The organism is Clostridium nigeriense, from assembly GCF_050585245.1.
Lineage (GTDB): Bacteria > Bacillota > Clostridia > Clostridiales > Clostridiaceae > Clostridium > Clostridium nigeriense_A.
In genome coordinates, this window is sequence record NZ_JBNOOF010000004.1 from 115,343 (window position 1) to 230,685 (window position 115,343).

Below are 115,343 nucleotides of genomic sequence, written 5' to 3' on the forward strand. Positions count from 1 at the left end.
AATTACCTCCATATTGATCTCCTGACCAAAGCCCTGCATAACGCTGAGTACCAGCCCATCCATCTAAGGATACAACAAATGGTCTAGCACTATCTAATGAATTATTTTCAATTCCTTCAGCAGCTTGTCTAACAGCATTAAGTGCAAATGAATACCCAGCGCCTACCCATGCAACATCTGTTTTAACTGCATTTGTTCCAGCCACTCCAACTTCTTTATCTATATCACGTTGTAAATAGACTTCTCCAACACCAGTTGGTTTTAAATCACTTTGTGTCCATAACCCAACCTGAATACCTTTACTTTTTGTATAATTAACAAACTCTTTTAATAAAGCTATATTTCCATCAATTGTATCTGCACGACCATATCCAGCACCATATCCATCATTAGGTAAAAACCATCCAAGAGGCATATCATTATCAATATGTTCATCAACAACTTTTTTTGCATCTACCATTAAGGTTTCTTGACGATCAAATCCAGGTTTTTGAGTTTGTGATTCTTCGCCAGTTTCATCATTAACCCAATCACGAGCATATGCATTTGCATGTCCTACATAAAATGCATATTCTGGTAACAATATAGCTTCACCTGTTAAATCAGTAAATTTATTGATAATTTCTGTTGGACTTTCATCTATAAAGTAATAAGCATCAAAACGTTTTTCTTCATGTTTTGCAATTACTTTTCCTTCCTCAGTTGATTCGAAGTCATATTGTCCTGGTTTAAATGTATGACGCATTACACCATATCCATTGGTTGAAAAATAAAATGGTGTTGGACTTGAAACTCCTCCATCAACCCAATTATTTTCATTCTTAATATTTATAATTTTCCCTTTATGAGAAAATCTTCCGTTTTGTTGTCCGCCTCCATAAAAATATTCATCTTCTGAAGCTTCTAAGGTTTGAATAGTTTCATTATCTTTATATTTTAATGGCTCTGCTTCTTTCCAAACAGTTTCATTACTATTTTTATTAATTAACTCCATCTTACCAGTTTCTTTTTCAACTCTTAATTCAATAGCATCTGTAGAAACCTTTATAATATCACCATCTTCTACCACTGGTATTACATTAGTGTACTCGCTCTCTTGTTTATCAATAATTTTTGTTATGTGATCCTTTGAATTTGGAGTTGGCTCTTCTTGAAATTTACCTTCAGGATCCATATATATTCTAAATACATCATCTTCTAGAGTTGATACTCTTATTTTTTCTCCAGTTGTCATTTCAAAAGTAACTTTATTACCTGATTGAGTATAAATTTTAACTCCGCCAATAACCTTATATTCGTTTGCTTTTTGTTGCTGATCTATATTTTCTGTATTATAATCATCTTCTATAGAATACCCATAAACAGAAATTGGTTGCATTGTTATACCTGATGCAAAAACAGTAGTTATAGCAAGTGCTGTCAACCTTGCGACTATCATTTTTTTCTTCATAATTCCCCCTACTTTTCATTTTATAATCTCTATTTTAATTATGTTTATATATCCATAACGGTTTAATACACCGAATTTAATCTATTGTAAATTTGAGATTTTCTAATGTGAATATTTACTAATATCAATTAGTAATTTATATATGATATGTGAATCGTATACAGATAAATCTTAGATATGTCTTTAATTATAATAATATTAATTTTTTCTTATAAATTAGTTATTAATTAAAATTTATATCTTAATCTATTTTTAAGAAACATATTAATATAAAATGTAATATTGCTTGTAAATTAGGATATCTATGGGCAAGTTATTTCTACAACGGTAGTTCAATTTATATAATAACTATTTTTATGATAATTTATTTCATCTGAAAGTGAGCTGTTAATATTTATCTAAGTAAGGCTAAGTTATATATCAATGGCAATCATCAATTAATAATAAGAATTTCTTTAATATAAATCACCTCCATAAATATTATTACTATATGGTAACTACCACTCTAATATATTATAAATTTCCATTATATGTATTGTCAATCATTTCCTATTTTTATTTTTTCTATTTATACTAATTATCGATAATTATCCACTATTTTATTTGTACAGTAAGCAAAAAATATTAATATATTTATGATAATTACATCATTACTTGTTTGTAGTCAAAAATAGGCTATTGTATTTCTTATATACAATAGCCTATTTATATTATATTAGTATTTCTTTAAAATTATCTGGAACAACATTTCCAGCTAGTGTATAAGCTAGTAACACTGCACCATTCCATGGATCCAATTGTGGTTCTTGTAAGTAACAATTTAATCCTGATTCATTTATCATTTCTTTTAATGGTTCTAAAACATATTTACCTGCTTTAAAAACCCCTCCAGTATATGATACTATAAATTCTTCTGTAAAATTTAATTCACTGGATATAGCTTTTATATGTTCAAATATTGCTCTTGCTGCTTCTCTAAATATTTCTTTACATGCTGGACATCCTGCCTCTGCTGCTAAAAAACATATAGTTGAAAATTTTGCTAAATCTGTTCTATTAAAGTTCAATCTATTAAATACTATGTCTACTATTTCGTATTTATAAGTAATTCCATATTCTTTTTCTAATATATCTACTAGAACTGTTTTTTCTTTTCTTCCATCCTTTTGTTTAGTATACTCATTAATAGTTTTTAAAGAAATCCAATAGGCACTTCCATCATCACCTATTCCAGGACCAAAGCCACCGCATCTAGCTAATTTTCCTTCTGCATTTCTTCCATAAGCTATACTTCCAGTACCTGCAACTATGTTAACACCTGGTCTACAAGCTGTTCCAGCAGCCCATCCATTAACCGCATCATTATCTATTGAATACGGTACTTGCATTACCTCTTTTATAGCTTTATCTATTTTTTCCATATCATCTAAACTCTCACCATAACCTGGCACTCCTGCAAAAGCATAGGCTATATCTTTGATTTCAATGTTAGCTTCCTCACATATTTCCGCAATATTTTCAGTTAATTGACTCTTAATTCCTTCAACTCCAACTTGATGAATATGAATAGTTGACCCTTCTCTTTCTGCTACTTTTTTTAAATTTTTATCAACTAGCAAGTATTTTGTCTTAGTTCCGCCTCCATCAATACCTAAATAATACATGTTTCTTCCCCCCTAGACTTTTATATTTATAATCTGGGCATATTTTATGTGTTATAACATTTATTACTTCAATTAAACTATGATTATTTCTAATATACTTATTTTAAAAGCCACTAATTTTATTATATATATATAACAAATCTTTTCCAATATCATTATATTGCTAATTTTCAGTCTCTATTTTATTCTCTCTTTCAAATATATTTTTTAAGAAACATTATTAAAAATAATGCTTAAACTAATAAATAGTTTTTAAAACATTTTATTAAAAAATAAAAATAACACCTAACAGAGCGAAAATTAGGTGTTATTTTTTTATTTTATGTGGGTTTTAACATAATACTTAATAATAATTATGTTTTATGTAGGGTTTGTGGTTTAATGGGTTTATTAGCAAGTATTACAATTTAATTGTATTTATATATATATTTGTAGTCAATATTTTCTATACATTTTTTAACTTTTTTTTCTTGATTTTCAATGTATTTTTTTTGTATAATTTACATTTGAAAGGGGGATTTTATGTATTCTAAAATTAATCAAATTAGATGCGAACTTGAAAAGCTTTATGAATCAAAAGGACTTTCAAATGAGGTTTTAGAGTTAAGTAGACAACTTGATAAGGAGATTAATGAGATACAAAAGAAAATGTTAAAAAAACAAATTGAATAAGAAATATTTTCTATATGCAAGTTAACTGTAATACATAAAGATATTCTAGATGCCAATTAAAAATAATATTAGAAATCACCTAGATTACTCTAGGTGCTTCTAAGGCAAAACTAAATTAACTTCATTAGAATCATATTTGCTTAAGCAATAACTTTAATACTAACTTTCAATTTATTTATAATATATTTCCTGTTTATCTATTTGTTCGTTATATTTATTTTTTAATATATCTAAAGATTCTGTAACTTTTCCACCTGTGCTTAAATCAAATAAGTTTCTAACATTTTGTTTAGTATCCTTACTTTCAATTAAATAATTATAACCTCCTATATGAATAATCTTATCTGTCTTTTCTAAATTATGATTTGATATTTTTTCACTTTGTGAAATCATACTATTAATTGCATGATTTCCATCGAAAGAAAAACTAGATACAACATTATCACCTGTAGATATATCGATCTGTATAAAACCTGTATCTCTATCATTTGTTCTGATCTCATATATATATCCATTAATATTATCATCTAAATCATATAAATGAATAACATTGTATATTTCAGATGAGTCGTTCCAATTTGATTCCTCTAAGGAATCTGATAGTAAAGTAATTTGTTCTTTAACAAAATCAAGTCTCTCATCATTCATAGTTACCGTTTTTTTGTTAAAAGGATTTAATATAAAAATAAAGCATGCTAGTAAAATAAAAATTAAATATTTAATACTTTTTTTCATTCTCTCTCCCCCTATAATAATATTAATTATATTTTACTTTATTTTTACTTTTATGTAAATTATTTATTAAAACCTATAAATATTGTTTGATAAAATAAAAAAGGTAGTAAATAATAAAATGTATATATATATTAGACATGATGAAGTTTAAACAAGAAACTCCTAGAAAGGTATTACTAATTAATATAACTTATCTATTAAAAGAAGTTAAGAAAAGTAAATTTAGACAATCTATATTTAGGAATGGAAACTACTGTGACAATATCCTGCAGGAATCATTTTTTGTGCATTTAAAGGATAAATCTAATATAAAAAACTATTAAATATTTGAAGAGTTAGTTAAAGAAATTAATTATTATATGTATTATTACAATATAAGCTATAGATAAAAACACAAACTCTGTAAATATGCAGTAAACTGTAAATCAAGTGGTAAATTGAACCAAAAGTAAATGTAATAAGATTGATTTTGAAAACAACACTATAACTATAGATGTTCAATGGAAAAGCATAGATGAAGATATAGTAGGATTGGGAGAATTAAAATTAGCTAACTTTTATAGAACTACCCCTCTTCCTCCATATGTGAAAAAACTATTAATTGAATAAAAAAACTATAACTCTATTGATATAAGTAATAGAGTTATAGTTTATAAATGTATTTCTGGATTAACTTCTATGTTAAGAAATTATACAAAGAAACTCGGATATAATTTGTCCATACATGAATTTAGGCATACTTATGCAACAACTTTAATTTCTCGTGTGTTTGATTTCAAAACTGTCGCTAAACTTATGGTGCATGATATTGAACAAACAATGAAAACTTATTCTCATGTTACTGATGACATGCTTAACAATGCTACTAATGTGTTAGCTAAAATTTTTAAAATTTATTTTTGACGAATAAGTTTTTTATCTTCTCAATCCTTGATATTCCTTAGATTTTAAACTTCTATTTTGTTTTCTCTTGCATAATAGAAAAGATATTGCTGTGCCATTCCTGATAAAGCACCAAACTTATCTCTTGCAAAGACTCTCATCTTATTTAATGATACATCTGGAGCTACATAGAAATGTATCATCGCTCTTTTAACCCAAACATCTACAGGGAAGGAAGAATGTTTAGCCATTGAAAATAGCATTATACAATCTGCAACCTTTGCTCCAACTCCCATGAATTTTTGAAGAGCAATATGACATTCATCATCATTTAAACTACTTATATATTCTAAATCAAAGTCCAATATTTCTGGTCTTTCTTCATATTTATCTGGATTAATCATAACATCTTCTTTTACTTCAATTGCTTCATTTACCTTTTTAATAGTATCTACTATGTATTTACTCCTAAAGGATGCTCCTGTCGACTGAATCTCTTCTAAGCTGGCATCTTTAATTGCTTTTGGAGTTGGGAATGTATAATATTCTTCCCCTTTATACTCTATTTTTTCTCCCCAATTTTCACATATCTTTTTAACAGTCTTCTTTATTGAAGGAATACTATTTCTAGCAGAAATAATAAAGCTTATTAGCATTTCAAAAGGATCCTGATTTAAAATTCTTATACCATATCCAAACTCTACACTTTTTCTTAAAATTTCATCCTTAGCTAATTCATTTTTAATATCATCATAACTTCTTTCTAAGTCAAAATATTTTAACCAAATATTATTAAAATCTTCTTCATTAGAGTTATAAATTATTACTTCATCATTATTTTGAATAATCTCTATTACTCTTCCAAAAGCTACTACTATATAGTTCTCATCAGTTATTTTATCCCATCTAAAACATTGGCCACACTCTAATATTTGTTTAATGTTAAAGTTTTTTACACCTTCAATAATAACTTTGTCTTCTTGAAACTTAATATTTTTAAAATCCATTTTTTCACCTCGTATTATGTAATATATTATTTATCCCCTAATTTTTAACAAACTATTCCTTAATTACCTGAGATTAATTATATCACAATAGTATAAAATATCCATATTTATTGATCCTTTGAAAGTTCCAATTTCCTTAAGAATAAAAGCAAAGAGAGGCTTTTGCCCTTTACTGCAACAGCCTCTCTTTGTAATATATATCTTAATTTTAGTAAGTGTAAAAACCTCTTCCAGTTTTTCTTCCAAGGTATCCAGCTCTAACATATTTTCTTAAAAGATTACTTGCTCTGTACTTGCTATCTCCAGTTTCATTATATAAAACATCCATAATAGCTAAGCAAACATCTAATCCTATAAGATCTCCTAATGCTAAAGGTCCCATTGGATGATTTGCACCATATCTCATTGAAGTATCTATATCTTCAACTGATGCTATTCCTTCTTGAAGAATGAATGAAGCTTCATTAATCATTGGGATAAGTATTCTATTAACTACAAATCCAGGAGCTTCTGCAACTTCTACTGGTTCCTTACCAATAGCAACTGAAACTTCTTTTACTGCATCAAAAGTTTCTTGAGATGTTGCCATTCCTCTAATTATTTCAACTAGCTTCATTACTGGAGCTGGGTTGAAGAAGTGCATTCCTATTACCTTATCTGGTCTCTTTGTTGCTGATGCAACTTCTGTTATTGATAAAGATGATGTATTAGATGCTAAAATAGTAGATTCTTTACAAATTCCATCTAATTCAGCAAATATACTCTTCTTAATTTCCATATTCTCTACAGCTGCTTCTATTACTAAATCACAATCTTCAGCAAGTGCTAAATCTGTAGTTCCACTAATTCTAGAAAGGATAGCTTCCTTATCTTCTTCAGTAATCTTTCCTTTAGAAACTAATTTAGATAAACCTTTGTTGATTCCATTAATTCCTCTTTCAACAAATTCATCCTTTATATCTCTTACTATTACTTCATAACCTTTTTGTGCAAAAGCTTGAACTATTCCAGCGCCCATAGTACCAGCGCCAATTACAAAAATCTTTTCCATTTTCAAAACCCTCCTATTTTTCAATGCATAATTGGTAATTGATAATTGTTAATTATCTTAATTTCATAACTCAGCTTGTCTGAGTTATTTCCCAAATTATCCATTATGCATTATCCATTATCAATTGTTATTAGTTTTCTTTTAGTTCCTTTACTTGAGCTGTCATTTCTGGTACAACTTTTAGTAAATCACCAACTATTGCATAATCTGCAGTTTTCATTATTGGAGCTGCTGAATCCTTATTAATAGCTATTATCATATCTGATTCTTGCATACCAGCTACGTGTTGAATAGCTCCTGATATACCACATGCTATATAAATAGTAGGTCTTACTGTCTTACCAGTTTGTCCAACTTGATAATCTCTTTCTATCCATCCATTTTCGACAGCTGCTCTTGATCCTGCTACTGTTCCACCTAAAGCTTCTGCTAGTTCCTCTAAAATTGCAAAATTTTCTTTTGAGCCAACTCCTCTACCACCTGATACTATGAAGTTTGCTTCACTTATGTCTACTATTTCCTTTGTTTCTTTTACTATTTCAACTATTTTGGTTCTTATATCTGAATCTTCTAATTTAACTTCTACCTCTTCAACTGTGAAGTTTCTTTCTTCATCTGGAAGTTTAGAGAATACTCCTGGTCTTACTGTTGCCATCTGTGGTCTATGATCCGGGCAAGCAATTGTTGCCATTAAGTTTCCACCAAATGCTGGTCTTGTAGCAAGTAAGTCTGCTTTTTCTACATCAACATCTAAAACTGTACAGTCAGCAGTTAATCCTGTAGTTAATCTTGCTGCTACTCTTGGACCTAAGTCTCTTCCAATAAATGTTGCACCTATTAATATTATACCAGGTTTTTTATCATTTGCTAAATTGCATATTACCTTAGTATATCCATCAGTGGTGTAGTGTTGTAATAAACTGCTTTCAGCTACTAAAACCTCATCTGCTCCATGTCTTCCTAATGTATCAGCTAAAGCTTTTACATTATTACCTAATAATAATGCTGTTAATTTTACGCCTAATTTATCTGCAATCTTTCTACCTTCACCAAGTAATTCAAGAGAAACCTTTTGAAGTTCTCCTTCTCTTTGCTCAGCAAATACCCAAACACCTTTGTAATCTGCCATACTCATCTTTAATTACCTCCCATATATCTTAGATGTAGTGCTTTTCCTTTAATTTTCCTAATACATATTTTACAGCTTCCTTAGGAGCTTCATTTATTAATTCACCAGCTCCCTTAGTTTCTTTAGTCATTGTTTTCTTAACCTTTGTTGGAGAACCCTTAAGTCCTAAATCTTCTTTATTTACTTCAATATCGTCCGCTGACCATATTTGAATTTCTTTGTTTGCTGTTTCAAATATATATCTAACATTCATGTATCTTGGTTCATTTAATTCTTTTATAGCTGTCAAAAGAACTGGAGCCTTAACCTTAATTAATTCATATCCATCTTCTAATGCTCTATTTATTAATAAACCATTCTCTTCTACCTTTACATCTTGTACATATGTTACTTGAGGTATATTTAAATGTTCTGCAATCTCTGGTCCAACTTGAGCTGTATCTCCATCGATAGCCTGTCTTCCAGCAAATACTATATCATATTCTAATTTTTTTAAAGCACCTGCTAAAGTTTTAGAAGTTGCTAATGTATCAGCTCCAGCAAAAGCTCTATCTGTTATAAGTATTGCTTCATCAGCACCCATACATAAAGCTTCTCTTAAAGCATTTTGTGCTTGTGGAGGTCCCATGCTTATAACTGTAACCTTTCCTCCTACATTATCTTTTATAGTTAATGCAGCTTCTAATGCATTTTTATCTTCTGGATTTATTATTGATGGTACACCATCTCTTATAAGTGTTCCTGTTTTTGGATCAATCTTAACAGCTGCTGTATCTGGAACTTGTTTTAAACAAACTACTATATTCATTTATAAATCCTCCCCTTATCTTAAAGCGCTTCCTGAAATAACCATCTTTTGAACTTCAGAAGTTCCTTCATATATTTCAGTGATCTTAGCATCTCTCATCATTCTTTCAACTGGATATTCTTTAGTATATCCATATCCACCAAAGATTTGAACAGCTTTAGTAGTAACATCCATTGCTACTTCTGCTGCGTAAAGCTTAGCTCTTGCTGCATCTACTGAATATGGAAGCTTATTATCTTTTAACCAAGCAGCTTTATAAACTAAATGTCTAGCAGCTTCAATTTTTGTATCCATTTCAGCAATCATCCATTGTAATCCTTGGAATGCAGATAATGGTCTTCCGAATTGTTTTCTTTCCTTCATGTAGTTAACAGCTTCTTCAAAAGCTCCTTCTGCTATTCCTAAAGCTTGAGATGCTATACCAATTCTTCCTCCATCTAGAGTCTTCATGGCAATTCCAAAGCCTTTTCCTTCTTGTCCAACTAAGTTTTCTTTAGGAACTATACAGTTACTCATTACTAATTCTGTAGTTGAAGATCCTCTAATACCAAGCTTGTCTTCCTTTTTTCCAACTGAGAAGCCTTCAAAATTCTTTTCAACTATAAATGCAGAAATACCTTTTGTTCCTTTACTCTTATCTGTCATTGCAAATATAACAAATATATCAGCAACTCCACCGTTAGTGATAAATATCTTTGATCCGTTTAATATATAATTATCTCCATCAAGAATAGCAACAGTTTGTTGTCCTGCAGCATCTGTACCAGCACCTGGCTCAGTTAAGCCGAAAGCACCTAACTTTCTACCAGTTGCTAATTCTGGTAAATACTTTTCTTTTTGCTGCTTAGTTCCAAATTGTTCTATTAAAGAAGCACAAAGTGAAGTATGAGCGGAAACTATAACCCCTGTAGTTGCACATACTTTTGATAATTCTTCTACTGCTATTATATATGAAAGAGTATCTCCACCAGCTCCACCATATTCCTTTGAAAATGGAATTCCTAGCATTCCAAGCTTAGCCATCTTTTCAACGTTTTCCATAGGAAATCTTTCTGTTTCATCAATTTCAGCGGCTATTGGTTTAACTTCATTTACAGCGAATTCTCTAACCATTTTTTTTACTAATTCTTGTTCTCTAGTTAATTGAAAATTCATTAATTATACCTCCTCGATATTGCACCCTTATCTTGAAATTTAATTAAATTTCAAATTTTAAATTTTATAATTATTTTATATATTTTATTTTTTCAGACTATTTATTAGAAAAATTTTTATTTCTTTTTTCTATAAAAGCTGTCATACCCTCTTTTTGATCTTCAGTTGCAAAGCATTTTCCAAAATCAGTTGCTTCAATTTCAATAGCCTTATCTATATCTACTTGCATTCCCCTATTTATAGCATCTTTACATAGTTTAACTGCTATTGGAGCATTAGCTATTATTGCATTAGCCATTGTCTTAGCTTCATCCATTAAATTCTCTAAAGGTACTACTTTATTTACTAATCCAATTCTTAAAGCTTCATCAGCCTTTATAATTGCGCAAGTATAAATAAGCTCTTTTGCCTTACCCTCTCCAACTAATCTAGGTAATCTTTGAGTTCCGCCAAAACCAGGTGTTATTCCAAGTCCTGCTTCTGGTTGAGCAAACTTAGCCTTCTCTGAAGCTATTCTAATGTCACAAGACATAGCTAACTCACAGCCACCCCCAAGTGCAAATCCTGACACTGCTGCAATAACAGGCTTCTCTAATTTTTCTAATCTTCTGAAAACTCCGTTTCCCAAAAGACCAAAATTTCTTCCTTCATCTTCTGATAAATCTTTCATTTCAGAAATATCAGCACCTGCAACAAATGCTTTTTCTCCAGCTCCTGTTAAAATTACGGCATAGATGTTGTTATCTTTTTCTAAATCATCTAATACTGTATCTAAGTCTTTTAATGTGTCTGAATTTAATGCATTTAATGCTTTAGGTCTATTGATAGTAACAATAGCTAAGTGTCCTTCTTTTTCAAGGATTATATTTTTTAATTCCATGATAAAGTCCTCCCTTTTAACCCTAATTATACTGATTATCTACATCTTTAATATGCATTTAACCACAAGGCAATTGTTAATCTTATAACAATTGCACTAAAAAATAATTGAAGCACATGCTTCAATTATTATTATAAACTCTTAAATTTTCATTTGCAATAACTATTTCTAAATAAAACCAGTTCTTCAATCTGCTTACTTACTTTCATCTTTATCATGTAATAAGTAAATTAATGTTAATAAACTCTCTGATAAATGTACATTTTCTACAGTAACACCTTCTGGAACAGATAAATCAACTGGTGCAAAATTCCATATACCTGTAACTCCATTTTCTACTAAAGTATCACAAACTTTTTGTGCATTTATTCTTGGTACACATATTATTCCTATATCTACTACATTTTCTACAAGATATTTATTTAATACATCAATATCTTTAATTTCAATATCTCTAATTCTCATTCCAATTAATTTTGGATTTGCATCAAATATAGCTTCAAGATTTAAACCTGATTGTGAAAATCTACTATAATTTGCAATTGCTTGACCTATATTACCCGCTCCAATAATTATCCCCTTATATTCTCTATTCAGTCCTAAAATTAAACTTATTTGATTATAAAGGTCTTTAACATTATATCCATATCCTTGCTGTCCAAAATCTCCAAAACAATTTAAATCTTGTCTTATTTGTGATGCTGTAAAACCTATTTTTTCTCCTAGTTCTTTTGAAGATATTCTATCAACATCATTTTTTAATAGTTCTTGTAAATATCTATGATACTTTGGCAATCTCTTGATTACGGCCATTGAAATATTCTTTTTCTTCTCCATAAAATTTTTCTCCTAATTTTTTTCTATTTTATATTAATAAAATTTATTCTTATACATATTATTATTTTACCATTCTTTTTGCAATTTTAAAACAATTTAAGTTATGTATTTAACAAAGTACTTATATTATTTCTTAAAATATTTAATTCTTTCAATATTATATCATTCCACTATTTCAATAATTTTATTTAAATTAAAATATTATCTATAATTTAATAAAAAATTAGACTTATGTATAACGTAGCAGATCCGTTATACATAAGTCTTAATTACACAAAGCTATTGCTTTGTCAACAAGATAATGATCTTGTATGCTTCCCTTATGCCTGAATGTTCTCAACTCAAATAATTATATTTAAAATGATGAAATTTGTCAATAAAAATAATATTAGAAATTATTTTAGGCATCTTGTAGAATTAATAACAGCAATTATAGTTACTCCAACATCTGCAAATACTGCTTGCCACATAGTTGCTATACCAAAAGCACCTAGAAGTAGTACTAAAACTTTTATTCCTAACGAAAATATTATATTTTGCCATAATATCTTATTAGTTTTTCTTGCTACTTTTATTGCAGTAACTAATGCCTCTGGATTATCCTTCATTAAAACTACATCGGCTGCTTCAATTGCTGCATCTGATCCTATACCACCCATAGCAACTCCAATGTCTGCTCTTGCTAATACTGGTGCATCATTTATTCCATCTCCAACAAATATAACTTTTCCCTCTGATTTATTATTTTTAATTATTTCTTCTACTTTTTCAACCTTATCTCCTGGTAATAATTCGGAATATACTTTATCTACCCCAACTAAGCTTGCTACCTTTTCTGCAACATTCTTATTATCACCTGTTAACATAACAGTTTGTGTAACGCCAACACTCTTTAATCCTTCTATAGCATTTTTTGAACCTTCTTTAATTTCATCTGAAATTACTATATTACCCTTATATTCATTATTTATTGCCACATGAACTATAGTTCCAATAGAAGTTATCTTATTATAGTTTATATTAAACTCTTCCATTAACTTATAGTTTCCAACTAACACTTTTGAACCTTCTAATGAAGCTTTAATTCCATGCCCTGAAATTTCTTCATAATCACTTAATTCTTTTGAATCTACTTCATTACCATATTCCTTAATTATAGATTGAGCAATTGGGTGATTTGATAGACTTTCTGTAATCGCTGCTACTCTAACTAATTCTTCTTTATCTATATTTACATTATTAACTTCTGTTACTCTAAATACACCCTTAGTTAAAGTTCCTGTTTTATCAAAAACTACTGTATTTATATCTTTTAATGCTTCTAAATAATTTCCACCCTTAACTAATATACCCTTTTTAGATGCACCACCTATTCCTGCAAATAATCCAAGAGGAATAGATACTACTAAGGCACATGGACAAGACACTACTAAGAAAATTAACGCTCTAGATAACCATTCATAAAAACTTCCATCTCTTAATACTAAAGGAGGGATTACTGCTAAAGCAATTGCTGAAAATACAACTATAGGAGTATAATATCTTGCAAATTTAGTTATAAACTTTTCTGTTGGAGCCTTCTTATTAGAAGCATTTTCTACTAATTCTAATATTCTAGATACCGTTGACTCCTTAAAGTTTTTAGTTACCTTAATTTTCAAAACACCATTAGTATTTATAAATCCAGCTAAAATATCTTCTCCTTTTGATACTTCCCTAGGGACTGATTCTCCAGTAAGAGCTGAAGTGTCTACAAAACTACTTCCATCTATAATAACACCATCTAAAGGAACTCTTTCGCCAGGTTTTACAAGTATTACTTCTTCTATATTAACAGTTTCAGGATTAACTTTTTCTTCTTTTCCATTTTTTATTACATTTGCATACTCTGCTCTAATATTCATAAGAGAGGTTATTGATTTTCTTGATCTATTAACAGCGTAAGATTGGAATAATTCTCCTATTTCATAAAATAACATTACTGCTACACCCTCTGGATATTCACCAATAAAGAAAGCACCTAAAGTTGCTACAGTCATTAAGAAGTTTTCATCAAAAACTTCTCCTCTTAGTATATTTTTAACTGCTGTTAAGATTACATTGCCACCTATTAATAGATAACTTACTACAAATAATGCTACTTTAATTACTGAATCATCTTTTAATAATATTGCTATTGCAAAAATTATAGCTCCAATTATTAACCTTAAATTTTCTTTTAAAGTAATTGGCTCACTATGTGAGTGATCATGAGAATGTTCATGACTATGCCCTTCATGAGAAGTATGTCCATGATTTTCATGTGCCTCATGATGGTGATTTCTATGTCCACCCTCTTCTCCTACTGAGCATACTCCACTAGTACATCTATTTAAATTTTCTACATTAATATTTCTTTCATCTTTATTATAAATTTTAACTTCAGGTTCCAATTTATTTATAATATCTTTTGCTTCAAGTATTATATCATTTTCTTCTTTACTACCATCTGTTTCAATTAATAATGTAGAAGTAGTAAAATTTAAATTAGCTTCTTTAACTCCCTCTAAATTATTTACTCTAGTTTCAATTTTATTTGCACAATTAGCACAAGTTAATCCTGATAATATTAATCTAATTTCTTTTTTATCCATCTCTATCACCACTCTCCTATTCCAATATATGCTTGAATCCTTCATCAAAAATGTGCTTTATATGATCATCTGCTAATGAATAATATATAACTTTTCCATCTCTTCTAAATTTAACTAATCTATTTCCTTTTAATACCCTAAGTTGATGAGAAATTGCTGATTGAGTCATGTCTAATAAAGCTGCTAAATCACATACACATAACTCCTCTTGAAATAAAGCATGTAATATCTTTATTCTAGTCGAATCACTAAAAGCTTTAAAAAGATCTGCTAAATCATATAAATTTTCTTCTTTAGGTAAATTTCCTTTTACTCTTTCAACAACATCTTTATGAATTATGGTACAATTACAACTTTCCAATTTATTTTCTCCCATAGCTTTTCCTCCATCTTATTTTATCATATGAATAATTGTTCATATGTTTCTTTAATATTATTATATGCTTGCCTTCCTACTTCTGTCAATGATATTAAAAAATATTAATACTATTATTAGTTGTTTTTTTAATTAAAATTATGCAGAGAAAACATTGCTAGAAAAAAAATAAAAAAGGCATTACATAATTACTAATTTAACTATGTAATGCCTTTTTCTATACAAATATAGAAATATACTCTTTTAACTTTTGATTCATAATCACTTCATCTAAAATTAAGTTTATTACACTATTACATATATGACTTGCATATATTAAATCCTTCTCATAAGAAACATTACCTTCGTATTCTTTTTGAAGATTTTCTATATATTTTCTTATATCTTCTGATTTTAAATTCGTATTAATATCTTGTCTTATTGTGCAAAGCTTAGCATATTTATTTAAGTCATTCTCATATAATACATGATCTTTTACAGCACCAGGGCTTTTAAATTCCCATCTTTGAAAATGTGGTACACAGAAGTAATCACATAAAAAGTGGCATATAACTCCTAATTCCTGATTAAACTTTCCTATTGAATATCTTATATAAATATCATCTAATGTTAATGAAGATAAAAGCTCTATCTTCTTTACTATCATATCAAAGCTCTCATCTATATAATGCTTTTTAAATTTATATTTAGATACTGAGTCTGGCTTTATGTTTCCCCATACAAAATGTCCACTGCTTATTAAAAACCTTTTATTATCTTCTACATTTTCTATAAAAACATTAGCTAAAGCCTTGTGAGTATTCATCATCATAGCTTCCTCACCTCTCCTTTGTTTAATTTTGCTTAGCAAAATTAAAAATTGATAATGCATAATTGATAATAGATAATTAATGATGTTTTACTCCGTAAAACTTAAATTCATTTTGTTGGAAGCACCTTTTATTAAAAATCCTTTAGGATTTTTATCCTTAATTATGCATTACCAATTATCAATTATAAAAATGCTCGCATTTTTATTCTATCACTTAAATATTCTAATTTTTCCATTATCGTTTAAGTTCTTCAGTATTATAACTATAATTGGTAATGCGAAAAGTCCCAAAAATCCAAATAATTTTACACCTACAAACATACATATCAACATAATTAAAGGATGTAATCCTATTTGTCCTCCTACTATCTTTGGTTCAAGAATGTTTCTAATTATAGTTATAACTACGTAAAGTATTGTCAATCCTATTCCAAGAGCTATGTTTCCCATAAATAATTCTATGAATATCCAAGGTATTACTATTCCTCCTGTTCCAAGGACAGGTAATATATCTACACATGCAATTATTAACGCTATAGAAATTGCATTTTCAACCTTTAATATAGATAGTCCTATAGACAACTCTATAAAAGTAATTGTTATTAAAATAGAATATGCTTTAATAAATTTAAATAAGGTTCCAACTATATAATCCTTAACATCAAAGAAAATACTTCTCATCCTAGGTGAAAATTGGTTAGTAATAAAACTTGTAATATTTACATAATCCATTGCAAAAAAGAAGGATGATATAATTGAAAATATAACAACTATAAAAAAGTTAGGTACTAATGAAACTGCTGATGATACAAACGAAACTACACCTGATGATACACTAGATATAATCGAAGATAAAGATTCTGTAAAAGAAGACATCATTTCATTAATAGCTTGAATCAATGTTGGATCTAACTTAACTAACAAGTCTTCTACATTATTAGTTAGTTGATATATTAAAGGTTCTATGTTAACTCTATATATACTTGGAAGTCTAATAAAAACTTCTTTTAGAGCAATAAATATTTTAATTATAATTAATGTAAATAATGCTCCAACAGTTGCATAAAAAATTAATACAGTAAATCCTGCAACTACCTTTCTATTTATTTTAAGCTTTTTAGTAATAAAATTAATTAATGGCTTTAATATAAATGCTATTCCAAAACCAACTACAAAAGGTAGAAACCATCCTAGTGCATATCTAATGGTTATATATATTATTGCTCCAATTATTAATAAATATATAGTATTTATTATAAACTCTCTTTTCTTTTCAACACCCATAGCCTTCTCTCCTTGATTTTTTATTTGATTATACACCAAAAAGCATTTAATTTAAATTTATAAACAAAATCTTTATTTAAAATTCAGAATTTAATATAATGAAAAATAAAATTTGAGCTGCCTCACAAACAGCTCAAATTTAAACTAATCCCAATTCATAGACATAAAACTATAAATTCTTTCATTATTACATTTAGGGCAATTGCTATTTAAAACCTCTTCTAAATTAACTGGTATATAATTTCCTTCGCAAACATGACATTTATTTTTTAAATTAAATGTCTTATATTCATCATAATGTATTTCAATATAATTAATTGTTGATAAATCTCCACATTTATCACATTTTCCATAGGAATCATGATAATTTATTTCTTTAGTAGTACCCTTACTTAAAATATAATCTATATATTCATTATCATTTTTATTGAGTCTCTTTCTAAAACCTTCAAAATCTTTAGTTCTATTACCTAGTCCTTCAAATAATGTAGCACTATAACCACATTTTTTGCATTGAATGCTAATTCCTTTACCCAAAGACACATCCTCCTCAATTTCTTATACTACTATAAATATATTTTATCATAATTTATATAGAATATGTTTACATAAAAAAGTACTTCTATATAATTGGTCTAAATAGTAAAAAAATAAGGCTGCAACTTAAGTAAATAACTTAAATTACAACCTAATGTTACCCCATATCAATATAAGTTAAAATTTATATAACTAAATCCTTATAATTTTTAATAAAATCATTAAACTTCGAAAGAATACTTTTTACTCCATCTTCAACATCACTTTCAATATTTAAAACAAATACAGGTTCATGTAAAGACAATCTGAATAAAAACCATCCGCTTTCTTTATTACAGTTTATTTTTATGCCTTCATAATTTTTAGGTTCTATACTCCATCCATCAATTTTAGAAACATATCCTTTTAAATCTTCTATAACACATTCACCATATTTTCTAAAATCATCACAGTTAATTTTTATCCTTTTCTCATAACTTTCAAGAGCATGCCTTAAACCCTTTATTAAATCATCTATATCTTTATTTTCTTTTTTTAACCTTGACATTTCTATAAGGATTTTTACAACAATATATGCACCATCATCTAAGAAAAAATTTTCTCTTAAGGCTGCATGTCCTGATGTTTCTATTGCTAAGGGACAATTAATTCCTTCTTCATTTAATCTCTTAGCTTCATTTATAACATTTTTATAACCTCTTTTAAATCTATGATGAACACAATTCATATTTGTTATAAACTCTGTTAAGCCTGTAGAAGTTATAGAATCGGTAACTATTGTTATACCCTTATCCTTGCCTTTATTTTCTCTTACAAGTATAGACGATATTAATGCTATAAGGGCATTTTTATTTATCTCCTCGCCAGTTCTAGAAACCACTGCTGCTCTATCTACATCAGTATCAAAAATTATTCCTAAATCTGCTTTTGAATTTAATACTGCTTTTTTTATAGACTCCATAGCTTCTTCATTTTCTGGGTTAGGTATATGGTTAGGAAAAGTTCCATCTGGCTCAAGAAATTGACTTCCTTCTACATTAGCACCAAGGGGCTTTAAAACTTTATCTACAAAGAATCCCCCAGCTCCATTTCCTGCATCAACTATTATTTTACATCCTTCTAAAGGTTTTTTATTATTTACCTCTTTTATCACTTTGTTAACTAATAAAGAAGAGTAATCTTCTATTAATTGAACTTCTTCAACTTTCCCTTTTATATCATAGAATATAGGATATTCTACTATATTAGCTAAAGCTAGTATTTCATCAATGTCTCCTTCTTCACATCCACCTTGTGAAGTAAAAAATTTTATTCCATTATAATAATAAGGAAGATGACTCGCTGTAATCATTATAGCCCCATCACAACTATATTTTTCTAAAATTGTTGTCATAAACATTGATGGAGTCGTACTAATTCCACAATCATATACAAAGATTCCATCCATAGTTAAAACTTCTTTTAATGTTTCTTTTAGCTTTGGACCTGATAGTCTAGAATCCATACCTATGGCTACTTTTAGATTAGTTTTATTATTAGTCTTATTTTTTAACCATTTTGAAAAGCCATATCCAATTAATGATATAATTTCACAAGTTAGAGATATCTTATGCTCTTCTGTTTCTATAGCTATTCCTCTTATATCTGTACCACTTTTCAGATTTTTCAATGAAACTTTTATATCATTCTCTAAATTACTTGAATTTGTAATCATGGCTACCTCCTTTGGAAATTTCTAATAAATAGACTTAACTTCTTCCACTATTTTATTAACTGTTAGTCCGTAATATTCCAATAAAGCTTCTGGAGTTCCTGATTGACCAAACATATCACTAATACCTATTCTTTTAAGTTTAGTTGGACATTGTTCAGATAATACTTCAGCAACTGCTGAACCTAATCCTCCTATTATGCTATGCTCTTCTGCTGTAACTACCTTTCCTATCTTATTTGCTAAACTTACTATAAGATCAACATCTAATGGTTTTATAGTTGATATATTTACTACAGTTGCCTCTATATTTTCTTTACTTAAGATTTCTGCTGCTTCTAATGATTTTGATACCATTATTCCTGTTGCTACTATAAGTACATCTTTTCCTTCTCTTAGTACTTCACCCTTACCTATTTTAAATTCATAATTTTCATTATGAATTACTGGTGTAGCTGCTCTTCCAAATCTTATGTACATTGGGCCGTAATATTCTACAGCTGCATGCACTGCTTTTTTTGCCTCTACCGCATCTGCTGGATTTATTACTACCATATTAGGTATACCTCTCATTAAAGATATATCTTCTATAGCTTGATGACTTCCTCCATCTTCTCCTACTGTTACCCCTGCATGAGTTACTGCTATTTTTACATTTAAATTAGGATAAGCTACTGAATTTCTTATTTGCTCAAATGCTCTTCCTGCTCCAAACATAGCAAAAGTTGTTGCAAATGGAATCTTCCCACAAGTAGCTAATCCTGCTGCTGTTCCTATCATATCAGCTTCTGATATTCCCATATCAAAGAATCTTTCCGGTGCTACTTTCTTAAATTCTATACTTTTGGTTGCTTTTGCAAGGTCTGCATCTAAAACTACTACATTTTCATTTGATGCTAATTCTTTTAAGGCTTCTCCGTAAGCTTCTCTTGTTGCTATATTCATTATTATTTTTCTCCTTTCAAATCATTTAAAGCTCTTATTTTTTGTTCTTCATTTGGTGCTGTTCCATGCCAAGCAGCTTGATTTTCCATAAAGGAAACCCCTTTTCCTTTAGTAGTTTTAGCTATTATTGCTGTTGGTTTACCCTTAACATCCTTAGCCTTATCTAAAGCATCCTTTATTTCTTCTAAATTATGTCCATCTATAACTAATACATTCCATCCAAAAGCTTCAAATTTCTTATCTACTGGATTTACATTCATAACTTCTTCATTAGATCCATCTATTTGCAATCCATTTAAGTCTACGAAAGCTACTAAATTATCTAACTTATAATGAGATGTACTCATTGCAGCTTCCCAAATTTGTCCTTCTTGTAGCTCTCCATCTCCTATTATTGTGTATACTCTATAATTTTTTTTATCTAATTTTCCTGATAAAGCTATTCCATTAGCTACTGAAAGTCCTTGTCCTAAAGATCCAGTTGACATATCTACGCCCAAAGTTTTTTTCATATCAGGATGTCCTTGAAGTTTTGAACCAAATTTTCTTAAAGATTTAAGCTCCTCTTTTAAAAAATATCCTCTTTCCGCTAAAGTTGAATATAATGCTGGCGCTGCATGACCTTTTGATAAAATAAGTCTATCTCTATCTTCCCACTTAGGTTCATCTGACTTTATATTCATTTCTTCAAAATATAGTACTGTTAATATATCTACTATTGATAATGATCCACCAGGATGTCCTGACTTTGCTTCTGCTAGCATTTCTACTATATCTATTCTTATAGATTGAGCTATATTTTCTAGTTTTTCAATATTCAACATTTTTTCCTCCCTTTATTTAATAAGAGCCATTTTTAAATGGCTCTTACTTTTATTTTTTTCTTGTATTTATAATAATCTCACGAATTTTCATAGCATTTTGGGCTATATCATCTACACTACCATTAGTTAATAATCCACCAAATCCACATACATCAACACCATTTTCTATCCATGTATGTAAGTTATCAAGATTAATTCCACCACTTGCTAAAATTGGCATATCAGGTATTGGTGTCTTAAATACTTTCGCTAATTTAGGACCATAAAAATCTGATATTGGAAATGCCTTAATAAATGCAGCTCCTAAACTTAATGCATCTACTGCTTCAGTTAATGATGTACATCCTGGAGCATAAGGAATTTGATATCTGTTACAAACTTTTGCTACATCTTCATTATAAGTTGGTGCAATAATAAACTGAGCACCATGTAAAATTGCATGACGAGCTGTTTCACTATCTAAAACTGTTCCAGCTCCTACACAAAGTTCTTTTCCATACTTATTGCTAAGACCTTGAATCATTTCCCCAGCGCTGTTCAATGTATAACTCATTTCCATAACTGGTATGCCGCCCTTTATACACCCATCAGCTATCTCACATGCACGTTCAAATGTTTCCGCTCTCACAATTGCAAGTGCTCCACAGTCTACAATTTTCTTTGTTATATCTACCTTTTTCATATCCTTCACCTCAATATTTATTAAATGGCTTTTTTACTATACACTATAGATTAATTTATATATCTTCCTATAGGTCCTTATTAAATTCTTTCTTGTAATTTTCAACCACTTTTTTAATTTCCTCAAGAACCTCACCTGTTGGTTGAGTCACAGGAAATCTTGCAGGCCCAACATCAATTCCATTTAAAACAACAGCTTTCTTAATAACTGATGGAATTGTTCCAAGTTTTAATATACGACGAAGCTCTTCAATACTATCTTGTGCTTTTTGAGCTGCTTCTAAATCTCCCTTGATAAAATTATCATAAATAGCAATATCAATACCTGCTAAGAAGTTTGCTGTTGCAGCAACAGCACCATGTCCACCAGCTTTCAAAATATCTAGAATAAGTGAATCTGATCCTGAAAATACACTAAAATCTTCTCCTTTAGTTACTTCAAGATAAGCTTTCATATTATCTAACTTACCACTGCTATCTTTAATTCCAACAATATTCTTTACCTTAGCCAATTCACGTACTGATTCAGGTTCAATATTAATACCTGTCTTGCCTGGCATATTATACATCATAATTGGTAAATTAACTGCTTCAGCAATAGCTTTATAGTGTGCAATTAATTCCTTTTGTGTTGGTGGTACAAAGTATGGTGTAATAATTGATAAGGCACTTGCTCCAATTTCCTCCATCCTTTTAGATAAATTAATTACTTCACGAGTTGAGTTCCCACCTGTTCCAACAAAAACTGGTACTCTATTATTGGTATGTTTAACAACAATTTTAGCAAATTCAACTTTCTCATCATCTGTTAGTACATGACATTCGCCATTTGTTCCTAAAATAAATAATCCTGAAACACCCTTATTAATTAAATAATCAATTAATTCACATGTTGCTTTTGGATTAATATTTTGATTTTCATCAAGTGGTGTTATCATTGCGCATATAAGTCCTTTATATTTCACAAAATTACCTTCCTTCTCTAATAGACTTTCCTAGACTTCCACCTGGATGCCACTTATAATACTGAGATAAATCAAGATCTTTAGCATATTGTAATGAAATACTTAAAGCCTGTAATACTATAGTCTCAGCAATAATTGAAGCTCTAGGAGCTTTGTTTAGACAACCGCCTTCATTTTTAACTCCTGCAAATAAGAATACGTCAGAAGCATGACTTAACCACGAATCAGCATTACCACTAACTCCAATTATCTTTGCTCCATTTCCCTTCAATGTTTCAACTGTTGCTTTTAGCTCTTGAGTTTCCCCACTATTTGATATTGCAATAACTACATCTCCCTCAACTACTTGACCGCTTGATCCATGAACTGCTTCAGTTCCATGTAATGTATATGCTGGTGTTCCAGTAGATGAAAGTAATGAAGAAACATATCCAGATACATGTCCTGGTTTACCAATACCTGTCACATGTACACGACCATTTTTCTTTTCTGATTCTAAAATTAATTCACAAGCTTTATTTATAGCTTCTTCATCTATTGATTTAATAAATGTTGTTACTTCATTAGATATGCTATCTAAAAATATACTTAATTTGCTATCCATAATATTCCATCCTCCTTAAAATTATAAGAGTCATACTTATGACTCTTATAATGTTTATATCTCTTAAATAGGTTTTATAAATTGTAAAATTTGATGTAATATTGTTCCAACTACGTTATAGTCAATATTAGGGAAAGTAGCTCCATCTATACCAAGACTTCCATAAAGTGGATATAGTATAGTTGGTAAGAATGCAAGTAATAATCCTACAACAAATGATCCAAGAATAGCTCCTCTCCATCCCCCTGAAGAGTTACCGAATACAGCTGCAGTACCACCTGAGAAGAAACATATATGAGCAGCTGGGATAATTACTACAGGGAATATACTTGGGAATGATGCCATTACACCTATTGCTAATAAACCTGCAGCATATGCTGAGATAAATCCTATAATAACTGCATTTGGAGCATATGGAAATACTGTTGGAACATCTAATGCTGGACGTGAACCTGGAATATATTTTTCTGAAATAATTACAAAGGCTGCAGTTATTTCAGCTAAGAACATACGAACACCTGTCATTAATACTGACATACCAGCTACAAATGTAAATGCTTGTACAAGAGGGAATACTAACCAATGTGTTGAACCAGCAATTTCTTGAGTAAACTCTCTTCCTGCCTTTAATGTTGCAACATAAAATAAGATTAACATTACTATTGATAAACCCATTAAAAAATCTTTAAATATTGATAACCACTTAGGGAACTTAATAGATTCTGTTGTTTCATCTTTATGCTTTGAAAATAAACGTCCAATATAACCAGATAAACCATATCCAATCATGTTAAAATGACCAATAGCTTGTTCATCTCCACCAGTTAATTCACGCATAAATGGTTGACAGAATTGAGGTAATGCAGCAGACATGAATCCTAATATAGTTCCACCTACTAATATAGTAACTGTGTTATCAAATCCATGTGCTTTCATAATTAAAGTTAATACACAAGCAAAAAATAAGCTATGACCTGTTGTAAAGAAGATATTCTTAAATTTTGTAATACGTGCAAAAACTAAGTTTAATATAAATCCAAGAATTAATGTACAAGAAACTGCAAATCCATATGTATCTTGTGCAAGTGCAGTTGCTGCTTCTGGTGAAGCTATTACTCCTGTAATTCCAAAACCTTCTTGGAATAATTTATTAAAATTCTGTAAAGCACCTGTCATGGCAGATGCACCAATACCAAATACTAAGAAACCTATAAGTGTTTTTGAAGCTCCTGTAAATACTTCAACAGCTGACTTCTTTTGAAGTATTAGTCCTATACATGCAACTACTCCAAGTAAAACAGCTGGAGTACTTAATAAACTAATAATAAAATCCATAATTGTTTCCCCTTATTCTAATTAACTTTATTTTTCTTTTGAAGCAAGGAATTTTTCTAATGCTGTTTTAATTTCATTACGATCAACAATATTATTAATTCCAATTATATCGAATTTTAAATTCTTACCTTTTAACTCTTCAGCAACATCTACTAATGTTTCTACAGCATCTCCATTAAATCCATTTAAAGAATCTAAAGAACCATGCTCTACTTGTATTGGAAAGTTATTTTCATTGATAACTTGTTGAGTTTTTATTTTTAACATTAAACTTGAGCCAACTCCTGCTCTACATGCGATTAATAGTTTGTACATAATTAATTCCTCCAATTATACTTCATATTTTTTTATAAAATTAATAATTTCTTTAGGATCTTTAGCATTATCTAAAACTCTAAAGAATTCTTCATTTTCTAATAATTCAACCAATTCAGACATAGCTCTTAAATGACTGCTATTATCTATTGCACTTAGACAAAATACATACTTTACAGGATCATTTTCGTCATTTCCAAATTCAACTGGATTTTCTAAAGTAGCTATTCCTATGGAAATATCCTTTGCTCCTGCTTCTGGTCTAGCATGTGGAAGTGCAACATGCTTTGTAATTACAATATATGGCCCAGATTCTTTTGCTGTATTAACCATAGCATCAACATACTCTTTAGTTACTTTATTATCTTCAACCAAAGCTGATGCCGATTGTCTTATGGCATCTTCCCAATCTTTTGCTTTTACCTTTAATTTTATTAACCTTTCATTAGTTATTTCACTTAGCATAGGCCCATCTCCTTCATTAGATTTAAAATTCTCTATTTGTGTAAAATACGCTAACAATTCGCTTGAAAGCATACTTTCTGACGTTATTTTGGCATATTTCTTTATTATTCCAATAACCTCGTCTATTTTAGGTTGTCTTAAAAAAATATCACCTAATTGAATATATACTTCTCTTGTAATATTATATTTTTCTTTTGCTGTCATAACAGGACTAACTTTAATCACTGGTACATCTATTTCTAAACCCTCTGAGTTATAATTTGTAGTAAATATAATATCTATATCTTTATTAAGCTTTTTCACTTCTGATAATTCCATAGGAGGTAGAAAATGTAAATCAGAGAATAAATTTGTAAGTTCCTTATATAATATAGCTGAACTTCCAACACCATTTGAACAAGCTATTACTGCAACTCTTTTTTTAAAATCATAAAAATTTTTTTTATTAGAGAAAATAGTTGCAAAATGCATTGTCAAATATGATATCTCTTCATCTTGAATTTCTTCTCCAAATAAATCACCAAAATCTTTCATTGCATTACTTACAATTTTGTAAACTAATCTATATTCCTCTTTTACCTTTTCACAAATCGGATTATAAACAGGTAATTTAAATAAAAGTCTATAATAAGCTGGTCTAAAATGAGCATATATTTGTTTAAATATTTTTTCTTGGCTTACATAGTAAACCCCACTTAAATATCCAAACTTTTTCATAATTTTATTTACAATCTCTGAAATAGCAGCTCTATCTTCTGTATCCTCTTCATAATTTCCTACTGATATACCTAAAATCCAAGCGCTAATATACATTACATTATAAGACTTTATATTTTCTTTATTATCATATACTTCTAATAGCTCCTTAGAAAACATGTATTCCTTCATTGAACTCATAGCTTTAACATTAGGAATATCTTCACATTCTGAATTATTCAAATCATCAGAATGCATTCTAGCTTTTATAAAAATAAATATGTATATAAATTCTGTTAATCTATCTTCTACAAAAGTAATTTGGTATTTTTCAACAAGCTTTAATATAACTTTTTTAGCTTCTTCAAACTGCTCTAATTTATATTCTTCAATAAAAATATCAAGTACTCTCGAACTATTCTCATTAGCTAAGGTTTCTATAATCTTTTTGATAAGAACTCTTCTAATTTCTATCTCAGATCCATTTAAGTAATATCCATTTATACGATTATTTTTAACTTCAATACCTTTTTCACTAAGATATGGAATTAAATCCTTAAAATCAAGATTTACAGTTGATCTACTTACCTTTAGAGAATCTATAAAATGATTAATTGAAATATCTCCTAAGTTAATAAAAAGCATTAAATACATATACAAAAGTCTTTCTGATTTACTAAAGTAATACGTATTCTTAGAATAATTATTTTCAAGAATCTCTTTAATTGCATTCTTTGTTTCTTTTCTAACAACAGTATCCTTATCAGTTTTTAGATATATAAGCGGTACATTTTTACTTTTAAGCATGTCATTAATTTTATCTATTCTATAATTAATTTGCCTTTTTGATGAGTTAGATTCTTCTTGTAACCTATCTGCAGTAATTAATGTATTATTTAGTAAAATTTGAAGAATTGATACAATTTCTTTATCCACTTTTATTAATCCCTACTTTCTTATTAAGATTAATTTTTTCTTATATCTTTTAATCACCTCCTCAATACTTATTTTATTTCATAAGTTTATCGTTTTCAATTTCATTTAAGTTCAACTTTTGTTCCATATTAAAACAAAAATTGAATATATATTTAATCAAATTTAAAAATTGATTTTTAAACTTTATAATTTCCATGAATTTATCCTCATATATATCACAATTTCAACCTAAATTATACACTTTTTAACAAATATTTTCAATTATCGATTTTTTAATTATTTAAACCATTATTATCTAATTACCTTCAATAATTAAATTAAGGCTGTAACTTAAGCATATACCTAAATTACAACCTTAATTTTTACAAACTATCATTTTCATTGATAATTTTATTTACATAAAATCTCCATACCTTCGATCATTAATTATATCATTTAATAAGTGCTTAATTTCTTGCTCCTTATTTTTATCCATGATTAAAATCACGTCACCAGCATCTACAACTATTAAATCCTTTAATCCAAAGCCAATAATAAAATTTTTTTCTCCAAAAATTGCGCAATTTTCACTTTCTTGAAGATATACATTATCACTTACTTTATTATTTTTATCCTCTTCTAAATATCTACTTAAAGCTGAAAAGCTTCCTATATCATCCCAAATAAAATCACTTTTAATAACATAGGCTTTTCTTGTTTTTTGCATAACACCAAAGTCTATAGATATTCCATCTATTAACGAGTATTGCTCATTAATAACCTTTTCCTCATCTTCTTCCCCTATATGCTTATAGATTTCCATTAAGGATTTATAAAGTTTAGGAAGATATTTTTCTATTTCCCTTAGTATTACATCTGCTCGCTTGACCCCTTTGAGATGCTCGTACACCTAGAATTTAATCTCTTCCAAGAGGCTAATAGACTCAATCTTTATGAAAAGTATTTTGATAAAGCTTCTGCTCTTGGAGTAACATTAGAAGATTTTTATCAATGAGTAAATATATTTCTTGATAGTCACCCCAAATTAAGTTTTGATGAAGGTTATTTAAGATCAGCTGACTTCTTGGAGTTTTGTAATTTAATAAAAGTACCTCCCAAGAAACTATATGACAAATATTATAGATTTATATTTAGTAAAAATTACTCAGAGATGATACTTAACTACAGACAATCATTAAACCTTAGTCAGAAGGACTTTGCTAAATTAGTTAAGCTTAGTCCTGTTACAATAGGATATTTTGAAAATAAGAAAAAATACCCTAATAGAAAACAACACTATCAATTAAGTAAACTTCTTAATATTTAGGGCTAACTTGTATTCTAATTCCAAATAATGCTATACTATTTTTAGTTTAATAACTAAATTTAACCATAAATTTTAATTTTAAGTAGGGGGGATTACTATAATGAAAAAAAGTATAATTACAATATTTATTTTGGTAGCAACATTATTAATTGGTATTGTTATTGGAAGATTTACTTCTCCAGTAAAAGAAAAGTTAGTTGAAAAAGAAGTCGAAGTTCAATCTCCAACTGCTGGATTAACTAAAAAATATCTTTCTAAATTTATAGACATTCAAGAAGAAGTTAATAAATTACCTCGTGATGATGAACAATATCAAACTACTATCGGAATGAGAGAGTTAGCATCTCAAGAATATGAAATGTGGGATACTTTACTTAATGAAATATATTCAGAATTAAAAAATACATTATCCACTGAAGATATGGATAAGCTAACAGCTCTACAAATTCAATGGATTTCAGATAGAGATGCAACAGCTGAAGCTGCTGGTCAAAAAGCTGAAGGGGGAACACTCCAACCTTTACTTATAACCTCATCTAAAAGCCAGACTACCAAAGAAAGGTGCTTAGAGCTTATTAAAGATTATATGAGCTAATCCTTCGTTTTTTATCTTTCACTATTATTTTCGACATAAAAATAGGAAATATATAAGATAATCTCTTATGTATTTCCTTTTCTTATTAAGGTTTTTAATTAGGCAAATGAGCGGTTATGGTATACCACAACCACTCAATTGCCTAAATAATTATTTTATATCTTCATCTATAGAAACTTCTCTTATAGCATAAGGTTCATTAAATCTTTCAAAATCTTTAATAAGATAATTATAATATTTAATTCTAACCTTTTCACATATAGTGTCTATACTATCCCCTTTTATACTAAAACATACTCCAATTCCAGTTAAAATAAATAACGCAATATCTATAACTAAAGTTGCTTTCTTTGATTGAGATACAAAATAATTACTTATTAAATTTTGTCCTAAAACTAAACCTACAATTGATATTATATGCATAAACACCTTTAAAATTTTTTTCAATCTCAATGATTTATTTTCAAAAAATTTATTAGCATGTTTCTCTTTATTTCCTATTTCTATATCTTTCCTTTTTATTTCTTTATTCTTATTTTCTATTTCATAATTCGCTTTTTTATTTTCTTCTTTAATAAAATTAATATTATCTTCTAATTTTTCTTTTTCTTCAATAGCTATAACTTCTCTTGCTCTTTTTATTACTTCTAAGGCTGTTCCTTCACATATAGTTTCTTCATCACCCCTTGTTATTTCCATACATATATCCTTTATTACAGGTGCATACTTAAAATAACAACTCTCATCCTCGTCTATATCCCCTCTTTCTTTGAGGTTATCAATTTCTCTAATATATTTATTCCATAATGATTCTGTTGGTTGAGTCGCAGCGTAACATTCTGCAATAATTCTTTTCCTAGATAAATCATTAGAAACTAATGGTTTTTTTAACCATAAAAAATTAGTAAATGCATAATCAGATATAATCGGCATAATTCCAATTAAAGATTCATCTATATTTAAATATCTATTAACCTCTTTAATAAGCCTGAAATTAGTAGTAATAAATATAGCTTTACTATCTTCTATTCTACTTGTCTCTCTACCATTTCTTAATCGCATTATTGCAGATATAGATTTTATATCTCTATCAACAGCCTGTTCGCTATTATAAGATATCTTACTAGAAAGTGACTCTTTTAGTTTTTCTTCATCAATATAACATTTATTATTATAATCTGGAGTATCTTCTATTTTTATCTTTATCTTTAATAAATTTGCTTCCAAATTATTAATCATTAATTGTATATCAGATTTAGTTTTATTATTTCTAATAAAATACTCTATACTTGGACCATATACCTTACTCATATCTTCTCTGTTAATTCTATAAGCACAAGCTGTTAATATACCTATTACTTCGTCTATAGTATGTCTAAAACATCTTGCGTTTATATTATTTTCATTTATTAAATTTAATAATTCCTCGCATGGGGTCTTTTTGATTTCATCTGCATACCCAAGTGCAAAAATAATAAACGATGTATCAAAATATACTGTCATATTATTAATTTTCTTTTTTATTTCACTAGGCTCTTTAACAAAGACTATTGTAGATATTATCAATCCTTTAAGAACTTCTTCTAAATAAGAAAATAAGTGCGAATCAATTTTAATTAAGTTCTCTATATATTTTGCTACATACATTCTCTCTTTATTTGTAATATTCATATTATTATTATCAAATATTATTTTCTTAAAAGACATTATTTGATTACTTTCAATAAATTTCAAAAGATACTCTTCCGCTTCTTGAATTTCCCATAATTCATCAAAATTCTTATCAACGTATTCTATTAAATCTAAAACAAGTTCATTTTGTTTTTTTAACATTTCAACTTTTTTATCTTTAAAATTTAAATTTTTCAAATTAATATTATTTCTTATAAATTTTTTGTTATCTTTTATTAAATATTTTAGTTTACACGCTTTATTTAATAAAGCTTTAATCGCATGTTGTGGAATATTTAAATGAAATAATTCTTTCATTTTATTTTGAATATCTGTTATTCCTATTACATCATCTTCTCCATCTTTAATGCACTCTGCAATCATAGGTATAAAAGTCTCTAAATAATCCTTATTCTCATCATAATTTACTTTTAAAATCGCTAAACTTAATATCGCGTTACTAGTCAAAATACCCCTCCAATTTATAAATCCATTCTTATACCATAATCTCTAAGCCATTCTTTTCTGATTTCATAATCACTCATAACAGAAGCTAGTAAATCCCAAAACTCCTGTGAATGATTCATATGATACATATGACACATCTCATGTACCACTATATAATCTAACGCTGTAGCCTTTGCCATGGCACATCTCCAATTAAATAGAAATTCATTCTTTGACGTGCAACTAGCCCATCTTTTCTTTTGTTCTTTAATTTTAATATCGCTTGGTTTCTTGTCAAAAAACTTCTGATAATACTTAATTCTTTTCTTTACCTGTTCTTCAGTTTTTTCTCTATACCAAGCTTCCATAGCTGCTTTAATAAGCTCCTCATTTTTCTCTTTAACATAGACATGGAACTTTCCTCTGAAAAGCTTAACTTTTGAGTTATTCTGTAAAGTTTTATCTATATGTATTTGAAGAGAATAATTTCTTCCTAAGTACATAAAAGATTCTCCATTTACAAATTCTCTATTAACTTTTTTAGTTTCTATGTTCCTAAATTCAAAAAGTTTTTGAACTATCCAACTCCCCCTTGATTTCACAATATTTTTTATTTCTTCTTCTGAAGTTCCACTAGGAGCCACCACTAAAATATCATTAGGTGGCTCTACTGAAAGACTTATTGTTTTTCTATTTCTAAATTCAACACTGAACTCTATATCTTTTGTTCCGTATTTTATCTTAAGTTTCATTTTTAACTCCATTTTTAATGAATTTATTTATTTTTTTATGATAAGAATCTATATCACTTCTTATATCTTTTAATTGTTTGCTATAAAGATTTTTCTTATCATCTATGCTATCAATATGCTTTTTTAATCTTTTAGCTTCCATATTATTTTTTAAAATTCTTTTATATCTACTGCTAACACTTGAATTCATATAATTACATCCACAACTCTTACACCAACTACATTTATACCCTCCACACCTGATACAAAACTCATCTGATGAACTTATATTTTCTTCACAGCTAAAACAATAATTTTTATAATTTTTATCTACCACTATCTCCGTAAACTCTTTAAAAGATTTTTCTCTGGTGATACTTAAATTTTCAATTTCTTTTTTCAAAATACTAATTTTATAAATATTAGCAGATATATTAGCTTTTATATTTATAATTTCTTTTGATATCATATTTAAAACCCTTTCAACCTAAGCTAACTTTAATATTTGTATCTAATTTAAAACATCAAAATGTATCTTTGCTAAATTTAATAATGGTTCCATTATTCTTTCTCTAACATCTCTAGATAACTTCTTAGCATATTTCTTAATTAACATAAGCTTTATAGCTCTTTGGATATCATTAGTTTTAGTAGCATTAGTAACCCAATCAATCATATAATTATCTCTAACTACATTTTTTACATCTTTAGCTATTTCTTTAGATAATTCTATGGTTTCATCACTTACGTAAGTTTCTCCATCTTCATTAACAATAAAATCTGTTTCTCCACTGCTATCTTCATCTAGATACTTTTTAACTATTTTAAAGAAAGCAAATTCTTTCTCATCAAGTCCTAAATTGCTTGCTTCATCTGTAGCACCTTGTTCTACATCATTATTAATAAATTCTTCAAGTCTTTTCTTTCTTTCAATCCAATTCATTTTAGTTTCTTCTAGTATCTTCTGAAGTCTTTCCAATAATGATTCATAATAAGCTGGATTTTCTTTCATTTTAATGTTTATAGTATGCTTTATAGCATGTTCCATAGCTGATGCTTTTGCTTCATCTGACTTTAATGTATTAATCTTAGTCTTAAAGTCATTTTCAAATAAAGTTATTGGAGCAATCCATGCTCTAACGCCTAAGGACTGTAGGTGATTTTCTATTATATTCCTAACTTTTTCTCCACAATCTGAAATATCTATAGCATCACTTGGATTAAATTTAGCTTTAGCTGCTGCTCTAATATATGAAAGCCATTTTAAATCATTTAATATATCTGTATCTACATGTCTAGGTAATAAACTTTCTACTTCTCCAGAGAATTTTTTATACATAAGTTCAAATTCTGCTCTTTTATCTTCTGGTTCAATTTTATTAACTAATGCATCTAAGTCATTTTTATTTATTCCTCTAAACATACCCATTATAGATTCTCTATAAGCTAACATCTCATTATATAAATCATCTAAAGAATCCATTGGCTTACCTAATTCTTCTTTATCAAATATAGCTAATGCTTCTTCAAGATAATTAGATATTCCATAGTAATCAACTACATATCCGCATTGCTTTATTATATTTTCTTTTACTACTAAACTAGTTTCAAGTGTTCTCTCTACTTCTCTCGTAAATGTTCTATTAACCCTTGCTATTGCTTGTAATAGAGTATGTTCCTTTAATGGTCTATCAAGATACATAACTTGCTCAATCGGAGCATCAAATCCTGTCAATAACATATCTTTAACTATTAAAAAACTTAGTTTATCTTTATTTAAAGGTTGTTTAAATCTTTTTATTAAGTCATCTTGCTCTGATTTTGTTGTAAAGTGTTTCTTTAAATGTACTGGGTCATTATTATTCCCTGAAAATATTACCTTTGCTTCAAAACCTTCGCCTAATATATCCTTCATATGCTTATTTAAAGCATCATAATATTTAACACAAGCTTCTCTTGATACACATACTATTTGTGCTTTAAATCCATTAGGAAGTATCTGTTCTTTATAATGATGTAATAAATCTATTACTATATCATTTATTCTATTTTCCGATTCTACAACTGCTCTTTTCGTTGCATATTTTTGCTTTATTGCATCTTTTTCTTCATCGCTTTTATCATCAAAAGCTTCATCAAATAACTCTTCTAAAGATTCACCAACTACTTGTAAATCTGGTCTTCTTCCTTCATATATAATCTTAACTGTAGCACCATCATCAACTGCTGATTTAATAGAATATTTATCTATATATTCTCCAAAAGTTCTCTTTGTTGATTTATCTTCTTTATCTATTGGAGTTCCCGTAAAACCAATAAATACAGCATTAGGTAATGCTATTCTCATATTTGATGCTGTATCTTTATACTGACTTCTATGAGCTTCGTCTGCCAAAACAATAATATTTTGCTTAGTACTTAAAACTGGATATTCTACAGCATATTTTTGAATACTTTTCTTACCTTCAAAAATTACTTGCTTTTCTTCAATTTCATTTTGGAACTTCTGAATAGTTGTCATTATTATTTGTGGCTGTGGATTTGATAATAAACTTTTCATATACTCGATTTTATCTGCTCTAACTGGTGTTGTAATCTTTGATAAGGTTCTATTAAATGTACCAAATATTTGCTTATCAAGGTCTATTCTATCTGTAACTACTACTATAGTAGAATCCTTTAACCCATCAGTTCTCTTAATCTTCCTAGCTAAAAAGACCATAGTTAATGACTTTCCAGAACCTTGTGTATGCCAAACAACTCCACCTCTTGAAAGCTTATCTTTACCATTTTCAATTCTATCTATAGCTTTATTAACTGCTCTAAACTGCTGATATCTACAAACCTTTTTAATAATAGTTCCATTATCAGCTTCAAAAACAATAAAGTTTCTCATTAAATCAATTAAGTTTTTCTTTTCTAAAAATCCCTGAATAAAAATATTTTGTCCACAATCCTTATAATTTTCTATATCCTCTTTCTTAAATGGATATGGGTCCTTCCATTGTAAGTAATGATTATATTTTGAACTTATAGTTCCAACATAAGCATTGTATCTATTTAAAATTCCAGTAAAGAAGTTGCTATAAAATAACCTTGGAGCCCCTTCTCCTAAAGATTCATCTCTAACATTCATATATCTTCTTAATTGCTCAAAGGCTTGTTTCTTTCCAATGCTTTCATTATTTCCTTTTTCTAAAAAAGGAGACTTAGCTTCTAAAACAACTACAGGAATACCATTTATAAAAATAACTATGTCAGGAAAAATAGACTTTCCACTTAAAGTTTGAACTTCAAATTGACGAACCACTAAAAAATCATTATTATAAGGCTTTTCCCAATCTATAAAATGAACAGTTTGATTCTTCTTTTGACCATTACCATACAAATCTTGCTTGACTGTAAATTTAAAATCTACAAGAGCATCATAAATTTTTTCATTTATCTCTAATAAGCCTGTTCCTAAACTATCAGCCCTACTAATATATTTTATGGATTTATCTAAATTATCTTCATCCATCCAAGGATTAAGTTTTTTTAATGCTACTCTTAATCTATCTACTAATACAACATCAGCTAAAGAATCTCTTGCTCCAATTTCAGGAGTTAATTCTTTTCCATGAATAAAATTGTATCCTAATTTATTCTCTAAATATTCAATTGCTGGTAGTTCTACTAAAGTTTCTTCATTTCCTAAGTAAGACATTCTTATCCCCCTAAATTTTTATAATACTTATTCTTAATTATACACTATTTTACAATTGTTAACATTATTTTGTAAAAGAAAAGGCTATAGACTTCTCTATAGCTTAAATATAAAAATTACACAAAACATCTTTTTTTAATTCATTATTTCTCTCAAACTTCCATGAACTAGGATGTGGTCCATTTAATAATCTAATTTTATTCTTAAAAGCTTCCTCTATAGCATTATTAACAAATTTACGTAAAGTATAACCCCGACTCAAATTATTAACCTTTTCTATTTCACAAACTATTTTATTATTCAGCAAAATTTTATTGTTACTTATAATTAGATTACTTATATTTAATGATTTTATAAATTTATTACCTATCAAAGTAGTTTCATCAGCATTCATAATAGCTAACATATCTTTAGAATGATTGCCCTTAGTACATAAATTTATAATAATATCCGGCTTATATCCTTTTATTCTCTTAATAAACTCTTCCCTCATACTGTTGTTTAGCCATAAACTTATCCAAATTCTATCTCTAAATATCTTAGTATTAACTCCTAAACTAGTTTGATACTGTATTGCATTCATAAGGATAATATCATACTCTTTATCTGTTTCCATAACATCCGCTAATTTTTTATTTATTATTTCTTCGATTCCTCTATTTATATTTACTCCTGTACTTCCTAACGCTGGATACCCCGTTAAATTGTCAATATCATATTCTTTTTTATGAGGACTTTCTAATATAATAATTATTCTTCTATTTTTCTTTTTCCTAATTTTTAATTTCCCCTTATTTTTTTCTCTATCATTCCTTAAAATATAATTATTAATTAATTTCCATCCTTTATCATAATCTAATACTGCAACCAGATTATCGTCACACTTATTTTCATTATTCTTTAACGTTTTTATTTCACAACAAATATATTTTTCATATTGATTTTTATAGAAATCTAACATATTAATATCCTCCAATATTTATATAATCATAATATCTTCAAACTATTAATGATATTATCTTAAAACTATATCCTTATATTATTTTTTCTCTTGATATTCTTTTCTAATCTACTTTAATTTATCTAATAATATATCACAATTTTCTATAATCAATATTTATCTTAATCTTATACTCATTTCCTATATCTAATAACTTTTCTATATTATTTTTATTTAAAGTCGGTGATGCAGTAACTTCAATATGTGGAATAATCTCATCTTTTAAATCAATAAATATTTCATCAATATCTATTGATTTTAATAATACCTCCAGACTTTCTTTATTGAAATTTATACATTGCCTTGGAATACATCTTAATAAATATCTCCACTCTTTTTCTTCTTTCCACTCAGTAGTTTTATGTAATCCCAACTTATTTATTTTCAGAAAATCTCCACTAACAACTTTAGGAAAACAATTTTCTATATCGTCTGTATATACTACTTTATTTAATACTTTGTTGAATTCAATCAAATCATTGGGAACTAAAACACTAAAATACTTAGGAGGTAAAATAGTTTTGGACTCACATTCTAATATCCCATCTCCTCTATATTTATGTAGTTTAAATAGATTACTTGGCATCGTTATTCTTACTCCTGTTTCTTTTTTAGTATAATTATCCCACATATACTTTCTTCCTTTTTTAGAAGAATCTTTTGTCCATGAACTACAAAATATTATATTATCAAATCCCATATAATCCCTTGCTTTACCTTCTAATTTATCATTCATATTTTTTAGTGCATTAAATTTTATACTTTTACTTTCTAATATTTTTTCTAAAGAATCAATATTCGTGTAATGCTCCAATTTAGTAAGGTTATTCTCCATTTATTCTCTCCCTTTATTCTATATTCTTTAATTATACTGTACTTAATATAGCTTATCTCATAATAATCCTCTTTACATTTTTATACATATTTATTTTATTATCGATTAACTATTATCTACTTCAAGCTCTTCCTAAACTATTACTTCTACTAATATAACTTCTTGCTCTATCTTAATTACTTTCATCCATCTAAGAGCTAAGCTTTTTTAATACAACTCTCAATCTATCTACTAATACAACATCAGCTAAAGAATCCCTAGCTCCACTTTCATGAGTCAATTCTTTCCCATGAATAAAATTGTAATCTAATTTATTCTCTAAATATTCAATTGCTGGTAGTTCTACTAATGTTTCTTCATTTCCTAAGTACAACATTCAACTCCTCTTAACCTCTATAATCCACTTTAATTATACACTATTTTACAATTATTAACCTTATCTTGTAAACAAAAAAGCCATAGATTACTCTATGCCTTTTCAAAATAATATTATTCTAATTATTAGACATCACTTTTAAAGTTTCTATCCTTTTTTTAAAATAACTTCTTTCACCAATTAGATAACTATTATTCTTTATTTCATATTTATAAAAAATCATATCAAAAGTACGTCCATCTAATGAATGATTATGTTCTCTATTTAATTTTTCTTCTACAATTTTATTAAATAGATTTATATCATTACTCATTAAACTTGATAATATCTCCACTTCTCTTATACTTACAAAAAAAGTATTTTTATCTTCATTGATTGTCTCAATACGGCTCTTACATATTTCCTCTTTAAGCATTTCTGTTGAGTATAAAGAATCATAGTGTAAAATTAGTTTTATTATTTTTTTATCTTTTCTTTCACTTAATATTTCTTTCTCTGTAGAATTTAATTGTTCAAATGCTTCATTATACTTATTTACATATTTATTAAAGTTCTCTATATCTGGTATTGGTTTTTTCAATTTTAAACTAGCTATCATCGACTTTTGTTCTATTATTAGGATATATTCTCCAACTTCTATCACCCAATCTGCTATTTTTTTACCTTTCATCTCAATAGGTTTATAATATTTGATATCTTTTAAATAAAATTTAAATAAATTTTCAACATATTTTTCAAAATATATTCCAAACTCATTAGTAAAAATCTGACTACCTTGTTTATAATAATAGTTTCTTATTATCCAATATAGTCCATCAGATAGTAACCTAAACATCAAGTAAATATTGGGTATTATATACCTTCCTTTATCAGTTTTAACTATAGGCTTAGCTAAAAAAATATTTTCTTCTAGTATAGAACTTCTTATTTCTTTATAATCTGCTGTATATAATTCAATTACTTCTAAAACTTTTGAATGTTCTTTATTCAAAAAAGAAACTCCATATCCTGTTTTTACAAAATCACTTATATCAACTTTTTTTAAAGATAAAACTAATAACGATAATAATATGTCTATATAATCATCTACGCTAATTCCCAAAGATTCTCTCATTACATCTTCTATATCTATAACTGTATCTAACTCTTTAGGAATATACTTTAGTAATTTTATATTTCTATTAAATTGTTCAATAACTTCATATTTTTGCTGATACCAAAATTGTTGTTGACTTAATCCATATAATAAATAAAATATAGAGTCTGTATTAGTTGCTTCCGACTTTTTATCTTCAATCTCTCTATGTTCATTAATAATTTTATAAAAACTTTGTAAATCCAAGTTATCATTTCTATAATCATTTGAATATTTCACTGAATTATAAGCAATATCTTTTAATTCCCATGAACAAATGTAACTTGTGCTATGTTGTTGATACTGTCCATATTTTAAACTATAATTAATCTCTTTCATTGGAGACCCATTATTAAACATCTCCAAATTTAACTTTCCAATGTATATAAGTAAATCTTGAACAGAATACTTTTTTATTTTTTTATACATATTACCCCTCATCAAACTAATTTTTATTTAATTACCCTTATCTTTCCTGTTAATAACTGTTGCATTAATCCTTTTTTAAGTTCTTCTAACTTTTCTTTCTTATTTTCATATATTTCTATTTTTTCATCAACTTTTGATAGTATGGAAGCTATCTTCTTCTGTTCTTCAATTTCTGGTACACCTATTTTAAATTTCTCTAATGCTCCTTTAGTTACATGTACTAAGCCTGCACTACCATGTGCACTTTCTTCTATAATCTGGGTTACCTGTTTTAATGCATAATATCCATAAATCCTATTCACATCTTCTTTTAAATCAACTTTAAAAATATGTTGATTTAAAACAGCTTTGCCATTATTCCATATATATGGACCAAATGAGGTTCCCTTACTTCCTGACCATGAAAACAGCAATTGTCCATCATTAATTATAAATTTTTCATCTAATTGTCCATTATAATAATTATACTCACTTACTCCATTTAAATTTTGAATTCTCACTATAGGTAACCCTTGTGTATCCCATTCTGATGGTTTAAAAGCCTTCCCATTTATATATTGCGCTATATCCCCCAATTGTTTAACTTCCCATTCTTCAGGAATCTCTCCAATCTCCGTCTTCTTAAACTTTGTATGTCCAATTCCCTTAGTTAAAAGTTGTTGCATTAATCCTTTTTTAAGCTCTTTATTTTTTTCAATAAGCCCATCAACATTATCTATTTGCTCATCTACAGTTGACAGAATTGAAGCTATTTTTTTCTGTTCTTCAATTGTTGGAATAGCAATTAATGTTGAACCAACTATATTAGTATTCAAATTGGCTTGAGTTCCTGTTTGCCCCATTCCTTTAAATTCTTCTTCTTTTTTTTGTAATAAATAATATAAATAATCTGTAATAATCTTATTATTATTTAAATCATCAAATAAAATAAATCCATCATGAATACAAGCATCTATATTTAAAATTATAGGTTTTCCAACCGTTGCACATATACTCATAATTAAATCATTTGGCTTTACTAATCTACTTTTAGCTACCCCTTCATCTGATAAATATTGCTCTGTGCTATTTAAATACTTCTTAGTCTTTGTTACATCTGATATTCTAATCCAACCCACATTTTTCTTTTCACTAAACCATTTAGGATTATTTATTGGTCTTGGTGATGCACCTCTTTTTATTTGTGCTAATTCACTTAACTTACTAATATACCATTTTTCTGGTATCTCCCCAAGTTCCGTCATCTTATATCCTTCTCTAATCTTTTTCACTAAATCACCACCTTACAGCACATCAAAGCCAAGTTCTTTTAAATATCCATTAAGCTTTTCCTTAGTTTCTGCTTCCTTCTTTTCAAGTTCTGCTATTTCTCCTAAAACCTTTTGAATATCTACTTGCTCTTCTTCTTCAGTAGTATCTACATATCTACTTATGTTTAAATTACAGTCATTTTCTTTTATTGTTTCAATATCTACAACAGATGCATACTTTTCCACATCTTCAAATGCATCAAAGGCTCTTACTATTTTTTCTATATCTTCATCTCTAAGTTTATTCTTATTTCCGTCCTTAACAAAATCGTTACTTCCATCTATAAATAGGATTTTTCCTCTTCTTTCTTCTGACTTAGCTTTATTTAAAACAAGTATAGCAGCTGGAATTCCTGTTCCGTAGAATATATTTTGTGGTATTCCTATTACTGCTTCAATTAAATCATCATTAATAAATCCTGCTCTTATTTTTCCTTCTGCTGAACCTCTAAATAATACTCCATGTGGTACTACTGATGCCATCTTTCCTTTCATGTTTAAGCTTGATAACATATGCTCAACAAAAGCTAAATCTCCATAAGATTTTGGTGGAATTCCATAATTAAATCTGTGGAAAGCATCACTTTGAGCTTCTTCAACTCCCCAATTTTTTAATGAAAATGGTGGATTAGCAAGTACTTTATCAAAAACCTTTAATGCTCCACCTTCAGTATGTTTTGGTTCTCTTATAGTATCACCTTTTTGTATATCTGCACCTTTTGCACCATGGAATAACATGTTCATTTTGCATATTGCCCATGTAGAAAGGTTTATTTCTTGACCAAAAAGACTTAAGTTCTTTGGATTTCCACCATGTTTTTTAACATACTCTATACTTTGAATTAACATACCACCTGAACCACAAGTAGGGTCATAGATTCTATCGCCTTCTTCTGGCTTTAATATATTAACTAATACCTTAACTACTTCTGTTGGAGTATAGAATTCTCCACCCTTTTTACCACCTTGGTCTGCAAATTGTTTAATTAAATATTGATAAGCATCTCCAAGCATATCGTCTGATGCTAAGTTTGAATTTGCTAAATTTATTGTGCTAAAAAGTATTAAAAGCTGAGATAACTTTTTATCTGGCACCTTTTCCTTATCATTGTAGTTAGTTGTACTTAATACTCCTATAAGCTCTGAATTCTTAGGCTCATCTTCAATAGCTTTAAAAGCTTTATCTAATTCTGGTCCTATATTTAATGTTAAATCCTTAAGTTTTGACCACCTTGCTTGCTCCGGAACAAAGAAACTTTCATAAATAGATGGGTCTTCTAAAAGTTCTAAAATTTCATCTTCCTCTAATCCATTTTCAATGAATTCTTGTTTTCTAATTTCTCTTTCTTCATCAAATTCGTCATTTATTCTTTTTAAAAATAACATTCCAAATATATAATCTTTGTACTCTGCACCTGTTAATTCTCCTCTTAATATATCAGCACATTGCCAAAGCTTTGATTCTAATTCTTGTAATGTAAGTTTAGCCATAAATATATCTCCATTTCTATTGTTTCTTAATTTAACTGTATTTAAATATTAAATTATCCATTAATATTTAAATATATATTCTGCGTATATATCCTTATACATTTTACCATAATAAAACATAAATTTAGCAAAGTAAAAACTTATATACTTTCCATTTTCAAGAATTTATTTTATTAGTTAAAATTATTTTAATGACAATATTTTTAATCTATATTGATTAATAAATAAAATTAAGATTGTTATCTGAATACGAACACTCAGATTACAACCTTAACTTTCACTATATCTTATCTCATTCCCCATATTATTTAATTATTAATTTCTCTAAATATTCTCGATAAATTATCATAATTTTCTTTAGCCTCTATTTTAGGATTAAATGTTAATACATTCATCGCTGGTCTTATCTCTTCATTTCTAATATCAAAATCACTATTATAAAAATTATATATTAGGTCCTTACTTGTATCCATATTGTTTCTGCTATTTATTATCCAAATTTGACCTATCTCATCATAAGAATTAGCTGTACTTATAGAGAATGCGTATTTATATGCTATTTTATTAAAACTATATCGAATCACTGTATTAACAGTTGAAAATTTAGCATCCAATACAATATATTTATTTAAATTATTTTTACTTATTTTAATAACATAATCAGGTGTATAATAATCTGAATAATCTCCTTCATAATTTATAGTATTATTTCTAAATAGCCCCAAGCTAGGACTAAAGCTCTTTTTCTTCGCTGATATTAGCGGTTGATAAAATATACATACGTCCATATCATTTTTTCTAAATAAAAATGTATTTTCAAACTTACTATTTGTATATAAGCTTTTTTTATTAGATATATATGAAGTTTTTGATACATCAACTAAATCAAAATTATTTTTCAATAAATATTCATTCATATTTAACAAAATATAATATTCATAAATTTCACTAACACTATTAAAACTTAAAATCATTTTCTCTATTTCTAAATCATAATTCCCATACTCAAACCATTCTTTTATTGCTAAGTAAATCTTTTGATAGTGCTTAAATCTTATAAAGTTTGAAGTCGGCTTAGGAACTTTATTTATGACTATCTCATCACAATTTAGAACATTTTTGTATAATAAATATAATTCTAAAAACTTCTTTTTAAAAGCTATTAGCTTATCTAAGTATAAATTTATATTATTAAATACAAATTCATGTATATGGTATCCCGAGGAAATATAGTTAATATCCCATCTATCTATTCTATTATTTATATCGCTTGATGATAATGACTTAATCTCTTGTTGCAATAATAGATATATTGATTTTAGAAAACCTAAAACTACCTTATTCTCATATACATTATGTGATATTTCATTTTTACTAATTAATGTTTTTGTAGGAATTGAACTCTTTTTATTGTACTTAATTCCTGTTAATGTTTCTGTCTGCTTTAGATATTGTGGATTATTAAGTATAAATTGTATTGTATCACTATTTATAGTTCTAAGCTTTTCAAAGTCATCTATCACATACTTTTCTTTGCTTTCATAATAAGAATAATTTTTAAATAACTTTAAGTTTTCTCTATAAATTAATTCTATCTTCTCTAATAATGAAATTTTTGTATATATATTTCTATTATTACTTTTCTCTATAGAACTATAATCTAATACATTAGAGTCTTCCCTATATAAAAATTTATTTGCATTATTGTATATATACTCTATCATTGGATTAATTAACTCTGACATATAATCATTTTTAATATATATATCTAGCCAATCAGTATGAGCCCTAAAAATTTGGTCTTTATGCACATATTCTATAGATATATATACGTATCCATAAAAGTTATTAAATATCCTTTTAAATGCTTCTTTTTTATTCCCATCAGATATAAACCATATTTTCGATTCTAACTCTAAAATATCTTCTTCTTTATTATTTATATAAACTCTAACATCTGAAATCTCTTCATCACATTTTATCTCAAAAGAATACTCTAAATTACTATACACTATGTCTAGTTTTTTATTATAAGCTTTAATATAATTTGGCTGAGTTTCTCTTAACTCCAACTCCAAATTATCAACATTACTATTTTTAGGATTTATGACTAATTTAAATATCATTTCCTCACCCATTATATAAAGAACTGATAATACTCCATATTCTTATCACCTTTATCTAGTATTCTCTTTATTATTTTTTTACTTTTCATCATGTTATTCTTATCGAAAATATTCTCTAGCTTATTTAAAAATCTTTTATACTCTTCTCCATATCCATCTATTTTAGGTAGTAACTTTTGTGCTATACTATAATCTAATGCAACAAATTCTTTTGCTGTGATTTCAGTATTCTCAAACAAATCATATCCAACACTTATATACCTATTAATCATACCTTTAATCCTAGGACTTACAGATATACCATTTTCATTAAATTCAATATATATTTGTTCTAAAACTTCTCTAATTTCATCCATTTTTTCCTTAGACTTAGAACTATCATATCCAAAAGTCTGAGTTATACTATTAAATGAAATTATTTTATTCTTTGTATCTTCAACTATTTCCAAATCTACATCAACCACATCAAATTCAGAATTATCTAATGTAATAATCCAAGCCCTATCTATAAGCCTAGGAGACAAAGTTTCTGTTGTATGGTCATAATTTATAGTTGCAAGAAACCTTAATGTTTCTGGGATATTATATGAATATCCATCTCCAAGAATTATACTTCTATTATCTTTACTCAAATCACATACATTCATAAAATCCGCCCAGTAATGCTCTATAGGACTTAAATTTGCTTCATCAAGTAGAATATAAAAAGGAATATCTTTTATATTACGCTTAAACTCAATATCTAATATGTTAAATGCTGAGAATAATAAGTTATTATTTTTATCAAACTCTTTTGTTAAAGGATTATAATATCCTACAAAATCCCTTTTAGATGTCCACCCCTTTTCTACAGATACTTCAATATATCTATCACTGTATCCATTATTAATCAAACCTAAAGCTTGAGAAAATATATTACATATTGATGTTTTACCAACTCCAGGCTCTCCTGCAAAAACAGTTAAAAAACCTTGAGCTATGCATATCATAATATTTATTATTTCATTCCTTGTATAACTTCTATTTGTATTGACTTTTTTAATAAGATAATTAATTAACTCCTCTTTATCATAAATTTCTAAATAATTATCTACATTCTTCTTTGACATTATACTGTTTTCAAACTCATCTCTACTAACTTTCTTACTCCATTCTGCAGATGCCTTCATCATTTCGTTAGCAATAACCCCCTCAAATGATGCATCAAATGCAAGTGAATCATAATCGTTTACAGCTTCAGTTAATTTCCTTTTAAACTTATCTTCTAGCTCTTTTATCTCCATCTTCCATCTTTCACCACTTTTGATGAATGTCTGATACTTACTCTCTTCTATATCTGCTTCTTTTTTTAAATTTTCAACTTTTAACATCAAATTAGCGTACTCATCTACTATGTTATATTTTTTTTCCAATTGATAAATATCAGCCTGTAATTTCTCCTTTCGCTCTTCTCCCTCTCTTATTTCTTCTTGATTTTGTACCCTAAAGCTGTTTATACTATTTTCTTTTATTAAGTCCTCATTATTCTTTATATCTTCTTGTATTTGCTTTGACTCGATTTTTTTTGCTTCAATTTCTTTATCTAAATTTTTTAGCTCAAGTTTTTTATTTTCTATTTTATTTTCTACAATATTATAATTTTGTAACTTTCTCAAATTATCATTGTTAGCCAAAATTCCTCTAACTAAAATATTATCTCCATTATCTATATCTAATAACTTTCCAATTATATCTATTAACTCTTCTAGAATAAACTCTTCTGTTATTTCAGTCTCAGAAACTAACATTCTTATCCTTTGTATTCTATCGCTGCTCAGCTTATTATCAATTATAGAAAATATACTTTCCCTTATTTTTATAATTTCATTTTGTGAATAGATTGTATTAAGTAAATTTATCTTTTCCTTCAATAGTCTAACTAATTCTTTATCATTAATTATATCAATTTCTTCTTTTATTAAATTATCATTTTTAAAATAGATTATACTTTTAGGTGCATCCGTATAATTAATTAGTTGAAGCTCTATTAAATCTATAGCACCTTCATTTTTGTTAATATCATATTTTTCCACTATATAATCTTCTCTATTTAATACTAATTCATATCCTACACTAGTATTCTTAGTTTTAAACGGTCCATATATAAATTCAGAGTTCCTTATATAAGTATTATTTTTACTTTCATAATTAACTATTATAGGTTGTTTATTTTTCAACTTGTACTCAATACTTTGACTATCTTCTAAAAGTTCTATAAGTTCAAAAATATTCTCTCTCTCTATTACATAAAAATTATTTTCATTTAATATATATTTATCATCTATCTGATATTTACTTCCTGAAGTTGTACTTTTTAAACTCTCTTTTGAAAAAGCAAATATTTTTAATTCTCTTTCATCTATTTTATAATTCCTTAATCTCGAACTATATGGCACATATACATTTATATTACCATAACTAGGATAAATATCTTTTCTTTGATTCTTTTCTAAAACACATATTTTACTACCTTCAATATGTGCTAATGGATAAATATTAAAATAATCATCTTTTTCCTTAAGTATAACAATACTTTTAACTTGAGTTTCTATAGTATCTTTTAGAGTCAACCTATCTTCTAAATTTACATCATTAATAGTACTTAATGACTTCTCATCATTTAAAGGATAAGTCTTATGTAGCTCTTCTACTTTATTCGCTATAAGATTAAAATTCATATTCAATTTTTTCTCCCCCAAATACTCATGGATAACATATATCATTGATTCAACTATATTATCTTTATTCACTTTTCCCAATACATCAGTAATGCTTTTAAATTCTAATTTATCAATACTATATTCTTTATATAAAAAATCTACAAATTTGCGATTACTTACTTCGTCAGCCGTTATATTTTTTAATTTAGTTGAATTTTTTTTTACCAAATCAATAGATTTCTTTATCTTTGAATTATAATCTAATTTGAAAGCCATCTCTAACACTTCATCTGGCAAATCCAAATAAAACTCTTCAATATTTTTATATTGCACTACTCCCAACCCCTTAAAATTATACTTTTAAAGACATTATACCATATTTTTCTTATAATGCATTTAAGTGTAATAAATGTATTAAAATAAATAATAATAATAATAAAAAAAAAAAATAGATTACTAATACGTTGATTTTTTTCTTTATCGCACTTAACAAATCATATATTAGACATTTTCTAGTTTTTATGTACTTTTTTCAAACATTAAACATATAAATATTAGTACAAAGCAATATTATAAGGACGGTTATATGCCTAAAAACCCTAATATTAAAAATATAATATCTTATTTAAGAGAAGAAAAGAGAAATACAATCCTCAGTTCAGATATAAATAATGTATCTACTCTAACTGACAGTATTAAAGACGAAGCTGTAGAAAAACTAGAAATAACAGATTATATATGGAAGTCTAATAAAAAGCACATAACTTTGTATATACGAGCTTTATTAACTATTAAACATCTAAAAGATATAAATACAGATACTTACGATAAGTTATTTAACTGTAAAAGTAAAGATGAAGTTCTTACTCTTCTTTCTGGTAAGTTACCTGACGGTTACAGTAATAGTCACCATGTATGTAAGCACATAATAAGTGAAATTAAATATCTAATAAAAAATCCAAACCTTTTGCTTGAAGAAACACCTAAATCTGATACTTCTGAAACCGATGAGGTTATAGATAATACTATTACTCCAAAAGAATCAACCGAACAAAGTAATATTTCTGATAAAAATAAAACTAAGAAAAAAATAGCTATTACAGCTAAAGCTTTAAACAAAGTTATAGAATCTGATAATGAACTTTTAAATAAACTTTTAATTATTACTGATGATGAAATTAAAAAATCTATCTTAGAAAAGTTTAAAGATACTTATAACATATCCTTAGAAGTAATTGGAGAATGGATAAATACTTATAAAAATAAGCGCCCTATTGTTCTAGAGGAAAATAAAACTATAAAAGAATTAGCTATATTAAAAGAAAGCTCTGCAGAAAAAATAAAAAATCTCCACTGTAAAAATACTGAGCTACTTTCCGAAATATCACATCTCAAAGATAAAAATTCTACTCTTATATCTGAATTAGAAGATGCTAATAAACAATTAGAAAATTATAAATATAAAACACCTAACTTAAGCCCTAAGCATGTTTTTTCTGTTGAGCTTAAAGAACTAAATAGGCTATTAAATAGTAATTTATCAGAAAGTCATATTACTATAAAAGATGAAATTTTAAATAGAGTTTCTAAATATATAGATGAATACTCATTAATAAAAATCGAGGATATTATTAATAAAAATAGGGATTTAAAGTCTGAAATTGTACAAATTATATTACTAGCATTCCTTCACGAAAAATCTCTTCTATGATGTTATATAAAAAGCTTAACTTGTCCATACTCATAATAAGAATCTTTTTATGGAGGAGCTATGAATAAATTAGTTATTGATGCAGGTAAATTAATTAAATATAAACGTAAAGTAAAGGGGTACTCTACTCAAGAATTAGCCAAACTATTAGATGTATCCCCTGGTCTTATAAATAACATAGAAAATGCTAAAACTGATACTTTTAACATAGAATTACTTTACAAAATAAGCTCTGCTCTAGATATTCCAGTTACAGATATCCTTTCTTACAATCTAGATACTATTTTAACTTCTATTTTTGATAACCACGAAATGCCTTCATCTTTAAAATTGAATCTTAAACCTTTATTAAAAGCATTAATTCAACTTTCTAATAATGAAAATTTATCTTCTACTAAAATTGATATATTTTTAGAAAAACTTGTAGATGATATTAATTTCTATAGTAAAATCTCTTCTTCATAAGTAAGTGGTTTCATTATTAATCACTTACTTTCTTATAATAAACCTTAAAAATATATTTTTTTGAATTTTTTATATAATTTATTGAATAAATTCTACACATATGTGAAGAATACTACATGAGGTGACACATATGACAAAAAAATTACTACTTAGTAATACAAGTATTAATACCTTTTATAATCACAAAGATTCGTATAAGAAAAAATATATAGAAAAGGTTGGATATCAATCTAAGAAGTCTAAAAACCTTAGCTTCGGTAATTCTATTCATAGCTCTTTAAATGAATTTAATCTTCTTAGCGAAAAAGAACAAACACTTAAAGCTCTTGAAAGACTATTAAACAAAAACTGGATTACTGAAGGTTATAATTCTACTGAAGAAATGCTCAATAACTTTATTAGAGCCAAAAATATACTATCTATTTATTTTAAAGACCGTAAAGATTTTGGAAAAACTTTATTATCTGAAGAAATGGTCTACTACAACGTTAATAATGTATTAACTATTTGTGGAAAGATTGATAAAGTCTTTATAAATAACGATGGAAAAATAGAATTGCTAGATTATAAAACAGGTACTACTAATAATCTTATGATTGATATTAATACAGATATCCAGCTCCCCCTTTATATTGTCCTTATAAAACATAGGCTAAATATAGTTCCTGACATAATAAGCTACTATTATCTGACAAACAATAATAAGATTTCCCTTGAAATAACAGAAGATGTCATTAATATATGCTTAGACCGTTTAAAATCAATTATTGCTGATATGTACATTATGCATAAAAATTAATTTTATACTGTTGTATATTAAATAAAAAACGTACGAAAAATGAGGTGAATTTAATGAAAAAAATTCAAAACAATACATATAAAGTTCAAATCTCTTACATAGATAAATCTGAAACTTGGAATAAGCTAAGCGACTTTATAATATCTTTTATTATGGAAAATAAAGATATATTAGAGGTTAATGATTGCAATGAATAATTTAAAAGCACTTGATAATATTATTGATATCCCTAAAAACTACGCAGCTATATATGCTAGAATTTCTGGTACAAGAGATAATAACTCCATAAGTTCGCAGATTCAGCTTGCTACAAATGCTTTAAAAGAAAAGAATCTTCTTATCTATAATGTTTATACTGATTTTGATTCTGCTAAAAAATTATCTCCAACTAAAAGGAAGGGTTTATCCAAATTATTAGCTGATGCTAAGGCTGGTTGCTTTAAAACTGTTATAATCTATAGACTCGATAGATTAGTTAGACGATATAAGGATTGGTTGGAAATTAAAAATACCTTTTCTAAGTTAGGAATAAACCTAATTTATTCTGATGAATCGCAATCACTTCCTAGGAACTCTTCCCAAGGAGAGTTTTTTGAGAATTTAATGGTAATGGTAGCAGAAATGGAACCTGATACTATAAATCAAAGGGCTAGTAACGGTCGTAAATTTAGAAGAACGCAGGGTGCATATAGTTGTGGTACAAACGCACCATTTGGATATATAAGAGAAGAAAGAGATGAGTCTGACTCTAGTAAAGCTTCTAAGTCCATTTTTAATGAAGAGCCTATTAAGCTTGCATTTGTTAAATATATGTACTTAGAATTTAATACCTTAATAATTCAAGAAAAAAAATCTATAAATACTAATAAAGCTAGTATTACTTTTATTTATAATGCTTTAGAAAAAGCTGTCAATTATATAGAAAAGCATATTAATGAAGGAGAAATTCCAGTACACTCATTGGATAAAAATACTCCTATTTACGAGTTATGTTCTACTATAAACAAATATCTTAAAAGAAAATCCCATGATTTTGTTCTAGAAGGCATAAAATTGGTTAAGTTTCACTATCTAATTAATAGCAAAACAAATAAGAAAAGAAATACAAATAACATAACTATCTGCCTTAAAAACAGTACTTATGCTGGCTATATGCTAGAGGATTCAAAACATCCTTTTAAAGGTCTTAAGTACACTACTGATAGTAATGAAACTATACTTTATGATGAACGTTTAGATGAGGGAGCTTTTATTAAAACCAATAACTTAAATGGCGTTATTCCTTACACTATTTTTAAAACCGTATATTCATATTTAACCTATGAAAGCCTAGGCAGAATTGATAGGACTCCAGACTTTTTACTTAAGGGAGCTTTACGATGCTCTTGTAACAAAAAACTTTTGCTTGTAGATGATGCTTACTTACATTGTGGTAATTCTAAGTGCACAGGTTTTTTAAAGAAAGATTTATTAGGATTTATAGTTAATGAAATAGTTAGAGACTGCTTATCTAATAGTAATACTACTATTAAGAAATTCCTAAAGAGCCTTGATAAGAAAACTCAATTAGATACATCTAATATTAATTCTCTAAAAAAGAAAAAGTTTGAAGCTGTTGCTAATTATATAAACTCTAAAGATGAATCTTTTATAAACTACATATATGATAAAAAGGTTTCTATAGATTCTTATACGGGTCTATGTACACAATATAGGCAAAAAATCTCTCATATAGATACTTTATTTGAAAAAATCAACTCTTCCAAAGAGTATTATGATTTATATCAAATTAAGGACATTAACACCCTATATACTGTCATTAATAAGATTACTGACTATATTTTAGCTAATGAAGATATATTTATATCCATTTTTTCTGAAATAATAAAAGAAGTAAAGGTGAAGTTAAATAATGATTCCAGTAATGCAAAAGGAAATATCAAAATCAAATATGAGTTTACAGCCGAAAAAGCTAGCAATATACATTAGAGTTTCAACCGCAAAACAAGATTCTAATAACTCTAAGGAAAATCAATTAGAAAGTATATTTTCATTAATAAAGGCTAATAACTGGGATACTATTCCTTACGAAATATATGATGATACCTTTTCAGCTTCTTTAGGTCCTAAACTTAGCATATTAAACTCTTCTGATGAAAGTTTTGATAACTTAAATCCCAGTATTTTCCTAAGAGAAGGTATAAGAAAATTATTTTACGATGCATCTTTTAAAAAGTTTGATAAATTAATAGTTTACTCTCACGATAGATTATCTCGTGATGCATATGAAAGCCTATTAATTAAACATACTTTAAATAAGCTTAATATAGAAATCATTTATTCTAGAGCTGGTGAACAGATTAATTCTGAAAATGACTCTATGAATACTTTCCTGGAGAATCTTCTTAGTAACTTATCAGCTCTTGAGTCTAATATAATTGGTGCAAGAACCTTTATGGGTAACTGTGGTAATATACTTAAAAATTTATGGGCTGGTGGTCCTCCTCCATATGGGTATGAACTTTCTCCAGTTCCTTCAAATAGAAGGAAAAGTAAACTTGTTATAAATCCAACAGAAGCTAGAGTTGTTAAGAAAATCTTTGAATTATATACCCTTGGATATAGCCCTAAAAACATAGTTAATTACATTAAAACAGAATATAAATACAATAATGATAGACTCTGGACTATAAATTCTATAAAAAGCATCATCTCCAATCCTATTTATACTGGTGTTATGACTTGGAATAAAAAAGGTGGTCGAAGAAACCCTAGAAAAAAAGATAGTAGTGAATATACCTATTCTAAGTTTGACTTAAATCTTCAACTCATTAATGACGATACGTGGAATAAAACTAAAGCCCTAAAAGAACTTCAATATAAAGACCCTAAATTTTTATCCACACAATTTTTACTAAAAGGTCTTATTACTTGTGGAAAATGTGGCAATATATTGAAAACTAAAAATCATGGTAATTCTACTGGTTATGTATATTATTGCCGCCATACAAATAATGATTCTAATACAAATATAAGAAATTTACCTTTAGAAACTATTACTATAAAAACTTCTATTATACATGAAATAGTTTTTAATGAATTTAGCTCTCTTATTGCTTCTTTAATAGATAAGGATACTAATATTGATAACTTATACACTAACTACTTTAATAAATCACAACTAGGAAAAGAGTCATTAAAATCTGAAAAGAGTCAATTGCTAGATGATGTTTATGATATTGAATCCATGATAAAAAAAGCTTCTGATGAATTAAATGAACTAAATAATAATCCTTTAGCTAGCTCTGATGATGAAAATGCCTACGATAAATACCTTTGTTTATTGCTGTCTATTGAAGAATTTATAACTCATTTAAATTTAATGAAATCTCAACTTAATGAAAAAATAAAAGTAATTGATGAAAAACTCCTATATAAAATTATCCCTAAAGAAAACTTCAGAAAATATATAATTAATAAGTTATCTCCATTTGAAAAAATATTATCTGAACAAAATACTGATATAAAAAACAGATGCTTAAGATTACTACTTATTAATATTATTGACTATATTAAAGTTTATAGCAATTCCTCTATTGAAATAGCCTTTAAATAAACTTATTATGATTTTTCCCTTATTATTTGAATATATATTAAGGTATAACAATTATACTTGGGGGAAAAATGCCTAATCAATATACTAAGGTTCCACTTTTCATCGAAGAAGATGATGCTTTTATAGATACCTCTTTATTATCTAAAGAGCTTAGTTTTGCAGTTATTGAAGCTATTAAAGATATTCTTCCTAAAGATGTTGAAAGTACTACCAAATTAATAACTAAAATAAAAGATGAAGTATAAAGGAGGTGTTTAGAATTAAAACTGCTGCTATTTATGCTCGTCGCTCAAAGATTGTTGAAACTGGTGATTCCATAGAAACACAGATTCACCTTTGTACTAATTATCTTAAAAACATTGGAATAACTAATACAATAGTTTACGCCGATGAAGGATTCTCTGGGAAAGATACTGATAGACCTAAATTTATGGAGTTATTGAATGATGCTAAAACTAAAAAGTTTCAGGTTTTAATCTGTTATAAATTAGATAGGCTTAGTCGTAATATTGGTGACTTCTCAAATTTAATTAATGACTTAGAAAAATATAATATTTCCTTTATATCTGTTGTAGAACAATTTGATACAGGCTCTGCTATGGGAAAAGCAATGATGTATATATGCTCTGTTTTTAGTCAACTTGAAAGAGAAACAATTTCAAAAAGAGTTTGTGATAATATGTATTCTCTTGCTGAAAATGGCTACTGGCTTGGAGGCGAAGTGCCCTTTGGATATACAAATAAAAGAAATGGTGTTACTGATTCTTCTGGTAAAAACAGAACCTTTGCTGAACTTGTTCCAGTAAAAGATGAAATAGAAATAGCTAAACTTATTTTTGATAAATATCTTGAATTTGGTAGTATTTCTAAAGTAGAAAAATACACACTACAAAATAATATAAAAACTAGAAGAAATAAATATTGGAGTAAAACTACTCTTTCATATCTTATTAGTAATCCTGTTTACGTAAAAGCTGATGAAAGCATAGTTGAATATTATAAATCCCTTGGGATAACTACCTATGGAAATGTTAATGGTTCCAATGGAATGTTAATCTATAAAAAAAGAAAAGGTAAAACTAGTAAGCTTAGAGATTCTTCCGAATGGATATATGCCGTATCAAATCATAAAGGAATAATAGAAGCAGAAACCTGGTTAAAAGCACAAAAGTTAGCTAAATTAAATAGAGTAAGAGCACCTAATATGGGATGTAGTAATAGAGCTTTACTTAGTGGTATGATACGTTGTGCTAAATGTGGAACATTTATGAGAGTTGCTTATGGGCAACCTACTAAAAAATCTCCTATAAGAAAGCACTACTATGCATGTACTTTAAAACATAATTCTGGTGGTACTAGATGTGATAATAAAAACACTGACGGTCCAGAACTAGATAGACTAATTATTAATAAATTAAAGGAAATGTCTATTGATAAAAGTTCCCTAGTAAAAAAACTTAAGGAATATAAAAGTTCATTAGAAAGCTCCTCTGAAAATATTCTTTATACTTCTTTGCAAAAAAGTATCGCTCAAAATAAAGAACAAATTGATAATATTATAAATAATATATCCCTTACCAAAGATGCTATGGTAGTTAAAGTTCTATTAGATAAACTAGCTAATTTAAAAGAAGAAGAATCTAAACTAAATAAAAACTTAGCTGACCTTAATTCCGAAATGGAACAACAAGATGCTCTCATAGCTAATTGTGATGATATTATTTCTAAATTAAAAAACTTTTCTAAGCTAATAGACTCCTTAAACGTTGAAGGACAAAAGAAACTTGTATCTTCCGTAATAGATAAAGTATTTGTTAATGGAGATACTGGAGCAGTTAAAATAAAATTTAAATATTTATAGAACAATTAATATAAAGGGGCTTATTACATTGATTTATATTTGACTTTATTATTTACGATTATAATTAAAGGAGGTGATATAATGATACTTTTCTGTCAATTATGTGGTGCTAAATTAGAAACAGAAGAAGAAATAGACAATGGTTGGTGTGATGACTGTGGTAGTTCAGATATGGCTTATTGTCCAATATGTGAAGAACCAATGAATGAATTTGGTTTTTGTGATAGATGTGATGATGATTAAATGAATCATCATATTTCAAGTCAACTTTTGTTCAAGTCAAATAACAATATTAATTTAAAGCATAGTCATAAAATAAAGACTTGTAGATAGCCTACAAGCCTTATAAACAAAGGAGTATAAGAATGAACACAAATGATAATAAAATTGGAACCTTTGCATCGCAAAGTAGTAAAGCGAGCATCTGCTCTAAAGATAAACATTCCAGAATTCCATAAATAACTGCCCTTTAACAAGAAGTCTTTAGCTACTTCTAAGTTAGGCTTTTCTGTAAATCTTGCTACTTTAAATGTTGGTATTTCTACTATAGCTCTTTGTCCCATTTCAATATATCCATAGCCTGTCTCAGCCCTTGAAGGTGTAATCCCTAAAGTTACAATACCTCTTTTCTTATTAGCTATTTCAACAGCTTGTGATAATGTCTCAATATACAACTTTTCATTTTCTATATGGTGGTCCGAAGGTAAAACAACCATAATAGCATCATTGTCTTTTTTTAATAGTTTTACAGCTGATAGTCCTATGCATGTTGCAGTTTCCTTATTCATTGGCTCAGTTAAAATATTGTTTGAATTAATATTATCTAATTCTACCTTTACCTTATCCTCATAATCCTTATTAGTAACAATATAAATATTTTCTTTATTTATTAATGGTGATACTCTATCTACAGTATTTTGTAAAAAGCTTTTATCATTAATAACCTTTAAAAACTGTTTAGGTCTTGCTGATCTAGATAAAGGATAAAGCCTGGTACCTTTTCCTCCTGCTAATATTAGCCCGTATATCAATAATTTTCAACTCCACGTAAATACTTTGATATATCTTATGCTATGTAATTTTTTTTGTGAAAAATAATAAGGCTGTATTTGATGAGGATACAGCCTTACTTGGTAAAAATAATTATTATAGTAAAATTATATTATTTTATATATTGTTGTATGTCTATACTGGGCATTTGCCTTTAGCAGTGAAATTTCAAACTTACTATCATTTTTAGCATTAGGAACAATAAGTTGTAAAAATTTTAAATATATCTCTATAAAATTCACAAAATTTATATATTGACATTTTTTTAAATTAATAATAAAATTATATTATAAATTAAATATTTCCATTAAGAGGGAGTAGTAAAAAATATAGCATCAACATTCGCGGCCGCTAGGTCTGGTGTTATATACCATTTTGGTTACGAGACTTTTAATACAGTTTTTATTATTTTTTAAATGAAAATTGTATTAAGAGTCTCTTTTTTCGTAGACTCTCGTTATCATTTAAATCTATTATTATGTTTGGAGGAATAAAAATGAAAAAATACTTTTCTATGCCTTATGAAGAAGTATTAAAAGAATTTAATGTTTCGTATAACGGCTTGTCGGACAAGCAACTGAAAGAAAATGTAGAAAAATATGGATTAAACCAATTAAAAGAAAAGAAAAAACAAACTGTTCTTGAAGTATTTTTAGGTCAATTTAAAGATTTATTAGTTCTTATTTTAATTGTAGCCGCTATAATTTCTGCTGCTACTGGTAACTTAGAAAGTACTTTAGTTATCTTTGCTGTTATTATTCTTAATGCAGTTCTTGGAACTGTTCAACATTTCAAGGCAGAACAATCATTAGATAGCTTAAAAGCACTATCTGCTCCCTCTGCTAAAGTTTATAGAAATGGAGTAAAAGTTGAAATTCCATCTAAAGAAATTGTACCAGGTGATATTTTAATTTTAGAAGCTGGTGATATGATTTCTGCAGATGGTAGAATTATCGAAAACTATTCTCTTCAAGTTAATGAAAGTTCACTTACTGGAGAATCTGAAAGTGTTAATAAATTTGTTGATACTATTGAAAATGAAGAAATTGCTCTTGGTGACCAAAAGAATATGGTTTTCTCTGGTTCTTTAGTTACTTATGGTAGAGCTTTAGTTGTAGTTACTGCTACTGGTATGGATACTGAAATAGGTAAGATTGCTCATTTAATGGAAGAAACTCAAGAAAAACAAACACCTCTTCAAGCTAGCTTAGATGATTTTAGTAAAAAGCTTGCTTTTGGTATATTAATTGTTTGTATTGTAGTTTTTGGAATAAGTCTTTATAGAGAAACTCCTCTTCTAGACTCTCTTATGTTTGCTGTTGCTTTGGCTGTTGCAGCTATTCCTGAAGCTTTAGGTTCAATTGTTACTATTGTACTAGCTCTTGGAACACAAAAAATGGCTAAAGAAAACGCTATTGTTAAAAAGCTTAGAGCTGTTGAAGGTTTAGGTTCTGTATCTGTTATTTGTTCTGATAAAACAGGTACATTAACTCAAAATAAAATGACTGTAAAAAAAGTATTTTTAAATAATGAATTAATTGATGGTGAAGATCTTGATTTAAATGACGATGTAGCTAAATATCTAGTTAAAGGCTCTATTTTATGTAACGATTCTACTTCAAAAGATGGAGTTGAGATAGGGGATCCTACTGAAGTTGCCTTAGTTAACTTAGGTCATAAGTTATCAATAAATGAATTAGATCTTAGAAGTAAGTATGAAAGACTTCAAGAAATACCTTTTGATTCTGATAGAAAGCTTATGAGTACCCTACATACCTTTGATAATAAAAATGTAATGTTTACTAAGGGTGCTTTAGATGTTATTTTAGATAGAACAATAAAAATTAAAACTTCTACTGGTGTTAAGGATTTATCTTATGAAGATAAACAAAATATATTAAATGCTAATAAACAATTATCTCAAAGTGGATTAAGAGTTTTAGCTTTTGCATATAAAGAGTTTTCAAATATAGCTCCATTAAATCTTGAAGATGAAAATGGCTTTACATTTATAGGTCTTATATCAATGATTGACCCTCCAAGAGAAGAGTCTAAAGAAGCTGTTAGAGATTGTATATCTGCTGGTATAAAGCCTGTTATGATTACTGGTGATCATAAGATTACTGCTTCTGCTATTGCTAAACAAATTGGTATATTCCAAGATGGTGATAGAGCTGTAGAAGGTATAGAGCTTGATAAGATGTCTGATGAAGAATTAAAAGCAAATGTAGAGCATATTTCAGTTTATGCTAGAGTTTCTCCTGAGCATAAAATAAGAATAGTTAGAGCCTTCCAAGAAAGAAATGAAATTGTTGCTATGACTGGTGATGGTGTTAATGATGCCCCTGCACTTAAACAAGCTGATATTGGTATAGCAATGGGTATTACAGGAACTGAAGTATCTAAAGATGCTGCTTCTGTTATATTAACTGATGATAACTTTGCAACTATAGTTAAATCTGTAGCTAATGGAAGAAATATTTATAGAAATATTAAAAACTCTATAAAATTCTTATTATCAGGTAATACTTCTGGTATATTATCAGTATTGTATACTTCATTAATGGCTTTACCAATGCCATTCCATGCAGTACATTTACTATTTATAAATCTTTTAACTGATAGTTTACCTGCTATTGCAATTGGTATGGAAGAATCTAAAAAAGATTTATTAAAAGAAAAACCAAGATCAAGAAATGCTTCTATTTTATCTAAAGACTTTATATATGAAATAGTTCTTGAAGGTATAGTTATTTCAATATTCACTTTAGCAGCTTTCTATATAGGATTAAAAACAGACAATGAAGTTGCTTCTACAATGGCCTTTGCAACACTTTGCTTAGCTAGATTATTCCATGGATTTAACTGTAGAGATGATAAATCTATATTCTCTATAGGATTATTCACTAACAAATATAGCTGGATGGCTTTTGGAGTAGGTTTAGTTTTATTAAACTCAGTTTTATTCGTACCTTTCTTAGGTCAATTATTTGAAGTTGCTACATTAACAGGTTCACAAATAGGATTTATTTACTTATTTGCATTTGCACCTACTGTAATAATTCAAGTAGTTAAAGTTATTAGAGATATTGTTAATAGAAATAAGTCTTCTAAAGACGATGTTAAAGAAGAAAATGAAGATATTAGCCAAGTAGCATAAAAAAAGGCACTCTGTGCCTTTTTTTAATTAAAAATGAATAATGGATAATGAATAATTAATGTAAAAATTACATTTTTATTTCATAGTTAATTTCGAATTCTGGCATTCCTGTAACATATGGTGCTATTTCATAATAAGGAAAGTGTATTATAAGCTTCCTATCCTTTATATAAAAACTTTGATCATCACTAATTCCATTAAAACCTTCTTTTCCTGTAAAATAGTATTCTGGATTTTTACTTATTTGTCTTCTTATTTCTTCATCAATAAAAGTCTTATAATCATATCCTTCTTCAAATAAATCTTTTAACAAGACTTTATTTCCATCTTTTATATTAATATTATATGCATTCCTAGTAGTTATCCCATGAGCACCACCACTGAACTGATAGTAGTCTATAAAAAAACTTAATATATCTTTATCATTAGTCAATATATATCTTGCTTGCATTTCATATGGAATATTTGGCTTAAACTTTTCACTTGTATCTTTAGCATCTTTTATCCACAGGTTAGTCCAATCTAGAATCTCCCTGTTGATATCTTTTTCCTTCTCTTTATTACTTAGTCCAATAATTTGTGGAATTTCTACATCAATATTTATAAAACTTGTCTTTTCTCTCACAATCTTATCCACAAGTATTGGATTTTCGCCAGAATTACTGTTAATATTTATCAACATAGCATGTGGATAAATGTGGACAATATTTGTAAATAAAATTGTTGTTATTAATAACTTATAAATTCTCTTCATATAGTATTTCTCCTATGTACAATTAATATTTTTAAAATTAATATTTTTATTAATTTTCCTATTATTATATTATCTACAATATTGTTTATAATTATTAACATAGCTTTCAACAGCCTTTTCACAACTTATCCACATGTACATGTGGATTATGTGCGTAACATACAGATTTTTACTGGAAATTATTATAATTAAATTTTATTATTCTATCTAAAGCTAGTTTATAAGCCACTTTAAAGCCTGTGGATAACTTTTTGTCTTTTACATAAAATAAAGCCTTAGATTGTTGAAATATACAATCTAAGACTTATAATATATTCATAATTATATTAATTAGTTTAAACTTTAATACTTATACCAAAACAAATATCATTATATTAGTTCAATATTTTAATCAAACTCTTTAGTTTTACCAGAATCACTTATTAAAGAATTTAATTTTCTAAGTTCATCTGCTGTTAAATATCTCCACTTTCCTATTTTTAAATTTCCTAACTTCACATTCATTATTCTTATTCTATTTAACTTAACTACATTATACCCTAAAGCTTCACACATTCTTCTTATTTGCCTATTCATACCTTGAGTTAATATAATTCTAAAAGTTCTCTCATTAATCTTATTAACTAAACACTTCTTTGTTACTGTACCTAATATTTTAACTCCATTAGACATATCATTAATAAACTTTTTATTTATAGGCTTATCTACAGTTACTATATATTCCTTTTCATGATTATTTCCTGCTCTTAAAATTTTATTAACTATATCTCCATCATTAGTTAAGAAAATTAACCCTTGCGAATCTTTATCCAATCTTCCTATTGGGAAAACTCTTTTCTCATGATTTACAAAATCAACTATATTACCTTTAACCTTTTTTTCAGTTGTGCAAGTTATTCCAACAGGCTTATTTAACGCAATATAAACTAATTCTTCCTCTTTCTTTAAAGGCTTTCCATCAACTTTTACATTTGCATTTTCTTTAACCTTAGTTCCCATAACTGCCTTTATTCCATCGACAGTTACTCTTCCATCTTCTATAAGCTTATCTGCTTCTCTTCTTGAACAAAAACCTGTTTCACTTATAAATTTGTTTAATCTTATTTCAGAGCCTCTTTCTTTATGAATTATTACATATTTATTATTCTTTTGATTCATCTTATCACCTTTTTATTAACTTTATGGACTAACCTTATGCTCATCTCCTGAATTATTTAACTTAACTTGTAACTTTTGCTCTCCAATAAATTTTTCAGTTTCTGCCAAATCATTATATCCTAAGGCTTTTCCCGTTACAGTTATTAATACCCCTGTTTCAGGTATCATTTCATTATTTACAGCATAATTTAATATTCCCATAACTGCATAATCTATATCTAAATTTTTTAAATTTAATTCATTTAACATAGCATTACCTTTTTCTGTAGCAGTATAGGCGTCTATAATTCTGTTAAACTTATTAACTTCTAATGTGATTTCAGAAGTTGTTTCAACTACGATAGTTTTATCAAGAGATCTATATTGAAAAATAACTATAGTAAAAATAATCAATATTATGCTAAGCAATATAGATATCTGAAGCTTATACTTCTTAAAAGTAAAACCTTCCTTACTAATACAGTCTTCTCCTACTTCATTATCTTTGCCAACTTTAACTTTTATAAACTCACCCTTCGAAGTCATTATAATAGCAGAATTTATTCTCTTAGAAAGTATAATTCCTCTATGTTCTACTTCTTTATTATTTTCTATAATTTCATCAGATCCCAATATATTAATAGCTTCTACTACTTGCAAGTATTCTTGTAAATACTTATAGTTAGGATTTGATAGAATTACAATATAAGTTACTATATATTCTTTCCAATTTAGATAAAACCCTTTCTCTACAGGTGTACTTTTTAATAGTCTATTTAGCGGAAACTTCTTCTTTTTAGTTAGATAATCAAATAACTCCACATCTTCTATTATAAAGTAAGCTATATTTAATATTTTATTTCTAATAATATATGAAGGCTCATAATGAATTAAATCCTTAATTAATATTTTATAACTTAAAAGTTCTTCCTTTAGTCTATCAATTTCTTCTTCTCTTTTTTCAACTACATCATCTAAAGATAAATTAGTTTGTAACTTCGTCGAAAACTTATATCTATCATATTCAAAGCTACTTATTGACATTTTTCTCCTCCAGTTTATAAATCTTTTGTTTCAACCAACTTTCCTTTTACTATAACCCTTTCCTTAGCTCCTACAGTACAGGTTACTAAAGTTATTGTTGCATCTTCTGTATCATCTAAAACAGATACATTTTCAGGAGATACTATAAAATTATCAGTAATTTCATATATATATTCTTTTTTATTTGCCTTTACTATTATTTGATCACCAATTTCTGTTTTATATAGATTTACGAAAGCTTCTGAGTAATCTGAAACTCTATGTCCTGCTACTGCAAAATTTCCTTTTTCTCCAGGCTTTGCTGAATTTTCAAAATGTCCTAAATAATATTGAAGAACATCGTCAGTAATTCCTTCAACTAATCCTTGAGATAAATTTATACTCGGAATTTCAATTAAAGCAATAGGTGTATATCCATTTATTAATTTTTCTTCTTCTTCCTCTGTTAATTGCTTTGGTTCTTCATTTATAACTTCTTCTAATATATTCTGAAGTTCTTTTTGTTTTTTAGATGTGTCAATTTTCTTGTACACAATAGACCCTATTATAGCTAGTCCAACAATAATTAAAATTAATCCCACTATTCTTCTAAACTTTTCTTTCAAACCCCTCAACTCCTAATAAACATTTATTCTTATCTATCATATATTATAACATAAACACTTATAATCATTAATCATTTAGGAGTAACTTATGAATAGAAAAATTATTTATGTAGATTTTATCTTTAAGAAAAAAAGAATAACTTCAAAACCGTTACTTTTTATTTATAAGATGAAGATAAACATTAAGCTTAATTTTAACAAATTATTTAACATTAAATCTCATGTTAAAATAAAAAATTCAAATAACTCAAAACTTTATCCTTTCAAAAAAGTATTATAGTTTCTTTAATTTCATTACAATTCCTTGAAATTATAATTTTATATAGGGTACAATAGTTCTATAATAAACCTTGGAGGGATAAAAATGAGAATAGGATTAGGATATGATGTACATCGTCTAGTTGAAGGAAGAGATCTTATCATCGGTGGTGTTAATATTCCATATGAAAAGGGACTTCTTGGTCACTCAGATGCAGATGTTCTACTTCATGCAATTATAGATTCATTACTTGGTGCTTCTGCTCTTGGCGACATAGGAAGTCTTTTTCCTGATACAGATATAAAGTATAAGGGAATATCTAGTATAAAACTTCTTGAAGAAGTAGGAAAACTTTTAAAGGAACATGGTTATTCTATAAATAATATAGATTCTACTATAATTGCTCAAAAGCCTAAAATGGCTCCTTTTATAAAACAAATGCGTGAAAACATAGCTGAGGCATTAAAAATTGATATAATGAAAATTAACGTTAAAGCAACAACAGAAGAAGGCTTAGGATTTACTGGAACCGGAGAAGGAATATCATCTCAAAGTATATGCCTGATTACAATGGATAATAAATAATGCATCATTATCAATTATGCATTAAAAAAGACCTTGCCTTAAAAGGCAAAGTCTTTTTTCTTGGTTATATATTTAATTTTACAACAGCCATTATTTATTTATCCAATGAATGTATATTGCTATTATAGCACAAATTCCCATAAGATATGGGTAGAATAAATATTTCATTATAGCAAAAGGTGATATTGCTGCTAATCCTGCTGCTGATATTAATTGCGCTCCATATGGGATAATCCCTTGAAATGCGCAAGAAAACATATCCATAATACCTGCAACCCTCTTAGGTTCTAAATCAAATTTATTTGAAATATTTTTTGCAATTGGACCTACAGTAACTATTGCAACAGTATTGTTTGCAGTACAAATATCTACTAAACTTACTAAAGTTGCTATACCATATTCAGCTCCTCTTTTACTTTTAAAGTTTTTAAGGCCCTTATCTAATATAAAATCTATTCCACCGTTGTATTTTATAATTTCTATAGTTCCCGCAATAAGAATTGAAATTATAATAAGTTCACTCATTCCTGATATTCCAGTAGAAATAGAGTTAAAAAACCCTAATATGTTAAAGCTTCCATAAATGAAGCCTATTAATCCTGAAGATAGGATTCCAAGTAATAGAACAATTACAACATTTATTCCAAGTAAAGCTGTTACTATTACTATTATGTACGGTAATATTTTAAATAAATTAAATTCTAATGCCTCTAAACTAACTATATTAGAATTTCTTGTTAATATCATAAATATTAACGCAGTAATTATCGCCGCCGGTAAAACTATAATAAAGTTCATTTTAAACTTGTCTCTCATTTCACACCCTTGAGTTCTAGTTGCAGCTATTGTAGTATCTGATATTATTGAAAGGTTATCTCCAAACATTGCTCCACTCACTACAGCACCTACTGCCAAAGCTGTTTCTATTCCTATCTTTCCTGCAATTCCAACAGCTATTGGAGCCAATGCAACTATAGTCCCCATTGAAGTTCCTATAGATAATGATATAAAACAGCCTATAATGAAAATACCAGGTATTAAAAGACTATTTGGCAATAATGAAAGTCCTAAATTTACAGTTGAATCTACTGCTCCCATATCATTTGCAACTTGTGCAAATGCTCCTGCTAATATAAATATTATTATCATTAATAAAATATTAGTATTTCCTGCACCCTTACAAAAAATTTCTATTTTCTTTTCAAAATTTTCTTTTCTATTCATTATTAATGCTGTTAATGCAGCTGCTAAAAAAGGTACTATTATAGATACAGCATAAAAATCCTTTGCTAACACCGAGCTTCCTATATACACTAATAAGAATACTGCTAAAGGAATTAAAGCTAAGCCATTACCTTTGTTATTCAAGATTCTTCTCTCCTTTAATTATTAATTGTAAAAAAATAAGAGAGATTAAATATTAAATCCCTCTTATTTGGTGCGTTATCAGGGGATCGAACCCGGGACACCCTGATTAAGAGTCAGGTGCTCTACCAACTGAGCTAATAACGCATATATGGAGCGGGTGATGAGAATCGAACTCACGTAACTTGCTTGGAAGGCAAGGGCTCTACCATTGAGCTACACCCGCATAACTTATTGACAATAATATTATATATTCCATTAATATTACTGTCAATAATAAGTTTTAATTCTATATAATTTCTGTAAGTGATTTCAGTAAAATATCTCTAAATTTCTCTCCATCACTCTTATTTGTATGAGCTTTTTCACAAATGCTCTTCCACTCTACTATATCTATTCCTGTTCTTTCTATAAAATCTTCTTTTGTAGTAGTTGTATAACTAGAATTAACAACAAATTCTCCCAAATCCTTTGGGTTATCAAATATTTTTAAGTATAGAAACTTCTTATTATCTCCATACCAAGTTCTATTAAAATCTCTTGCAAATCTTTGTAGTGACTTAATTAATTTATCTTTAGGTAAGTCCCAATAACTTTGTATCATGCTTAGATGTCTTCTCATGTTATCTGCTTCTTTTTTAGATATCTTCTTATTTTTTTCACCATCAGTAATAATTCTTTCTACTGGAACGCTTGGTATATTTATAATTAATCTTTCTTTACCATATATCCATTTATAGAATGCTTCCTGTAGAAATGAATATTGAATATATCCTAATAGGCTTCTTTCGTTAGGAAAGTAAGACCATATATTACTAAGGCCATTGTTTTTTGAGAACACTAAACTATGGATATAAATACTTTTTTCATCAGGTAATCTATCCATAAACATATGTCCTCTTATAGTTTTATTTTTACTAATTAATTCTTCCCAATAATCAAAAGAATCATAACCATGTCTCACTGTATCACCTTTCTTTCACCTCAGTAGTATAATTTAGTATATATATATTATATAGTAAATTATACCCTATTTTCAAGTATTTTTATCAAATATAACAAAGTAACTCTAAACACTTGTCATTTCAAATATTCTGATAATACTATGATGTATGTTAACTTTTATAAAATTCTTAATTATGTAGATAATTGTTTTAAAAAAATATATAATATTATTAAAGATATATAAAGGAGGCATGACTTTGTACCACTGCGAAATTTGTGGATCAACAGCGGACATTCATCATATAGTTCATAAACACGAAGGTGGTTGCGATATTAAATTAAACTATAAATATCTTTGTAACTACCACCATAGAGGGAAAAATGGTCCTCACAACTGCATAGAAACTGATATTAGATATAAGCTTGAAATGCAAAAAAAGCTATTTAAGCTTTTACCAAAGGATTACTATACAGCTAAAGAGCTCTATAGCCTTTTAGGAATGACTAATTCTTCATTAAAAAAACTAATTAAAAAACTTAGGCTTTATAAAGAAGGTTATTCAAAAAAGGAAATTATAAAAAACCTCATGGGTGGTAAACTATACTCCTATAATATACTTGAAGAAATTGAATTAGATCGTCTTTACCATAATATTAATATTAGCTAAAATATCAAATTATATTCAAAACATTATACACTGTATATAATTTAATTAGTGATAAATACAATGGTCACTAAGAATAAGTATTTAAATTATTCTTAGTGACCTTCTTTTTTTTTATATTAATATAATTTTAATCAATTTTTATATGCTACTTAATTTGAAAAATATAAAATACACTAACTTCATGATTATCTTCTAGATTTTCATATGTTATATAAACACCATAGTATCCACTCTTATAGTCAGCTGTATCTATTGATATATTGCCATTTTCATCTATATGATTCTCTAAATCTACTATTTTGCTGTTTATACTTATTTCCTTAGGCTTTAATATTTCCCCATCTCTAGATACTATTCTTTCTTCAAGTATAACTCTATTGTTTTCTACTTCAGCCATTCCAGCTTCGATTATTTGTAATTTAGCATTTAAAGTCTTTAGTTTTTCTAAGTTCTTTAATGGAGATAAATCTCGAACTTCATTTTGTTCTATATTTAACTCCTCTAAATTCTTAGCATATTCTAATCCATTTAAACTCTTAACCCTTCTACTACTACAAGTTAAGCTTTTTAAATTATACATATCCTCTAAAGTTATTTCTCTAGTTATTCCAAGAGCCTTTTGTATATCTTGCTTCAAATAATTATCTTCTATTGTAATTATTTTATTAAGATCTACTTTTTCTAAATTGTTTATTGACTCTCTTAATTCTACTACCATTGCTTGTATTTCTTCATAAGTAGCGCTTTTAGCTTCAATCATTTCTATTGATTTTTCCATAGATTTATCTAGTATGCTTAGACTCTCTTCTGTATAACTTTCTCTATCTATACTTTTAGCACTTTCAACTAACTTAGAAAGCTCTGTAAAATCTAAAGATTCAGCATTTGCAAAATGAAGTTTAGCATCTCCCCATGTAGCATGGTCTGATCCAATTCCATTTCCACCATCAGTTACTACAAGCTTTAATTCTTTGGCTCCATTTATATCAACTTCTACATACCTCATAGGATCGTTTGCTGTCATTAATTCACTATCGAATTTCTTTTCTCCATCTACATATACTTCAAATGTAACTGATCCAACTGTATTAAACATTTGTCTATCTACACCTACATATGAGCTGAAGTATGCGTAATCTTTATCTGTTAAATCGTATATTATTGTAGAAGTTGCATGAGTACCTATGCCTTTATCATAATAAACAGCTTGCCCATCATCATTTGTTAATCCTAGTTTATTACCACTTACAGCCTTATCCTTATTTACAGTTTTCCAACCAGAATTTGCAGATTTCCAATTGAAATCAGTTAAGTAGTTATAATCATTCATATTTACAACTGATATAGTTCTAGTTTTCGTTACTTCATTACCATCACTATCAGTTACAGTATAAGTTAATGGATATTTTCCTGGTTTATTAAAGTTTACTTCTCCAGCTACTTCAACTTTATCAGTTAAGATTCCATCTTCAGCATCTATTGCAGTATAGTCTTCATTTAAATCTATTACTGATCCAACCTTAGTTGCTACTGATTTCGGTATAGTTAATTCTGGTTTTGCATTTGTAGTATATAATTTAGTATCTGCCCATGAAGCAAAATCTCCAAGACCATTTCCATCCGCATCATCAGCTACTAACTTTAATTCTTTTACTCCAGTAACATCAAGGTTTACAAATTCTGCTTTACTATCTTTTTTTATTACATCTGAAGCATAAACTTCTTCTCCATCTGCAAATATTTTAAATATTATAGTAGTTTTATTATGATCATAGTTTTTATCAGTACCTACATATGTTGAGAAGTTAGTATAATTTCCATCTAAGTTATATACTATTTCTGCATTTGTTGCAGCTCCTATCCCCTTATCAAACTCTTTAACTTCACCATTAATATTAAGCTTTATTTTATCCTTTAAATTAACTGCTGAATCCTTATTTACATTCTTCCATCCTGATACTGCTGATTCCCATTCCATATCAGATACATAATTACTATCACTATAAACTACAACCTTTCTATCTTTAGTTGTAACATTCTTATCTTTATCTGTTACAGTGTAAGTTATAGTATATTGTCCAGATTTACCTATGTTAAAGTTATTACTATTAACTTCAACATTTTCAGTTATATCACCATCTTCTTGGTCATTTGCTGTAACACCAGAAGTTAAATCAAAATCACTATTTAATTTAATATAAGTTATATCTTCAACATCTATTGTTGGGAACTTAGCTCTTATTATTTCTTCAGCTTTGACTAAGTCTTCTTCAAATAAGTTAGCTGCTAGGTGATCTTTAACCTCTTCTCTTAAAGCTTGTACCTTTTCTAATGTATTATAGCTATCAGAAACTTCAGTTTTAGTGCTATCAGTAAATAAATTATCAATCTTATCCGCTAATTCATCTGTTTTATAGAAAGACATTTCTCCTATACTCGCCCAATTTTGATTAGCCTCTATAAACTTAAATTTAACCCTTCTTGCGTTTGTCTTAGCTATTTTAAATTCAACAACATCATTAACATTTCCATTGTATTCACCTTTACCAGCTAATATAAAATCATTACCTTCTGCTTCATTTGAGACATATATTTCAAACTTTTTAGCAAATCCTTTACCACCATTTCTTGCTTTATAGGCTATTCTATTGATTTCTTGACTTTCACCTAAATCAAATATAATTTCATTTTTAAATGTATCACTGTTTTGGTTATAAGTTTCCCAGTGTGTATTTATATTACCATCAACTGCATTTCCAATAACTGTTCCTGGGTAACTTCCACCATTGTTAGTTACTGAAACTACTGGAATCTTAAATTGTTCATTATATTCATTTAAATTATCAAATTGTCCATATTTTGATTTAGCTACTGTATAGTCTTCATAAACTGTAATATAAGATTTCTTTTCTGTAGTATTATTATTACTATCTGTTACCCTATAAACAACTTCAAATCTTCCAATTTTACCTTCTTCATAGGAATTTGATACTATTTCTATATTGGAAGTTAAATCTCCATCTTCTGCATCCTTTGCAGTAACTCCTTCATTAATATTTACAGTTTCTCCTATTCTGTAAATTTTATCATTTACTGTTATTTTAGGTTTTCCATTATTTGTAGTTAATTTAGGGTTAGCTATTACTGCGTGATCTGAAGTTCTTCCATTTCCAGCATCAGTAACTTTTATAACTAATTGGTTTATACCTTTAACCGGAACATTTATATACTCCATATTATCAGCATGTTTTAAAACTTCAGTAGTAGCTAGAACTTTACCATCAGCTATTACTTCAAATTTTATACTAGAGTCATTTTGTGCTGCTATTCCTGCATCAACGCCAAGTAAAGCTTCGAAATTATCATAGTCTTTACCTGATAAGTCATAAGTTATTGTACCATTTGCATGTATTCCAAAACCTTTCTCAAAGTCTTTTACATCTCCATTTACTCTACCTTTTATATTAGTATTTCTTCTTGGAACTCCCCATTGGGTTTCTACTGATGTCCACTCTTCGTCTGATAAATAATCATAATCACTTACTACTTCAACATTTACAGTTTTCTCTACGTATATATCTTTATCACTTACTTTATACTTAACCTTATAATTACCTATTTTACTAGCATCTACATTTTGCTCTACTTCAACATTAGAAGTTATATCATTTCCTTCATAGCTTAATACTTTTATATATTCTATAGGGTTAAATTCTTCTCCTAATCTTAAAACTATCTTATTTTGTTGAAGGTTTATACTTGGTCCAAATGAATTTACAACAAAAGATTCACCTGTTCCTAAATTAATGTCATAAGGTATCACTTCATACTTAGAATTCTTAGTTGTATCTGCATTAGTATCTACAAAGGAATTAGTTGAAGTAAATCCTATTAACTCACCATCTTTTAATATTTCATATCCTAGTAAATCTGATTTAACATTATTATCTATATTAAATGTTAACTTAATTCCATCTTCTACTCTATTTAATGTAACATCTAAATTAGTATCTTGAGTAAATCCATTTCCTTCATAATTAATCTTGCTATCATTTAGATACCATATCTTCTTATCTGGTTTTTGATATTTACTAGTTTCATTTTTAGTTTCTTCATTAACTTCAAATCCATGCCTAGCAAAATATTCACTTAAATCTTCACCTATTACTTCTGAAGAGAATTTAACTAAATATTGCATCTTAACATTAGTAGGATTTTCATTTCCTAAATCAACATTTCTTTCTCTATATAATTTATTTAATTTTGCCCAATAACCAGGTTTATACATTTCTAATTGCCAGTATACTGCTAAATTCTCAAATGCTCCACCTTCAATATATTTATTAGAATCTTCACTTATAACATTTTTATAAATATCAGATTCATAAGGTATTCTATTATCATTATTATTGTAATATACGGACATATGTTTAGGTAACATATTATTTGTAACTTCTCCAAATAATCTTGCATTTACATCCATTTTATGACCTATTTCATGAATCATCCCCCATGATCCACCTTTTTGTTCAAGTGGAGTTAAGGCCCCTGACATTACATCTCTACCTACCCCTATATGATTTGTATATGCGTACATATATGCAAATGGTTGAGCTAATCTAATATTTTCTCTTATATATTTAGGGTCATTTTGTTCGTTACTACCATCTAAGCCATAATATTCAAAAAGCTCTTTCATAAGGTTGTTGTAAGATTTTATTGTATCTAAAGGATTTACACCTTGTTCTATATAAGCCTGATATGCTCCAGTTGCAGTACCTGTCCAAACTATATGATCACTTACAAACTCAAAAACATCTAGAACCTGTCTATCTAAAGCATTAGGATTCTTCGCTATATCTTCATCTATTGCCTTTTTATATTGAATTAAATAATTTTTAAATTCCTCTTCATCACTATCTGCTGTAAGGAATGGAAACTTATCTCCTGAAGCAAATCTTAAAACTGGAGCTTTAGATTGTTCTTCACTTGTATATGGATTTACTATATATATTGCTCCACCTCTAGTTACATCATGCCTATACCAATTATCTACTGTTATATTAGGAACAGTTATTACATTCTTACCTGGTACTAACTTCACACTTCTTATCCAGTTAGCAAAGCTTCCTTCTTGTTGAGAAAATGCTAAACTTGGTAGTGGCTGTGTTGGATCTGCATCTACATAAACAGTTATTACATCCCCTGGTTTTGCAGATATTCCTGTTGGTTGATTATTATTACCAAATCCAAACTTCAAATTATTATTAGCATGTTTTACCATATCTCCATGTTGCTCTGCAGTAATAATTTTTACAGTTTCTAATTCACCATTAAGTATTTTATGCGCTAACTCAAAGGATTCTGCAAATGAGCTTTCTAAAGGATGTCCTTTAGCTTCATTTTCTAGAGCTTGTAACTTATTAATGCTATTAAATTCTTCTGATAATTCATTCATTAATGCATTTATAAATAAACTATCAATTTTATCACTTACTATGTCTTGTTTATAAAATGCTATCTCTGATAATGTAGCCCAGTTTTGATCTGAATTCTTAAACTTAAATTTTATTCTTTTAAATTTAGTTGGATTAAACTTTGCTTCAACTAATCCAGATACTTTATCATGACTACCAGTTGCTACAAGCTGATATGTATCTCCTTTAGATGTTGTAGAACCATATATTTCAAATTCTTTAGCAAATCCCTTATTATCAGATTTTCTTGCTCCGTATACTACTCTATTTAATTCTACAGTTTCTTTAAATTCTATCTCTACTTCATTTGTAAAATCATTTGTATTTGCTTTATTAGTTTCCCAATAAGTATCTAAATTACCGTCTATAGCATTTGTTATTACTTGAGATAAATATTGACCTGCATTATTCTTAATACTCTCTATATTATCATTATCCATTTTAAATAAATTAGAATATTCTTCATTAGAATAATGCTCAAACTGTTTTGTAGTTGCTACTGAAGCTTCTATTTTTTGTTGATTTACTAATTCTCTTGCATTTGCTATATCTTCTTTAAAATCTTCATAAAATGGATGATTTTTCACTTCTTCTTCTAAAGCATTTATTTTGTCAACACTATTAAATTCTTCACTAACAATACTCATTGTGCTATCAGTAAATAATCTTTCAATTTTTTCTGCTAATTCATCTTGAGTATATAGTCCAAATTCCGCTGCACAAGCCCAATCCTCATAAGCTTTTTTAAATACAAACTTAACTCTCTTAAACTCTGTTGGATTAAATCTAATTTCTACAGAATCTTGAGTTAATGCTGATGAACCACTTGATACTAATTCAAAAGTATCTCCCTTAGTAGTTCTTGATGCATATATATCAAATTGCTCTGCAAATCCTCTATTAGTTCCACGTGGTGCAGTATATACTATTCTATTTAGAACAGTTAATTCTTTTAGCTCAATTACTACTTCATTAGTAAAGCTTGTACTATTTTTTTCTTTTGAATGCCATTTTGTATTTATATCTCCATCTATAGCTTTATCTATTGAGTTATCCGAATATTGACCACCATTTGTTGTTATTGATTTTATTTTACTAGAATCAATTTTGTAATCTTTATTGTATAATGGAATGGATTCACTATTCATATCTTTAAATTTAGATACTTTTGCATCAGTATAAACAACTTCTTTATTTTCTATAATTAACTTTGCATTTTCTATTTCTTCTTTAAAATCATTATATAATGGATGATTTTTTATTTCTTCTTCTAAAGCAGTTATCTCTTCTAAACTATTAAACTCTTCACTAACTTGGCTCTTTGTATCATCAGTAAATAAATTTTTCATTTTATCACTTAATTTATCTTCCTTATAAAACATAAATTCTGATGCTGATGCCCAGTTATTATCAGCTTTAATATATTTAAATTTTATTCTTTTAAAATCTGTTTTATTAAATTTAATTTCAACTGTATCACCAGTAGATCCTGTATATTCTCCACTACCTACTAATACAAAATCATCTCCATCATCAGTAAGAGATCCATAAATTTCAACTTCCTTAGCAAACCCCTTACCTTTTGCTGATGATTGCCTAGCTGCATATACAATTCTATTTAAAGCTGTTACTTCTTTTAATTTAAATACTACTTCATTTGTAAATTCAGAACTATTTTCTTTTCCTGTTTCCCAATGTGTATTAAAGTTTCCATCAATAGCATTTCCTATTGGTGAATTAGGATAATTACCACCATTACTTGTTATAGATTCAATATTTGAGTTGTCCATTTTATACACATCATTATATGAATCTATATTTTCATTATTTAGAAGTTCAAACTTCCCTATAGTAGTTTTAGTTGATTGTGCTTCTTCAACGGAAGTTACGTTTCTTGATATTTCATCAGCTAAAACTTCTAACGTTGGTGATGAGAAATTAATAATTACTGCGGCTGCCATTAAAGCAGCAATTTTTCTTTTATTCATTTTTACCTCCTGTTTATTAATACCTCAGAAGTACACTAAAAAAAGTCTACTCACCAAGAGTAGACTTCTAAAAATCAAGTTAAATTAATATTTGTACCATAATAAATATAGTACTAATACTAATTATACTAATAACAAAAAGTATAATGTACTCTTTGGCAACTGGCTGACATAGTAATAAACCTTAGTCCCTATAGCTTTGCGTCCTTAGATTTCTCTAAGTTTGCCTATTAAATTTTTAAAACTTTAATATAATTTTTAATTATTTTAAAGTTTTCATGGATATTTTAACATAGGATTATATATATATCCATATTTTTCTTTATATTTCCTCTATTTTTTATATATTCAATATATGAAAGAAAATGAGTTTATTTACTATTAAAAATAGTTTTTAGTAATATCATTGCAAAAATAAATAAAAAAGTACTTCTATTTAATTAAAGCATTCTGCAATACTCTTTAACCTCATTATTATTTATCAATTGATTTCTTGTAAAATCATATTTAATACTTTTATCTTTAAATATTAAAAAATGATTAGCTATTCCTTTTATTTGATCATATCTATGAGTTGTTAAAATAATTGTTTTACCACATTTATTTAAATTTACTAATAAAGATAAAAGTTCTTCTTGAACTTTCATAGATAGACCATTAAATGGTTCGTCTAAAACTATTACTTGTGGATTCATCGCTAAAACAGAAGCAATTACAACTTTCTTTTTTTCTCCTCCTGATAAATTATAAGGGACTCTAGTTTTTAGTTCTTCTATATCTAAAAGCTTAAGACAATCCATAACTCTTTGATTAACATCATTTTCAGATAATCCCATAGTTCTTAAACCAAAAGCAATTTCATCATAAACAGTAGAATTAAATAGTTGTACATCATAATTTTGAAATATAAATCCTATATTTTGATGAAATAAAGCCATATTATAATTATCTTTCAAGTAATTTTTAGTTATTTCTTTGTTATTAAAAAGATATTTACCTTTAGATGGAAAAATTAAGCCGTTTAATATTTTTAATAACGTAGATTTTCCACAACCATTATCACCCATAATTACAGTGAAATCATTTTTATTTATAGTAAAATTAATATCATCTAATACTTTGTTATTACCATAACAAAAATTCAAATTTTCGCATTTAATCATTATTATTAACCTCCTTGTATAATCCAGTTGTAACATTTCATAAAAAACTATTTATATTACCCTAGTATTATTTTCACTTTACCTATACACCGTGAGGGACTATCCATTTCTTTCTTAGATTAGTTGGTCTATATAATAATAAATAATTAAAAATATAATATTTTTAAAAATATATAATACATCATTCTTTTTTATGTACTTACTTTTTACGTTAACATACTTATCTGTAAACCCTCTACATTCCATTGCATTATAAATATCTTCACCACAACTAGTTATTTTGATAAATACATTTGCAAACAATCCACCGATAGTATTGTACTTATTATTATCTACTCCTATATTCCTTATAATAATAGCTTGTAATATATCATATATTAAATATGTAGTAATATTTAAATATTTTACCATTATATCCATAATAAAAATAATAATATTGGGACAATATATCTTTTTTAAGGATTTTGTTATATCGTATATGGTTGTATTAGATATAAAAATTTGAACAGAAAGCATAACTGTAAATATTTTAACCAAATAAAATATTGAATTATTTATTTTACCGTAAAATAAATAAGGAATAAACATGACAAAAGGAAATATAAATGTAGCTATTGATTTTTTTAAAATACTACATATTAAAGCTCCACTATTTGATGATAGTTCAATCAAAATAAATAAAATACAAATCCATAGTTGATATATACTATAACTCTTAACAATACATAAAATGTATATAATTAAAAATAATATTCTTAAATATGCTTCAATATCTTTATTATTATTATAATTATGTTCATTCCTCAAAAATCTTAATAATGAACTAAATTTATTTAAATTCTTTATTATATATCCAGCTTTATGTTCTATTCTATTATAATCTTCTTGCTGTTTCATCCATTCAGGCATTTATAACTTTACTTTCCTTTCTCTAAATATAACACGATAAAGTAATACAAAGATTATAATTGCTGTAACTGCACACAAAACATATCCTATAGAATCTTGTATATTTAGTATTTTATAATCTGCAAATAAAGCTGAAAAACTAATCCCACTTTCAATACCTTTTGGAATACTTTGAGTCATATTGTATGATTTTAAACTTTCAGCCAATCCGCTTACATCCCATTCTCCCCAAGCTGTACCACTTGCAATAAGTCCAATAGGACATAGTAAAATCAATACTCCTATTATCTTATAAAATCGTCTTATTTTTATCTTAGGATTGTATATAAAATTTTTTTCTTTATTACTTTCTCTATTGAAGTTAGTTTTATTTATAATTTTATAAACTGATATAGTAAAAATACTCTCTACTATACCAATGATAATATGAGCTCCTACCATTGCTGGAATAGTTATTGATAATGGATATGGATTATATAATGGATTATTAAATTGATCCTTAGCAATTAAAGGTTGAATTCCGAGTTCTATAGCTACTAAAAAAGCTGCAATATTTATACTTAAATATGAGCCTACAGCAACACCAATAATTTCACCTTTTTCATTAAATATTTTTTTCAAAAAACTATATATATAATAGCCGCTAAAAGGCATCACAAAAGCCATATTAAAGATATTTACACCTAATGAAAGAATTCCGCCATCTCCAAAAAGTAATGCCTGTAAAATTAAGCAAATTGTTATTGCTATACATGCTTCATAAGGTCCTATTAATACTGCTAATAAACACCCTCCTACAGCATGAGCTGTAGTTCCTCCTGGAAGAGGAATATTAAACATCATTAATAGAAATGATAAACTTGACGCAATAGCCATTAAAGGAATTGTTTCCTTTTTGTTTTTAACTTCGTATTTAATTTTTTTTGCTGAATAACCTATAATAGGTATAACTGTAGCTGCAAATACTGCACAAGTTTTTGGACTTAAATAATTATCTGGAATATGCATAAATATAACCTCACTTTCTGAGATTAATTTATCATGAGATTATATAATGCAAAACAATAGATGATGTCATCAAATGATAACATTAATATAAAGTAAAACTATGTATATACTCCACATCTAATATATGTATTTTATTGTTTACTATATCAATTACTTTCTCATTTTTTAATTCGTGGAGAATTCTATTTACACTATTACGTGTTGAAATTCCGCAAAATCCAGCAATATCATCATTTGTTATTAAGAAGTCTATAACTATTCTATCTTTTTCTTGTTTTCCAAAAATATTAATTAATTTATAAAGAATTGCACAAACAGCACCTTTTTTACTGTTCATTATCATCATCTTTTGATTATCTATGCATTCTAATAATTTATCTCTATAATAATCTTTTATATATGTTTGTAATTTCTTATCATTATTAACATACTTCCAAAAAGTAACTCTTGGAATTTTATAAAAAACAGCTTCTTCAGATTCAATTCTTACATTAAATGGAGATAATGTATTAGCACTGACTTCATCTCTCAATAAAGAAATTATATCAGGTGCACATATATATGAAACATTAAATTCCCTACCATCTTTTAAAATAATACTTGTTTTTATTATTCCTTCCTTTAAAACATACGTATATTGTTCTTCTAGGCCATAAAAAGTTAAATATGAATGATGTTTTCTAGTAATAGTATCAGTATTGTTTTTTTCTAAAAACTCAAGTAAAAATTCTATATTCATAAATACTGCTCCCCCTTAATTTTTAAATAATATATGTCAATATTTTAATTATTATTAACATCATATAATGTCATCAATTGATAATATCTCATGATGTATTATAATATTTTAATTTATTTTATACTAGACATGTCAAAAGACAAAAAAAATTTTTATAAAATGGAGGATGATATTATATGAAAGAATTTAAACTTCCTTATGATTCAAAAACAATAACTCTTAAATTAAATGATAACAATTTTGCTGGTCTATTAGAATCAAAACAAGGGACATACATATGTAAAGAAAGTGAAAAAGATATTGTTGAAAGATCTTTAGATAATCCAATAGGAAGCCCTTCCCTCGAAGAATTAGCAAAAAACAAAAAAAATATTGTAATAATAAGTAGTGACCATACAAGACCAGTTCCTTCTCGTATTATTACACCTATTTTACTTAGAAGAATTCGTAGTGTATCACCTAATGCAAGAATACGTATATTAGTTGCTACAGGATTTCATAGAGAAAGTACAAGAGAAGAATTAATATCTAAGTATGGAGAAGATATTGTCAATAATGAAGAAATAGTAATGCATATATCAAAAGATGATTCTTCTATGAAAAAAATCGGAACCCTTCCAAGTGGTGGAGAATGTATAATTAATAAAATTGCTGCAGAAGCTGACTTGCTTTTAGCTGAAGGATTTATAGAATCACACTTTTTTGCTGGATTTTCTGGAGGAAGAAAATCTGTTCTCCCAGGCATAGCTTCATATAAAACAATTATGGCTAATCATTGTGGTGAATTTATTAATGATAAAAACTCACGCACAGGAAATCTTTCCCACAATTTAATTCATGAAGATATGATATATGCAGCTAAAACTGCTAAATTAGCATTTATAGTTAATGTTGTCCTTAATGGTGAACATAAAATTATAGGTTCATTTGCAGGTGATTCAGAAAAAGCTCATTTAGAAGGATGTAGTTTTGTAAATAAATTAGCTCGTGTAAATAAAGTTAACTGTGATATTGCTATTACTACAAATGGGGGTTACCCTCTTGATCAAAATATTTATCAAGCTGTCAAAGGAATGACTGCTGCAGAAGCTACTTTAAATAAAGATGGAATAATTATAGCAGTTGCTGGTTGTAGAGATGGACATGGTGGACAAGCATTTTATGATAATATAGCTAATGTAAAAAATCCACAAGAATTTTTAGATAAATCTATAGAAACTCCTAGATCTGAAACTGTACCAGAGCAATGGACTTCTCAAATATTAGCTAGAATTTTAGTTAAACATACTGTAATTATTGTTTCTGATTTGGTTGATCCTTCATTAGTAACTGGTTTGCATATGAAAACAGCTAAAAATATTAATGAAGCATTAAATTATGCATTTTCATTAAAGGGAAAAGATGCAAAAGTTGCAGTAATACCTGATGGATTAAGTGTAATAGTTCAAGGAGATAAATAGATATGGATGAATTTAATGAAAAATTATTAAAACTAAAAAATCTTCTTTCTTCATATTCTTCATGTGCTATTGCTTTTTCTAGTGGTGTTGATAGTACTTTTCTATCTTATATTGCAAAGGATGTCCTTGGTGATAATGCTATTTTAATATCTATTGATTGTGAAACTTTGACATCAAGAGATAAAAAAGATGTTATCAATTATTCAAAAAATATTGGGTTAAAGTTAATAGAAGTTCCATATAGTCAGCTTCAACTAGATGACTTTATTAAAAATCCATCTAGTAGATGCTACTACTGTAAAAAAGCATTATTTTCAAAAATAAAAGAAATTGCTAAAGAAAATGGAAAAGAAATTGTAATTGACGGTACAAATGCCAGTGATTGTGGTGATTATCGTCCTGGTATTAAAGCTTTAAAGGAGCTTGGAATATACTCCCCTCTTAAAATATGTGGAATCACTAAAAGTGAGATTAGAAATTATTTAAAAACTATAAATGTATCTACTGCATCCAAGCCTAGTTCTGGATGTTTAGCTACTCGTATTCCATATAAAGAAATAATTAATCAGGAGAAACTAGATATTATTCGTAAATGTGAAGATTATCTGCTAAATTTAGGATTAAAAAATGTTCGTGTTAGATTACAAAATAAAAGTGCTCGTATTGAAGTTTCACCAAATGAAAGATCCTATTTCTTTGATGAATCAATAATGGATGATATTTATATTAAATTTAAATCTTTTGGGTGTACTTATGTTGCTCTTGATTTAAGAGGATATAGAACCGGAAGCCTAAATGAAGTTTTAGGTAAAGGAGAAAATTTAAATGGATAATGAAGATTTTATAGATATAGATATTGCTAAAGTTGATTTACAACGTGAAAAAAGAAATGGTTATGCTGAGGTTATTTATGGTGAAGGTAAAACATCAAAGCAAATTATAGAGATTTCTAAAATATTAATATCTAAAAATAAAACTGTACTAGCAACACGTGTTTCTAAAGAAAAAATAAATGATATATGTAAAGAAATTCCTAATGTTATTTATGATAAAGAAGCTCGCTGTATGGTAATAAATAAAAAAGACATTGTTAAACCTAACAGCTATATAGCTATTGTAACTGCTGGTACTAGTGATATACCAGTTGCTAAAGAAGCAGCTTTTTGCGCTGATGTATTAGGAAATAATGTGAAGTGCATTTATGATGTTGGAGTGGCAGGTATTCATAGATTATTTAGATACTTAGATATTATTAGAAATGCAAAAGTTGTTATTGTAATAGCTGGTATGGAAGGAGCTCTTGCAAGTGTTGTTTCTGGCCTCGTTGATAAACCTGTAATTGCTGTTCCTACAAGCATTGGATATGGAACAAGCTTTAAGGGTGTTACAGCTTTACTTTCAATGCTTAATAGTTGTGCCAGTGGATTAAGTGTCGTAAATATCGATAACGGATTTGGTGCTGCTTATAACGCAAGCATGATTAATCATTTATAGGAGGATTCTTATGTGTACATTATATTTAGATGCATTTTCTGGAATTAGCGGTGATATGTTTATTGGAGCATTGCTAGATTTAGGATTAGACTTTAATATCTTAAAATCAGAATTAAAAAAATTAAATTTATCAGGCTATAAATTACAATATGAAAAAAAGAATAAAAATTCTATCTTTGGAAGTGATTTTGATGTAATTTTAGAAAATGGTCAAAAGGATTGTGGTATCTCTGAACATCATAAACATCATGGAAGAAGTTTCTTAGATATAAAAAATTTAATAGAAAACAGTGATCTTAGTGATTACGTAAAAACTCATTCTGTCGACGTATTTCATGAAATAGCAAAAGCTGAAGGAATTGTTCATAACAAACCTATTGAAGAAATCCACTTTCACGAAGTAGGTGCAATTGATTCAATTATTGATATTGTAGGTTGCTTTATTGGTTTAGAACAATTAAATATAACTGAAGTCATATCTTCTCCATTAACTGATGGATGTGGTCAAATAAAAATTGTTCATGGAGAGATGCCTGTTCCAGTTCCTGCTGTTATGCAAATTAGAGTTAACTCTTCAATTCCCGTTCATCAACGTTTAGATATACAAACAGAGTTAGTAACTCCAACAGGAATAGCAATTGTAAAAAATATCGTTTCAAAATTTTCTCCATTACCTGATGATATGGAGATTTTAAAAATTGGGTATGGATTTGGTAAAAAAGATATTAAATGCTTAAATGCTCTTAGGATAATTCTATTAAAAAAAAAATAATTAATGAAGAAATTATGCAAATTGAAACTAATATCGATGATCAAAGTAGTGAGCAGATTAGTTATGCTATGAATTTATTAATGAGTATGGGAGCTAAAGATGTATTTTTAACTCCCATAACAATGAAAAAAAGTAGAATGACATCAAAACTTACTGTTTTAATTGATCCAAGTCAAAAAGAAGAGTTCTTTGAAGCTATATTTCGACATACTACAACTTTAGGAATACGTTATGAAATTAAACACAGAACTGTTATGGATCGTAAAATTTTAAATATAAAAACACTTTACGGAAATGTACGAGTTAAAGTTGCATGTTATAAAAATATAAAAAAATATGATATTGAATATGAAGATTGCGCTAAACTTGCAAATTTATATAATATCCCGATAGGAGATATTTATTTTGAAGCACAAAAAATATGTAAAAGACAACAGGAGGAATAAATATGTTTCAAAATTTAACTGCTGAATTTTTAAGTACAGCACTTATGATTATCTTTGGTGTAGGAGTCCATTGTGATGAAGTATTAAAGGGTAGTAAATATAAAGGAAGTGGACATCTTTTTGCTATTACAACATGGGGATTTGGTATTACAATAGCATTATTTATTTTTGATGGTGTATCTATGAACCCAGCTATGGTTCTTGCTAAATGTATTTTAGGAATGTTACCCTGGTCTTACTTCCTACCTTATAGTATAGCAGACTTTTTAGGTGCATTTATTGGTGCAATATTAGTTTACATAGTATATGCAGAGCAATTTAAAGCTAGTGAAAAAGAAGTTGACCCTATTGCTATAAGAAACATTTTTTCAACCAATCCAGTTATTCGTAAATTACCAAGAAATTTCTTTGTGGAATTATTTGCTACTTTTATTTTTATTAGTAGTATTTTTATGATTGCTAATAATTATGAAAATATTCTACCAATAGGAGTTGGGCTTTTAGTATGGGCAATAGGTATGGCTCTTGGTGGTCCAACAGGATTTGCAATGAATCAAGCAAGAGATTTAGGTCCTAGACTTGCATTCCAAGTTCTTCCTATTAAAAACAAAGCAAATAATGATTGGCAATATGGTTTGCTAATACCAGGTATTGCGCCTTTTGTTGGCTCTGCTTTAGCTGCCCTATTCGTTCATTTTTATTTTGGAATTTAACTATAAATTTTAATTAATAATTTCAATAGCTACTATTAATATTGACATTATTAATTAAAATATTTATAATTATTATTAATAAATATTTTAATTCGTTGAAGAGAAGAGTAAACTATTTTTCATTTTCAGAGAGAGATAAGCTTGGTGAAATTATCTTACTTGATTTTAGTTGAAGACCACCTCTGAGTGACTCTAATAAAGTCCGTTTAATATCACGTTACGATATCTTAAGTGGCCTAGACAAATTAGGCAATTAAGGGTGGAACCGCGGGAAATATCGAATTTATTACTCTCGTCCCTTCTATATATAGAAGGGATGGGAGTTTTTTTATTTTAAAAAACGAAAGGAGAATGTAATATGATTAAAATTACTTTAAAAGATGGATCAATAAAAGAATTTGAAGCTGGCGTTTCAGTACTAGATATAGCTAAATCAATAAGCGAAGGTTTAGCTAGAAATGCTTGCTGTGGAATAGTTAATGGAGAGGTTGTTGATTTACGTCATACAGTAAATGAAGACTCAGACCTTGCAATTTGTACATTTGATTCACAAGAAGGAAAAGATGCAGTAAGACATAGTATATCTCATGTATTAGCATATGCTGTTAAGAGATTATATCCAGAAGCAAAATTAGCTATTGGACCTGCAATTAAAGATGGCTTCTACTATGACTTTGATGTTGAAAATTCTTTTTCAGCTGAAGATTTAGTTAAACTTGAAGATGAAATGAGAAAAATAATAAAAGAAAATCCTTCAATAGAAAGATTTGAACTACCAAGAGCAGAAGCTTTAAAACTTATGGAAGATGCTAATGAACCATATAAGGTTGAATTAATAAATGACTTAGGAGAAGATGAAGTTATTTCATTCTATAAAATGGGAGACTTTGTTGACCTATGTGCAGGCCCACACTTAATGTCATTAAAACCAGTTAAAGCCATTAAACTTCTTAGAAGTGCAGGTGCTTACTGGAAAGGTAACGAAAATAATAAGATGCTTTCAAGAATATACGGAACTGCATTCTTAAAGAAAGCAGACTTAGATTCTCATTTAGAAGCTTTAGAAGAGGCTAAAAAGAGAGATCACAATAAATTAGGAAGAGAACTTAAAATATTTACTACTGATGAAAAAGTAGGTCAAGGGCTACCTCTATTAATGCCAAAGGGAGCTAAAATGATTCAACTTCTTCAAAGATGGGTAGAAGATGAAGAGGAAAAAAGAGGTTATGTTTTAACTAAAACTCCATTTATGGCTAAAAGTGATTTATATAAAATTTCTGGCCACTGGGATCACTACAAAGATGGTATGTTTGTTTTAGGAGATGAAGAAAATGACGAGGAAGTTATGGCTTTAAGACCTATGACTTGCCCATTCCAATATACTATATACAATGCTGAACAACACAGCTATAGAGAACTTCCTATAAGATATTCTGAAACTTCTACTTTATTTAGAAATGAATCATCAGGTGAAATGCATGGTCTAATAAGAGTTAGACAATTCACTTTAGCTGATGGACATATAGTTTGTAGACCAGACCAAATTGAAGAAGAATTCAAGAGTTCTCTTGAATTAATCAATCACATAATGTCTACTTTAGGTATTGATGGAGATATTTCATTTAGATTCTCTAAGTGGGATCCAAACAATACTGAAAAATATATAAATAATCCAGAAGCTTGGGAAGAAACTCAAGTATTAATGAAAGGTATCTTAGATCACCTTGGAATTAACTATGTAGAAGCTGAAGGTGAAGCTGCATTCTATGGACCAAAGCTTGATATTCAATTTAAGAACGTTCATGGAAAAGAAGATACAATAATAACTATCCAAATTGACTTTGCTCTTGCAGAAAGATTTGATATGACTTATATAGATAAAGACGGAAATAAGAAGCGTCCTTATATAATCCACAGATCTTCAATTGGATGTTATGAAAGAACTTTAGCTATGCTTATTGAAAAATATGCTGGTGCATTCCCAACTTGGTTATCTCCAACTCAAGCAATAGTATTACCTATTTCTGATAAATACAATGACTATGCAGAGTCAATAGTTAAAGAATTTAAAAATGCAGGAATAAGAATAAATGGAGATTATAGAGCTGAAAAGATAGGTTACAAAATTAGAGAAGCTAGACTTGAAAGAATTCCTTATATCCTAGTTGTTGGTGAAAAAGAAGCTGCTAACAATGAAGCTTCAGTAAGAAGCAGAAAGAACGGAGAAGAAGGTGCAATTCCAGTTTCTGAATTAAAGAATAGATTAATCTTAGAAATAGCTAACAAAGAAAAATAGTGAATGTAAAATGTAATGAACAATGTAGAAGGATTGTAAAAATCCTCTACATCGGATTTTTATAAAGATAAAAAGGATTCGTTTATATCGAATCCTTTCAGCATGTAGAAGTTCAAACCTATTACATGCAAAAGCAGTAGTTGCAGCAACTAATAGCGGAGCTACAGCAAAGCTTATATCAAAATATAGACCAAAGTGTTCAATTATAGCTATAACTCCATATGATGAAGTTAGACGAGGATTAAACCTTAATTTAGGTATACACCCAACAAAATGTGAAGTATTCACTACTACTGATGAAATAATAAGTGAAGCAAAGAAAGTTGCAACTATAATATCCTTTGCAGAAAAAGGCGAGGATATTATAGTTGCTGCAGGAATGCCAAGTGCCACTACTGGTGGAACTAATATGCTTAAAATAGAAAAATTGTAAGATTAGCCATTTAAGCCCTAAATATAAAAGATATCTATTTATTTTCAGTGGTAAACTTCGAATCAAATAGATATCTTTTATTTTATTTTTATATTAATGTTTATTTTTAAAATTATAAAATGCTCCTAACATTCCCGCATCATTCTTATGCTTTGCAAATTCTAATCTTGTTCTTTCGGCGATACTTGGCAAAAGATATTTTTTCATAGCTTTCTCAATTTTAGGTTTCAGATATATATCCTGAGCCATAATTCCTCCCCCTAGTACAACTACTTCTGGATTAATAACATAACATATATTAGCTATCCCCACTCCAATAATTTCCACCATTTCATCAATAGCCGTAATACATATATCATCACCTTTTTTAGCTTCTTCAAAAATATGATATCCATCCCAGATTTCTTCTGAATCTTGTTTTCTCACAGCAACCTTTTTGGTCAAAATACTAGTTGCACCCAATGTCTGAAAATCACTATCAAACATATGCATATATCCTACCTCACATGCACTATTACTAAACCCGTGGAATATATTTCTATCAATCAGTATGCATCCTCCAATTCCAGTACCTATGGTAAGGCATAGTGTTACTTTACTATCAGTAGCTGCCCCTGAAATTCTCTCTGCTAATCCTGCACAATTCACATCATTCTCAACCTCACAAGGTATTGAAAATCTTCTTTCTAGCTCTTCTTTAAATTTAGTTCCTGTATACCTAGGAATCAAAGGAGCAGAATAAAAAATCTCCCCTTTTTCAGTGTCAACCATTCCTGCTGTTGAAATGCATATTCCTACTAATTTATATTTTTCTAAATAGTTTTCTACAATTCTAAAGACTTTATTTAGAATTTCAGGACCGCCTTTATATGCCTCTGTATCCATCTTATCTTTTATCAGTATTGTCCCATCCTCAGCAATGACTCCGTATTTTATTGCAGTACCTCCGATATCAATACTTACATAGCTTTTCACACTTTCACCCCTTATAAAAACTTTTCATTTAACGATATTTTTTAATTGCTGTTTTAATCATAAGAGCAGCTTCTTTTACAATTTCCATATCTTCTTCAATTAAATCTGCTAAAGGTTCTCTTACACTTCCTATATTTAAATTCTCATTAATACGAAGGATTTCCTTAATTACTCCATACATATTTCCATGACATGAACACATTTTGTAGATAATTTCATTAATATCATACTGAAGTTTTCTAGCTTCTTCTATTTTATTTTCAATTACAAAATCGTTCAGCTTCAAGAATAATTCTGGCATAACACCATATGTACCACCAATGCCTCCTTCTGCACCAATAGCACGTCCACTAATAAATTGTTCATCTGGACCATTAAATACAATATAATCTTCTCCACCAGCTGCACAGAACATTTGAATATCTTGTACTGGCATGGAAGAGTTTTTCACTCCAATTACTCTAGGATTCTTACGCATTTCTGCATAAAGTCCTTGTGTTAAAGTAACACCTGCAAGCTGTGGAATATTGTATATTATAAAATCTGTATTTGGTGCTGCATTACTCATAGCATTCCAATAAGCTGCAATAGCATATTCAGGAAGTCTAAAATATATTGGTGGAATTGCTGCAATTGCATCTACACCTAAGCTTTCTGCATGTTTTGCAAGTTCTACACTATCCTTTGTATTATTACATGCAACATGAGCAATTACAGTAAGTTTTCCTTTTCCAACTGCCATTACATTTTCAAGAATAAGCTTTCTTTCTTCTACACTTAGATAAATACATTCTCCTGAAGAACCATTTACATAAATACCTTTAACACCTTTTTTAATATGGAATTCAGTAAGTTCTCTTACTCTTTCTGGACTTATTTCTCCATTATCGTCATAACATGCATAAAATGCAGGAATTACTCCTTTATACTTATTTAAATCTCTCATAATAATCTCCTTCTGCCACATAAGGCTAATTTATTTATTATTTTTTAACTCATCTACAAATGATTTTGTAATAAGTTGTGGTCTTGTTATAATAGAGCCAACTACAACGCTGTAGCATCCTAATTCAATTACCCTCTTAACTTTTTGAGGTGTATTTATATTACCTTCTGCAATTACTGGGTGTTTTGCTTTTGAAAGAATTTCTCTAATAATCTCAAAATCATTATTTTCTATTTTAAGATTTGCACTCTGCTTTGTATAACCAACCATTGTTGTACCAATAAAATCAAAGCCTATTTCATCTGCATGAAGAGCCTCTTCTACTGTAGAGCAATCTGCCATAAAAAGTTGATCTGGATATTTATTTTTTGCTTCTTTAAAGAATTCATCTAAAGTTTTTCCTTCTGGTCTTAATGCAGATGTAGCATCAATTGCTATAATATCTGGTTTTACTTCCATAAGCTCATCAATTTCTTTCATAGTTGGTGTAATGTAAACTTCAGAATCATCATAATCCCTTTTTACAATCCCAATAATAGGAAGATCAACTTGTGATTGTATTTCAGCAATATCCTCTTTTGTATTTGCACGAATCCCTGCTGCACCGCCTTCTTTAGCTGCAAGTGCCATTCTTCCCATAATAAATGAAGAATGAAGTGGTTCGTTTGGCAATGCCTGACATGAAACTATTAAATTACCTTTTAAATTATTAACCTTATCACTCATAATATTTTCCCTTCTATATCACATTATCTCAAATTTATCTATTAAACCTCTTCATAATTTTCATATTTCTCAAATACTTTATAAAAAATAAATGATTGAATTAGTGCTAGGCCAGAAAATCCACATATAATCAATATTGTAAAAAGTAAGAACATAGATAATCCAGAATAAAATAACATTAAAACAAATGGAATATTAAGAAGTATAAGCAGTATGGTCCATTTAAAATTTATAACACTAAGTATAAATGAGTTTTTAAACACTTCTTTTGTTGTATTTTTAAACCTAGCTAAAAGTGGAAATGCATATAGAAATATAACATATGCCCAAATTGCTACGATATAACATAGGACTTGTAAGACTTTCAATCTATCATCTCCAATTATTCCTATAATCCTTAAATCTACTGTAATGAAAAGTGTTATTATAATTGCTATCATTCCAACTACTGTTCCCTGTTTAAAATTCTGTTTAAATGCTTTTAAGAAACCTCTTATAATATGAGATTCTTCATTTCTTACCATTTTTAATGTTATTGAATACATAGCAGTAAGTGATGCTCCTATTGTAAAAATAGGGATACAACATATAATAAATGTAAAATTCAATATCACAATATCAAATATTCTTGAAAAAAATCTCATAATTCCATTGTCTAGATTAAATATTTTACTTGATAAATATTCTCTATTTCCTGACATACTTTTCTCCTATCAAATATTTTAACTACTAATTTACAGCTACCTTTACTACACATTTTTTTAGATAAGTATTATCACCTGTAGCAATTCCAGGTTTATGAGGTTCATCTGCCATACAAATAATAAATCTTTCTTTACCTAGGCTACATGTTATAACTTCAGTGCAATCAACAAATCCTAAATCTATTTCTTCTTTATATACCTCAACAATATTTTTAACATCAAATCCCACTTTAATATTTTCTGATCCCTCTATATCAATTTGAATATCCATATATTTTTTATGGAGTTCAAATTTTAACTCATCTTCTTCTCTCGCTTCAGCTTCCATTACATTTACAAATACTTTATCCTTTTCTATTTCTGTACGTCCAATTGGAAGTGAATTTAAATCTGTAGTTTCTAAAAAACTAATTGCTTTATCTAACCATATAGATTGTCCTCTATATTTGCCAACATTTTTTATAACATCATATATCATATGGCTATCTCCTTTAATCTTAGATAAAATTAAAATGGAACTACCTTTCACATGCCTGCTAGTTAAAGGTCATTGTGCTTTGATAGTTCCATTTATATAACTTAACCTTTTACTGCTCCCATTGTGATACCTTGTGTAAATGATTTTTGGAACATTAGAAACACTGCAACTATTGGAATTGCTGATAGTGCTGCACCTGCCATTATTAATCCATAGTTTGTTGCCATTTCTGCTTGCATAGTTGCTACACCAAGTGAAACTGTAAGTTTACTTCTTGATGAAAGCATTACTAATTGCATAAAATAATCATTCCATGTATTAATAAAAGTAAATATTGCTAATGCCGCAAATCCAGGTTTTACAATTGGAAATGCGATATTTACAAAGGTTCTAAGTTCACCACATCCATCAATTTTTGCTGATTCTAATAATTCACCAGGAATATTTTCACTAAATTGTTTCATTAAAAATACTCCAAAAGGCCATCCAATCAATGGAAGTATTACAGCCGCTAGTGTATCATGAATTCCCATAAAATTAACAATTCGTACTAGTGGAACAAGTACAACTTGTTTTGGTAATGACATTGCTGCAATAAAAACTGAGAATAAAAGCTTTTGACCATAAAATTTCTTCTTAGCCAAAACATATCCTGCAAGTGAAGATGTTATGCAAACTAAAATCATTGTAACTAATGCAATAAAAATACTATTAAATAACCATTTCCCTGCTGGATTTTGAATAAGTAATTGTTTAAAATTCTCCATTGTTGGAGCTGTTGGCCACCATTGTGGTGGAATTTTAATAGTATCAGGCTGAGACTTAAATGCACCTGTCATAATCCAATAGAAAGGAAAGACAAAAATAATAGTTAAGATACTCAAAAGTATTATTGTTATTACCTCAAAAGGTGTGATTTTTTTCTTCATTATGCTCTCTCTCCTTCCTAATATTCTACATCATTACCTAAAATTTTGAATTGTGCAAAGCTTATAAGACCAATTAGTACAGCTAGGAATACTCCCATTGTATTTGCATACCCATATTCAGAAAGTTTAAATGCTCTTTCATACAGATAATACATTATTGTACTAGTAGAATAGTTTGGTCCACCAGATGTTAATAACTGAATTAAAGCAAAACATTGGAATGAATTAATTGTTGTTATAACTACTATATAAAGTGTTGTAGGCAATAAGCTTGGCCATTTTACTTTCCAGAAAACTTGGAATTCATTGGCTCCATCTACACGGGCTGCCTCTACTAACGACTTATCTATATTTCCTAGTGATGCTATATAAAGTATAATTGGCTGGCCAACTGACGTAGTAAGTAATATAACTATAATTGCAATTAATGCATATCTTTTATCACCTAACCAGCTAATATTTTGATCAATAAGATTTCCTGTTTTTAAAATATAATTTAATATACCTGATAATGGATCATAAATCCATTTCCATACAACTGTAACAGCTACACTACCTGTAACAACAGGTAAGAAAAATACACAACGGAAAAAAGAACGAGTGAATGCACTTTTTTCATATGTTTGCGAAGCCACAAATAAGGAGAAGATTACTACAATAGGAACTGATCCTATTACAATTATTAGAGTATTTATTAATGATTTAATAAATACTTCATCATTAAACATCTTTATGTAATTATCTATTCCAACAAATGTGAAATCAGTCATTGTATAATTAAAGAAACTTGTAACGAATCCCATAATCATAGGAGCTAAAACAAATATTATAAAAAATATTAATACAGGAGCAAGAAAAAGGTATGACACAACAGTCTCTCTCATCTTTAATTTGCTTGAAGCTTTCATATTTTCCCTCCAATCACCTATCTAAAAAGTAATATTTTAAAAATATCTTCTTGTACATTAAAATAATGCACAAGAAGAAATTATTTCAATACACTTATTTTTTTATTGTTTCGTTTGCTTTAGTAGTAAAGTCATCTAAAGCTGTTTTTACATCTGCTTCTCCATTTGATACTGATTGAAGCATTGGGAACCATAAAGTTCTCATTTTAGCAAATCCATCGATTGTATTGTAGTAAGTAGAATAATATTTTGTCCAAGAACCAATTTCTTTCATTCTTGCATCACTATATATTTCACCAAAAGATGTACGAACTGGGAATGCTCCTGTTCTTTCAACATTCTTTGGACCCCATTCTTTATCATCACAAATAAATTTGATAAACTTTTTAGATGCAGCTACTTTAGCATCATCACCATTATTAAATACACAGAATCCATTAACTAAGTATTCTAATTCTGGTTTACCGTCATCTGATGGGAATGGTACTTCTAAGTAATCAACTTTACTTGCTTCTAATAATTTAGCTTGTGTACCTGGTTGAGCTGAAGACCATAAAAGTGTAAATGCAGTTTGTCCATTTGCAAAGTTTTGGATATCAGCAGATCCATCATATTGAGAACCATTCATTAATAAACCATTATCTATTAACTTTTTAATTAATTCCATTGATTTAACAGAATTAGCATCATTTGTAGTATATTCTGTAAGTGAATCATTTGTTATGCTAGTGCTATATAGGTTTGTAAAGAAAGCACGTGTACCTTGGTCACCACCTTGACCATTACTGAATAATGATCCTGGATTATATCCCTTAGCTTTTAAGGCTTCCAAAACCTTTACAAAATCATCAGTTGTCCATCCTGTTTTTACTAAGTCAAGAACTCCTGCTTCTTTTAACATTTCTTTGTTAAATGCCATGTAGAAAGGACCAGTACTTATTGGATACATATAAGCGGTATCTCCAGCTTTACAAGCTTGTAATAAAGCGTCATTGTTTACATCTTTTACAAATTCATCTGTAAACATGTCATTTAAATCTACTAATTTACCTGCTTTTCCATAAGTAATTATACGTCCTGGTGCATCAAATAATACATCTGCTACTGTACCTGCTTCAATTGCTGTTGTAATCTTTTCAGGTCCTGAAGTAAAGTCTAGTGTTTCTAATTTTACAGTTACATCTGGATTTTCTGCTTCAAATGCATCAATTATTTTTTGTTCCCATGTTCCTACTGCATCAGTTGCATTTTCTTGAGTAAATGTTGGAAATGCCCACCATGTTATTTGAGTTTTTGCAGTGTCTTTTCCAGTATCGCTACCATTTGAATCAGTACCACTTTTTTGTCCACAAGCAACGAAGGAAATGGACATTAATCCAGCAAGTAGAGTAGCTAATAATTTCTTTTTCATTTAATATACCCTCCCATAATAAACTTTATTTTAATTTTTATAGATTAACATTACTATTAGTCTCTCATTCCCATTTAAACCATATTGTAGTCACATTTTAAAGTAGCCTCAATTAATTTTTCATCCTTATTCAACTAAATATACAATTGTATTTTTAACTTCTGCAACGAAAATTTTCTTGTAATCATTTTCTAAATAAAATATATCATGTTTGAAAATTTTTTTCAATATTTTTACATGAAAAAAATTTTTTTTATTCAGGGTGTCGACAAAGTCGACACCTTTTCGTTTTCTTGGTAAAATATCAGGGGTGATATTTTATGATGACAAGAAAAGATGTAGATAATAGATTACAAATTGAATTTAATAGTGTAGATGCATTAGTTCCAAAAGATCATCTAGTTAGAAAAATTGATAGAGCTATAGACTTTAATTTTATATATGATGAGGTTGCAGAGTTATACTCTGCGTCCGGAGCGCCAAGCATTGATCCAGTAGTTTTAATAAAAATTGTTCTAATTCAATATTTATTTGGAATACCGTCGATGAGACAAACTATAAGAGAAATTGAAGTAAATATAGCTTATAGGTGGTTTATAGGATATTCATTTACGGAAAAGATACCACATTTCTCTACTTTTAATAAGAACTATGAAAGAAGATTTAAAAATACTAATTTATTTAATAACATATTCACTAAAATCTTAGAAGAAGCTAATAAATATGGATTTATAGATTTATCAGAAGTATTTATAGATTCTACACATATAAAAGCAAGTGCAAATAAGAAAAAGTATACTAAAAAAGAGATTGATATTGAGGCAAAAAAGTACCAAGAAGAATTAGAAAAAGAAATAGATGAAGATAGAAAAAAACATGGAAAAAGACCTTTAAACAAAGAAACAAAAGTAGACGAAACGAAGGTTGTTACTTAAAGCAACACTGATCCTGATAGTGGTATGTTTTTTAAGAACGAAAAAGAGAAATGCTTTGCTTACTCTGCTCACACAGCTTGCGATAAAAATAACTATATATTAGAGTTTGATGTTACAGCTGGTAATATTCATGATAGTGTTGGATTTATTGGATTATATGAGAATTTAAAAGATAGATTTTCCACTGACGAGATCATAGCTATAGCTATGGATGCGGGATATATTACGCCATATATTTGTAGACAGTTATTCAAAGATAATATATTACCGTCACTTCCTTACAAACGTCCTATGACTAAAGAAGGCTTTTTCAAAAAATATGATTGTGTATATGATGAATATAATGATTGTTATATATGCCCAAATTTTAAAATCTTAAAATATGGTACTACAAACCAAGATGGATATAGAGAATATAAATCAAATCCGTGTGAATGTAGTAAATGTCCTTATTTAAACAAATGTACTAATAGTAAAAATCATCAAAAGGTCATTACTCATCATATCTGGCAAGAGTTTATTGATGAAGCAAATCATCTTAGACATAATAAATATGTAAAATCTGTATATAAAGCTCGTAAAGAAACAATAGAGAGAGTTTTTGCAGATGCTAAAGAAAAGAATGGTATGCGTTATACACATTTAAGAAGCTTGGCTAAAATTACTATGGAAGTCACGCTTATTTACGCATGCATAAATTTAAAGAAAATGGCAAACCGATTATGGAAAAGGCGTGGTAGCTATCGCTCCGATAGCACACTTAGTAACTGTATTATAAAAATATACTCTTTAATTTTAAATATAATAACAAAAAGCATTTTCTCCAATTTAAGAAAATGCTTTTTGTCTACAATCTGAAAGGATTCGTTTATATCGAATCCTTTTTTAATTTATGAAATACTCTTTTTTCATTCTTATACATTTTCTAAATTTCTTTTAGAAGTTTAGAAATCTTATTTTGAAGTAACCAAACCTTCTTTTGCTTTCTATTATAAGCAACCATTCTTTCCTTATTATTAGTACTAGATTCTAAAAGTTTAGTTGTCTTTTCTTCATACATCTTTACAGCCTCATTAATAATCTGAAGCTCCTCTTTATTAAACATAAATACACTCCTTACTTAAATGTAATTAATATACTAAGTTATAATTATCATTTTATATTATAGTTTATAAAGAGATGCTTTTCAAATAATTATAAAAACTAATATTACCCCAATATTTTGTACATAACCCTATACTTATAGACTAAGAAGACTTACCCAATGATCTGTATATTTATATGTTTCTGTTTTAATATTGGTAGCACCCAAGGTTCCCCAACCTTGGTGCATACCCCACTTGAATATATTATTCCCTTTCTCTAGTTTCCTGATATTTATTGTATAAAGCCCCTTTTTCCTGTATTGCTTATTGCTAAGTAGACATATATAAGTTTGCTTATTCCGTCGCTACGCTCCAAGTCAGCTCAAACTTATAAATGTCCACTTGAAAGCTAAATGAAGGAAAGTATTAATTTGTATTTTTCTAATATTCATATGCTAAATAACTTACATATCATTTTCAAAACTTTACCATTCCATACTTTCCTATAAAAAAATAAAAAGGTTACTTCAATATAAGAAGCAACCACTAAATTCACAGTTATTAAATAAATTTTAATAAAACCACCTTATTTATCAAGCTAAAGCTTGCAGGATTTAGCACCACACTAATTTATAAAACAAAAGTTTATATTTCATAGGTTGCTAGGTTTCACAGGGCCAGTCCCTCCACCGTTCTTAATAAAGTTCTCTTTCTATTTAATTATAATTATATTATACACCATATTCTTCTAGTTTCAACCATTATTTATTGATTTTTCTAAATTTTGTATTAGTGATAATATAATCAAAAGTAATGTCATGAGCCTCTGGCTCAATAATATCTATTATTTGTAAATCATAAGCTAGCACTACTTTATTTCTTAAATCTTTTATAGGTTCTAAATACCTATCATAATATCCGCCACCATATCCTATTCTATTTCCTTTAAAATCAAAGACTACACCTGGAACTATAATTAAATCTATATCTTCTTTTTCTATAAAATTATTATCATCAATAGGTTCTAATATTCCCATAGAGTTTTTCTCTAAATCCTTGAAAGAATTTAGTCTTATAGCCTTCATAGACTTATCAAACTTATATATCTTTGGAATATATACTTCCTTTTTATCCTCTAATGCCTTATCGATAATCTTATTAGTATCTATTTCAGTACCAAAACTTAGATAAATAAATATACTTTTTGCTTTTTTATATAAATCTGTTCTTATTAACTCATTAAGTATCTTATTATCCATTATCTCTTTTTCTTCAATATTTAATGAATCTCTTATTGATAATATTTTATTTCTTAAAGTTTTTTTCTTCTCTTTTCCCATGATATTCCCCCAAATATATTCTTAACTCCATATCTATCCTTTAATTTCCTTAATAATATATGACACTCCTAATCCTATACATACTATTTCATTTTTTGACTCTATGATATATGTTCATTTATATTTGCTAACATATATTAATTATATCTCTTAAAATAGATGCTGCAGCATTTATAGTTCCTGACGCTCCACCAATTACACTTATATTTCCAAGAGTATCAGTACTATAACATACTCCCTTATTTTTATTATCTACAAAATATAGTGGATGCTCAATATTAAGAATTTTGGGCTTTACATAAGCCATAACTTTTTCATCTTTTTTACATACTTTTCCAATTAATTTGATTTTATTACCTTTAGATTTTTCTTCTAAAATATTATTTTTCTTTAAATTGTTTATTCCTTCAATTTTAATATCCTTAAGAGATAAATTTGCATTCATTAATACATTTGCTAATATTAGAATCTTAGATGCAGTATCATAACCTTCAACATCTAATTTATAATTAGCCTCTGCAATTCCAAACGAAATAGACCTTTTTAGTGCTTCATTATAATCAACCTCATTTTCATACATTTCAGTTAAAATATAATTACTTGTTCCATTTAATATTCCTTCAATAGATAGTATATCAGAACCGGCTATGTCAAAACTCCCTACATTTATAGAAGGCAAAGCTCCTCCAGTTGTACACCCTATCCCTAAACTTACATTATTTTCATCTGCTATTTTCTTCAAAACCTTATACCCTAGTAATATTGGCCCCTTATTACCTGTAACTACATTGATCCCATTTTCTAAAGCTAATTTAATATGAGTTAACCCCGGCTCCCCTGTTTCTATATTAGTACTTGTAAGCTCTACTAAAGTTTCAATATCCTTCTTTTTAATAATATTACTTATATTGATATCTTCTATAAAATTAAAGCCTGTCAATTTATAATCATTACTTACTATATCTTTTAGACTAATTCCATCTTTATTATAAATTCCACCATCACTTTTAATAATATACTTAACATTTAACTCTAATCCCTTTTTCTTAAGTTTTTCTTCTTTATCTATTAACAGTTTTATAAAAGACCTACCTACTCCTCCAAATCCTATCAGTGCTATATCCATATTTCTCCCCCCCTCATAAATATACTATATTATAACTTTTATTTACATAAGTTGAAATAATTATAGTAAACAAACTATTTAATTAATTTAAATACAAAAAGATGACTCGATTATTAAGTCATCTTTTTATAAAATTATATTTTATTATAATTCTAATTTAATTTTTAAACTATATACTGCACCTAACATTCCTGCAGCATTTCTACATTTAGCAATATCTATTTTAAGATTTTTAGAAAATGATGGCATTACCATATTCTTAATATGCCTCTCTATTCTATCTATTAGATTATTACCTTGTGCAGATACTCCTCCACCAATTATTATTAACTCTGGATTAAATACATGTATTAAAGTTTTTAATCCTAAAGCTATATCTCTACACCAGTTATCAACTATAGATACAAAAAACTCATCACCAGTATTAGCTTTTTCAAATATTATTTTTCCATTTATACTGTCTAACATACAATTAATCCCATTTATACCTAAAGATTTCCTTAACGCTTCTCTAGCTCTTTTAACTAAAGCAGTTGTCGATGCATATACTTCATAGCACCCATTATGTCCACATGTACATTCTAATCCATCAGGATATAAATTTATATGTCCAAACTCACCTGCTGAATAGCTTCTCCCTGTAAAAATATTATTATTAATTATAATTGCTCCACCTATTCCTGTACCAATTGTTAAACATATAAAATTAGAAACTCCCTTTCCAGCTCCCATCCACAATTCCCCTAAGGCAGCTGCATTTACGTCATTTTCAACAATACATGGTAAATGATATTTCTCCTCTACTATATTTTTCAATTTTACTCCAGTCCATCCCGGTATTGCATTTGTTGCAAATATTATTTCCCCTGTTTCACTATTTACTTGTCCTGCTGTACTTATTCCAATTCCTTTTATATTATAAAATTCTTTTTTTAATAATATATCTATAATTCTATATACTTTTTCAATTAATTCTTCGGCTCCCTTATGTGCTTCTGTATCAATTTCAGAACTTTCATATATATTACCTGAATCATCAGCTATTCCAAATTTAATTCTTGTTCCGCCTATACCTATAGCTATATAATTCATATGGACCTCCTACTTTAAAATTTATTTTCCATAATACTAATTCTATATAATACTAAAAATATTTATTGGAAATTTCTTTACTTTTTTCTATCTGTTCCTTTGTATAGGCCTTAAAAGGTTCCCTACAATATCCAGCATCTATACCTCTTTCTTGTAATATTAATTTTAAAGTGTTATATATTCCATTATTTATTACATCACTTATAAAATCATTAGTTACATTTTGAATTTCATTAGCCTCTTCTAACTTTCCTTCTCTTACTAAATCAAATATTTGTCTTGCTCTTATTCCATTTACATTATAAGTTGAACCTATTGCTCCATCTACCCCTAATGCAACTGCTGGTAATAACATTTCATCAAATCCTGAATATATAAGTTTATCTGGGAAGCCTTTCCTCACTCTTTCTAATAAATAAAAATCTCCTGCTGTAAACTTAATTCCAATTATTTTTTCGTTCTCAAATAATTTTCTGAACTTGTTATTGTTGTTGCTAAAAGTAATGTTGATAATACCTTAAACTTTTTCATTTATTAATCCTCCTAATATACTTATTTTTAAAGAAAATATTTTTATATTTTCTAACAAACAATTTAGTACTAACTGATATTAAATTTTTCATCTTCAATTTCCATATAGTTTCCCGAGAACAAATATAGATAAAAAAATTTTTAGTTAAATATCTATAATTAGTTCTCGGGAACATTTTTTCAAAAATAAATAGTAGTTTTAATAAGGTAAGTTTTCTTTAAACAATATAATATTTTCATATTCATTATTAATTTTTTTCGGCTTAGCATCTTTATATAAATATTCAAACATATATTTAGCCACTAAATATCCTAATTCTGAATGCTTTTGTGCTACAGTCGCAATAACCTTTTCATTTTTAATTAATTGCTTTGTAGCATTTGAAAATCCATTATCTACTATTTTTAAATTTTTATTTCCCCTACTTATCGCTCTTTCTACAATATCAACTAAAAATCTACTACTATATAATGCTGAGATATCTTCGGTTAGGTTATTTTCTAATACATCATCTATGTTACTTTTTAGATTGTCCTGAAAAATAGGTCCTACAATTTCGCATTTTTTACTTTCCATTACCTTACTATAAAATCCTTCAAAAACTAATTTAGAGGATATTCTGTCATCTTCAGTGTCAATAATGAGTATTTTCTCTCCTTTATTTAAAGAATTTAAAAGTATATTTGCAGTAATTCTTCCAGCTTTAAAATAATTTGAATATACACTATAAGTACTTTTATCCAAAGGCATATCTAAAGCCATAAATACTGTTTTATCATTTTCTTTCTTTATCTTTATAATTTCATCTTTTAATAAGGGGATTATTATTACTCCATCAACCTGTTCACTATTTAAAATATTCTTTAAAATTTTAACCTGTTCTTTTGGCTTATCAATATCTGTCTCAATAATATTGATTTTATATTTATAAAACTTAAATTCATTTTGAGCCTTTTCAAATCCCTCTTTAATACTGTTTGAATAAACTTCCTTTTTTGTCTTTACAATAAAAGCATATATACTCTTACTCTTCTTTAAAGCTAATGATGTGCTAATTGGGCTCTTAGCATATCCTAATTCTTCACATAGACTTAATATTTTTTCTTTTTTATCAGGATTAATACTTCCTTTACCATTTAAAGCTCTTGCTACAATTGTCCTAGAAATATTTAATATCTTCGCTATATCTGATTGCCTAATCATCAAATTCTTTTTTCTTTTTTTAACTTATTATCGTAATAATACCATCTAATGAAATCAATTTTAATAGCCTTTAAAATTTTTTCTTTTTAATAAATTTCGCTATGTTTAAGTATATTGTTGAAATATTGCAAAATTAAAGGATGTCCATGTTAGACATCTTAGACATCCTTTAATTTCGTATTAAATAGAATCTACTCTACAGATATGAATTTGCTTAATATTTCCATAACTCGTTATCCGCTATTACATTGAAGCTAATTTTTCCAGCTTCCTCTTTAATTTCAACTGTGATAAATGTTAAATCTTTGCCACTTAATTTATCATATACTACAACTGTATTACTTAAATCTTTATAAGTATATGTTAAAATTAAATTGCACGTATTGTGCACTTTCAAGGTATATAAAGAAACCTCTATATTTTCATTTTTTTCTAATCTCTTTACTTTAGCTTTTTTGTATGCACCTTCTCCATCGTGAGTCAGCTCAATATTAGTCAAAGTATCTTTTGTTAGATTCTTGATATTAATTCTTTGCATGCAATCGTACATTATTCCATCTCCTTAATATTTTACCATCAACCAACTCGGCTGTTACTTTACTTAAAACTATTATAACTATATTTACCATTACAGCACTTACCATTGTTCTTGTAATAATTAAATACTTTCCAATAGTTTATTATTTAATTATACACAAATAATAGTAAATATTAAACATTATTTACCATTAAATATAAATTGCTTTTCTTTCTTTAAAATCCTTTATTTGAGTAGTGGAATATGAAGTATGCGATTGAACGAACAATCTTTTACACCTTATTGTATCTTTTTCTGTTTTAAACAACTCTATCCATTTAAACCAATACATATAATTTGCAAGGTATTTGGTTGCAACACCATGAAATCCAACCATAAACTGCTTTAATCTACTATGGTAGGCATTTATATGTTGAATATGATATATACCCTTTTTATATTTACCAGTCTCTATTTGCTGCATTTCAACATCGAAGTTATTTTTAAACTTAATATAACTTTTATGTGAATCTACACATAGAGTTGATTTTTCTTCTATTCTATCTTTAAAAAGCCTCTCTACATCTGTATAACGCATTCTACCATTACAAACTAATTCTGATATAACATTTCCCATTCTATCAGTAGCACACATTACAGATACTTGATTATTAGAGATACCTCTCTTTTTCTTTTCCTCTTGGCTTGAAGGTTTACTTTTAGGACCTCGTTTATATGGTTTTCTTGGCATAGTAAATGTGTTGCTTTTGCTATGATTCCCCTTATAGGAAAGTCTAAAGAACGTCTCATCTGCTTCAACAACCCCTGATACATGACCAATTCCTATATATACTCTTACAGCGTCTAAAATTTTATGTCTCCATAAAAATGCTGTAGGTATGCTGATTCCAACTATTCTAGCACATTTTCTAATTGAGTAACCTTCAATCATACATTTGATGTAAGACATCCATACTGTAAAATCTTTCTTACTATTGTAACAGGGGGAGTATGTGAAATCTGTAAATGTCTTGTGGCAATCTTTGCAAATATATCTTTGTTTGTCATTATACTTGCCATTTCTTAATACTCTATCTTTTTTACAATAAGGACATACTCTACCAGAAGAGAACCTATTTTCTTTTATTTCATCTTGAATTTCACTTGTCATAGAGCCTAAAATTAACTCTTTTTCAAGATAATTATATACTTGTTCTTGCTCACATTTGCTTAAAGTTGAAAGAAATTTTATTACAGAACTTGCTCCAGACATAGTATATTCCTCCATCGTTACATTATATTTATATTATAACCTATTTAGGATAATTTAATCAAATATCAACATATATCTTTAACATAGCGATAAATTTAAAATAAAAAAGAAATCGTCTTTTATTGACGATTTCTTTTTCATTATTTATGTGAGTGAATTTATTTAATAATATTATAAAGAATTTTTAATTATAAATTATTAGTCTATATCTAATATATTCTTTATTTCATTCTTATAAGCATCTGCTTTTGCACCAAAGATAGCTTGAATTCCGTTACCGACTTCAACTACTCCAGCTGCTCCTAATGCTTTTAATTCATCTTTATTAACATTTGCTTTATCTTTAACTTCAACTCTTAATCTTGTTATACAAGCATCAACACTAACTATATTTTCTTCACCACCTAAAGCAGCTAACACAGCTGGTGCTTTTTCTTGAATTTCATTTCCTTTTCCTGCTTTACTTTCTGATTTTTCATTTATATCAGCTTGCTTAATACCAGCCTTCTCTTGGTAATCTGCTTTTGAATAAAGCTTAACTTCTTCTTCACTTTCATCTCTACCTGGAGTCTTTAGGTTAAACTTTTTAATTAAGAATAAGAATAAGAAGTAGTAAACCACTGCATAAACTATTCCTACTAAAATTAATCTTAACCAGTGAGTTGGAACTCCTGCTCCTGCTGGTAATAAACCGAATAATGTAAAGTCTATTAAACCACCTGAGAATGTCATACCTATGAATACATTAAGTACTCCCATTAACATATATGATAAACCTGCTAATATACAATGAACTACATATAGTGCTGGTGCAACGAATAAGAATGTAAATTCTATAGGTTCAGTTATACCTGTAAGTAATGCTGTTAATGCAGCTGATGCTAATAATGAACCAACAACTTTTTTCTTAGCTGGAGCTGCTGTATGATACATAGCTAGAGCTGCTGCTGGAAGACCAAACATCATGAATGGGAATTTACCAGCCATAAATCTTGTTGTTCCTGAAACTATTGTTGTCATATCTGCTGCTGAAGCACCAACTAAACTGCTCATACTTGATAATTGTGCAAAATACGCTGTATTAGCACCTGCTACTGATTGCCATACACCATCAACTAAGATTTGTCCATCAACAAATGACCCATACCAGAATGGAGTATAGAATACATGGTGTAAACCAAATGGAATTAATGCTCTTTCGATAAGCCCATATAAGAATGTTCCTATTGCCCCTGAATTATTAACGAATCCTGAAAGAGCAACTATTCCATTTTGAACTATTGGCCATACAAATGCTAATATTGCACCAACTACCGCCATTGCTACTGCTGTTACTATTGGAACAAATCTTGAACCTGAGAAGAATCCAATAACTTGTGGTAATTGTATTGTATGATATTTATTATGTAATACTGCTGTAACTATACCTGTAATAATCCCACCAAATACTGACATATTTAATGTGAATATTCCTAAGTTAGTAGTAACATAAGTACCATATTCTCCAAATGCATCTGGAGTAAGAACTCCTAATTGAGTTAATCCTAATGATAACATTGATGATATAACTTGGTTCATAACTATGAAACCAAAAATTGAAGCTAATCCTGCAGTTCCCTTATCCTTTTTAGCAAGTCCAACTGCAACACCTACTGCAAATAATAATGGTAGATTACCAAATATAATATCCCCTATATTTTTCATTATTGTTAATATTGCTGTAACAACTGGAATATTAACAAAAGCTATTAATGGTTGATAAACTGCTGGTGGATTCGATAATCCAGATATTCCTAATAAGGCTCCACCAAGTCCTAATAATATACCTGCTATTGGTAATGCTGCTATTGGAAGCATTATAGCTTTACCAATTCTTTGTAATTGCTGTAACATTTATAATTCCTCCTTTAAATATAAATTTTTATAAATAAATTAAAAATAAATTACTACAGTAGTATGTTCTTCTCCAGACTTATTATTTGCATTTTCTTTTAAGTTATTATAAAAACTTCTAAAAAAATAAAAAAAGGACCAAAATTTATAGATATAGTTATAGTATATCTATAATATTTTTAGTCCTTGCCTGCTTTACCAGTAACACACTACTTATTTAATTATGTTCATATAATATCATATTAAAATTTAAATGTAAATTTTTTTTTTAAAATTTTTTAGTTAACTTTTAAGATTATTTTTATAGTAAAAATGTTATTTAAAGTATTACCTATAAATATTAATAAATGTATTTTTAATAATATTTAAAATATTCTTGAAGCCAAATAAATTCAAGTTCTTCAATAACATTTATTTTATATACTTATTTTATCTTATTATTCATTTAGTATTTTTAAAACTTCTTTTTGTATAAATTATCAAAAATTACTATGGATTTTTTATAAAATTGCATATATAATAAAATTACAATATTCACAAAACTACAAATTTCGAAAGGATTCGATAAAAATGGCTTTAATAGGAATACTAATAATAATAGTAGGATTTGCACTAAAGTTTAATACAATAGCAGTTGTTATTGTTTCTGGTATTGTAACTGGCTTAATAGCCGATATGAGCATTTCTGAAATATTAACAACTCTAGGACAAACATTTGTACAAAAAAGAGAAATGAGTTTATTTCTTCTAACATTACCTGTAATAGGTTTGTGTGAAAGATACGGATTAAAAGAAAAAGCAATAATGTTAATAGAAAAAGTAAAAGGTTTATCTACTGGTAAGCTTTTATCTGGATATTTATTCATAAGAGAGATTTCTTCTTTTATGGGGGTTAAACTTGGTGGACATCCTCAATTTGTAAGACCACTTATTAACCCAATGGCTCAAGGAGCTGCTATCTCAGAACATGGTAAGCTTAAAGAAGAAGACGAAGACTTAATAAAAGCCACATCTGCTGCTGCTGATAACTATGGTAACTTCTTTGGTCAGAATGTATTTTTAGCAAACTCTGGAGTTCTCCTTATAGCTGGAACTCTAGAAACATTAGGTTATAATGTTGACACACTACAAATTGCTAAAGCCTCAATTCCTGTAGCTTTGATAGCCCTTGTTTTAGGAGTTATTCAAAACTATTTATTAGATAAAAAGTTAGCTAAAAAATATAAAAATAGGTAGGTAATTTTATGGATTTAAAAGCTATTTCAAATATTTTATTAGAAATATTTTATATAATGGTAGGATTATTCTTTCTTCTTACTATGTTATTTACTTTAAAAGATAAAAATCACAAAACTAGATATGGTACTGCTTTATTCTGGGGAATTCTTGGTTGTATATTTATACTAGGTGAAACTATTCCTCCAGTTGTTTCTGGTTTACTTATTGTTGTAATAGGTGTACTAGCTGCATTTAATCAAATTAATATCGGAACTATAAAAGAATTAGACAGCACTTTCGCAAGTTTAAAAGCAAACGAAATTGGTATAAAAATATTTGTACCTTCATTAATAATTGCATTAGCTGCATTACTTATTGCCCAATTTACAACAATTTCAAGCGTAGCTTCTATAGGAATTTCATCTATAATTGCATTAATAGCTACTTTTTTAATAACTAAAGCTAAACCTAAGGAATTCATAGAAGATAGTAATAGAATGTTTCAATCTGTTGGATCAACTGCAATATTACCACAATTATTAGCTGCCTTAGGTGCATTATTTACAGCAGCTGGTGTTGGTGATATTATATCTAACATGATTTCAAACTTTATTCCTGAAGGAAATATATTATTAGGTATAACTGCTTATTGTGTTGGTATGGCTATCTTTACTGCTATAATGGGAAATGCCTTTGCTGCATTCTCAGTAATAACTGTTGGTATTGGTGTTCCATTTGTATTTGCTCAAGGTGGTGACCCTATAATTGCATCAGCATTAGCTATGACAGCTGGATTCTGTGGAACATTAATAACTCCAATGGCTGCAAACTTTAACGTTTTACCAGTGGCTCTATTAGAAACTAGAGATAAAAATGCTGTAATAAAAGTACAAGCAATATTTGCAATAATATTACTTGCTATACACATACCATTAATGTACTTCTTAGCATTTTAGTACATAAGGGAGGTTTATATATGAAAATATTAATTACTGGCTTTGATCCATTTGGTGGAGAAAGTATAAACCCAGCTTTAGAAGCTGTAAAAAAATTGCCTGATACAATTTTAGGACAAGATGTAATAAAGATAGAAATACCAACTGTATTTAGAAAATCTTTAGAAAAAATAGAAGAAAATATACAAAAACATAATCCAGATGTTGTTATATCTATTGGCCAAGCTGGTGGAAGATTTGGAGTTACTCCAGAAAGAGTTGCTATAAATATGGATGATGCAAGAATTAAAGATAATGAAGGCAATCAACCAATTGATATATCTATATATGAAGATGGTGAAAATGCATACTTCTCTAACCTACCTATAAAGGCTATGGTTAAAGAAATGAATGATAATGGAATTCCTGCTTCTGTATCAAACACTGCTGGAACCTTTGTATGCAACCATGTTATGTACGGAATTTTATACTTAATAGATAAGAAATATCCAAATATAAGAGGTGGATTTATACACGTTCCATACATACCATCTCAAGTAACAACAAAACCTAATATGCCATCTATGTCAATAGATGACATAGCAAAAGGCTTAGAACTTAGCATAAAAGCAATTATAGAGAATTCATCAGATATAAAAACTATAGGCGGAACTATTTGCTAATGAGTAAAAATATAAAACTTTTTGTCTATGGTAGTTTAAGAGAAGGCTTTTTTAATTATGACCTTTATTTAAAAGGCAAAATTAAATCAATAAGACCTGCTGAAATAAGTGGATTTGAATTATACCATATGCCTTACAAAGGCTATCCAGCAGTATTGCCTGGAAATAATACCATAGTTGGCGAAGTTGTTGAACTAGAAAATTATGATTCAACACTAAAAGCCATTGATGAAATGGAAGGTTTCTTAGGAGAAGGAAACCCAAATAATGAATACTCAAGAAAGCTTGTAACAGTTAAATTAACTGATGATGAAAGCTATGAAGATTGTTATTCTTATTTCTATAATAAGGATATAGATTTAAAATTCCAAGATGAAGCTATTTATATTAAAAATGGTGATTGGAAAGAATATATGCTAAGTGAAATGAATAATTAAAAATGTAGAATGTAAAATCAATGTTTAAACTCAGCTATATAGCTGAGTTTATTTTTCTATAACTTCCAAAGTCAGAATTAGTCTCTTTATTTAATCACACCTTTTCTAACATAACTATTTCTATTCAATATTACCATCATTTTCTTTTGATTTATCATATCTATTTAATGCTCTTAAAGCCCCCTCTTCTACTGCATCTCTAATAATATAATATAAAATAACCAAAAAGATTAGACTCCCTATAATACCTAACCCCATATATTAATTCACCCCTTATAAAGATTTTATGAACTCATTACATTCTCTTCTATTTTTAAATATGTATATTTTCTTATTTTTTTCTTCTTTAAGAATCTTATAAAATTTATCTCTATGCTCTTTATTAAAGTTCCATATCCATTTCATAAATTCGAAATCAAATCTTTCTGGACACCCCCCTGCCATATCTGGACGAGTTTTACCATAACTAGATATAACTCTTTTTACTACTCCAAAGAGGCATGTCCTTCTTGGATAATCTAAATATACTACAGTATCGCACCTCTTTAATCTTTCTTTTAGCGTTCTATCATAATTACCATCTATAATCCACTTTTCTTTTTTTAACTCCTTATTAATAAGAAGATCAAACTCCTCTTTAGATATGTTTACCCACCCTTCTTTCCAAAATAATTTATCTAAATGAACTACTGGTAAATTAATTTTTTCAGATAAGATTCTTGATAATGTAGATTTTCCACTTCCTCCACATCCTATAATTATAACTCTATTCACACTTTAACCTCCTTTGTACTTTAAAATTAGATTTTCTTATAATCTAGTGGTTTATTTCACTTATATCTTCATATAAATTGTTTTCTGCAATTTTCTTTAAATCTTCAGCATTTGAAACATGATTGCCACAGTTATTACCAAAGTACATCCCCTTTTTTATCGGCGCAATTAAGAAACCTGCAACAACTCCTCCTAAGAAGCATGATACTCCTAATAATAGCTTTTCATTATTCTTCATAAATTTATCCCTCTCATGTTAATATAAAATAATTATACACTTTTATATCCATATTTATCCACGAATTTCTTTTAAATTTATAAATATTTTATTTTGTATCTATTTGTGTAATAATAAAAATATAAAATGTGATTGGTCGGTGATTTAAATTATGAATATTAAAACAGAAAAATTAACTACCATTTTAAAAAATAGTAATAATATAGTATTCTTTGGAGGTGCTGGGGTAAGTACTGAATCTGGTATCCCTGATTTCAGAAGTTCTAATGGATTGTTTAATGAAAAACTTAATGTAACTTTTACTCCTGAACAGCTAGTATCACATAGCTTTTATATAAGATATCCTGAAGAATTTTTTAATTTTTATAAAGCTAAGCTTATATATCCTGAATCAAAGCCTAATGCTGCTCATATTTCTTTAGCTAAACTTGAAGAAATGGGTAAACTTAAATCTGTTATTACTCAAAATATTGATGGGTTACATCAAGCTGCTGGTTCTAAAAAAGTTTATGAATTACATGGATCTGTTTTAAGAAATTATTGTGTTAGCTGTAATGCCTTTTATGATGAAAAGTTTATTTTAGAATCTAAAGGGGTTCCTACATGTACTAAATGTGGAGGAAGAGTGAAACCTGATGTAGTTCTTTATGAAGAAGGTCTTGATGACTCTACTATTAGAGGTGCTATCGATTCAATATCAAAAGCGGATACTTTAATTATTGGTGGTACTTCACTTGTAGTTTATCCTGCCGCTGGACTTATTGATTACTTTAGAGGAAAGAATTTAGTTTTAATTAATAAGAGTTCAACTTCTGCTGACAATAAAGCTGATTTAGTTATTCATGATTCTATAGGAAAAGTTTTAGAAGAAGCTGTTAATGCTTTATAGAAAAATAATTTTAAGTCTTTTAAATTGAAATTTATTAAATTAAAAAATCTGTATTTATAATATTTTTTTTATTACAAATACAGATTTTTATATTAATAAAAAATTCTCTTATATAATTTTTACACTAATATAAAATATTTTTTATTTTTCTTTTAATAGATTTTCTATATATTTTTCTAATTTTGCTGGAGTTGTAGTTGGTGCAAATCTTTCAACTACTTTGCCTTCTGGATCTATTAAAAACTTAGTAAAATTCCATTTTATTTCGCTTCCTAATACTCCTTTAGCATTGCTTTTTAAAAACTTATATACTGGATGTGTATTTTCTCCATTTACATCTATCTTTTCAAACATAGTAAAAGTAACACCATAATTTATAAGACAAAATTGACTTATTTCTTTATTAGTGCCTGGATCTTGATTTGCAAACTGATTGCAAGGGAAACCAAGTATTTCAAATCCCCTATCTTTATACTTCTTATAAAGTTCTTCCAAACCTTCTAGTTGAGGAGTAAGACCGCACTTACTTGCTGTATTAACAACTAATACTACCTTACCTTCAAACTCATTCATCTTTACTTCTTTTCCACTCATATTATTTGCAGTTAAATCATAAAAATTCATATTAACAATCCTCTCTTTTATAAAATATAATTTATTAAAATTTAATTTAACTCAACTAATTTTCCTAAAAAAATTTTAAGATTACTCCTAAAACTTTTTTAACATTTTTTCTAAATAGTATTTAAGCTGAACAATCTCATCCTTGCTCATTTCAACGCCACAATACATTTTTTCTGGAATATCAAGCACTTGATCTTTTAACTCTCTACCTTTGTTTGTTAATTCAACAATAACAATCCTATCATCTTCCTTAGTTCTATACTTAATTATAAGTTCCATAGACTCTAATTTCTTTAATACCGGTGTTAATGTTCCTGAATCTAAGTGAAGTTTTTTACCAAGTTCTTTAAATATTATTTTTTCTTCTTCCCACATTGCAAGCATTGTTATATATTGTGTATATGTAAGATTAAATTTATCAAGATATGGCTTATATAACTTTATTACCTCTCTTGATAATGCATATAGTGGAAAGCACAATTGATTTTCTAATTTTAGTTTATTATATTTATCCATATTTCCTTCATTCCATTTAGTTAAATTTAATTTTGCTCAACTAATATATCTTTATTATAATTCTAATCTTTATATTGTCAATATACTTTTAAATATTTATTATTTTTAATTTATTTAAAGATCTTAAAATAAAGGTAATTACGCTAAGTTGTGCAATTACCTTTTCATTATATTATTACCTTTTTTCAATTCTATTTCGTACTTCTTCCATACGTTTATCTAAAGCTGCACTAATCTCTGAACATTCAAATAGCTCTTTACTTATTATTTCAGCTTCTTCTGGATCAATATTTTTCTTATATCTTAATTTATGTTCTAGGCTTGCCCAAAAATCCATAGCTATTGTTCTTAATTGTACTTCTACCTTCATAGACTTCTTTTCATTTTGTAGAAAAATTGGTACTTCAATAATTAAATGTAAGCTTCTATATCCACTTTTTTTAGGATTCTTTATATAATCTTTCTTTTCAATTAGCTTAATATCATCTTGATTTAATAAGCAATCTGCTAACATATAAATATCTTCTGGAAATGAACAAATTACTCTTACCCCTGCAACATCTTTTATATTTTCTTGTATTGATTCTAATGTAAAAGGTAAATCCTTCTTATTTAATTTTTTTATAATACCCTCATGAGACTTTAACCTTGTTTTTATACTTTCTATTGGGTTTCTATCATATTGTAATGAAAATTGTTCATTTAATACATTAAACTTTGTTTCAACCTCCATAATTGCACAACGATAATAAGCCATCAACTCATTCATAGGCATCATATTTTTATGTATAATATCTAAAAAATCATCATTTATTATTTTTTCTCTAATAATTTTTTTACCAACATCTTTTAACATATAATCATCCTTTACCTTACTTATGATTAATAATTAATCTTATCTTATATTAACATCAAATAAAGATAAAAACATTACTGTTAACCATATTGTAATAATTTCTTTAAAATATGCTAACAAATAATTCACATATAATTAACTTATATAGAATATCTCTAATATTTAAATTTATAGTATGATATAATTATATGGTAATTATTTATAAAATAAGTAAATGGAGGAATATAGGATGAATAATCTGCTTGTTTTCGGCCTATTGGGAGAATAGGCTATTAAAATACTATTCTCTTTTAATCAAATAAAATATATTGTTTGAGAAAGTGAGAATAAAATGAAAATATTTAAAAATAAATATATTGATATATTACTTAAAATGTCAGTTCCTATTTTAATGAATTATATAGTTATGACTTTATTTGAAGTATTAGATAAAGCTATAGTTGGTAATTATTCAACAGATGCCTTTGCTGCTGTTGGGGTATCCGCTAGTGTAGTATATGGAATTACCGGCTCCTTAGGCGCAATTTCAGTTGCATATAATATTATTGCTGCACAATATATTGGAAAAGATGATAAGACTGCATTTAATAATACATTTTTTACAGTTATGTTCATATCTTTACTAGTTGGGATAGCTATAATATTATTATCATTACTAGGAGGTAATTTATTATTTTCAAAAGTATTTGGACTAGAAGGTAATATCTTAAACTTATGCTTAGAATACTTTTATATCGATTCAACAACAGTAGTAATGAATATGATTATCTTTAATTTTTCTGTTTATTTTAGAAATCTAAAAGATACAAAGATATCTTTTTATAGTACAATTGTTGCTACAAGTATAAATGTAGTATTTGACTACTTATTTGTATATGGGAAATTAGGTTTTCCTGAGTTAGGAGCAAAAGGTGCTGCTATAGGAAGTGTAATAGGATTATTAGCTGGAATTTTAGTTTATATAATTAAGTTCTATAAAAGTGCACATATAAAATTTAAAGGATCAATTAATAAAAAAATTACTAGTAAACTTTTTAAGTTATATATTCCACTATTAGGCCAAGATATTATGGAAGGAACTATATTCACTATTATATTAACTGGAATTGTTTCAAGACTTGGAGTATATGAAATTGCATCATATAATTTAGCTGAAAGTGTTGGTAGCATTATGGCTCTGCCTATCTATGCCTTTTCAGCATCTGCAATTACATTATCTATTCAAAAGTCATTTTCAAATAAAGAAGGTAATTCAAAAGAAATCTTAAATACTGCAATAATATTATCAGGATGCTTAGTTTTAATGATAGGGCTTTTTGTTTATATTTTCCCTAATAAAATATTAAGTCTTATTACTAAGGATAAAAATTTAATATTAAGAGTAACTAACATATTTATATTAGTAATTTTAATGCAAGTATTTAATATTTTTCATCAGATATATAAAAGTTATTTACAAGGTATCAATAATCAAGGCTTTGTATTAAAATTTACAAGTTTTTTAAGTATTATATCTATATCATGGATTATACTACTATCTATTAAATTCAGCTTAATAGGAGTATATATTGGATTATGTATAAATAATTTAATATTTGCAGTTGTTTATCATTTTAAAATAAATAGGATTGAATCAAATTCTCTAAATAACATTAATAGTTAAATTTTAATATATTAAATAAGAGTTATTACAAAATTATTTGAAATAATCTTTTTGTAATAACTCCTTTCTAATTTAAATTAATTTTTTGTATATATCTAAATCATAATCTTTAAAAACATTAAAGATTATTCTATCAATATATTCTTCATGAGTTTTCAAAAAGTCACTAACTGTTCTAAGTGCAATCTTTGCTGCTTCTTCATTTGGAAAATGAAATTCTCCTGTTGATATACAACAAAATGCAATGCTACGAACTCCACTTTTTACAGCTGCCTTAAGACATGACAAATAGCAATTTTTTAAATCATCTCTTAAGTTATCTGTTAAGTCATTGTAAACAATTGGTCCAACAGTATGTATTACATACTTACATGGTAAGTTATAAGCTGATGTTACTACTGCACTTCCTGTTGGTTCTTCGTAGTCTAAATCTGTTTTTCTTTTTCCTTGCATATATTCATAGCACTCTTGTCTCAGTTCTATTCCCGCTGATGAATGTATTGCATTATCAATACATTTATGACACGGTACAAAACATCCTAGCATTTGCGAATTAGCTGCATTTACTATTCCATCTACAGAAAGTCTTGTTATATCACCCTGCCATATAGATATTTTATCTGCATAATCTATCTTTGATCCATATTCTTCCCTAACTGTCGGAATATCATCTAGGCTAATAATTCCCTTGTTTACTGCCTCCTCCTTAAGAAATTCATCTTGAATCTTTAAAAATTCTTTTGAAATTGACTTAGGTACACGAATATTCATAAGGGATCTCATAGCTATTCTTCTATCTGCCTTATTAACCTTCATAGTTTTATATTCTATAGAATCCTTACAAAGTTCTTTTACTAAATAATCTAATCTTTCATCCTGATTTTGAATATTCACTTTTTTCACTTCCATTCCTATTAACTACTTAATTAATTTCTTCAAGTCATTTACTGCTTCAGAAATATCAATATTTATACAAATGGACTTATTCATAATTGCACCTGGTGCATAGGCCTCATTTAAATTAATGCATATATATTCTGCATCTTTTAGTTTATTTGTCATTCTCCAAAATTGATATTTTATTATAGCTGGAGTATTCATTCCAACACCAAGTTCTATAAATACTATATTCTTATTTTGATTTTCTTCAATAAACTTTTCATAATTAGCTAATGAATTATCCCATTCTTCATCTTCAACAAAATACTCATCACATCTTAAATTAACTTCCATATTTCCACCACAAACAGGACATTTTGGAACTAATTCTGATGGGATTTTACAGTCTTTTTGTTTTTCTATCATTTCATAAACTAGTGCTTCATTATCATATAATTTCTTATGACACCCATGTGCACACTGAAGTAATCCATAATCTCCTTGCGTTGCAAATACTCTTTCTTTTGGAAATCCAGCTTTATAAAACTGATGATCGACATTAGTAGTAATAACGAAGTATTCCTTTCCTGAAACTATATCTAATAAGTCCTTATATACTTTTCCTACTGGAAATTCATATCTATTAAGATAAATATGCTTACTCCAATAAGCCCACTTTTCCTCCTCTGTCTCAAAGGGATAAAACCCTGATGAATACATATCCTGCATTCCATATTTATCTATAAATTCATTAAAATTATCAGTAAATCTTTTTCCACTGTATAACAATCCAGCTGATGCAGAAAGACCAGCCCCTGCACCAATAACTATAGCATCTGCATTTTGAATATATTCAGCTATTTTATTTAATTTTATATTATCCATTTCTTCTCTGATCCTCTCTATCTCTACTACATCTATATCTTAATTTTATAGCAACTATATACTTCTGTTAATAATGCACTTTTGAGTAACATAGTTTCCTATTAGATACTTAGTATCCTAATTCCATTTAATATCTTGATACTAAATCAAAAATTACCCTATTACATAATTTGTCTAAAATTAATAAAAATGGTATAATAAGTAAGTTGAGAAAAAAGATGAGAATATATATGAATATAATAAATAATTTTCCATAGTTTAAAAAAATCTTGTTTATAATAGTATTCCGATATATAAATTCAGCTAATTAATGGGGGTATAAACTATGACTAGTATAAAAAATAATAAATTTAAATTAGTAAGTATCTGTATTTCTTTATATTTATATGAAATTATCATAGGAGTTACATGGATATATAATGTTAAAAAAATAATGATAAATACAAGTACTATACAAAACTTAATAATAATTTTATTACTTCAATTATTAATGCTTCTTCCAATTA

At 27.8% G+C, this 115,343-nt stretch carries 100 protein-coding genes, 2 tRNA genes, 5 pseudogenes, 2 riboswitches and 1 other annotated feature (2 of these 110 running past the window's edge); of the genes and pseudogenes, 32 read left to right on the forward strand and 75 right to left on the reverse strand.

What is annotated here, in order from left to right:
- Both ACQPUY_RS08215 and ACQPUY_RS08220 read right to left on the reverse strand, forming a co-directional pair.
- A protein-coding gene (locus ACQPUY_RS08215; protein ID WP_430840666.1) for a discoidin domain-containing protein crosses the window boundary here: on the reverse strand, window positions 1-1,450 show its 5' end (the start). It extends 5,198 nt beyond the left edge of the window; only the first 1,450 of its 6,648 coding nucleotides appear in the window; the start codon lies at window positions 1,448-1,450; the stop codon falls past the left edge of the window.
- Window positions 1,451-2,160: 710 nt separating this feature from the next.
- Window positions 2,161-3,114 (reverse strand): N-acetylglucosamine kinase, encoded by a 954-nt coding sequence (locus ACQPUY_RS08220; RefSeq protein WP_430840667.1) that lies wholly within the window; start codon window positions 3,112-3,114, stop codon window positions 2,161-2,163.
- Between the two features lie 522 nt (window positions 3,115-3,636).
- Between ACQPUY_RS08220 and ACQPUY_RS08225 the strand changes: the two genes are divergently transcribed.
- Window positions 3,637-3,786, forward strand: coding sequence for a Spo0E family sporulation regulatory protein-aspartic acid phosphatase (locus ACQPUY_RS08225; protein ID WP_430840668.1), 150 nt, complete (start codon window positions 3,637-3,639; stop codon window positions 3,784-3,786).
- 171 nt (window positions 3,787-3,957) lie between these two features.
- On the opposite strand, the gene ACQPUY_RS08230 is transcribed toward ACQPUY_RS08225, so the two are convergent.
- Complete coding sequence (locus ACQPUY_RS08230) at window positions 3,958-4,521, reverse strand: hypothetical protein (RefSeq protein WP_430840669.1); 564 nt, start codon at window positions 4,519-4,521, stop codon at window positions 3,958-3,960.
- Between the two features lie 678 nt (window positions 4,522-5,199).
- Here ACQPUY_RS08230 and ACQPUY_RS08235 point away from each other — a divergent pair.
- Window positions 5,200-5,424 (forward strand): tyrosine-type recombinase/integrase, encoded by a 225-nt coding sequence (locus ACQPUY_RS08235; RefSeq protein ID WP_430840670.1) that lies wholly within the window; start codon window positions 5,200-5,202, stop codon window positions 5,422-5,424.
- 44 nt (window positions 5,425-5,468) lie between these two features.
- Here ACQPUY_RS08235 and ACQPUY_RS08240 read toward each other — a convergent pair whose 3' ends face one another.
- The 22 genes and pseudogenes from ACQPUY_RS08240 to ACQPUY_RS08345 all read right to left on the reverse strand — a co-directional run.
- Window positions 5,469-6,410, reverse strand: coding sequence for a DNA-3-methyladenine glycosylase family protein (locus ACQPUY_RS08240; RefSeq protein WP_430840671.1), 942 nt, complete (start codon window positions 6,408-6,410; stop codon window positions 5,469-5,471).
- A gap of 208 nt (window positions 6,411-6,618) precedes the next feature.
- A complete protein-coding gene (locus tag ACQPUY_RS08245) occupies window positions 6,619-7,461 on the reverse strand; it encodes a 3-hydroxybutyryl-CoA dehydrogenase (protein ID WP_430840672.1) in 843 nt (280 codons plus the stop codon).
- A gap of 130 nt (window positions 7,462-7,591) precedes the next feature.
- The gene (locus ACQPUY_RS08250) at window positions 7,592-8,596 is read right to left on the reverse strand and encodes an electron transfer flavoprotein subunit alpha/FixB family protein (RefSeq protein WP_430840673.1); all 1,005 of its coding nucleotides are present in this window, start codon (window positions 8,594-8,596) and stop codon (window positions 7,592-7,594) included.
- A 22-nt stretch (window positions 8,597-8,618) separates the two neighbouring features.
- Window positions 8,619-9,398 (reverse strand): electron transfer flavoprotein subunit beta, encoded by a 780-nt coding sequence (locus ACQPUY_RS08255; protein ID WP_430840674.1) that lies wholly within the window; start codon window positions 9,396-9,398, stop codon window positions 8,619-8,621.
- A gap of 15 nt (window positions 9,399-9,413) precedes the next feature.
- Window positions 9,414-10,553, reverse strand: coding sequence for an acyl-CoA dehydrogenase (locus tag ACQPUY_RS08260; RefSeq protein WP_430840675.1), 1,140 nt, complete (start codon window positions 10,551-10,553; stop codon window positions 9,414-9,416).
- Window positions 10,554-10,650: 97 nt separating this feature from the next.
- Complete coding sequence (locus tag ACQPUY_RS08265) at window positions 10,651-11,433, reverse strand: short-chain-enoyl-CoA hydratase (RefSeq protein ID WP_430840676.1); 783 nt, start codon at window positions 11,431-11,433, stop codon at window positions 10,651-10,653.
- 195 nt (window positions 11,434-11,628) lie between these two features.
- A complete protein-coding gene (locus tag ACQPUY_RS08270; RefSeq protein ID WP_430840677.1) occupies window positions 11,629-12,270 on the reverse strand; it encodes a redox-sensing transcriptional repressor Rex in 642 nt (213 codons plus the stop codon).
- 395 nt (window positions 12,271-12,665) lie between these two features.
- Complete coding sequence (locus ACQPUY_RS08275) at window positions 12,666-14,903, reverse strand: heavy metal translocating P-type ATPase (protein ID WP_430840678.1); 2,238 nt, start codon at window positions 14,901-14,903, stop codon at window positions 12,666-12,668.
- Window positions 14,904-14,919: 16 nt separating this feature from the next.
- Window positions 14,920-15,279, reverse strand: coding sequence for an ArsR/SmtB family transcription factor (locus tag ACQPUY_RS08280; protein ID WP_430840679.1), 360 nt, complete (start codon window positions 15,277-15,279; stop codon window positions 14,920-14,922).
- Window positions 15,280-15,496: 217 nt separating this feature from the next.
- Window positions 15,497-16,090 carry a zinc dependent phospholipase C family protein gene (locus ACQPUY_RS08285; protein WP_430840680.1) on the reverse strand — a complete coding sequence of 198 codons (594 nt, stop codon included), beginning with the start codon at window positions 16,088-16,090 and terminating at the stop codon, window positions 15,497-15,499.
- Between the two features lie 210 nt (window positions 16,091-16,300).
- A complete protein-coding gene (gene ytvI / locus ACQPUY_RS08290) occupies window positions 16,301-17,374 on the reverse strand; it encodes a sporulation integral membrane protein YtvI (RefSeq protein WP_430840681.1) in 1,074 nt (357 codons plus the stop codon).
- Between the two features lie 144 nt (window positions 17,375-17,518).
- Complete coding sequence (locus tag ACQPUY_RS08295) at window positions 17,519-17,911, reverse strand: hypothetical protein (RefSeq protein ID WP_430840682.1); 393 nt, start codon at window positions 17,909-17,911, stop codon at window positions 17,519-17,521.
- A gap of 184 nt (window positions 17,912-18,095) precedes the next feature.
- Window positions 18,096-19,625, reverse strand: coding sequence for a phosphomannomutase/phosphoglucomutase (locus ACQPUY_RS08300; protein WP_430840683.1), 1,530 nt, complete (start codon window positions 19,623-19,625; stop codon window positions 18,096-18,098).
- 21 nt (window positions 19,626-19,646) lie between these two features.
- Window positions 19,647-20,567: a transketolase family protein gene (locus ACQPUY_RS08305; RefSeq protein ID WP_430840684.1), complete on the reverse strand. Its 921-nt coding sequence runs from the start codon at window positions 20,565-20,567 to the stop codon at window positions 19,647-19,649.
- Between the two features lie 2 nt (window positions 20,568-20,569).
- Entirely contained in the window at window positions 20,570-21,391 is an 822-nt protein-coding gene (locus ACQPUY_RS08310; RefSeq protein ID WP_430840685.1) for a transketolase, read from the reverse strand.
- 49 nt (window positions 21,392-21,440) lie between these two features.
- Window positions 21,441-22,073 carry a ketohydroxyglutarate aldolase gene (locus ACQPUY_RS08315; RefSeq protein ID WP_430840686.1) on the reverse strand — a complete coding sequence of 211 codons (633 nt, stop codon included), beginning with the start codon at window positions 22,071-22,073 and terminating at the stop codon, window positions 21,441-21,443.
- Between the two features lie 67 nt (window positions 22,074-22,140).
- A complete protein-coding gene (gene dapA / locus ACQPUY_RS08320; protein ID WP_430840687.1) occupies window positions 22,141-23,037 on the reverse strand; it encodes a 4-hydroxy-tetrahydrodipicolinate synthase in 897 nt (298 codons plus the stop codon).
- A 4-nt stretch (window positions 23,038-23,041) separates the two neighbouring features.
- The gene (locus ACQPUY_RS08325) at window positions 23,042-23,641 is read right to left on the reverse strand and encodes a KpsF/GutQ family sugar-phosphate isomerase (RefSeq protein ID WP_430840688.1); all 600 of its coding nucleotides are present in this window, start codon (window positions 23,639-23,641) and stop codon (window positions 23,042-23,044) included.
- A gap of 63 nt (window positions 23,642-23,704) precedes the next feature.
- Window positions 23,705-24,976: a PTS ascorbate transporter subunit IIC gene (locus ACQPUY_RS08330; protein ID WP_430840689.1), complete on the reverse strand. Its 1,272-nt coding sequence runs from the start codon at window positions 24,974-24,976 to the stop codon at window positions 23,705-23,707.
- A gap of 27 nt (window positions 24,977-25,003) precedes the next feature.
- Complete coding sequence (locus tag ACQPUY_RS08335) at window positions 25,004-25,291, reverse strand: PTS sugar transporter subunit IIB (RefSeq protein WP_430840690.1); 288 nt, start codon at window positions 25,289-25,291, stop codon at window positions 25,004-25,006.
- 15 nt (window positions 25,292-25,306) lie between these two features.
- Window positions 25,307-27,388, reverse strand: a complete 2,082-nt coding sequence (locus ACQPUY_RS08340; RefSeq protein ID WP_430840691.1) for a BglG family transcription antiterminator — start codon at window positions 27,386-27,388, stop codon at window positions 25,307-25,309.
- Between the two features lie 394 nt (window positions 27,389-27,782).
- Window positions 27,783-28,250, reverse strand: a pseudogene (locus tag ACQPUY_RS08345) (mannose-1-phosphate guanylyltransferase); the annotation flags it as partial.
- 288 nt (window positions 28,251-28,538) lie between these two features.
- Here ACQPUY_RS08345 and ACQPUY_RS08350 point away from each other — a divergent pair.
- Together ACQPUY_RS08350 and ACQPUY_RS08355 are read left to right on the forward strand one after the other, a co-directional pair.
- Window positions 28,539-28,694 carry a helix-turn-helix transcriptional regulator gene (locus ACQPUY_RS08350; protein ID WP_430840856.1) on the forward strand — a complete coding sequence of 52 codons (156 nt, stop codon included), beginning with the start codon at window positions 28,539-28,541 and terminating at the stop codon, window positions 28,692-28,694.
- Between the two features lie 100 nt (window positions 28,695-28,794).
- Window positions 28,795-29,289, forward strand: a complete 495-nt coding sequence (locus ACQPUY_RS08355) for a lysozyme inhibitor LprI family protein (RefSeq protein WP_430840692.1) — start codon at window positions 28,795-28,797, stop codon at window positions 29,287-29,289.
- Window positions 29,290-29,439: 150 nt separating this feature from the next.
- On the opposite strand, the gene ACQPUY_RS08360 is transcribed toward ACQPUY_RS08355, so the two are convergent.
- From ACQPUY_RS08360 to ACQPUY_RS08415, 12 genes are all read right to left on the reverse strand, one after another.
- Entirely contained in the window at window positions 29,440-31,428 is a 1,989-nt protein-coding gene (locus ACQPUY_RS08360) for a hypothetical protein (RefSeq protein WP_430840693.1), read from the reverse strand.
- Window positions 31,429-31,442: 14 nt separating this feature from the next.
- Window positions 31,443-32,159 carry a M48 family metallopeptidase gene (locus tag ACQPUY_RS08365; protein ID WP_430840694.1) on the reverse strand — a complete coding sequence of 239 codons (717 nt, stop codon included), beginning with the start codon at window positions 32,157-32,159 and terminating at the stop codon, window positions 31,443-31,445.
- Window positions 32,149-32,607 (reverse strand): hypothetical protein, encoded by a 459-nt coding sequence (locus ACQPUY_RS08370; RefSeq protein ID WP_430840695.1) that lies wholly within the window; start codon window positions 32,605-32,607, stop codon window positions 32,149-32,151. The genes ACQPUY_RS08365 and ACQPUY_RS08370 overlap by 11 nt, the downstream gene beginning before the upstream one ends.
- 42 nt (window positions 32,608-32,649) lie before the next feature.
- Window positions 32,650-35,844, reverse strand: coding sequence for a type I restriction endonuclease subunit R (locus ACQPUY_RS08375; protein WP_430840696.1), 3,195 nt, complete (start codon window positions 35,842-35,844; stop codon window positions 32,650-32,652).
- 103 nt (window positions 35,845-35,947) lie between these two features.
- Window positions 35,948-36,805, reverse strand: a complete 858-nt coding sequence (locus ACQPUY_RS08380; protein WP_430840697.1) for a hypothetical protein — start codon at window positions 36,803-36,805, stop codon at window positions 35,948-35,950.
- Window positions 36,806-36,938: 133 nt separating this feature from the next.
- Window positions 36,939-37,679 (reverse strand): DUF2971 domain-containing protein, encoded by a 741-nt coding sequence (locus ACQPUY_RS08385; protein WP_430840698.1) that lies wholly within the window; start codon window positions 37,677-37,679, stop codon window positions 36,939-36,941.
- Between the two features lie 190 nt (window positions 37,680-37,869).
- Window positions 37,870-38,055: a hypothetical protein gene (locus ACQPUY_RS08390; RefSeq protein ID WP_430840699.1), complete on the reverse strand. Its 186-nt coding sequence runs from the start codon at window positions 38,053-38,055 to the stop codon at window positions 37,870-37,872.
- A 118-nt stretch (window positions 38,056-38,173) separates the two neighbouring features.
- Window positions 38,174-39,619, reverse strand: a complete 1,446-nt coding sequence (locus ACQPUY_RS08395; RefSeq protein WP_430840700.1) for a hypothetical protein — start codon at window positions 39,617-39,619, stop codon at window positions 38,174-38,176.
- 23 nt (window positions 39,620-39,642) lie between these two features.
- Complete coding sequence (locus ACQPUY_RS08400) at window positions 39,643-40,890, reverse strand: restriction endonuclease subunit S (protein WP_430840701.1); 1,248 nt, start codon at window positions 40,888-40,890, stop codon at window positions 39,643-39,645.
- A 12-nt stretch (window positions 40,891-40,902) separates the two neighbouring features.
- Window positions 40,903-42,420 (reverse strand): type I restriction-modification system subunit M, encoded by a 1,518-nt coding sequence (locus ACQPUY_RS08405; protein WP_430840702.1) that lies wholly within the window; start codon window positions 42,418-42,420, stop codon window positions 40,903-40,905.
- Between the two features lie 308 nt (window positions 42,421-42,728).
- Window positions 42,729-44,546: a DUF2357 domain-containing protein gene (locus tag ACQPUY_RS08410; protein WP_430840703.1), complete on the reverse strand. Its 1,818-nt coding sequence runs from the start codon at window positions 44,544-44,546 to the stop codon at window positions 42,729-42,731.
- A gap of 11 nt (window positions 44,547-44,557) precedes the next feature.
- Window positions 44,558-47,578 (reverse strand): hypothetical protein, encoded by a 3,021-nt coding sequence (locus tag ACQPUY_RS08415; RefSeq protein WP_430840704.1) that lies wholly within the window; start codon window positions 47,576-47,578, stop codon window positions 44,558-44,560.
- A gap of 253 nt (window positions 47,579-47,831) precedes the next feature.
- On the opposite strand from ACQPUY_RS08415, the gene ACQPUY_RS08420 reads away from it, so the two are divergent.
- The 9 genes from ACQPUY_RS08420 to ACQPUY_RS08460 all read left to right on the forward strand — a co-directional run bounded on the left by ACQPUY_RS08420 (window position 47,832) and on the right by ACQPUY_RS08460 (window position 55,940).
- Window positions 47,832-48,956 carry a hypothetical protein gene (locus tag ACQPUY_RS08420; RefSeq protein WP_430840705.1) on the forward strand — a complete coding sequence of 375 codons (1,125 nt, stop codon included), beginning with the start codon at window positions 47,832-47,834 and terminating at the stop codon, window positions 48,954-48,956.
- A gap of 60 nt (window positions 48,957-49,016) precedes the next feature.
- Window positions 49,017-49,421, forward strand: coding sequence for a helix-turn-helix domain-containing protein (locus ACQPUY_RS08425; RefSeq protein WP_430840706.1), 405 nt, complete (start codon window positions 49,017-49,019; stop codon window positions 49,419-49,421).
- Window positions 49,422-49,551: 130 nt separating this feature from the next.
- Complete coding sequence (locus ACQPUY_RS08430; protein WP_430840707.1) at window positions 49,552-50,220, forward strand: RecB family exonuclease; 669 nt, start codon at window positions 49,552-49,554, stop codon at window positions 50,218-50,220.
- A gap of 53 nt (window positions 50,221-50,273) precedes the next feature.
- Window positions 50,274-50,417 (forward strand): hypothetical protein, encoded by a 144-nt coding sequence (locus ACQPUY_RS08435; RefSeq protein ID WP_430840708.1) that lies wholly within the window; start codon window positions 50,274-50,276, stop codon window positions 50,415-50,417.
- Window positions 50,410-52,209 carry a recombinase family protein gene (locus tag ACQPUY_RS08440; RefSeq protein ID WP_430840709.1) on the forward strand — a complete coding sequence of 600 codons (1,800 nt, stop codon included), beginning with the start codon at window positions 50,410-50,412 and terminating at the stop codon, window positions 52,207-52,209. The genes ACQPUY_RS08435 and ACQPUY_RS08440 overlap by 8 nt, the downstream gene beginning before the upstream one ends.
- Window positions 52,133-53,836, forward strand: a complete 1,704-nt coding sequence (locus tag ACQPUY_RS08445) for a recombinase family protein (RefSeq protein WP_430840710.1) — start codon at window positions 52,133-52,135, stop codon at window positions 53,834-53,836. The genes ACQPUY_RS08440 and ACQPUY_RS08445 overlap by 77 nt, the downstream gene beginning before the upstream one ends.
- Window positions 53,837-53,904: 68 nt before the next feature.
- Window positions 53,905-54,081 (forward strand): hypothetical protein, encoded by a 177-nt coding sequence (locus ACQPUY_RS08450; RefSeq protein ID WP_430840711.1) that lies wholly within the window; start codon window positions 53,905-53,907, stop codon window positions 54,079-54,081.
- Window positions 54,082-54,086: 5 nt separating this feature from the next.
- Window positions 54,087-55,697 (forward strand): recombinase family protein, encoded by a 1,611-nt coding sequence (locus tag ACQPUY_RS08455; protein ID WP_430840712.1) that lies wholly within the window; start codon window positions 54,087-54,089, stop codon window positions 55,695-55,697.
- A gap of 81 nt (window positions 55,698-55,778) precedes the next feature.
- Window positions 55,779-55,940: a hypothetical protein gene (locus ACQPUY_RS08460; protein ID WP_430840713.1), complete on the forward strand. Its 162-nt coding sequence runs from the start codon at window positions 55,779-55,781 to the stop codon at window positions 55,938-55,940.
- Window positions 55,941-56,119: 179 nt separating this feature from the next.
- Here ACQPUY_RS08460 and ACQPUY_RS08465 read toward each other — a convergent pair.
- Window positions 56,120-56,728, reverse strand: a pseudogene (locus tag ACQPUY_RS08465) (mannose-1-phosphate guanylyltransferase); the annotation flags it as partial.
- A gap of 515 nt (window positions 56,729-57,243) precedes the next feature.
- Here ACQPUY_RS08465 and ACQPUY_RS08470 point away from each other — a divergent pair.
- Entirely contained in the window at window positions 57,244-59,907 is a 2,664-nt protein-coding gene (locus ACQPUY_RS08470) for a cation-translocating P-type ATPase (protein WP_430840714.1), read from the forward strand.
- 67 nt (window positions 59,908-59,974) lie between these two features.
- Here ACQPUY_RS08470 and ACQPUY_RS08475 read toward each other — a convergent pair whose 3' ends face one another.
- The 4 genes from ACQPUY_RS08475 to ACQPUY_RS08490 all read right to left on the reverse strand — a co-directional run bounded on the left by ACQPUY_RS08475 (window position 59,975) and on the right by ACQPUY_RS08490 (window position 63,447).
- Complete coding sequence (locus ACQPUY_RS08475) at window positions 59,975-60,661, reverse strand: DUF3298 and DUF4163 domain-containing protein (protein WP_430840715.1); 687 nt, start codon at window positions 60,659-60,661, stop codon at window positions 59,975-59,977.
- Window positions 60,662-61,048: 387 nt separating this feature from the next.
- Window positions 61,049-61,819, reverse strand: coding sequence for a 23S rRNA pseudouridine(2604) synthase RluF (gene rluF / locus ACQPUY_RS08480; RefSeq protein WP_430840716.1), 771 nt, complete (start codon window positions 61,817-61,819; stop codon window positions 61,049-61,051).
- Between the two features lie 21 nt (window positions 61,820-61,840).
- Entirely contained in the window at window positions 61,841-62,842 is a 1,002-nt protein-coding gene (locus ACQPUY_RS08485; RefSeq protein WP_430840717.1) for an anti-sigma factor domain-containing protein, read from the reverse strand.
- A gap of 14 nt (window positions 62,843-62,856) precedes the next feature.
- The gene (locus ACQPUY_RS08490; protein ID WP_430840718.1) at window positions 62,857-63,447 is read right to left on the reverse strand and encodes a class D sortase; all 591 of its coding nucleotides are present in this window, start codon (window positions 63,445-63,447) and stop codon (window positions 62,857-62,859) included.
- A gap of 364 nt (window positions 63,448-63,811) precedes the next feature.
- Here ACQPUY_RS08490 and ispF point away from each other — a divergent pair, with 364 nt between their 5' ends.
- Window positions 63,812-64,291: a 2-C-methyl-D-erythritol 2,4-cyclodiphosphate synthase gene (gene ispF / locus ACQPUY_RS08495; RefSeq protein WP_430840719.1), complete on the forward strand. Its 480-nt coding sequence runs from the start codon at window positions 63,812-63,814 to the stop codon at window positions 64,289-64,291.
- A 90-nt stretch (window positions 64,292-64,381) separates the two neighbouring features.
- Here the strand turns inward: ispF and ACQPUY_RS08500 are convergent, their stop codons facing one another.
- The 4 genes from ACQPUY_RS08500 to ACQPUY_RS08515 form a co-directional block, all read right to left on the reverse strand.
- On the reverse strand, window positions 64,382-65,659 hold the full coding sequence (locus ACQPUY_RS08500; RefSeq protein WP_430840720.1) for a Na+/H+ antiporter NhaC family protein: 1,278 nt from the start codon (window positions 65,657-65,659) through the stop codon (window positions 64,382-64,384).
- A gap of 68 nt (window positions 65,660-65,727) precedes the next feature.
- Window positions 65,728-65,803 (reverse strand) — tRNA-Lys (locus ACQPUY_RS08505).
- 5 nt (window positions 65,804-65,808) lie between these two features.
- A tRNA-Gly gene (locus tag ACQPUY_RS08510) sits at window positions 65,809-65,882 on the reverse strand.
- 63 nt (window positions 65,883-65,945) lie between these two features.
- Window positions 65,946-66,620 (reverse strand): hypothetical protein, encoded by a 675-nt coding sequence (locus ACQPUY_RS08515; RefSeq protein ID WP_430840721.1) that lies wholly within the window; start codon window positions 66,618-66,620, stop codon window positions 65,946-65,948.
- Between the two features lie 232 nt (window positions 66,621-66,852).
- On the opposite strand from ACQPUY_RS08515, the gene ACQPUY_RS08520 reads away from it, so the two are divergent.
- Window positions 66,853-67,269 carry an HNH endonuclease signature motif containing protein gene (locus tag ACQPUY_RS08520; protein WP_430840722.1) on the forward strand — a complete coding sequence of 139 codons (417 nt, stop codon included), beginning with the start codon at window positions 66,853-66,855 and terminating at the stop codon, window positions 67,267-67,269.
- Between the two features lie 145 nt (window positions 67,270-67,414).
- Here the strand turns inward: ACQPUY_RS08520 and ACQPUY_RS08525 are convergent, their stop codons facing one another.
- The 5 genes from ACQPUY_RS08525 to ACQPUY_RS08545 form a co-directional block, all read right to left on the reverse strand.
- Complete coding sequence (locus ACQPUY_RS08525; RefSeq protein ID WP_430840723.1) at window positions 67,415-74,734, reverse strand: NPCBM/NEW2 domain-containing protein; 7,320 nt, start codon at window positions 74,732-74,734, stop codon at window positions 67,415-67,417.
- Window positions 74,735-74,888: 154 nt separating this feature from the next.
- Window positions 74,889-74,972, reverse strand: a riboswitch (cyclic di-GMP riboswitch).
- A gap of 202 nt (window positions 74,973-75,174) precedes the next feature.
- Complete coding sequence (locus ACQPUY_RS08530) at window positions 75,175-75,897, reverse strand: energy-coupling factor ABC transporter ATP-binding protein (RefSeq protein WP_430840724.1); 723 nt, start codon at window positions 75,895-75,897, stop codon at window positions 75,175-75,177.
- A 114-nt stretch (window positions 75,898-76,011) separates the two neighbouring features.
- Window positions 76,012-76,794 carry an energy-coupling factor transporter transmembrane component T gene (locus ACQPUY_RS08535; protein WP_430840725.1) on the reverse strand — a complete coding sequence of 261 codons (783 nt, stop codon included), beginning with the start codon at window positions 76,792-76,794 and terminating at the stop codon, window positions 76,012-76,014.
- Window positions 76,795-76,806: 12 nt separating this feature from the next.
- Window positions 76,807-77,814 (reverse strand): cobalt transporter CbiM, encoded by a 1,008-nt coding sequence (gene cbiM / locus ACQPUY_RS08540; RefSeq protein WP_430840726.1) that lies wholly within the window; start codon window positions 77,812-77,814, stop codon window positions 76,807-76,809.
- An 82-nt stretch (window positions 77,815-77,896) separates the two neighbouring features.
- Window positions 77,897-78,553, reverse strand: coding sequence for a Crp/Fnr family transcriptional regulator (locus ACQPUY_RS08545; RefSeq protein ID WP_430840727.1), 657 nt, complete (start codon window positions 78,551-78,553; stop codon window positions 77,897-77,899).
- A 176-nt stretch (window positions 78,554-78,729) separates the two neighbouring features.
- Between ACQPUY_RS08545 and larA the strand changes: the two genes are divergently transcribed.
- The 8 genes and pseudogenes from larA to ACQPUY_RS08585 all read left to right on the forward strand — a co-directional run.
- Window positions 78,730-80,013, forward strand: coding sequence for a nickel-dependent lactate racemase (larA, locus tag ACQPUY_RS08550; protein WP_430840728.1), 1,284 nt, complete (start codon window positions 78,730-78,732; stop codon window positions 80,011-80,013).
- Between the two features lie 2 nt (window positions 80,014-80,015).
- Window positions 80,016-80,846: an ATP-dependent sacrificial sulfur transferase LarE gene (larE, locus tag ACQPUY_RS08555; protein WP_430840729.1), complete on the forward strand. Its 831-nt coding sequence runs from the start codon at window positions 80,016-80,018 to the stop codon at window positions 80,844-80,846.
- Window positions 80,839-81,507 carry a nickel pincer cofactor biosynthesis protein LarB gene (gene larB, locus ACQPUY_RS08560; protein ID WP_430840730.1) on the forward strand — a complete coding sequence of 223 codons (669 nt, stop codon included), beginning with the start codon at window positions 80,839-80,841 and terminating at the stop codon, window positions 81,505-81,507. The genes larE and larB overlap by 8 nt, the downstream gene beginning before the upstream one ends.
- A 10-nt stretch (window positions 81,508-81,517) precedes the next feature.
- Entirely contained in the window at window positions 81,518-82,279 is a 762-nt protein-coding gene (locus ACQPUY_RS08565) for a LarC family nickel insertion protein (protein ID WP_430840731.1), read from the forward strand.
- Window positions 82,280-82,293: 14 nt separating this feature from the next.
- A complete protein-coding gene (gene larC / locus ACQPUY_RS08570) occupies window positions 82,294-82,725 on the forward strand; it encodes a nickel insertion protein (RefSeq protein WP_430840732.1) in 432 nt (143 codons plus the stop codon).
- A gap of 2 nt (window positions 82,726-82,727) precedes the next feature.
- Window positions 82,728-83,438 carry a D/L-lactic acid transporter LarD gene (gene larD / locus ACQPUY_RS08575; protein WP_430840733.1) on the forward strand — a complete coding sequence of 237 codons (711 nt, stop codon included), beginning with the start codon at window positions 82,728-82,730 and terminating at the stop codon, window positions 83,436-83,438.
- 86 nt (window positions 83,439-83,524) lie between these two features.
- Window positions 83,525-83,741: a binding site (T-box leader), on the forward strand.
- 55 nt (window positions 83,742-83,796) lie between these two features.
- Window positions 83,797-85,734, forward strand: coding sequence for a threonine--tRNA ligase (gene thrS, locus ACQPUY_RS08580; protein WP_430840734.1), 1,938 nt, complete (start codon window positions 83,797-83,799; stop codon window positions 85,732-85,734).
- A 97-nt stretch (window positions 85,735-85,831) separates the two neighbouring features.
- Window positions 85,832-86,167, forward strand: a pseudogene (locus tag ACQPUY_RS08585) (pyruvate kinase alpha/beta domain-containing protein); the annotation flags it as partial.
- 93 nt (window positions 86,168-86,260) lie between these two features.
- Here the strand turns inward: ACQPUY_RS08585 and ACQPUY_RS08590 are convergent.
- The 8 genes from ACQPUY_RS08590 to ACQPUY_RS08625 all read right to left on the reverse strand — a co-directional run bounded on the left by ACQPUY_RS08590 (window position 86,261) and on the right by ACQPUY_RS08625 (window position 93,244).
- Window positions 86,261-87,142, reverse strand: coding sequence for an ROK family protein (locus ACQPUY_RS08590; RefSeq protein WP_430840735.1), 882 nt, complete (start codon window positions 87,140-87,142; stop codon window positions 86,261-86,263).
- A gap of 28 nt (window positions 87,143-87,170) precedes the next feature.
- A complete protein-coding gene (locus ACQPUY_RS08595; RefSeq protein WP_430840736.1) occupies window positions 87,171-88,088 on the reverse strand; it encodes a dihydrodipicolinate synthase family protein in 918 nt (305 codons plus the stop codon).
- A gap of 30 nt (window positions 88,089-88,118) precedes the next feature.
- Window positions 88,119-88,814: an N-acetylmannosamine-6-phosphate 2-epimerase gene (locus ACQPUY_RS08600; RefSeq protein ID WP_430840737.1), complete on the reverse strand. Its 696-nt coding sequence runs from the start codon at window positions 88,812-88,814 to the stop codon at window positions 88,119-88,121.
- A gap of 41 nt (window positions 88,815-88,855) precedes the next feature.
- On the reverse strand, window positions 88,856-89,515 hold the full coding sequence (locus tag ACQPUY_RS08605; RefSeq protein WP_430840738.1) for a YesL family protein: 660 nt from the start codon (window positions 89,513-89,515) through the stop codon (window positions 88,856-88,858).
- Window positions 89,516-89,543: 28 nt separating this feature from the next.
- Complete coding sequence (locus ACQPUY_RS08610; RefSeq protein ID WP_430840739.1) at window positions 89,544-89,996, reverse strand: YhcH/YjgK/YiaL family protein; 453 nt, start codon at window positions 89,994-89,996, stop codon at window positions 89,544-89,546.
- A 101-nt stretch (window positions 89,997-90,097) separates the two neighbouring features.
- Window positions 90,098-90,925, reverse strand: a complete 828-nt coding sequence (locus tag ACQPUY_RS08615) for a carbohydrate ABC transporter permease (RefSeq protein WP_430840740.1) — start codon at window positions 90,923-90,925, stop codon at window positions 90,098-90,100.
- 17 nt (window positions 90,926-90,942) lie between these two features.
- Complete coding sequence (locus tag ACQPUY_RS08620) at window positions 90,943-91,833, reverse strand: carbohydrate ABC transporter permease (protein WP_430840741.1); 891 nt, start codon at window positions 91,831-91,833, stop codon at window positions 90,943-90,945.
- 94 nt (window positions 91,834-91,927) lie between these two features.
- Window positions 91,928-93,244, reverse strand: coding sequence for an ABC transporter substrate-binding protein (locus ACQPUY_RS08625; protein WP_430840742.1), 1,317 nt, complete (start codon window positions 93,242-93,244; stop codon window positions 91,928-91,930).
- A gap of 320 nt (window positions 93,245-93,564) precedes the next feature.
- On the opposite strand from ACQPUY_RS08625, the pseudogene ACQPUY_RS08630 reads away from it, so the two are divergent.
- A pseudogene (locus tag ACQPUY_RS08630) lies at window positions 93,565-95,037 on the forward strand (IS1182 family transposase).
- Window positions 95,038-95,104: 67 nt separating this feature from the next.
- Here the strand turns inward: ACQPUY_RS08630 and ACQPUY_RS08635 are convergent.
- The 9 genes and pseudogenes from ACQPUY_RS08635 to ACQPUY_RS08675 all read right to left on the reverse strand — a co-directional run bounded on the left by ACQPUY_RS08635 (window position 95,105) and on the right by ACQPUY_RS08675 (window position 104,240).
- Window positions 95,105-95,284: a hypothetical protein gene (locus ACQPUY_RS08635; RefSeq protein ID WP_430840743.1), complete on the reverse strand. Its 180-nt coding sequence runs from the start codon at window positions 95,282-95,284 to the stop codon at window positions 95,105-95,107.
- 563 nt (window positions 95,285-95,847) lie between these two features.
- Window positions 95,848-95,969, reverse strand: a riboswitch (SAM riboswitch).
- 56 nt (window positions 95,970-96,025) lie between these two features.
- Window positions 96,026-96,604 carry a 5-formyltetrahydrofolate cyclo-ligase gene (locus ACQPUY_RS08640; protein WP_430840744.1) on the reverse strand — a complete coding sequence of 193 codons (579 nt, stop codon included), beginning with the start codon at window positions 96,602-96,604 and terminating at the stop codon, window positions 96,026-96,028.
- A gap of 127 nt (window positions 96,605-96,731) precedes the next feature.
- Entirely contained in the window at window positions 96,732-97,730 is a 999-nt protein-coding gene (locus ACQPUY_RS08645) for a homoserine dehydrogenase (protein WP_430840745.1), read from the reverse strand.
- A gap of 144 nt (window positions 97,731-97,874) precedes the next feature.
- Window positions 97,875-98,822: an ROK family protein gene (locus tag ACQPUY_RS08650; RefSeq protein ID WP_430840746.1), complete on the reverse strand. Its 948-nt coding sequence runs from the start codon at window positions 98,820-98,822 to the stop codon at window positions 97,875-97,877.
- Window positions 98,823-98,874: 52 nt separating this feature from the next.
- Window positions 98,875-99,303, reverse strand: a pseudogene (locus tag ACQPUY_RS08655) (dihydrodipicolinate synthase family protein); the annotation flags it as partial.
- A gap of 249 nt (window positions 99,304-99,552) precedes the next feature.
- Window positions 99,553-100,557: a substrate-binding domain-containing protein gene (locus tag ACQPUY_RS08660; RefSeq protein WP_430840747.1), complete on the reverse strand. Its 1,005-nt coding sequence runs from the start codon at window positions 100,555-100,557 to the stop codon at window positions 99,553-99,555.
- Between the two features lie 214 nt (window positions 100,558-100,771).
- Window positions 100,772-101,107 (reverse strand): hypothetical protein, encoded by a 336-nt coding sequence (locus tag ACQPUY_RS08665; protein WP_316341223.1) that lies wholly within the window; start codon window positions 101,105-101,107, stop codon window positions 100,772-100,774.
- A 178-nt stretch (window positions 101,108-101,285) separates the two neighbouring features.
- Window positions 101,286-102,347, reverse strand: a complete 1,062-nt coding sequence (locus tag ACQPUY_RS08670; protein WP_430840748.1) for an IS1595 family transposase — start codon at window positions 102,345-102,347, stop codon at window positions 101,286-101,288.
- A 198-nt stretch (window positions 102,348-102,545) separates the two neighbouring features.
- Window positions 102,546-104,240 carry a PTS transporter subunit EIIC gene (locus tag ACQPUY_RS08675; RefSeq protein ID WP_430840749.1) on the reverse strand — a complete coding sequence of 565 codons (1,695 nt, stop codon included), beginning with the start codon at window positions 104,238-104,240 and terminating at the stop codon, window positions 102,546-102,548.
- Window positions 104,241-104,810: 570 nt separating this feature from the next.
- On the opposite strand from ACQPUY_RS08675, the gene ACQPUY_RS08680 reads away from it, so the two are divergent.
- From ACQPUY_RS08680 to ACQPUY_RS08695, 4 genes are read left to right on the forward strand one after another with little or no spacing between them, the layout of a single operon-like run.
- A complete protein-coding gene (locus ACQPUY_RS08680) occupies window positions 104,811-105,476 on the forward strand; it encodes a DUF969 domain-containing protein (RefSeq protein WP_430840750.1) in 666 nt (221 codons plus the stop codon).
- An 8-nt stretch (window positions 105,477-105,484) separates the two neighbouring features.
- Window positions 105,485-106,414 carry a DUF979 domain-containing protein gene (locus tag ACQPUY_RS08685; protein ID WP_430840751.1) on the forward strand — a complete coding sequence of 310 codons (930 nt, stop codon included), beginning with the start codon at window positions 105,485-105,487 and terminating at the stop codon, window positions 106,412-106,414.
- 20 nt (window positions 106,415-106,434) lie between these two features.
- A complete protein-coding gene (gene pcp, locus ACQPUY_RS08690) occupies window positions 106,435-107,076 on the forward strand; it encodes a pyroglutamyl-peptidase I (protein WP_430840752.1) in 642 nt (213 codons plus the stop codon).
- Window positions 107,076-107,513: a gamma-glutamylcyclotransferase family protein gene (locus ACQPUY_RS08695; RefSeq protein ID WP_430840753.1), complete on the forward strand. Its 438-nt coding sequence runs from the start codon at window positions 107,076-107,078 to the stop codon at window positions 107,511-107,513. Before pcp ends, ACQPUY_RS08695 begins: the two co-directional genes overlap by 1 nt.
- Window positions 107,514-107,786: 273 nt before the next feature.
- On the opposite strand, the gene ACQPUY_RS08700 is transcribed toward ACQPUY_RS08695, so the two are convergent.
- Together ACQPUY_RS08700 and ACQPUY_RS08705 are read right to left on the reverse strand one after the other, a co-directional pair.
- On the reverse strand, window positions 107,787-108,287 hold the full coding sequence (locus ACQPUY_RS08700) for a DNA topology modulation protein (RefSeq protein ID WP_430840754.1): 501 nt from the start codon (window positions 108,285-108,287) through the stop codon (window positions 107,787-107,789).
- A 43-nt stretch (window positions 108,288-108,330) separates the two neighbouring features.
- Window positions 108,331-108,525: a hypothetical protein gene (locus ACQPUY_RS08705; protein WP_430840755.1), complete on the reverse strand. Its 195-nt coding sequence runs from the start codon at window positions 108,523-108,525 to the stop codon at window positions 108,331-108,333.
- Window positions 108,526-108,676: 151 nt separating this feature from the next.
- Here ACQPUY_RS08705 and ACQPUY_RS08710 point away from each other — a divergent pair, with 151 nt between their 5' ends.
- A complete protein-coding gene (locus tag ACQPUY_RS08710; protein WP_430840756.1) occupies window positions 108,677-109,414 on the forward strand; it encodes an NAD-dependent protein deacylase in 738 nt (245 codons plus the stop codon).
- 141 nt (window positions 109,415-109,555) lie between these two features.
- Here the strand turns inward: ACQPUY_RS08710 and ACQPUY_RS08715 are convergent, their stop codons facing one another.
- The 3 genes from ACQPUY_RS08715 to ACQPUY_RS08725 all read right to left on the reverse strand — a co-directional run bounded on the left by ACQPUY_RS08715 (window position 109,556) and on the right by ACQPUY_RS08725 (window position 111,410).
- Window positions 109,556-110,038 (reverse strand): glutathione peroxidase, encoded by a 483-nt coding sequence (locus tag ACQPUY_RS08715; protein WP_430840757.1) that lies wholly within the window; start codon window positions 110,036-110,038, stop codon window positions 109,556-109,558.
- Window positions 110,039-110,125: 87 nt separating this feature from the next.
- Entirely contained in the window at window positions 110,126-110,554 is a 429-nt protein-coding gene (locus tag ACQPUY_RS08720; protein ID WP_430840758.1) for a MarR family winged helix-turn-helix transcriptional regulator, read from the reverse strand.
- 175 nt (window positions 110,555-110,729) lie between these two features.
- A complete protein-coding gene (locus ACQPUY_RS08725; RefSeq protein ID WP_430840759.1) occupies window positions 110,730-111,410 on the reverse strand; it encodes a GTP pyrophosphokinase in 681 nt (226 codons plus the stop codon).
- 331 nt (window positions 111,411-111,741) lie between these two features.
- On the opposite strand from ACQPUY_RS08725, the gene ACQPUY_RS08730 reads away from it, so the two are divergent.
- A complete protein-coding gene (locus ACQPUY_RS08730) occupies window positions 111,742-113,073 on the forward strand; it encodes an MATE family efflux transporter (protein ID WP_430840760.1) in 1,332 nt (443 codons plus the stop codon).
- A gap of 72 nt (window positions 113,074-113,145) precedes the next feature.
- Here ACQPUY_RS08730 and ACQPUY_RS08735 read toward each other — a convergent pair whose 3' ends face one another.
- A complete protein-coding gene (locus ACQPUY_RS08735; protein ID WP_430840761.1) occupies window positions 113,146-113,976 on the reverse strand; it encodes a protein-ADP-ribose hydrolase in 831 nt (276 codons plus the stop codon).
- A gap of 15 nt (window positions 113,977-113,991) precedes the next feature.
- The gene (locus ACQPUY_RS08740) at window positions 113,992-114,837 is read right to left on the reverse strand and encodes an SIR2 family NAD-dependent protein deacylase (protein ID WP_430840762.1); all 846 of its coding nucleotides are present in this window, start codon (window positions 114,835-114,837) and stop codon (window positions 113,992-113,994) included.
- 325 nt (window positions 114,838-115,162) lie between these two features.
- Here ACQPUY_RS08740 and ACQPUY_RS08745 point away from each other — a divergent pair, with 325 nt between their 5' ends.
- Window positions 115,163-115,343 carry the 5' end (the start) of a CPBP family intramembrane glutamic endopeptidase gene (locus tag ACQPUY_RS08745; protein WP_430840763.1) on the forward strand. It continues 470 nt past the right edge of the window, so 181 of the gene's 651 nt are visible here — the first part of the coding sequence; it begins with the start codon at window positions 115,163-115,165; its stop codon lies beyond the right edge, outside the window.

What these genes read in the sequence shown, in the direction of transcription:
- ACQPUY_RS08220 (WP_430840667.1), bottom strand. Translation starts at nt 3,114, where the DNA reads ATGTATTATTTAGGTATTGATGGAGGCGGAACTAAGACAAAATACTTG.
- ACQPUY_RS08225 (WP_430840668.1), top strand. Translation starts at nt 3,637, where the DNA reads ATGTATTCTAAAATTAATCAAATTAGATGCGAACTTGAAAAGCTTTAT.
- ACQPUY_RS08230 (WP_430840669.1), bottom strand. Translation starts at nt 4,521, where the DNA reads ATGAAAAAAAGTATTAAATATTTAATTTTTATTTTACTAGCATGCTTT.
- ACQPUY_RS08235 (WP_430840670.1), top strand. Translation starts at nt 5,200, where the DNA reads ATGTTAAGAAATTATACAAAGAAACTCGGATATAATTTGTCCATACAT.
- ACQPUY_RS08240 (WP_430840671.1), bottom strand. Translation starts at nt 6,410, where the DNA reads ATGGATTTTAAAAATATTAAGTTTCAAGAAGACAAAGTTATTATTGAA.
- ACQPUY_RS08245 (WP_430840672.1), bottom strand. Translation starts at nt 7,461, where the DNA reads ATGGAAAAGATTTTTGTAATTGGCGCTGGTACTATGGGCGCTGGAATA.
- ACQPUY_RS08250 (WP_430840673.1), bottom strand. Translation starts at nt 8,596, where the DNA reads ATGAGTATGGCAGATTACAAAGGTGTTTGGGTATTTGCTGAGCAAAGA.
- ACQPUY_RS08255 (WP_430840674.1), bottom strand. Translation starts at nt 9,398, where the DNA reads ATGAATATAGTAGTTTGTTTAAAACAAGTTCCAGATACAGCAGCTGTT.
- ACQPUY_RS08260 (WP_430840675.1), bottom strand. Translation starts at nt 10,553, where the DNA reads ATGAATTTTCAATTAACTAGAGAACAAGAATTAGTAAAAAAAATGGTT.
- ACQPUY_RS08265 (WP_430840676.1), bottom strand. Translation starts at nt 11,433, where the DNA reads ATGGAATTAAAAAATATAATCCTTGAAAAAGAAGGACACTTAGCTATT.
- ACQPUY_RS08270 (WP_430840677.1), bottom strand. Translation starts at nt 12,270, where the DNA reads ATGGAGAAGAAAAAGAATATTTCAATGGCCGTAATCAAGAGATTGCCA.
- ACQPUY_RS08275 (WP_430840678.1), bottom strand. Translation starts at nt 14,903, where the DNA reads ATGGATAAAAAAGAAATTAGATTAATATTATCAGGATTAACTTGTGCT.
- ACQPUY_RS08280 (WP_430840679.1), bottom strand. Translation starts at nt 15,279, where the DNA reads ATGGGAGAAAATAAATTGGAAAGTTGTAATTGTACCATAATTCATAAA.
- ACQPUY_RS08285 (WP_430840680.1), bottom strand. Translation starts at nt 16,090, where the DNA reads ATGATGATGAATACTCACAAGGCTTTAGCTAATGTTTTTATAGAAAAT.
- ytvI (WP_430840681.1), bottom strand. Translation starts at nt 17,374, where the DNA reads ATGGGTGTTGAAAAGAAAAGAGAGTTTATAATAAATACTATATATTTA.
- ACQPUY_RS08300 (WP_430840683.1), bottom strand. Translation starts at nt 19,625, where the DNA reads ATGATTACAAATTCAAGTAATTTAGAGAATGATATAAAAGTTTCATTG.
- ACQPUY_RS08305 (WP_430840684.1), bottom strand. Translation starts at nt 20,567, where the DNA reads ATGAATATAGCAACAAGAGAAGCTTACGGAGAAGCCTTAAAAGAATTA.
- ACQPUY_RS08310 (WP_430840685.1), bottom strand. Translation starts at nt 21,391, where the DNA reads ATGTTGAATATTGAAAAACTAGAAAATATAGCTCAATCTATAAGAATA.
- ACQPUY_RS08315 (WP_430840686.1), bottom strand. Translation starts at nt 22,073, where the DNA reads ATGAAAAAGGTAGATATAACAAAGAAAATTGTAGACTGTGGAGCACTT.
- ACQPUY_RS08325 (WP_430840688.1), bottom strand. Translation starts at nt 23,641, where the DNA reads ATGGATAGCAAATTAAGTATATTTTTAGATAGCATATCTAATGAAGTA.
- ACQPUY_RS08330 (WP_430840689.1), bottom strand. Translation starts at nt 24,976, where the DNA reads ATGGATTTTATTATTAGTTTATTAAGTACTCCAGCTGTTTTACTTGGA.
- ACQPUY_RS08335 (WP_430840690.1), bottom strand. Translation starts at nt 25,291, where the DNA reads ATGTACAAACTATTAATCGCATGTAGAGCAGGAGTTGGCTCAAGTTTA.
- ACQPUY_RS08350 (WP_430840856.1), top strand. Translation starts at nt 28,539, where the DNA reads ATGATACTTAACTACAGACAATCATTAAACCTTAGTCAGAAGGACTTT.
- ACQPUY_RS08355 (WP_430840692.1), top strand. Translation starts at nt 28,795, where the DNA reads ATGAAAAAAAGTATAATTACAATATTTATTTTGGTAGCAACATTATTA.
- ACQPUY_RS08365 (WP_430840694.1), bottom strand. Translation starts at nt 32,159, where the DNA reads ATGAAACTTAAGATAAAATACGGAACAAAAGATATAGAGTTCAGTGTT.
- ACQPUY_RS08370 (WP_430840695.1), bottom strand. Translation starts at nt 32,607, where the DNA reads ATGATATCAAAAGAAATTATAAATATAAAAGCTAATATATCTGCTAAT.
- ACQPUY_RS08375 (WP_430840696.1), bottom strand. Translation starts at nt 35,844, where the DNA reads ATGTCTTACTTAGGAAATGAAGAAACTTTAGTAGAACTACCAGCAATT.
- ACQPUY_RS08380 (WP_430840697.1), bottom strand. Translation starts at nt 36,805, where the DNA reads ATGTTAGATTTCTATAAAAATCAATATGAAAAATATATTTGTTGTGAA.
- ACQPUY_RS08385 (WP_430840698.1), bottom strand. Translation starts at nt 37,679, where the DNA reads ATGGAGAATAACCTTACTAAATTGGAGCATTACACGAATATTGATTCT.
- ACQPUY_RS08390 (WP_430840699.1), bottom strand. Translation starts at nt 38,055, where the DNA reads ATGTTGTACTTAGGAAATGAAGAAACATTAGTAGAACTACCAGCAATT.
- ACQPUY_RS08395 (WP_430840700.1), bottom strand. Translation starts at nt 39,619, where the DNA reads ATGTATAAAAAAATAAAAAAGTATTCTGTTCAAGATTTACTTATATAC.
- ACQPUY_RS08405 (WP_430840702.1), bottom strand. Translation starts at nt 42,420, where the DNA reads ATGGCTAAACTTACATTACAAGAATTAGAATCAAAGCTTTGGCAATGT.
- ACQPUY_RS08410 (WP_430840703.1), bottom strand. Translation starts at nt 44,546, where the DNA reads ATGATATTTAAATTAGTCATAAATCCTAAAAATAGTAATGTTGATAAT.
- ACQPUY_RS08420 (WP_430840705.1), top strand. Translation starts at nt 47,832, where the DNA reads ATGCCTAAAAACCCTAATATTAAAAATATAATATCTTATTTAAGAGAA.
- ACQPUY_RS08425 (WP_430840706.1), top strand. Translation starts at nt 49,017, where the DNA reads ATGAATAAATTAGTTATTGATGCAGGTAAATTAATTAAATATAAACGT.
- ACQPUY_RS08430 (WP_430840707.1), top strand. Translation starts at nt 49,552, where the DNA reads ATGACAAAAAAATTACTACTTAGTAATACAAGTATTAATACCTTTTAT.
- ACQPUY_RS08435 (WP_430840708.1), top strand. Translation starts at nt 50,274, where the DNA reads ATGAAAAAAATTCAAAACAATACATATAAAGTTCAAATCTCTTACATA.
- ACQPUY_RS08440 (WP_430840709.1), top strand. Translation starts at nt 50,410, where the DNA reads ATGAATAATTTAAAAGCACTTGATAATATTATTGATATCCCTAAAAAC.
- ACQPUY_RS08445 (WP_430840710.1), top strand. Translation starts at nt 52,133, where the DNA reads ATGATTCCAGTAATGCAAAAGGAAATATCAAAATCAAATATGAGTTTA.
- ACQPUY_RS08450 (WP_430840711.1), top strand. Translation starts at nt 53,905, where the DNA reads ATGCCTAATCAATATACTAAGGTTCCACTTTTCATCGAAGAAGATGAT.
- ACQPUY_RS08460 (WP_430840713.1), top strand. Translation starts at nt 55,779, where the DNA reads ATGATACTTTTCTGTCAATTATGTGGTGCTAAATTAGAAACAGAAGAA.
- ACQPUY_RS08470 (WP_430840714.1), top strand. Translation starts at nt 57,244, where the DNA reads ATGAAAAAATACTTTTCTATGCCTTATGAAGAAGTATTAAAAGAATTT.
- ACQPUY_RS08475 (WP_430840715.1), bottom strand. Translation starts at nt 60,661, where the DNA reads ATGAAGAGAATTTATAAGTTATTAATAACAACAATTTTATTTACAAAT.
- rluF (WP_430840716.1), bottom strand. Translation starts at nt 61,819, where the DNA reads ATGAATCAAAAGAATAATAAATATGTAATAATTCATAAAGAAAGAGGC.
- ACQPUY_RS08485 (WP_430840717.1), bottom strand. Translation starts at nt 62,842, where the DNA reads ATGTCAATAAGTAGCTTTGAATATGATAGATATAAGTTTTCGACGAAG.
- ispF (WP_430840719.1), top strand. Translation starts at nt 63,812, where the DNA reads ATGAGAATAGGATTAGGATATGATGTACATCGTCTAGTTGAAGGAAGA.
- ACQPUY_RS08520 (WP_430840722.1), top strand. Translation starts at nt 66,853, where the DNA reads ATGACTTTGTACCACTGCGAAATTTGTGGATCAACAGCGGACATTCAT.
- ACQPUY_RS08525 (WP_430840723.1), bottom strand. Translation starts at nt 74,734, where the DNA reads ATGAATAAAAGAAAAATTGCTGCTTTAATGGCAGCCGCAGTAATTATT.
- ACQPUY_RS08530 (WP_430840724.1), bottom strand. Translation starts at nt 75,897, where the DNA reads ATGATTAAATGCGAAAATTTGAATTTTTGTTATGGTAATAACAAAGTA.
- ACQPUY_RS08535 (WP_430840725.1), bottom strand. Translation starts at nt 76,794, where the DNA reads ATGAAACAGCAAGAAGATTATAATAGAATAGAACATAAAGCTGGATAT.
- cbiM (WP_430840726.1), bottom strand. Translation starts at nt 77,814, where the DNA reads ATGCATATTCCAGATAATTATTTAAGTCCAAAAACTTGTGCAGTATTT.
- ACQPUY_RS08545 (WP_430840727.1), bottom strand. Translation starts at nt 78,553, where the DNA reads ATGAATATAGAATTTTTACTTGAGTTTTTAGAAAAAAACAATACTGAT.
- larA (WP_430840728.1), top strand. Translation starts at nt 78,730, where the DNA reads ATGAAAGAATTTAAACTTCCTTATGATTCAAAAACAATAACTCTTAAA.
- larE (WP_430840729.1), top strand. Translation starts at nt 80,016, where the DNA reads ATGGATGAATTTAATGAAAAATTATTAAAACTAAAAAATCTTCTTTCT.
- larB (WP_430840730.1), top strand. Translation starts at nt 80,839, where the DNA reads ATGGATAATGAAGATTTTATAGATATAGATATTGCTAAAGTTGATTTA.
- ACQPUY_RS08565 (WP_430840731.1), top strand. Translation starts at nt 81,518, where the DNA reads ATGTGTACATTATATTTAGATGCATTTTCTGGAATTAGCGGTGATATG.
- larC (WP_430840732.1), top strand. Translation starts at nt 82,294, where the DNA reads ATGCAAATTGAAACTAATATCGATGATCAAAGTAGTGAGCAGATTAGT.
- larD (WP_430840733.1), top strand. Translation starts at nt 82,728, where the DNA reads ATGTTTCAAAATTTAACTGCTGAATTTTTAAGTACAGCACTTATGATT.
- thrS (WP_430840734.1), top strand. Translation starts at nt 83,797, where the DNA reads ATGATTAAAATTACTTTAAAAGATGGATCAATAAAAGAATTTGAAGCT.
- ACQPUY_RS08595 (WP_430840736.1), bottom strand. Translation starts at nt 88,088, where the DNA reads ATGAGAGATTTAAATAAGTATAAAGGAGTAATTCCTGCATTTTATGCA.
- ACQPUY_RS08600 (WP_430840737.1), bottom strand. Translation starts at nt 88,814, where the DNA reads ATGAGTGATAAGGTTAATAATTTAAAAGGTAATTTAATAGTTTCATGT.
- ACQPUY_RS08605 (WP_430840738.1), bottom strand. Translation starts at nt 89,515, where the DNA reads ATGTCAGGAAATAGAGAATATTTATCAAGTAAAATATTTAATCTAGAC.
- ACQPUY_RS08610 (WP_430840739.1), bottom strand. Translation starts at nt 89,996, where the DNA reads ATGATATATGATGTTATAAAAAATGTTGGCAAATATAGAGGACAATCT.
- ACQPUY_RS08615 (WP_430840740.1), bottom strand. Translation starts at nt 90,925, where the DNA reads ATGAAGAAAAAAATCACACCTTTTGAGGTAATAACAATAATACTTTTG.
- ACQPUY_RS08620 (WP_430840741.1), bottom strand. Translation starts at nt 91,833, where the DNA reads ATGAAAGCTTCAAGCAAATTAAAGATGAGAGAGACTGTTGTGTCATAC.
- ACQPUY_RS08625 (WP_430840742.1), bottom strand. Translation starts at nt 93,244, where the DNA reads ATGAAAAAGAAATTATTAGCTACTCTACTTGCTGGATTAATGTCCATT.
- ACQPUY_RS08635 (WP_430840743.1), bottom strand. Translation starts at nt 95,284, where the DNA reads ATGTTTAATAAAGAGGAGCTTCAGATTATTAATGAGGCTGTAAAGATG.
- ACQPUY_RS08640 (WP_430840744.1), bottom strand. Translation starts at nt 96,604, where the DNA reads ATGGGAAAAGAGAAGAAAAAAACTTTAAGAAATAAAATATTATCAATA.
- ACQPUY_RS08645 (WP_430840745.1), bottom strand. Translation starts at nt 97,730, where the DNA reads ATGGATATAGCACTGATAGGATTTGGAGGAGTAGGTAGGTCTTTTATA.
- ACQPUY_RS08650 (WP_430840746.1), bottom strand. Translation starts at nt 98,822, where the DNA reads ATGAATTATATAGCTATAGGTATAGGCGGAACAAGAATTAAATTTGGA.
- ACQPUY_RS08660 (WP_430840747.1), bottom strand. Translation starts at nt 100,557, where the DNA reads ATGATTAGGCAATCAGATATAGCGAAGATATTAAATATTTCTAGGACA.
- ACQPUY_RS08665 (WP_316341223.1), bottom strand. Translation starts at nt 101,107, where the DNA reads ATGTACGATTGCATGCAAAGAATTAATATCAAGAATCTAACAAAAGAT.
- ACQPUY_RS08670 (WP_430840748.1), bottom strand. Translation starts at nt 102,347, where the DNA reads ATGTCTGGAGCAAGTTCTGTAATAAAATTTCTTTCAACTTTAAGCAAA.
- ACQPUY_RS08675 (WP_430840749.1), bottom strand. Translation starts at nt 104,240, where the DNA reads ATGTTACAGCAATTACAAAGAATTGGTAAAGCTATAATGCTTCCAATA.
- ACQPUY_RS08680 (WP_430840750.1), top strand. Translation starts at nt 104,811, where the DNA reads ATGGCTTTAATAGGAATACTAATAATAATAGTAGGATTTGCACTAAAG.
- ACQPUY_RS08685 (WP_430840751.1), top strand. Translation starts at nt 105,485, where the DNA reads ATGGATTTAAAAGCTATTTCAAATATTTTATTAGAAATATTTTATATA.
- pcp (WP_430840752.1), top strand. Translation starts at nt 106,435, where the DNA reads ATGAAAATATTAATTACTGGCTTTGATCCATTTGGTGGAGAAAGTATA.
- ACQPUY_RS08695 (WP_430840753.1), top strand. Translation starts at nt 107,076, where the DNA reads ATGAGTAAAAATATAAAACTTTTTGTCTATGGTAGTTTAAGAGAAGGC.
- ACQPUY_RS08705 (WP_430840755.1), bottom strand. Translation starts at nt 108,525, where the DNA reads ATGAAGAATAATGAAAAGCTATTATTAGGAGTATCATGCTTCTTAGGA.
- ACQPUY_RS08710 (WP_430840756.1), top strand. Translation starts at nt 108,677, where the DNA reads ATGAATATTAAAACAGAAAAATTAACTACCATTTTAAAAAATAGTAAT.
- ACQPUY_RS08715 (WP_430840757.1), bottom strand. Translation starts at nt 110,038, where the DNA reads ATGAATTTTTATGATTTAACTGCAAATAATATGAGTGGAAAAGAAGTA.
- ACQPUY_RS08720 (WP_430840758.1), bottom strand. Translation starts at nt 110,554, where the DNA reads ATGGATAAATATAATAAACTAAAATTAGAAAATCAATTGTGCTTTCCA.
- ACQPUY_RS08725 (WP_430840759.1), bottom strand. Translation starts at nt 111,410, where the DNA reads ATGTTAAAAGATGTTGGTAAAAAAATTATTAGAGAAAAAATAATAAAT.
- ACQPUY_RS08730 (WP_430840760.1), top strand. Translation starts at nt 111,742, where the DNA reads ATGAAAATATTTAAAAATAAATATATTGATATATTACTTAAAATGTCA.
- ACQPUY_RS08740 (WP_430840762.1), bottom strand. Translation starts at nt 114,837, where the DNA reads ATGGATAATATAAAATTAAATAAAATAGCTGAATATATTCAAAATGCA.